Source organism: Mycobacterium sp. ACS4331 (assembly GCF_001667265.1).
Taxonomy (GTDB): Bacteria; Actinomycetota; Actinomycetes; order Mycobacteriales; family Mycobacteriaceae; genus Mycobacterium.
Genome location: NZ_LZHW01000075.1, coordinates 1 through 86,486, shown reverse-complemented (window position 1 = coordinate 86,486; position 86,486 = coordinate 1). Strand labels below are relative to the sequence as shown.

At 67.7% G+C, this 86,486-nt stretch carries 82 protein-coding genes; 49 read left to right on the top strand and 33 right to left on the bottom strand.

What is annotated here, in order from left to right:
* Window positions 1-102 precede the first annotated feature (102 nt).
* A complete protein-coding gene (locus A5727_RS18160) occupies window positions 103-1,614 on the bottom strand; it encodes a hypothetical protein (protein WP_157521445.1) in 1,512 nt (503 codons plus the stop codon).
* A gap of 326 nt (window positions 1,615-1,940) precedes the next feature.
* Between A5727_RS18160 and A5727_RS18155 the strand changes: the two genes are divergently transcribed.
* Genes A5727_RS18155 through A5727_RS18130 form a run of 6 tightly spaced genes read left to right on the top strand, consistent with a single transcriptional unit; the run spans window position 1,941 to window position 8,848 of the window.
* Entirely contained in the window at window positions 1,941-2,822 is an 882-nt protein-coding gene (locus tag A5727_RS18155) for an enoyl-CoA hydratase (protein ID WP_068252602.1), read from the top strand.
* Window positions 2,823-2,834: 12 nt separating this feature from the next.
* A complete protein-coding gene (locus tag A5727_RS18150; protein ID WP_068252597.1) occupies window positions 2,835-4,067 on the top strand; it encodes an amidohydrolase family protein in 1,233 nt (410 codons plus the stop codon).
* Window positions 4,068-4,076: 9 nt separating this feature from the next.
* Entirely contained in the window at window positions 4,077-5,735 is a 1,659-nt protein-coding gene (locus tag A5727_RS18145; RefSeq protein WP_068252594.1) for an acyl-CoA synthetase, read from the top strand.
* A gap of 1 nt (window position 5,736) precedes the next feature.
* Window positions 5,737-6,585, top strand: coding sequence for an amidohydrolase family protein (locus A5727_RS18140; protein ID WP_068252591.1), 849 nt, complete (start codon window positions 5,737-5,739; stop codon window positions 6,583-6,585).
* A gap of 5 nt (window positions 6,586-6,590) precedes the next feature.
* Window positions 6,591-7,634, top strand: coding sequence for an acyl-CoA dehydrogenase family protein (locus A5727_RS18135; RefSeq protein ID WP_068252588.1), 1,044 nt, complete (start codon window positions 6,591-6,593; stop codon window positions 7,632-7,634).
* Between the two features lie 14 nt (window positions 7,635-7,648).
* Window positions 7,649-8,848, top strand: coding sequence for an acyl-CoA dehydrogenase family protein (locus A5727_RS18130; RefSeq protein WP_068252585.1), 1,200 nt, complete (start codon window positions 7,649-7,651; stop codon window positions 8,846-8,848).
* A 79-nt stretch (window positions 8,849-8,927) separates the two neighbouring features.
* On the opposite strand, the gene A5727_RS18125 is transcribed toward A5727_RS18130, so the two are convergent.
* The 4 genes from A5727_RS18125 to A5727_RS18110 all read right to left on the bottom strand — a co-directional run bounded on the left by A5727_RS18125 (window position 8,928) and on the right by A5727_RS18110 (window position 14,142).
* Window positions 8,928-10,139 (bottom strand): CaiB/BaiF CoA transferase family protein, encoded by a 1,212-nt coding sequence (locus A5727_RS18125; RefSeq protein ID WP_068252658.1) that lies wholly within the window; start codon window positions 10,137-10,139, stop codon window positions 8,928-8,930.
* A 48-nt stretch (window positions 10,140-10,187) separates the two neighbouring features.
* Window positions 10,188-11,672 (bottom strand): aldehyde dehydrogenase family protein, encoded by a 1,485-nt coding sequence (locus A5727_RS18120; protein ID WP_068252583.1) that lies wholly within the window; start codon window positions 11,670-11,672, stop codon window positions 10,188-10,190.
* Window position 11,673: 1 nt separating this feature from the next.
* The gene (locus A5727_RS18115; RefSeq protein ID WP_068252581.1) at window positions 11,674-12,912 is read right to left on the bottom strand and encodes an amidohydrolase family protein; all 1,239 of its coding nucleotides are present in this window, start codon (window positions 12,910-12,912) and stop codon (window positions 11,674-11,676) included.
* A gap of 84 nt (window positions 12,913-12,996) precedes the next feature.
* Window positions 12,997-14,142, bottom strand: a complete 1,146-nt coding sequence (locus tag A5727_RS18110; protein WP_068252579.1) for a thiolase family protein — start codon at window positions 14,140-14,142, stop codon at window positions 12,997-12,999.
* A gap of 312 nt (window positions 14,143-14,454) precedes the next feature.
* Between A5727_RS18110 and A5727_RS18105 the strand changes: the two genes are divergently transcribed.
* Entirely contained in the window at window positions 14,455-15,921 is a 1,467-nt protein-coding gene (locus tag A5727_RS18105; RefSeq protein WP_197507694.1) for an aldehyde dehydrogenase family protein, read from the top strand.
* On the top strand, window positions 15,918-17,123 hold the full coding sequence (locus A5727_RS18100; RefSeq protein WP_068252573.1) for a cytochrome P450: 1,206 nt from the start codon (window positions 15,918-15,920) through the stop codon (window positions 17,121-17,123). The genes A5727_RS18105 and A5727_RS18100 overlap by 4 nt, the downstream gene beginning before the upstream one ends.
* 83 nt (window positions 17,124-17,206) lie before the next feature.
* Here the strand turns inward: A5727_RS18100 and A5727_RS18095 are convergent, their stop codons facing one another.
* The 3 genes from A5727_RS18095 to A5727_RS18085 are packed head-to-tail and all read right to left on the bottom strand — an operon-like array spanning window position 17,207 to window position 20,480.
* Window positions 17,207-18,838, bottom strand: a complete 1,632-nt coding sequence (locus A5727_RS18095) for an acyl-CoA synthetase (protein ID WP_068252571.1) — start codon at window positions 18,836-18,838, stop codon at window positions 17,207-17,209.
* Window positions 18,838-19,461: a cysteine hydrolase family protein gene (locus tag A5727_RS18090; RefSeq protein ID WP_068252569.1), complete on the bottom strand. Its 624-nt coding sequence runs from the start codon at window positions 19,459-19,461 to the stop codon at window positions 18,838-18,840. Before A5727_RS18090 ends, A5727_RS18095 begins: the two co-directional genes overlap by 1 nt.
* A gap of 8 nt (window positions 19,462-19,469) precedes the next feature.
* On the bottom strand, window positions 19,470-20,480 hold the full coding sequence (locus tag A5727_RS18085; RefSeq protein WP_068252568.1) for an aromatic ring-hydroxylating oxygenase subunit alpha: 1,011 nt from the start codon (window positions 20,478-20,480) through the stop codon (window positions 19,470-19,472).
* A gap of 123 nt (window positions 20,481-20,603) precedes the next feature.
* Here A5727_RS18085 and A5727_RS18080 point away from each other — a divergent pair, with 123 nt between their 5' ends.
* The 5 genes from A5727_RS18080 (at window position 20,604) to A5727_RS18060 (ending at window position 25,522) form a co-directional block, all read left to right on the top strand.
* A complete protein-coding gene (locus A5727_RS18080; protein WP_068252655.1) occupies window positions 20,604-22,220 on the top strand; it encodes a flavin-containing monooxygenase in 1,617 nt (538 codons plus the stop codon).
* 11 nt (window positions 22,221-22,231) lie between these two features.
* Entirely contained in the window at window positions 22,232-23,347 is a 1,116-nt protein-coding gene (locus tag A5727_RS18075) for an alpha/beta fold hydrolase (RefSeq protein WP_068252652.1), read from the top strand.
* Window positions 23,344-23,715: a nuclear transport factor 2 family protein gene (locus A5727_RS18070; protein WP_068252564.1), complete on the top strand. Its 372-nt coding sequence runs from the start codon at window positions 23,344-23,346 to the stop codon at window positions 23,713-23,715. The genes A5727_RS18075 and A5727_RS18070 overlap by 4 nt, the downstream gene beginning before the upstream one ends.
* 83 nt (window positions 23,716-23,798) lie before the next feature.
* On the top strand, window positions 23,799-24,842 hold the full coding sequence (locus A5727_RS18065; protein WP_068252649.1) for a TIGR03857 family LLM class F420-dependent oxidoreductase: 1,044 nt from the start codon (window positions 23,799-23,801) through the stop codon (window positions 24,840-24,842).
* Window positions 24,843-24,994: 152 nt separating this feature from the next.
* Window positions 24,995-25,522, top strand: a complete 528-nt coding sequence (locus A5727_RS18060; protein ID WP_231992149.1) for a hypothetical protein — start codon at window positions 24,995-24,997, stop codon at window positions 25,520-25,522.
* Window positions 25,523-25,650: 128 nt separating this feature from the next.
* On the opposite strand, the gene A5727_RS18055 is transcribed toward A5727_RS18060, so the two are convergent.
* On the bottom strand, window positions 25,651-27,153 hold the full coding sequence (locus tag A5727_RS18055; protein WP_068252561.1) for an acyl-CoA carboxylase subunit beta: 1,503 nt from the start codon (window positions 27,151-27,153) through the stop codon (window positions 25,651-25,653).
* A gap of 88 nt (window positions 27,154-27,241) precedes the next feature.
* Here A5727_RS18055 and A5727_RS18050 point away from each other — a divergent pair, with 88 nt between their 5' ends.
* The 3 genes from A5727_RS18050 (at window position 27,242) to A5727_RS18040 (ending at window position 30,461) form a co-directional block, all read left to right on the top strand.
* Complete coding sequence (locus tag A5727_RS18050; protein ID WP_068252557.1) at window positions 27,242-28,267, top strand: LLM class F420-dependent oxidoreductase; 1,026 nt, start codon at window positions 27,242-27,244, stop codon at window positions 28,265-28,267.
* Between the two features lie 16 nt (window positions 28,268-28,283).
* Window positions 28,284-29,141, top strand: a complete 858-nt coding sequence (locus A5727_RS18045; protein WP_068252643.1) for an SDR family oxidoreductase — start codon at window positions 28,284-28,286, stop codon at window positions 29,139-29,141.
* 84 nt (window positions 29,142-29,225) lie between these two features.
* Window positions 29,226-30,461: a cytochrome P450 gene (locus A5727_RS18040; protein WP_068252554.1), complete on the top strand. Its 1,236-nt coding sequence runs from the start codon at window positions 29,226-29,228 to the stop codon at window positions 30,459-30,461.
* Window positions 30,462-30,509: 48 nt separating this feature from the next.
* On the opposite strand, the gene A5727_RS18035 is transcribed toward A5727_RS18040, so the two are convergent.
* Window positions 30,510-31,808, bottom strand: a complete 1,299-nt coding sequence (locus tag A5727_RS18035; RefSeq protein ID WP_068252551.1) for an amidohydrolase family protein — start codon at window positions 31,806-31,808, stop codon at window positions 30,510-30,512.
* Between the two features lie 89 nt (window positions 31,809-31,897).
* Complete coding sequence (locus A5727_RS18030; RefSeq protein ID WP_068252639.1) at window positions 31,898-32,788, bottom strand: alpha/beta hydrolase-fold protein; 891 nt, start codon at window positions 32,786-32,788, stop codon at window positions 31,898-31,900.
* 58 nt (window positions 32,789-32,846) lie between these two features.
* Between A5727_RS18030 and A5727_RS18025 the strand changes: the two genes are divergently transcribed.
* Together A5727_RS18025 and A5727_RS18020 are read left to right on the top strand one after the other, a co-directional pair.
* Window positions 32,847-33,479, top strand: a complete 633-nt coding sequence (locus A5727_RS18025) for a TetR/AcrR family transcriptional regulator (RefSeq protein ID WP_068252548.1) — start codon at window positions 32,847-32,849, stop codon at window positions 33,477-33,479.
* A gap of 108 nt (window positions 33,480-33,587) precedes the next feature.
* Window positions 33,588-35,015, top strand: coding sequence for an APC family permease (locus A5727_RS18020; RefSeq protein ID WP_068252545.1), 1,428 nt, complete (start codon window positions 33,588-33,590; stop codon window positions 35,013-35,015).
* 4 nt (window positions 35,016-35,019) lie between these two features.
* Here the strand turns inward: A5727_RS18020 and relZ are convergent, their stop codons facing one another.
* Window positions 35,020-36,750 (bottom strand): bifunctional ribonuclease/(p)ppGpp synthase, encoded by a 1,731-nt coding sequence (gene relZ, locus A5727_RS18015; RefSeq protein ID WP_068252542.1) that lies wholly within the window; start codon window positions 36,748-36,750, stop codon window positions 35,020-35,022.
* Between the two features lie 40 nt (window positions 36,751-36,790).
* On the opposite strand from relZ, the gene purB reads away from it, so the two are divergent.
* On the top strand, window positions 36,791-38,209 hold the full coding sequence (gene purB / locus A5727_RS18010) for an adenylosuccinate lyase (protein WP_068252637.1): 1,419 nt from the start codon (window positions 36,791-36,793) through the stop codon (window positions 38,207-38,209).
* Window positions 38,210-38,214: 5 nt separating this feature from the next.
* Window positions 38,215-39,429 (top strand): cytochrome P450, encoded by a 1,215-nt coding sequence (locus tag A5727_RS18005; protein ID WP_068252539.1) that lies wholly within the window; start codon window positions 38,215-38,217, stop codon window positions 39,427-39,429.
* 67 nt (window positions 39,430-39,496) lie between these two features.
* On the opposite strand, the gene A5727_RS18000 is transcribed toward A5727_RS18005, so the two are convergent.
* Window positions 39,497-40,114 carry a hypothetical protein gene (locus A5727_RS18000; RefSeq protein WP_068252536.1) on the bottom strand — a complete coding sequence of 206 codons (618 nt, stop codon included), beginning with the start codon at window positions 40,112-40,114 and terminating at the stop codon, window positions 39,497-39,499.
* A gap of 58 nt (window positions 40,115-40,172) precedes the next feature.
* Between A5727_RS18000 and A5727_RS17995 the strand changes: the two genes are divergently transcribed.
* From A5727_RS17995 to A5727_RS17975, 5 genes are all read left to right on the top strand, one after another.
* Window positions 40,173-41,066, top strand: coding sequence for a phosphoribosylaminoimidazolesuccinocarboxamide synthase (locus tag A5727_RS17995; RefSeq protein ID WP_068252533.1), 894 nt, complete (start codon window positions 40,173-40,175; stop codon window positions 41,064-41,066).
* A complete protein-coding gene (locus tag A5727_RS17990; RefSeq protein ID WP_068252531.1) occupies window positions 41,063-43,201 on the top strand; it encodes a S9 family peptidase in 2,139 nt (712 codons plus the stop codon). Before A5727_RS17995 ends, A5727_RS17990 begins: the two co-directional genes overlap by 4 nt.
* A gap of 22 nt (window positions 43,202-43,223) precedes the next feature.
* The gene (locus A5727_RS17985; protein WP_068252529.1) at window positions 43,224-43,712 is read left to right on the top strand and encodes a glutathione peroxidase; all 489 of its coding nucleotides are present in this window, start codon (window positions 43,224-43,226) and stop codon (window positions 43,710-43,712) included.
* A 67-nt stretch (window positions 43,713-43,779) separates the two neighbouring features.
* Window positions 43,780-44,484: a DUF2334 domain-containing protein gene (locus A5727_RS17980; protein ID WP_068252526.1), complete on the top strand. Its 705-nt coding sequence runs from the start codon at window positions 43,780-43,782 to the stop codon at window positions 44,482-44,484.
* 26 nt (window positions 44,485-44,510) lie between these two features.
* Window positions 44,511-46,151 (top strand): FAD-binding dehydrogenase, encoded by a 1,641-nt coding sequence (locus A5727_RS17975; protein WP_068252523.1) that lies wholly within the window; start codon window positions 44,511-44,513, stop codon window positions 46,149-46,151.
* Window positions 46,152-46,398: 247 nt separating this feature from the next.
* Here the strand turns inward: A5727_RS17975 and A5727_RS17970 are convergent, their stop codons facing one another.
* From A5727_RS17970 to A5727_RS17960, 3 genes are read right to left on the bottom strand one after another with little or no spacing between them, the layout of a single operon-like run.
* A complete protein-coding gene (locus tag A5727_RS17970; RefSeq protein ID WP_068252519.1) occupies window positions 46,399-47,589 on the bottom strand; it encodes a cytochrome P450 in 1,191 nt (396 codons plus the stop codon).
* Window positions 47,586-48,422 (bottom strand): mycofactocin-coupled SDR family oxidoreductase, encoded by an 837-nt coding sequence (locus A5727_RS17965; protein WP_068252517.1) that lies wholly within the window; start codon window positions 48,420-48,422, stop codon window positions 47,586-47,588. The genes A5727_RS17970 and A5727_RS17965 overlap by 4 nt, the downstream gene beginning before the upstream one ends.
* Window positions 48,423-48,479: 57 nt before the next feature.
* Window positions 48,480-49,118, bottom strand: a complete 639-nt coding sequence (locus tag A5727_RS17960) for an MBL fold metallo-hydrolase (RefSeq protein WP_068252514.1) — start codon at window positions 49,116-49,118, stop codon at window positions 48,480-48,482.
* 44 nt (window positions 49,119-49,162) lie between these two features.
* Here A5727_RS17960 and A5727_RS17955 point away from each other — a divergent pair, with 44 nt between their 5' ends.
* Genes A5727_RS17955 through purQ form a run of 3 tightly spaced genes read left to right on the top strand, consistent with a single transcriptional unit; the run spans window position 49,163 to window position 50,766 of the window.
* Window positions 49,163-49,819, top strand: a complete 657-nt coding sequence (locus tag A5727_RS17955) for an ATPase (protein ID WP_231992147.1) — start codon at window positions 49,163-49,165, stop codon at window positions 49,817-49,819.
* Between the two features lie 39 nt (window positions 49,820-49,858).
* Window positions 49,859-50,098: a phosphoribosylformylglycinamidine synthase subunit PurS gene (purS, locus tag A5727_RS17950; RefSeq protein WP_068252512.1), complete on the top strand. Its 240-nt coding sequence runs from the start codon at window positions 49,859-49,861 to the stop codon at window positions 50,096-50,098.
* The gene (gene purQ / locus A5727_RS17945) at window positions 50,095-50,766 is read left to right on the top strand and encodes a phosphoribosylformylglycinamidine synthase subunit PurQ (RefSeq protein ID WP_157521444.1); all 672 of its coding nucleotides are present in this window, start codon (window positions 50,095-50,097) and stop codon (window positions 50,764-50,766) included. Before purS ends, purQ begins: the two co-directional genes overlap by 4 nt.
* On the opposite strand, the gene A5727_RS17940 is transcribed toward purQ, so the two are convergent.
* Window positions 50,733-51,227 (bottom strand): winged helix-turn-helix transcriptional regulator, encoded by a 495-nt coding sequence (locus tag A5727_RS17940; protein ID WP_068252634.1) that lies wholly within the window; start codon window positions 51,225-51,227, stop codon window positions 50,733-50,735. The genes purQ and A5727_RS17940 overlap by 34 nt on opposite strands.
* 97 nt (window positions 51,228-51,324) lie before the next feature.
* On the opposite strand from A5727_RS17940, the gene A5727_RS17935 reads away from it, so the two are divergent.
* Both A5727_RS17935 and A5727_RS17930 read left to right on the top strand, forming a co-directional pair.
* Complete coding sequence (locus tag A5727_RS17935; protein ID WP_068252506.1) at window positions 51,325-52,026, top strand: SDR family oxidoreductase; 702 nt, start codon at window positions 51,325-51,327, stop codon at window positions 52,024-52,026.
* Between the two features lie 16 nt (window positions 52,027-52,042).
* A complete protein-coding gene (locus A5727_RS17930) occupies window positions 52,043-52,468 on the top strand; it encodes a tautomerase family protein (RefSeq protein WP_068252503.1) in 426 nt (141 codons plus the stop codon).
* On the opposite strand, the gene A5727_RS17925 is transcribed toward A5727_RS17930, so the two are convergent.
* Entirely contained in the window at window positions 52,465-53,262 is a 798-nt protein-coding gene (locus A5727_RS17925; protein ID WP_068252499.1) for a family 1 encapsulin nanocompartment shell protein, read from the bottom strand. The genes A5727_RS17930 and A5727_RS17925 overlap by 4 nt on opposite strands.
* Window positions 53,259-54,314 carry a Dyp-type peroxidase gene (locus A5727_RS17920; RefSeq protein WP_068252496.1) on the bottom strand — a complete coding sequence of 352 codons (1,056 nt, stop codon included), beginning with the start codon at window positions 54,312-54,314 and terminating at the stop codon, window positions 53,259-53,261. Before A5727_RS17920 ends, A5727_RS17925 begins: the two co-directional genes overlap by 4 nt.
* A gap of 133 nt (window positions 54,315-54,447) precedes the next feature.
* On the opposite strand from A5727_RS17920, the gene A5727_RS17915 reads away from it, so the two are divergent.
* From A5727_RS17915 to A5727_RS17895, 5 genes are all read left to right on the top strand, one after another.
* Window positions 54,448-55,713 carry a M18 family aminopeptidase gene (locus A5727_RS17915; protein ID WP_068252493.1) on the top strand — a complete coding sequence of 422 codons (1,266 nt, stop codon included), beginning with the start codon at window positions 54,448-54,450 and terminating at the stop codon, window positions 55,711-55,713.
* A gap of 46 nt (window positions 55,714-55,759) precedes the next feature.
* Window positions 55,760-56,110 carry a VOC family protein gene (locus tag A5727_RS17910; RefSeq protein ID WP_068252490.1) on the top strand — a complete coding sequence of 117 codons (351 nt, stop codon included), beginning with the start codon at window positions 55,760-55,762 and terminating at the stop codon, window positions 56,108-56,110.
* Between the two features lie 67 nt (window positions 56,111-56,177).
* Window positions 56,178-58,475 (top strand): phosphoribosylformylglycinamidine synthase subunit PurL, encoded by a 2,298-nt coding sequence (gene purL, locus A5727_RS17905; RefSeq protein WP_068252631.1) that lies wholly within the window; start codon window positions 56,178-56,180, stop codon window positions 58,473-58,475.
* Between the two features lie 10 nt (window positions 58,476-58,485).
* Window positions 58,486-60,216, top strand: coding sequence for an alpha/beta hydrolase (locus A5727_RS17900; RefSeq protein ID WP_068252487.1), 1,731 nt, complete (start codon window positions 58,486-58,488; stop codon window positions 60,214-60,216).
* Window positions 60,216-60,878 (top strand): Rv0804 family intramembrane glutamic endopeptidase, encoded by a 663-nt coding sequence (locus tag A5727_RS17895; RefSeq protein WP_068252484.1) that lies wholly within the window; start codon window positions 60,216-60,218, stop codon window positions 60,876-60,878. Before A5727_RS17900 ends, A5727_RS17895 begins: the two co-directional genes overlap by 1 nt.
* Before the next feature lie 2 nt (window positions 60,879-60,880).
* On the opposite strand, the gene A5727_RS17890 is transcribed toward A5727_RS17895, so the two are convergent.
* Window positions 60,881-61,276, bottom strand: coding sequence for a PPOX class F420-dependent oxidoreductase (locus A5727_RS17890; RefSeq protein WP_068252629.1), 396 nt, complete (start codon window positions 61,274-61,276; stop codon window positions 60,881-60,883).
* Between the two features lie 259 nt (window positions 61,277-61,535).
* On the opposite strand from A5727_RS17890, the gene A5727_RS17885 reads away from it, so the two are divergent.
* Window positions 61,536-61,958, top strand: coding sequence for a sterol carrier family protein (locus A5727_RS17885; RefSeq protein ID WP_068252481.1), 423 nt, complete (start codon window positions 61,536-61,538; stop codon window positions 61,956-61,958).
* Here A5727_RS17885 and A5727_RS17880 read toward each other — a convergent pair.
* Window positions 61,924-63,258 carry a DoxX family protein gene (locus tag A5727_RS17880; RefSeq protein WP_068252474.1) on the bottom strand — a complete coding sequence of 445 codons (1,335 nt, stop codon included), beginning with the start codon at window positions 63,256-63,258 and terminating at the stop codon, window positions 61,924-61,926. The two genes, A5727_RS17885 and A5727_RS17880, sit on opposite strands and share 35 nt — an antisense overlap.
* A gap of 288 nt (window positions 63,259-63,546) precedes the next feature.
* Here A5727_RS17880 and purF point away from each other — a divergent pair, with 288 nt between their 5' ends.
* The 5 genes from purF to A5727_RS17855 are packed head-to-tail and all read left to right on the top strand — an operon-like array spanning window position 63,547 to window position 70,373.
* On the top strand, window positions 63,547-65,097 hold the full coding sequence (purF, locus tag A5727_RS17875) for an amidophosphoribosyltransferase (RefSeq protein WP_068252471.1): 1,551 nt from the start codon (window positions 63,547-63,549) through the stop codon (window positions 65,095-65,097).
* A gap of 53 nt (window positions 65,098-65,150) precedes the next feature.
* Window positions 65,151-66,668 (top strand): ABC transporter substrate-binding protein, encoded by a 1,518-nt coding sequence (locus tag A5727_RS17870; RefSeq protein WP_082949879.1) that lies wholly within the window; start codon window positions 65,151-65,153, stop codon window positions 66,666-66,668.
* Window positions 66,665-67,759 carry an ABC transporter permease gene (locus A5727_RS17865; RefSeq protein WP_068252465.1) on the top strand — a complete coding sequence of 365 codons (1,095 nt, stop codon included), beginning with the start codon at window positions 66,665-66,667 and terminating at the stop codon, window positions 67,757-67,759. Before A5727_RS17870 ends, A5727_RS17865 begins: the two co-directional genes overlap by 4 nt.
* A gap of 2 nt (window positions 67,760-67,761) precedes the next feature.
* Entirely contained in the window at window positions 67,762-68,718 is a 957-nt protein-coding gene (locus A5727_RS17860) for an ABC transporter permease (protein ID WP_068252461.1), read from the top strand.
* Complete coding sequence (locus A5727_RS17855; protein WP_068252458.1) at window positions 68,715-70,373, top strand: ABC transporter ATP-binding protein; 1,659 nt, start codon at window positions 68,715-68,717, stop codon at window positions 70,371-70,373. The genes A5727_RS17860 and A5727_RS17855 overlap by 4 nt, the downstream gene beginning before the upstream one ends.
* A 1-nt stretch (window position 70,374) precedes the next feature.
* Here the strand turns inward: A5727_RS17855 and A5727_RS17850 are convergent, their stop codons facing one another.
* The gene (locus A5727_RS17850) at window positions 70,375-71,703 is read right to left on the bottom strand and encodes an NAD(P)H-binding protein (RefSeq protein ID WP_082949876.1); all 1,329 of its coding nucleotides are present in this window, start codon (window positions 71,701-71,703) and stop codon (window positions 70,375-70,377) included.
* 158 nt (window positions 71,704-71,861) lie between these two features.
* Between A5727_RS17850 and purM the strand changes: the two genes are divergently transcribed.
* Window positions 71,862-72,944 carry a phosphoribosylformylglycinamidine cyclo-ligase gene (gene purM / locus A5727_RS17845; protein WP_068252455.1) on the top strand — a complete coding sequence of 361 codons (1,083 nt, stop codon included), beginning with the start codon at window positions 71,862-71,864 and terminating at the stop codon, window positions 72,942-72,944.
* A 122-nt stretch (window positions 72,945-73,066) separates the two neighbouring features.
* On the opposite strand, the gene A5727_RS27085 is transcribed toward purM, so the two are convergent.
* Both A5727_RS27085 and ygfZ read right to left on the bottom strand, forming a co-directional pair.
* Window positions 73,067-73,252 (bottom strand): DUF3073 domain-containing protein, encoded by a 186-nt coding sequence (locus A5727_RS27085; RefSeq protein ID WP_082949875.1) that lies wholly within the window; start codon window positions 73,250-73,252, stop codon window positions 73,067-73,069.
* A gap of 143 nt (window positions 73,253-73,395) precedes the next feature.
* Window positions 73,396-74,496 (bottom strand): CAF17-like 4Fe-4S cluster assembly/insertion protein YgfZ, encoded by a 1,101-nt coding sequence (gene ygfZ / locus A5727_RS17840; protein WP_068252452.1) that lies wholly within the window; start codon window positions 74,494-74,496, stop codon window positions 73,396-73,398.
* Window positions 74,497-74,540: 44 nt separating this feature from the next.
* Between ygfZ and A5727_RS17835 the strand changes: the two genes are divergently transcribed.
* The gene (locus A5727_RS17835) at window positions 74,541-75,401 is read left to right on the top strand and encodes an aminodeoxychorismate lyase (RefSeq protein ID WP_068252621.1); all 861 of its coding nucleotides are present in this window, start codon (window positions 74,541-74,543) and stop codon (window positions 75,399-75,401) included.
* Window positions 75,402-75,638: 237 nt separating this feature from the next.
* Here the strand turns inward: A5727_RS17835 and A5727_RS17830 are convergent, their stop codons facing one another.
* The 9 genes from A5727_RS17830 to lmeA form a co-directional block, all read right to left on the bottom strand.
* Complete coding sequence (locus tag A5727_RS17830; RefSeq protein ID WP_068252451.1) at window positions 75,639-76,037, bottom strand: hypothetical protein; 399 nt, start codon at window positions 76,035-76,037, stop codon at window positions 75,639-75,641.
* Window positions 76,038-76,164: 127 nt separating this feature from the next.
* The gene (locus A5727_RS17825; RefSeq protein WP_231992145.1) at window positions 76,165-76,449 is read right to left on the bottom strand and encodes a hypothetical protein; all 285 of its coding nucleotides are present in this window, start codon (window positions 76,447-76,449) and stop codon (window positions 76,165-76,167) included.
* A gap of 33 nt (window positions 76,450-76,482) precedes the next feature.
* On the bottom strand, window positions 76,483-77,169 hold the full coding sequence (locus tag A5727_RS17820; protein ID WP_068252449.1) for a heme-binding beta-barrel domain-containing protein: 687 nt from the start codon (window positions 77,167-77,169) through the stop codon (window positions 76,483-76,485).
* A gap of 204 nt (window positions 77,170-77,373) precedes the next feature.
* Complete coding sequence (locus A5727_RS17815; RefSeq protein ID WP_068252446.1) at window positions 77,374-77,676, bottom strand: DUF1416 domain-containing protein; 303 nt, start codon at window positions 77,674-77,676, stop codon at window positions 77,374-77,376.
* Between the two features lie 4 nt (window positions 77,677-77,680).
* Complete coding sequence (locus A5727_RS17810) at window positions 77,681-78,514, bottom strand: sulfurtransferase (RefSeq protein WP_068252442.1); 834 nt, start codon at window positions 78,512-78,514, stop codon at window positions 77,681-77,683.
* A 35-nt stretch (window positions 78,515-78,549) separates the two neighbouring features.
* Window positions 78,550-79,011, bottom strand: a complete 462-nt coding sequence (locus A5727_RS17805; protein WP_068252439.1) for a DUF4395 domain-containing protein — start codon at window positions 79,009-79,011, stop codon at window positions 78,550-78,552.
* Window positions 79,012-79,104: 93 nt separating this feature from the next.
* The gene (locus A5727_RS28465; protein ID WP_353612266.1) at window positions 79,105-79,197 is read right to left on the bottom strand and encodes an Ms5788A family Cys-rich leader peptide; all 93 of its coding nucleotides are present in this window, start codon (window positions 79,195-79,197) and stop codon (window positions 79,105-79,107) included.
* Between the two features lie 29 nt (window positions 79,198-79,226).
* The gene (locus A5727_RS17800) at window positions 79,227-79,649 is read right to left on the bottom strand and encodes a thioredoxin family protein (protein WP_068252435.1); all 423 of its coding nucleotides are present in this window, start codon (window positions 79,647-79,649) and stop codon (window positions 79,227-79,229) included.
* The gene (lmeA, locus tag A5727_RS17795; RefSeq protein WP_068252432.1) at window positions 79,646-80,500 is read right to left on the bottom strand and encodes a mannan chain length control protein LmeA; all 855 of its coding nucleotides are present in this window, start codon (window positions 80,498-80,500) and stop codon (window positions 79,646-79,648) included. Before lmeA ends, A5727_RS17800 begins: the two co-directional genes overlap by 4 nt.
* An 89-nt stretch (window positions 80,501-80,589) precedes the next feature.
* Here lmeA and A5727_RS17790 point away from each other — a divergent pair, with 89 nt between their 5' ends.
* The 6 genes from A5727_RS17790 to pstB all read left to right on the top strand — a co-directional run bounded on the left by A5727_RS17790 (window position 80,590) and on the right by pstB (window position 86,342).
* The gene (locus tag A5727_RS17790) at window positions 80,590-81,396 is read left to right on the top strand and encodes a winged helix-turn-helix transcriptional regulator (protein WP_068252428.1); all 807 of its coding nucleotides are present in this window, start codon (window positions 80,590-80,592) and stop codon (window positions 81,394-81,396) included.
* A complete protein-coding gene (gene mshD, locus A5727_RS17785; protein WP_068252425.1) occupies window positions 81,393-82,271 on the top strand; it encodes a mycothiol synthase in 879 nt (292 codons plus the stop codon). The genes A5727_RS17790 and mshD overlap by 4 nt, the downstream gene beginning before the upstream one ends.
* Before the next feature lie 139 nt (window positions 82,272-82,410).
* Complete coding sequence (pstS, locus tag A5727_RS17780; protein WP_068252609.1) at window positions 82,411-83,538, top strand: phosphate ABC transporter substrate-binding protein PstS; 1,128 nt, start codon at window positions 82,411-82,413, stop codon at window positions 83,536-83,538.
* Between the two features lie 36 nt (window positions 83,539-83,574).
* Window positions 83,575-84,642: a phosphate ABC transporter permease subunit PstC gene (pstC, locus tag A5727_RS17775; protein WP_068252422.1), complete on the top strand. Its 1,068-nt coding sequence runs from the start codon at window positions 83,575-83,577 to the stop codon at window positions 84,640-84,642.
* Window positions 84,639-85,556, top strand: a complete 918-nt coding sequence (pstA, locus tag A5727_RS17770; RefSeq protein ID WP_068252420.1) for a phosphate ABC transporter permease PstA — start codon at window positions 84,639-84,641, stop codon at window positions 85,554-85,556. The genes pstC and pstA overlap by 4 nt, the downstream gene beginning before the upstream one ends.
* Window positions 85,557-85,565: 9 nt before the next feature.
* Entirely contained in the window at window positions 85,566-86,342 is a 777-nt protein-coding gene (gene pstB, locus A5727_RS17765) for a phosphate ABC transporter ATP-binding protein PstB (protein ID WP_068252417.1), read from the top strand.
* Window positions 86,343-86,486: the final 144 nt, after the last annotated feature.

Here is an 86,486-nt window from a genome sequence, read left to right as displayed (position 1 = left end):
GTTGTGGCAGCCGGATCGCAGCCCTGACGTCGACATCGCGGGACCGGTAAACGCCAGCGTCGCGCCACCGCAAGCGGTGACGCGACGCTGAGTCGGGTGTCGTCAGTCCTCGGAGCCGCTGCCGGGGCCGCCATTCGACTCAGACTGCGAACCCCCGTCCGAGCTCTCGCTGTCGGTGCTGGGCGCCGAGTCGGTGTCCTTCGACCGGTCGATGCCGAGGCCCTTCCGGATGTTCGAGCCCAGCTTCTCGACTGCGGCGCGCGCCCTCTCGGCGCGCTCCTGGCGCTGCTCGGCGGCATCGGCGCGTACCTGGCTGATGCGCTCCTTGAGGCTCAGGGTCGGTGCCGGCGCCTCTGGCTCGAGCTCACCTGCAGTCGGGGTCTTGGGCGACTCGTCGACAGGTGATTGCGACGAGTCCTCCCCTGAAGCCGTGGCCGCGGGGCTCTGCGGCTCCGAACCCGGCAGCGAGATATTGAGCGCCCTGGAGCCGACCGCGGGGTCCGCCGGGGAACTCGACGCCACCGTGGGGCCCGCCTCCGTGGTGGAGCTGGGAGCCGGTGTCGGCCGGGGGAAGGTGAGCGCAGTCGCGATCGCCTCGGGAACCTGCCGGAAGAAGAAGTCGACCGTGCCCGTGGGTGAGAAGAAGCCCGGGAAGTTCTGTCCGGGGCCGGGCGGGATCGATCCGTCATCCAGGAACTTCGGGCGGAACCCGTTGAAGAATGCGTTCGTGATCTTGGCCGGCGCATTGATCAGGGAACTGACGGCGGTCACGAAATCCCGCGCCTGAATGGCTTTCACGGTGTCATCGACGATCTCCAGAGTCTGGAAGATCGCGGTGACCGCCGGTGCGAGAAGCGCTCGGCCGAAGTTGCCCACCACGGTCCGTGACAGCAGGCCGGGGCCGTCGAGCTGTCCGCTGCTGTTGGGGGTGGCCATCCATGAGGTGCCGAGAATCCTTGCGAGGGGTTCGATGCCCAGGGCGTCGAAGAAGTCGCCGGGAATCCGGAGGGCGTCGAGGTATTCGGCCCGGCCCCCCGACAGGATGTCGGCGAGGAACCACTCGTTGACCTCGCCGAAGGCTCCGATGATGTTCCCCTGAAAGAGCTCCGTCGCTGCCTGCTGCAGCACGAGCGGCAGTTCCCCGAGGGCCTTCTGCAGGGATTCCCCCGAACCCTGTGTCGCCGCGGCGAGGCGGTCCAGATAGCCCGGGAGGCCAGAGAGGGCACCGAGCAGGCGCTGGGGATTGGTGACGTTTCCGAGCACGGCGCCGAACTGAGCCTGCACGGCTGGGTTGGCGAGGGCCGTGGTCAACTTGGTCGACGCCAGCGAGATGGACTCCAGCAGCGATTTCTGGTCCGGCGTGGTGACCGCGATCGTCTGGAACGTGTTCGCAAAAGTCTGATGCCAGACCTCCAGCGGATTCTGGAACGCCGAAAGGTCGACGGCCTGGTGGGTGGAGGACACCCGCACGTCGGGCAGTGTCGGTGTGACCAGTGCCGGGCTCACGGCCACCGCGGCGGCCGTGGTCATTGCGATGCCCGCAGCCAAGAACTTCCCGCGGTGCGTACGCGCGGGCGACTCTGCGGTCACCGTGACGCTTCCAGCACTGGGCATGGATTACCTCCTGTGAGAAACCTGTGAAATCGCTGTGTTTCGCCGAACGTATCCGAATGAAAGGCAAATCACAATAGGTACGCCTTGCCTTAGTAACCACAGCCTTACCTATGTGCTTTGCACGGCTGGAAGCCGCGCCAGCGATTCGGAACGGGGGCGTCGCGGGACGCGTGGTCGCCGAGGGGCCCCCGATGGGTCGGCCCACCTGGCGGTTTTCGTTTCGCGGCCCTGCCGTCGGGTGTGGAGGCCGGCACTGTGGAAGGCGCTACCGATAGGTGTACAGTATGCGCATACATCGGGTGCGCGTCGATCTGAGGAGACCGTAGGTGACCGCTTCGGACCGTGTGGTGGAAACAGCGGAGCCCGCGCGGGCTGGCGGGACTGACAGCCCGGCCGTCCTGTACGAGGTTCGTGACTCCGGCGTGGCGGTCCTGACATTCAACCGACCCGAGCGCATGAACGCGTGGGGCAACGCCCTGTCGACGGGTTTCTACCGCTGCATCGAGGACGCCGAAGCAGACCCGCAGGTGCGGGTCATCGTCGTCACCGGCAGCGGTCGGGCCTTCTGCGCGGGTGCCGACATGGGCAACCTGGACTCCATCTCGTCGACGACCGTCGAATCGGCGAACAAGACTGACGTCAGTGCTCTGGTGGCCGCCAAACACCCGTACTTCCTCACCCAGCTGAGGAAGCCGGTGATCGTCGCGATCAACGGTGCGATCGCCGGAATGGGGTTGTCGCAGGCGCTGATGGCCGACATCCGGTTCGCCGCGGCGGGCGCGAAGTTCACCACCTCGTTCGCGCGCCGAGGCCTGATCGCCGAGTACGGAATCTCCTGGATCCTGCCGCGACTCGTCGGCTGGGGTGCGGCGACCGAGCTCCTGCTGTCCGGCCGCACCTTCCTCGCCGAGGAGGCCGCCGACCTCGGGCTGGTCACCAAGGTGCTGCCGAAGGAGCAGCTCATGGCACACGTCCTCGACTACGCCGACGAGATGGCCCGGAACTGCTCGCCGACGTCGTTGGCGGTGATGAAGAGGCAGCTGTACGCGGACGCCGACATGCACCTCGTCGAAACCAGTAACAAGGCAGAGAAGCTCATGCACGATTCGATGCAGCGCACCGATTTCATCGAGGGCATCACCGCGTTCTTCGAGAAACGCGCACCGAACTTTCCGCCGCTGGCGGGCGAACCCGCAGCCGAGAACTGAGAGGAACCCGCGATGACAACGCTGGAGAGGCCAGTGCCGGCCAAGCTCGACTACCGGGCTGTCGATGTCGACAACCATTACTACGAGCCGATCGACGCCTTCACGCGGCACCTGCCCAAGGAATTCCGCAGCCGTGGTGTGCAGATGGTGCAGGACGGCAAGCGCACGCTGGCGGTGTTCGGGGGCGTCGTCAACCACTTCATCCCCAATCCCACGTTCGACCCGATCATCGAACCCGGATGTCTGGACCTGCTGTTCCGCGGTGAGATCCCGGAGGGCGTCGACCCCGCCTCGCTGATGAAGGTCGACCGGCTGGCCGACCATCCCGAGTACCAGAACCGGGATGCGCGGGTGAAGATCCTGGACCAGCAGAACCTCGAAACCGTGTTCATGCTGCCGACTTTCGCGTGCGGCGTGGAGGAGGGGCTCAAACACGACATCCCGGCCACCGCGGCTTCGGTGCACGCCTTCAACCTGTGGCTCGACGAGGACTGGGGATTCGACCGGCCGGACCACCGGATTCTGAGCGCGCCGATCATCTCCCTGGCCGACCCGGAGAAGGCCGTCGAGGAGGTCGAATTCGTCCTCGGCAGGGGAGCGAAGCTGGTGTGTGTGCGACCCGCGCCGGTGCCTGGTGAGGTCCGCCCGCGCTCCCTCGGCGACCCGCTGCACGACCCGGTGTGGGCGCGTCTGGCCGAGGCCGGTGTCCCCGTGGTCTTCCACCTCTCCGACTCCGGATACATGGCGATCCCCGCGTTGTGGGGTGGCAGCGGTGTGTTCAAGGGCTTCGGCAAGCGTGACCCGCTCGACATGGTGATCATGGACGACCGCGCCATCCATGACACCCTGGCTTCGATGATCGTGCACCAGGTGTTCACCCGGCATCCCAAGCTCAAGGTCGTCAGCATCGAGAACGGCTCGTACTTCGTCTACCGGCTGATCAAGCGCCTCAAGAAGTCCGCCAACAACGCGCCGTACCACTACAAAGAGGATCCGGTGGAGCAGTTGCGCAACAACGTCTGGATCGCGCCGTACTACGAGGACGACGTGAAACTGCTCGCCGACACCATCGGGGTGGACAAGATCCTGTTCGGCTCGGATTGGCCGCACGGCGAGGGATTGGCGGACCCGACGTCCTTCACGGCCGACATCCCGCAGTTCCCCGAGTTCAGCTACGAGGACACCCGGATGGTCATGCGCGACAACGCATTGACCCTCCTGAGCGCCCACAAGTCCGGCGCCTGAGTCCTGCCCATGGCTGAGTGGACCCTCGGTGCGGTGCTCGACGCCATCGCCGATGCGGTGCCGGACCGCACCATGACGGTGTGCGGGTCGCGCCGCAGCACCTATGCGGAGACGGCGTTGCGCACCCGGCGGCTGGCGAATTGGCTGGCGGACAGGGGGTTCGGCGCGCACCGGGAGCGCAGCGAACTCAACAACTGGGAATGCGGCCAGGATCTGGTGGCGCTGGTCATGCACAACGACCTCTACCCGGACATGGTGCTGGCGTGCCTGAAGGCCCGGGTCGTTCCGGTGAACGTGAACTACAACTACACCCCCCGCGAGGTCGCAGACCTCTTCGACTACCTCAAACCCCGTGGCGTCATCTACCACCGGGCGCTCGGAGCCAAGTTCGCCGACGTGCTGCCGGGCAAGGCGGAGCTGCTGCTCTCGATCGACGACGGCAGCGGTCTTGCCGAACTGCCCGGCGCGGTCACGCTCGACGAGGCCGTCGCGGCCGGGTCGCACGACACCGTGATCACGGCATCTCCGGACGATCTGATCATGGTGTGCACGGGTGGCACCACAGGTCGGCCCAAGGGCGTGCTGTGGCGACAGGGTGACTTGTACGTCGCGTCGATGAACGGTGCCGACCACGGACACGTCAGCGAAATCCAGGACCGGGTGCAGAATGTCGGTGCGCCGTGGTTCGCGGTCTCACCGCTGATGCACGCAGCGGGCATGTGGACCGCCTTCTCCGCCGTCCTCAATGGGCAGCCCGTCGTCCTGCACGACACCTCGCGCAGGTTCGACCCCAGCGAGGTGCTGCGGACCGCGGAACGCGAGAAGGTGGGCCTGATGACGATGGTCGGCGACGCCTATGCCGGACCGATCGCCGAGGAACTCGGCACCCGGCGGTATGACCTGTCGTCACTGTTCGCGATCGGGACGGGTGGGGCTGGCACCAATCTCAAGAACCAGCAGGCCCTCCTCGAGCACCTGCCGCAGATCACGCTGATCAACGGTTATGGGTCCTCAGAAACCGGCAACATGGGCTTCGGTCACAACCAGCGCGGCAACCACACCGAGACGTTCACGTTTCGTGAGGGCGGTCTGGTGCTCTCCGAGGACTACACCCGGTTTCTGGCCCCCGGAGACAAGGAGATCGGCTGGGTCGCCCGTAAGGGCCGAATCCCGTTGGGGTACTACGAGGATGCGGCGGCGACGGCCAGAACCTTCCCAGAGGTGGCGGGTGTGCGGGTCGTCATCTCGGGCGATCGGGCGGCCGTCGAGCCCGATGGCGCGCTGCGCCTCTACGGGCGGGACTCCCTGGTGGTCAACACCGGCGGGGAGAAGGTCTTCGTCGAAGAGGTCGAGGAGATCCTGCGGGCGCACTCCGATGTCGCCGATGCACTGGTGGTCGGCAGGCCCAGCGCGCGGTGGGGTGAGGAGGTCGTCGCGCTGGTGTCACTGAACGACGGCGCGTCCATGACGGCCGACGACATGCCCGCGGTGCTCGCCGATTTGTGCGCCCAGCGTCTGGCGCGGTTCAAGACACCCAAGCAGTTCATCGTCGTCGATCAGGTGCGCCGTCTCGGCAACGGCAAGGCCGACTATCGGTGGGCCAAAGAACGAGCAGTGCAGGATGAGTCGGCCCTGGTGGCATCCGAGCCGACCCGAGTCGAGGGGTGAGATGACGCAGGCCGAACCGGGTGGACGGGTCATCGACTGTCTGGTCAATGTGCATTTCGGCGAGACCGAGGTGCAACCACAGTTCATGACGAAGGTCCGCGACGACTACTTCAAGGGGCCGAAGTCGATGTTCGATCCCGTCGATCTCTCCGAGCTGATCGACGAGATGGACCAGCACGGCGTGAGCCGCGCGATCCTGATGGACAACCTGGCCAAGCCGTCGGTCACCGCCCGCAAGTTCGTCGAGGCCAAACCCGACCGCTTCACCCTGGCCATGGGTGGGGTCAACCTGTTGCGCCCGGTCGCATCGCTGCGGGAGCTCGCCGCGATCGCCGCGGACCTGCCGGTGTCCTACGCCGTTGTCGGGCCCAGCTTCTGGGGCGACGGTCAGTATCCACCGAGTGACGCGGTGTACTACCCGCTCTACGCCAAGTGCGCCGAATTGGGGCTTCCCCTGTGCGTCAACACCGGTATCCCCGGACCGCCCATCCCGGGTGAGGTGCAGAACCCCATCCACCTCGACCGCGTCTGCGTGCGTTTCCCGGAACTCAAGCTGTGCATGATCCACGGCGCGGATCCGTGGTGGGACGTCGCGATCCGGATGCTGATCAAGTATCAGAACCTGCGTCTGATGACCTCAGCCTGGTCGCCCAAGCGACTACCGGAGGAACTGCTGCACTTCATGCGCACACGCGGCGCCGGCAAGGTCATCTTCGCCTCCGACTGGCCCGTGCTGCGGCAGCACCGCGTGGTCCCCGAAGCCAAAGCCCTCGACCTGCCACCCGAGGTGCTGGACAACTACCTCTACCGCAATGCCGAGCAGTTCTTCTTCGAGAGCCAGGAGCAGTGAGCCGCATGGACCGTTACGAATTGCGCAGGCTGGACTACAGCCTCAGTGAGGATCACAAGGACCTGCAGGCCGCGTACCGGCAGTTCTTCGACACGCACTGTTCGATCGAGGTCGTGTGGGCGGCCGAGGAGTCCGGTTACGACAAGAGCCTCTGGGAACGCATGTGCGCGATGGGTGCCAGCACCATGGCTCTCGACGAGTCCGTCGGCGGCGACGGCGCGACTCTGGTGGACCTGACCCTGGTGGCCGAGGAAGTGGGCCGGGCCGTCGCGCCCGTGCCGTGGATCGACCACGTGTGTGCGGCCCGACTGTGGGCACGTCTCGGCGGCGTCGACCCAGAGGCCGTCGAGGGCACCCAACTCCTCGGCTTCGACTCCCGCGTCGAGGCGACGCCCGGCAGGCGACTGGTCGCCTCGGGTGCGGTGGCCGACCGCATCATCGTCCGTGACGGTGACGACGTCGTGGCCCTGAGCTATGACGCGCGTCCCGAGCGGGTGGCCAACCTCGGCCGTCTGCCGATGGCATGGGTGGATCCGGCCACCGCCGACCAGCGCACGGTCCTGGGGTCGGGGCCCGAAGCCGTCGCCGAACATGCCCGGGCACTGGATGAATGGCGAGTGCTGACCGCCGCGGCGCTGACCGGCCTCGTCGAGCAGACCATGACGATCGCCGCCGAGTTCGCCAAATCCCGCTACACACTGGGTGTTCCGATCTCCACGCTGCAGGCCATCTCGCATCCGCTGGCCAACATGGCGATCGTGGTCCAGGGCGGCCGCAACCTCGCACATCGCGCCGCGTGGTTCCTCGACAACGAACCCGCCGAGCGTCCCGAACTTCCGGGCTCGGCCTTCGTCTTCATGGCCGAGGAGGCGCCCAAGGCCGCGACCATGGCCGTCCACATCCAGGGTGGTCTCGGCGTGTCGACTGAGGCCGCCTCGACGGCGTACCTGGTGCGGGCGCGCGGTTGGGCGTTGGCCGGCGGTGACCCCGCGGACACCGCCAAACAGATCGGCCGGATCGTCGCAGAACGCGAATCCCAGTCGGCGTAAGGACAGACAAGACAATGGATTTCACACGAGTTGAGCTCAACGCCGAGGACCGGGCCTTCCTGGAGGAGGTGCGCGGCTTCCTGGCCGAGCACGTGACCGACGAGGTTCGCCGCCGCGACCGCGAGACCGGAGACAACTTCGATGAGGGTGTGCACCTCGCGATCGGCGCGGCGGGCTACCTCGAGAAGGAATGGAAGTCCGAGGACGAGGGCGGGTTCAGCCGTGTCCGGCGCAGGATCTGGGAACTCGAGAAGCGTCGGGCCCACGTGCCCTGGGTCACCTGGGGCACGACGTCTCTGGTGGCGCGGTCCGTGCTGGCATTCGGCCGCCCCGAACTGGTCGAAGAGGTCATGCCCAAGGTGTTCAGCGGCCACGTCCGGATGTGCCTCGGCTACACCGAACCCGAGGGCGGATCCGACATCGCGACCTGCAAGACGCGGGCCGTGCGTGACGTCGGTGGATCTGGCTGGATTATCAATGGCGCCAAGATGTTCACCACCGGTGCCCACAACTGCCAGTACGTCTTCCTGATCACCAACACCGACCCCGAGGCGCCGAAACACAAGAGCCTCAGCATGTTCCTGGTACCCCTGGATCTGCCCGGTATCGAGATCCAGGGCATCCGTACGGTCGACGGGGACCGGACGAACATCGTGTACTACAGCGATGTCCGCGTGGATGACAAGTACCTGCTGGGCGAAGCCAACGGTGGATGGGCCGTGCTGCGTGGACCGTTGGACACCGAGCACGGTGCGGTGGCGTCGGCGCCGGACGGGCTGCAGGACGTGGCGATCATGGCGCACCAGGCGGGGTTCATGTCCGCCGCACTCGATGCCGTGGCCGCGACCACTACGACACCCGACGCCGCGGGCCGGCGCCGGATCGACGACGACTCGGTGGCCCACCGACTCGGGCGCAGCACGGCACGGCTGGAGGCCGCGTTGTCGACGCCCAGCATCTTCGGACGGGTGTCGCAGGCGCAGACCATGCGCGACATCGGCCCTGACCTCATGGACATCGCCGGGCCCGCATCTGTGTTGCCCATCGAGACCGATGGGGCCGCCGACCATGGAACCTCGGAGTATCTGTACCGGTTCGCGCCGCTGGCCGGCATCTACGGTGGCACGCTCGAGGTCTTCCGCAACATGATCGCCCAGCATGTGCTGGGCCTCGGCAAGCCGAACTACTCGCCGCCGAAGGCCCGGGTGTCGTAGGGGCGTCGCGCGTCGAAAATGCAGTGAGGGTCGTCATCGATTGCGGATGACGACCCTCACTGCAATCTCGGCACGCCAACTAGGCGATCGCGCCGGCCTCCTTGAGCTCTGCGATGCGATCCCAGTCGATGCCGAGCTCCATCAGCACCAGTTCGGTGTGCTCCGAGGCCTGCGGCGCGCGCGTCGTCTCCAACGGTTCGTGGTTGAACTGCACCGGGCCGCGGACCACCTTGAACGGTTCGCCGCCGTCGGCCGCCTCGACCTCGACGATCATGTCGTTGGCGATGGCCTGCTCGTCGGTGCCGAGGTCAACCAGGCTCTGGAACGGCGCCCACTGCCCGCGCATCGACTTGAGATGCTGACGCCAGTACTCGAACGGTCTGCTGCTGATGGCCTCGGCGATCAGCGTGCTGGCCGCCTCGGCATTCTGGATCAGCGGCATGACGTCGCTGAACCGAGGATCGTCGGCCAGCTCGGGCAGGCCCAGATGCTCGAAGGTGTCCCGGATGTAGCCCGTGGGGCTCACGATGCACAGGTTGATGGTGCCGCCGTCGGACGTCATGTAATTGGCCATGAAAGGGTTCACCGAACCGACATCGCCGGGCATCAGCGATCGCATGGTCTCACCGGTCTCCATGCCCTGCGTGACGCTGGCGCCCGCGGCCCACCACGCGGTGGACAGCAGCGACACGTCGATCTCGGCGGTCTCCCCGGTGCGCTCCCGGTGGAACAGCGCGGCCGAGATGCCGCCGGCGATGTTCATGCCGCCGATCGAGTCGCCGAACGCCGGAATGCCCTGCGACAGCGCACCGCCGATCGCCTCCGGCGTCAACGCATGCCCGACGCCGCTGCGGGTCCAGAAGGCCGTGCCGTCGAAGCCGCCGGTGTCCCGCTCGGGCCCCTTGTCACCGTAGGCGCTGCCGCGGGCATAGATGATGTTCGGGTTGACGGCGCGGATGTGCTCCACGTCGAACTTGTTCTTCTGCCGTTGCGCGGGCATGTAGTTGGTCAGGAAGACATCCGCGGTCTTGGCGATCTCGTAGAGCACCTCCTGACCACCGGGGGTGGAGACGTCGATGCCGACGCTGCGCTTGCCGCGGTTGGGGTGCTCGATGAGCGGGTGGCGCTGCGGGTCGAGTTGGAAGCCGCCCATGTTGATGAAACCGCGCTGGGTGTCGCCGCGGACGGGGTGCTCGACCTTGATGACATCGGCGCCCCAGTCGGCGAGGATCGCTCCCGCCGCGGGGACGAACGTGAACTGTGCGACCTCGAGAACCCGCACACCTTGCATCGGCTTGAGCACAACAACCCTCTCGTCGGTTTCGTCGGAGCGAACCGGTCAGCCCGGATGTCCGATGGTCTTGATCTCGAGGTACTCCTTGAAGCCCTCGTCGCCGTTGCGGCGGCCCAGGCCGCTCTGCTTGGTGCCGCCGAACGGACTGGTGATGCCGAAGTGGCTTCGACCATTGACTGTGACGTTACCGGTGCGCAGTCGTTGAGCGATACGAAATGCACGCTGAGTGTCAACCCCGGTGACCTCGCCGGAGAGCCCGTAGATCGAGTTGTTGGCGATCGCCACAGCCTCGTCCTCGGTGTCGTAGGGGATGACGGTGAGCACGGGTCCGAAGATCTCCTCCTGCGCGATCTGCGAGTTCGGGTCGACGTCGGCCAGCAGCGTGGGCTGGGTGAAGTACCCGACCGGCAGGTGTTCGGGGATGCCGCCGCCGGTGATCAGACGTGCCCCGGAGTCGATGCCGCTGCGGATCAGGCCGAGCACCTTCTGCCGCTGGGTCTGGCTGATCTGCGGGCCCTGCAGGACGCTGGGATCCCACGGATCGCCCACCGAGGTGGCCTCCATGGCGGACTTCAGGATTTCGACACCCTCGTCGTAGCGGCTGCGGGGCAACAGGATTCGGCTGGCCATGATGCAGGCCTGCCCCGACATGACGCAGGCGACCATGGCCGCCATCGGCAGGCACTTCTCGAACTTCGCGTCATCGAGCACGACGTGGGCGGATTTTCCACCGAGTTCCATCATGGTGCGCTTGACGGTGGGTGCCGCGGCGGCCAAGATGGCGCGCCCGGTCGCCGTGGATCCGGTGAAGGTGATCATGTCGACCCGCGGGTCCGCGGAGAGGGCGGCACCGACCTCGTTGGCGTTGGAGGTGACGATGTTGAGGACACCGGCGGGGATGTCGGTCTCCTCGGCGACGATGCGCCCGTACTCGCTGCCCGACCACGGGGTCAGCTGGCCGGGCTTGAGCACGACCGTGTTGCCCGCCATGAGCGCGGGCACGGTCTCGGCGATGTTGAGGTAGAACGGCACATTCCACGGCGTGATCGCCCCCACCACTCCGACGGGGTCGTAGGCGATGGTGCGCCGCGCGGTGCCCATGGGCGCCTTGTGGACACCGGTGTCGACGAGATACTCGAAGTCTCGGCCGTAGTCGGCCCAGTGCTTGACCTCTTCTATCGGGTCCTCGATCTGGCTGCCGGTGACGCTGATGGGGCAGCCGACCTCGGTGACGACGATGCGCCGAAGGCGTTCCTTGTTGCGTTCGAGGGCCGCGTGCAACTGCGACAGGCAGTGGTGGCGGAACCCGACGTCGCGAGACCACTCGGTCTCGTCGAAGGCTCGGCGGGCCGCCGCGATCGCCCGGTCCATATCGGCGACGGTGCCGTCGGCGGCCTGTCCGACGACCTGCCCGGTGCCGGGATGCTCGACGTCGAACAGGGCACCGGAGTCGGTGTGCCGCAGTTCGCCGTCGATGAACATGCGCTGCTCACCGGCGAGAATCCCGGTGTCACTGGCGGTTTGGGTCATGTCATGTTCCCGGTGCGACGAGTTGGGGCGGGTGGACGGCGTCCGGGTCGGGGTTGGCGATGGGCAGGCCCATGAACCGGCGGGCGTTGTCACCCATGAAGTCATAGGTGCGGCGGGTGTCCATGCCCTCGGCGTACTTCCAGAAACCCTTGGGTTCCGCGAGGCCCTCGGGATGCGGATAGTCCGAACCGAACAGCACCTTGTCCCAGCCGACGGTGTTGACGACGTCGGCAACGCAGCCCTCCCAGAAGGGGCTGACCCAGATGTTGCGGCGGAAGACGTCGTGCGGATGCTCGGGGAAGTTCTGCGGCATCTTCTTCTGCAGGTCCTCGAAGTCGTTGAACAGCGGGAAGATCCACGAGCTGCCGTTCTCGACGCTGGCGATCCGCAGTTTCGGGAACCGGGTCAGGGTCCCGTGGCAGATCAAGGCGGTGATCATGTCCGAGATCTCCCGGTGACCCAGCACCATCCAGCGGAATGCGCTCTGCGTCATGAAGTTCTGCGTGTGTGCCGGTTCCCACTTGTTGACGTACTCATCCAGCGGCGGATAGCTGGCGTGCAGCACGATCGGCAGGCCCGCGGCCTCGACGTCGCGCCAGAACGGGTCGAACTCCGGCAGGGCCGGTGAGCGCCAGCCGTGCAGGCCGTTGACTGGGCCGGGCTTGATGAGCGCGACTCGGGCGCCGTTGTCGAGGACGTAGTCGAGTTCGCGCTGGGCTGCGTCGACCTCGGAGAGGTTGATGATCGGCGTGGAGAACACCCGGTCGGCGTAGTTGAAGCTCCAGTGTTCGAGGATCCACTGGTTGAGCGCGTGCACGATCGCCAGTGTCAGTTGTGGATCGTCGGCGCTGGAGTGCTCGACCAGCGAGCCCAGGGTGGGGTAGTTGAGCGCTTCGACGACACCCTGGCGGTCGAGCTCTGCGATCCGGTCTTCGGGATTGCGGGTGGCCGCGGGCGCCTCGATGGCCTTGCCCTGCATCTCCCGCAGCGTCAGGCCCTCGGTGTTCTCGCCGGCGAAGAACTTCTCATGCGCGCCCGGTGCGGCGACCCGCTCGAAGGTGGGGTTCGGGATGAAGTCGGTGACCCGGTTGTTGATCACCACCCGGGTCTGCCTGCCGATCTGGGCGTACTGCACCGCGTGGCGGTACCGCTCGGGCAGGAACTTGGTCAGAGCATCCGCGGTCTCGTACATGTGCTGGTCGGCATCGAAGATCGGTGCGTCGCGGAACTTCTGGGTCATCGGAGTCTGCCTTTCTCAGGAGGCCGAGATCGACGAAATGGTGGGATCTACTCGCACTTTCTCGCCGGTTTGTTCGTTTGGGCGTCAGAGGGTCAGGACGGTCGCGGCGGCCGTGCCCGGCGCACCGTAGAGCTGGGTGAATCCGACCTTGGGGGAGCCGGGCACCTGACGGTCGCCGGCCTGGCCACGCAGCTGCTGGACGATCTCGTGGATCTGCCGAAGCCCGGACGCGCCGATGGGCTCCCCGTTGGCGATCAGTCCGCCGTCGGTGTTGATCGGCATCGAACCGCCGATCTCGGTGGCCCCATCGGCCAGCAGCTTCTCCTGGTCGCCGTCGGCGCAGAAGCCGCACTCGGCCATGTGGATGATCTCGGCACCCGCGTCGGTGTCCTGCAACTGGATGACATCGACGTCCTCCGGGCTCACTCCGGCCCTCTCGAACGCCGCCCGCGCCGCGTACACCGTCGGGGCCACGTCCTCCTCGACGGGCGCGAAGGTGGTGTTGACCTCGTAGGCGCCGTAGCTGCGGGTGCGGACCTCCACAGCCTTGAGGTAGATGGGCTTGTCGGTGTAGCGGTGGGCGATGTCGGCGCGGCACATCACCACCGCGGCCGCGCCCTCGTCGGGTGCGCAGAACATGTACTGCGTCAGCGGGTAGTTGAGCATGGGCGACGCGAGGATGTCGGCTTCTGATATCTCCTTGCGCCGGAACGCGTTCGGGTTCAGCACGCCGTTGCGGAAGTTCTTGTTGGCCACCTTCGCCAGGGTGGCCTGCGAGATCCCGTGGTCGTGCAGGTAACGGTTGGCCTTCATCCCGAAGAACTGCGTGGTGAGGTACTGCCCGTTCTGGGCGTACCAGCGGGGCATCCCGACCAGCGCCGGGTCCTCGGTGAACGCGCCCTTGGGGTGCTTGTCGAGGCCGACCGCGATCCCGATGTCGTAGTCGCCGAGGCGGATGCCGTCGGCGCACGCCTTGGCGGCGCTGGCGGCCGTGGCGCACGCGTTGAACACATTGGTGAAGGGGATGCCGGTCAGGCCGACCATGCCGACGATGGCGTCCGGGTTGGCGACTGTCCAACTGCCGCCGGTGGCCGCCTGGACGTCACTCCATTCGATGCCCGCATCCGCGACCGCGGCGAGGATGGCGTCGACGCCCATCTGCATCGCGGTCTTGCCCTCGAACCGACCGAAGGGATGCAACCCGACGCCGATGATCGCCACTTCGTTCACTGGATGACCCCTTCCGCAGGCCGTGGGCGGGGCCTGACGATATGGCTGTTCGACCGTCCAACGGTAATGATTACAGTATCTTATCTAGTGCCCCGAGACGACGGTAGGGAGGCGCGGAGCATGTGAGCGTCGTGCTCGACTGGCCGGGGGTGGGGCCGAGGTCGCTCTCCCGCGCCCGACCAAGATACTGTAACCTTTACCGTTGAGCGCCCAGCATGGCGGGCGGTGGGAAGGGCTGGGAGGCTGCCGATGAGCACGCAGGAACTGGCCGCCGACGGCGCGGTGTGGGATCACCGCACCGAACTGGAGACGCTGCTGCAGCACCAGCGTGCGGCGTTCGTCGCGCAGGGCCCACCGGACCTGGACGTTCGCCTGAACCGCATGGACCGGCTGTCGGCCCTCGTGCTGGACAACACCGACGCCTTCGTCACGGCCATGGACGCCGACTTCGGTACGCGGTCCCGTGCGGCGTCGTTGTTCACCGAAGTCGTCGGAATCATCCCGGTCATCGAGCACACCAGAAGCCACGTGGCGCAGTGGATGAAGTCCACGAAGCTGTTGCGCGCGGCCCGCGCGCTGGGATTGCGGGCCGATGTGCAGCCCACTCCACTGGGGGTGGTCGGCGTCATCGGCCCGTGGAACTTCCCGCTCAACCTTGTAGTGCTGCCCGCCGCGGCGGCATTCGCCGCGGGCAACCGCGTCATGATCAAGATGTCGGAGATCACCCCGCGCACCGCCGAACTCATGAAGGACCTCGCGCCGAAGTACTTCGACTCGACCGAACTCGCGGTCGTCACGGGTGGACCAGAGGTGGCCGCCACCTTCAGCGCGCTGCCTTTCGACCACCTCTTCTTCACCGGGTCGCCCGAGGTGGGCAAGCTGGTGCAGCAGGCCGCGGCGCAGAACCTCGTGCCGGTCACGCTCGAACTCGGCGGTAAGAACCCCGTCGTCGTGGCACCCGATCAGGGACACGCCGACATCACGAGGGCCGCGGCCCGCATCGCCGCGGCCCGGATGGTCAACGGCGGTCAGGTGTGCGTGTGCCCCGACTACGTGCTCGTCCCCGACGGTGTCGTCGAGGTGTTCGTCGATCAGGCGCGCCGCACGCTCGAGGGGATGTTCCCCAGCATTCTGACCAACGACGACTACTGCTCGTGCGTCAACGAACCGAACTTCGACCGGGTGCTGGCACTGCTCGACGACGCGCGGACCAAGGGCGCCGACGTGGTGTCGGTGGCGCCGGCGGGCGAGCCGCTTCCGGACCGCGCCACGCGAAAGATCGCGCCCACCATCGTGCGTGGGGTCACGGGGGACATGCGCATCGCGCACGAGGAGATCTTCGGCCCGGTCCTGGTGGTGCTGGGGTACTCGAACCTCGACGACGCCATCGCGTTCATCAACGAAAGGCCCGCGCCGCTGGTCGCCTACTGGTATGGGCCGGGCAATGACGATTTCCGGAACTTCGTGCAGCGCACCCGAAGTGGTGGAGTTGCGCGCAATGACTTCGCCGCGCAGATGATTCCGTCGGCAGCGCCGTTCGGTGGCGTGGGCCGCAGTGGGATGGGTGCCTATCACGGCAAGGCCGGGTTCGACGCCTTCAGCCATTACCGCACAGTGGTCGGATCGGATCTGCCGTTCAGCATCACCGGATCGGCGTCACCGCCGTTCCGCACGCCGATGAAGCTCTATGCCGACGCGACACTGCGCTTGGCCCGCAACCGAACTCACCGCCGAATCGAGAGACACCGATCGGCCAGAATCGCAGGAGTGCAGCAATGACCACGGCAACGGTGGTGTTCGACCCGTTCTCCGAGGAGTTCTTCACCAGCCCCTACGAGACGTACCGCAGGATGCGTGCGGAGGCGCCGGTCTACTACAGCGAGCAGTACGACTTCTACGCGCTGACAAGGCATGAGGATGTCGCGGCCGCGTTCAAGGACTACGAGACCTACTCCTCGGCCTATGGGGTGGATCTGGCGCAGGTCCGCAAAGGCCATGTCACCGAGCACGGTTCGATCATCGCGATGGATCCGCCCGCTCACCGCCGGATGCGCAGTCTGCTGAACAAGGTCTTCACGCCGCGGGCCATCGAGGCCAGGCGGGGCCTGGTCGAGGACTGCGTCGACAAGTTTCTGTCGAAGGTCAACCCCGACGGATTCGATTTCGTGCAGGACTTTTCGGCATTGTTCCCCGTTGACGTCATGACCGCCATGCAGGGTGTTCCCGACGAGGACCGTCAGCAGATCAGGTTGTGGATAGACGATTTCCTGCATCGCGATCCCGGCGAGGTCGAGATGAGTGAGGACGGTCTGAAGTCCGCGATCAACATGTCGGTCTACTACTACACGCTCATCAAGGCGCGCCGCGACGATCTGGGCGAGGACCTCCTGAGCAGGCTGATCGAGGCCGAGATCGAACGCGACAACGGCGAGATGGAGCCGCTGAGCAATCTTGAGATCACCGAGTTCGCAACGTTGTTGGGCGGTGCCGGCGCCGAGACCGTGACCAAGCTGCTGGGCAACGCCGCAGTGGTCTTCGGCCGGAATCCCGATCAGTGGCAGAAGCTGCTCGACGATCGCAGCAGGATCCCGGCGGCGGTCGAGGAACTGCTCCGCTACGAGGCTCCGGCGCAGTACAACGTACGCTGCTCGCTGCGCGAGGTGACGCTGCACGGCGTGACCATCCCGGCGGGCAAGCCGGTGTTCCTGGTGGGCGGATCGGCCAACCGCGATCCCGAGGCCTGGACCGATCCTGATCGCTTCGACGTCGACCGCGATCGCACCCAGGCACAGAACCTCGGCCTGGGATACGGCATCCACAGCTGCCTGGGTGCCGCCCTGGCCCGGATGGAGAGCGCGATCGCGCTGGACCGCATGCTCGACTTCATGCCCCGCTTCGAGGTCGACTGGGAGGGATGCAGGCGGGTCAACATGCAGAACGTCGCGGGATGGAGCAACGTCCCGGTGCGGGTGCTGCGCTAGCGCGTCGCGCCGAGAGCCGCATTGTTGTACAGGTTTCTCGACTGCGGCCGGCAACAACCCGGCCCTCGCGATGAAACCCCCTCTCAGCCCTGCTCGGCCTGCTGCTTGGCCCAGCGATAGTCGGCCTTGCCTGCGGGACTGCGTTCGATCTTCGGTCTGAACACCACGGCCTTGGGCAGCTTGTATCGCGCGAGCGTCGCGGCCGCGTGGTCGATGAGGGCTTCGGCGTCTGCATGCGCCCCGGGTTCCAGCGCCACGACCGCGACCACCTCCTGGCCCCAGCGATCACTGGCACGACCGGCCACCAGGACGTCGGCGACTGCCGGGTGTGATGCCAGTGCGGTCTCCACCTCTTCGGCGAACACCTTCTCGCCACCGGTGCTGATCGTCACCGAATCTCGGCCCAACAGATGGATGGTGCCGTCGGCCAGCAGTTCGGCCCGGTCACCCGGAACCGAATATCGGACACCCTCGATGACTGGGAAGGTCCGCGCGGTCTTCTCGGGATCGCCCTTGTAGCCCAACGGAACCGGGCCCCGCTGGGCCAGCCATCCGTTGCCTTCGTGCCCCGGTTCCAGCACGGTGCTGAGATCCTCGGCGACGACGCACGTGTCGGGGCCGGGATTGAACGTCCCGGTGGACACCGCGCCGGGCGCCGACATGTGCGTCATCTGCGCGCCGGTCTCCGACGACCCGACCCCGTCGACGACGATCAGGCCCGGTTTGGCATCGATCAACCTCTGCTTGGCGGTGGGAGTCAGCAGCGCACCGCCATTGGCGATGACGTTCAGCGACGACGCGTCGGCGCCGCGTTCGATGGCGTCGGCCAGGGGGCGAGCCATCGCATCGCCGACCACCGTCACGACGCCCGCCTGGTGTTTCGCGATGTCGGCGAGCACCGCCTCAGCGTCGAATCGGTTGGCAGTCTCGGCGAACAGCACAGTCTGGCCCGTGGTCAGCGCCGTCATCACACCCCACTGGGCCGCGCCGTGCATCAACGGCGGCAGAATCATCAGCGTCATCCCCGGGTTCGCCTTGGCCTTCTCGACGAGTTCCTCGATGGATTCGGCAGTGTGTCCACTGTAGAGATCGCGCCCACCGAAGGACGCGACGAAAATGTCGTGCTGGCGCCACAGCACACCCTTGGGCATGCCGGTGGTGCCGCCGGTGTAGAGGACGTACAGATCGTCGGGATCGGCCTCGGGAAGTTCCGTGCCGTCGCCGGCCCGCAGGGCCTCCTCGTAATCGACTGCACCGTCGAGCAGTTCGTTGCCTGAGGCGTCGGCGATCTGGATCAACACCCGCAGGTTCGGCAGGTCGGGCCGGATCTCGGCGACGCGCGGGGCGAACTCCGCGTGATACAGCAGGGCGGTCGCGCCCGCGTCGGCCAGCAGGTACTGGAGTTCACCCTTGACGTAGCGGTAGTTGACGTTGAACGGCGCGACGCGCGCCCGGAACGCGCCCAGCATGCCCTCGACATACTCGGGGCCGTTGAAGGCGTAGATGCCCAGCAGATCCTGGCCCGTCTCGTGACCCGCGAGTTGGGCCCGCGGCGCGTGGCAGCCCAGGCCCTGCGCGCGCAGAAACCTGGCGAGACGCTTCGAGCGGTCGACCACCTCGGTATGGGTGTACCGGCGGTCCCCCTGGATGATCAGGGTGCGGTCGGGGAGGGCCGCGGCGATGGCGTCGGCCACTGCGGGGACGGTGAATTGCATCAACACTCCTGCCAGGTCTGGATCAGCTCATCGGTGGTGGTCACAGTCGTCAGCAGCGACAGCGTGTTATCGATCATCGCGCGGGCGTAGTCGCTCGGGATTCCTGCGACCGCGTCCCGCGGCAGCACCACGCGGTATCCCGCGTTGACGGCGTCGAACACGAGGTTGGGGATCGCGACGTTCAGTGAGACGCCGACTGCGACGATCGTCTGCACGCCGAGGTTGCGCAGCACCGAGTCGAGGTCGGTGCCGCCCATCGGGCCCAGACCATGCCAGCGGCGCAGCACCAGATCGTCTGGCTCCGGACCGAATTCGGGCAACAGGCGCGCGCCCTCACTGCCCGGGGTGATGTCCACGTCGCGCTGTCCGACGGAGAACAGACGGGCGTTGTGGTTCGATCCCCGGCCGTCGGGGCGTCTCTGCACCAGGCAGTGCACCACGTCGACGCCAGCGGTGCGGGCTGCGGGCAGCAGGCGAGTGATGTTCGGGAGTGCCTCGCGGCGGGCCTCCTCGGCGAGCGCGGCCAGACCGGCCCGAGGCCCCACCACCGCACCCTGCAGTTCCTGGGTGACGACGGCGGTGTGGGCGGGCGCGACGAGTTCGGCCAGCGTCGGGCGGCTCACCGCTGGGCTCACGCGCGCACGGCCTCGACGGGCGGCACCTCGTAGAACCTCTGAGCCCACTTGCGCATGGCCATATAGGGTTTCGCGTCGATCTTGGCCAGCGGCGGGTTCTCGACGTACTTCTGGTGCTCCCAGATGTCGACGTCCTCCCACACCGTCTTGAGGAACTGACGCTCGACCTTCGCCCGCACCTCGGCCGGTGGGATGTCGGAGGTCTCGCCGGGAACCTTCGGCCACCAGATCGAATAGAACATGTCCGACACCTCGTCGTCGACGGGGGTGCACGCGAAGATCAGCCGATGGTTCGACGAGCCCTCGAAAGCACTCATCGCGAAGCCCAGACCGCTGAAGTGGCTGTGGATCTTGAGCGCCATCCTGTCCGTGCCGGGGTGCCGGGCGTCGGGCCAGCCGGTGAGGAACCGCCACTCCTCGTCGACGTGCTCCCAGTGCAGGCACACCGGGGTGACGGACGCTCCATGCACGTACCGGAAATGTGAACTGTCCGGGCCGTTCTCGGCCACGATCTGTGGATGCACGTGGATGCCGTCGGCGCGGCTGGAGAACTCGGGATAAGGGCGGTAGTAGGCGTTCGGGTCCGTCTCGAACTGGGGGAACTTCAAGAAGATGTCCGGTAGTTCCCACTGCGGGGGCTTGCCGTCCGGCTGGTACCACATGAAGATGCAGCCGTACTGCTCCTGCACCGGGTAGGACCGGAGGTGCAGTCCGCGATTCGGCCGGTCGGGCTGGTACGGGATGTAGGTGTTGTTGCCCTCCGGGCCCCAGCGCCACCCGTGGAACGGGCATTCGATGCAGTCGCCGACGACCTTGCCGCCGTGTCCGATGTGGGCGCCCAGATGCTTGCAGTGCGCTTCGAGGACGTGCAACTGGCCGGACTCGTCGCGATAGGCGGCCAGGTCCTCACCGAAGTACTTGAGCGCCTTGACGGCTCCGACCTCGAACTCCGCCGACCAGCCGATCATGAACCACCCGGTGACTTTCCAGGTGAACGGCACCTTCATCTTTGCCGCCCTTTCTCGCCTCACAACGTTATGGAATACATTACAGTAGCGGTTTCGGGCGGGATGATGAACCGGCGGGTTCTCGACCGTCGGCCACTGATCGCGCACAAGGAGGCGTCCCGCATGAGCGACATCCGATATGACGCGATCGTGATGGGCGCCGGGTTCTCCGGGCTGTACATGCTGCACCGCCTGCGGGAACTGGGGATCTCGGTGCTGGCGCTTGAGGCGGCCGAGGGTGTGGGGGGCACGTGGTTGTTCAACAGGTACCCCGGTGCGCGATGCGACATCGAGAGCATCGAGTACTCCTACAGCTTCTCCGACGAGATTCAGCAGGAGTGGGACTGGTCCGAGACCATGCCGGCTCAGCCGGAGATCGAGGCCTACCTGAACTTCGTCGCGGACAGGCTCGACCTGCGGCGCGACATCCGGTTCAACACCCGGGTCACGGCCATGACGTTCGACGCGGACGACGCGGCCTGGACGCTGAGCACCGACACGGGTGAGCGGTTCGTCGCCTCATTCGTGGTGGCCGCCACTGGAATCCTGTCGGTCCCGCTCGAACCCGACATCCCCGGTATGGACAGCTTTGAAGGCGCCTCGCTGTACACCAGCTGCTGGCCGAAGTCCGGTCATCCGTTGACCGGCAAGCGGGTTGGGGTGATCGGCACCGGCTCCACCGGGGTGCAGTTGATTCCCGTCGTCGCACGGGAAGCCGGACACCTCACGGTCTTCCAGCGCTCGGCGGCCTTCACCCTGCCGTGGGACGTGCGCAGCCTGGATTCGGCGGAACTCGCCGAACTGAAGGCCGCATACCCCGAGATCCGCGCCGCCCAGCGGGAGCATCCCGTCGGGGCGGCGCGGTTGAGTGCCTTCTCCCTGCTGTTGGACATGCTGGTCCAGCCGCCGATCAAGTCGGCATCGCGGGCGGACCAGCTGCGGGCGATCGACGAACGAGGCGTCATGGGGGCGCTGAACTGGGGCGACATCTTCTTCGACATCGAGGCCAATCGGATGGCGGCCACACTGTACGGCGAGGCCGTGGCCCGGATCGTCAAGGATCCCGACACCGCCGCGGCGCTGGTGCCCAGTCACCCGTTCGGCTGTAAGCGGCCGATCATCGACCAGGGCTACTACGAGACGTTCAACCGTGACAACGTCACGTTGGTGGATCTGCGCCGAGGTCCGATCCGCGAGATCACGCCCACCGGGATCACCACCGAACAGGGCCACCACGACCTGGACGTCATCATCTACGCCACCGGTTTCGACGCCATGACCGGCGCGCTGAGCCGCATCGACGTCAAGGGGCGCGACGGCAGGACGTTGCGCGAGGTCTGGAACGCCGAGGGGCCGGCGTCGTATCTGGGCCTGCAGGTGGCCGGGTTCCCCAATCTGTTCATCGTCCAGGCGCCCGGAAGTCCCTCGGCCGCGACCAATTTCATCGCCGCGCTCGAGCAGCACGTGGAGTGGATCGGCGACACCATCGGCCATCTGCTGGCAGGTGGCTACCGCACCATGGAGGCCACCTTGGACGCGCAGCGCGAGTGGATCGAGCACACCACGTCATTGGTGGAGCCCACGGTGCTGGCGCACCCGAGCTGCAACTCCTGGTACAACGGTGCCAACGTGCCCGGTAAGAAGCGCCGGTACATGGCCTACACCGCAGGCATTCCCGAGTACCGTCGTCGATGCGACGAGATCGCGGCGACCGGCTACCCGGGCTTCGTGCTGGCGTGAGTGTGACCGGGATGCGGCCTCAGGAGCGGGTCCGGCAGATCGCGCGGGAACTGTCCGGGGTGCTGCCGCGCTCGGTGGGCGCGCTCGCCGGAGACGGTGACTGGTCGGCCTGGTCCCCGCGCGGCCTCCGCCAACTGGGCGAGGTGGCACTCGACGAGTTGGTGGTCACCGGCATGACGTTGACCGCGTCGCCTCCGGCGTTGCACAGCGAGGCCAGTGGCTACGCGGCGGTGGCCGAGACGTTGTCCGGGCTTTCTGTCGCGGAGGCCTATCCCGCTCCGGATCGGTTGCAGGTCAAGAAGAGTCGACGGCGACTCGCGGGACAGCTCGCCTTCGAGGAGATCACCTACGAGCACGACCCTCGGCTGCCGGACTGCCTGTCGCAGTACGGCGCCCCCGCCCCCGCGGTGTGCAACGTCGTGCGGCATCGCGGCGGACCTCGGCCCTGGCTGATCTGGGTGCACGGTGCCGGGCAGGGCGGGCTGTCCGACTTCGTGGTGGCCCGGATCGGCCGGATTCATCACCGCCTGGGCTACAACATCGCGATGCCGATCCAGCCCGGACACGGCGTCAGGCGTCGATGGTTCCCGACCTACCCCGACACCGATCCGGTGTCCAACGTCGCGGGCATGATGCGCGCGGTCTCTGAGGTGCGGGCCGTGGTCGGATGGGTGCAACCGCAGGCCAGCACGACCGTGCTGTCGGGGCTGTCGCTGGGCAGTGGGGTGACCGCACTGGTCGCGGCACTGGAGCCTGGACTTGACGGGGTCGCGCTGTACACACCGATCCTGGGACTCAACGGCATGATCGCCAACCATCTGCATCGCTGGGGCGGGGCGGCCGACGCCGTCAGCGCGGTGTTGGCCTCGGCGGAGGTGGCTGCGCTGACCGCGGTGATCGACCCGCTGGCCAACCCGCCGCTGGTGCCGCCGGAGCACCGGTTGATCGTCGGAGCCTGGAACGACCAGATGGCCATGCGTGCACCGGCATTGGCGATGCATGAGCGCTGGGGTGGCAGGTTGCACTGGCACGACGGCGGTCACGTGGGGCACCTGTTCTCGGGTCGAGTGCAGGCCGTGACCGAGGCGTTCCTCCGCGACGTGGCGAGCCAGGGGTGGTTCGAATGAGGACTGCGCGCGAAGTGGTGGAGTTGTACAACCTCGAACTGTGGAACAACCAGCGCTATGACCTGGTGGACGAGATCATCGCCGACACCATGGTCCGCCATGAGGTCGGGGAGTCGCACACGCTGACTCGCGCCGATGCCCGTAAGCGGGTCGAGGACATGTGGGAGCAGTTCGAGAGTCTCACGTTCGTACTGAACACCGTGATCGCCGACGAGGACGGACAGCACGTCGCGATCATCTACGACTCGACGATCCGCGCCAAGGACGGTTCCGAGTTCAAGATCGCCAGTATCGAGGTGTTCAAGGTGGTCGACGGGCGGATCACCGAGGTGTGGAACTGCGGTTACGGCCAGGGAGTCTGGAGCTGACACCGGGTTCCTGACAACTGGAGCCCCGGAGTGCCGTTGAATGCCGTAGGGGGACTGACGAAGTGCGTGGAGAGGATCTGACGATGACCGATCGAGTGCTCGATGAGTTGGGCTACTACCTGCTGGCCGGTGCCGGCGGAGAGGGGCCCGCGACGCTCATGGACGAGGCACGCCGGGGTGAAGAACTGGGCTTCGGCACAGCATTCATCTCGGAGCGCTGGAACGTCAAGGAGGCCTCGTCGTTGACCGGCGCGGCGTGTGCCGTCACATCGCGTATGCAGATCGCCACCGCCGCGACCAACCACAACACCCGGCACCCGCTGATCACCGGATCATGGGCGACCACCATGCACCGGCTTTCGCGAGGGCGTTTCACCCTGGGGATCGGGCGTGGGGTTGGCGCGATGTACAAGGCGTTCGGCATCTCGGCGGTGACCACCGCGCAGATGGAGGACTTCGCGCAGGTGATGCGGCGCCTGTGGCACGGCGAGCTGATCTTCAACCACGACGGGCCCATCGGGAAGTACCCGGTGCTGTTCCTGGATCCCGACTTCAACGAGGACATCCGGTTGGCGTTGGTGGCCTTCGGTCCCGAAACCCTCAAGCTCGGCGGCCGGGCCTTCGACGACGTCATCCTGCACACCTACTTCACTCCCGAAACGCTGCAGCGGTGTGTCAAGACCGTCAAGGAGGCCGCCGAGCAGGCTGGCCGCGACCCCGATTCGGTGAAGGTCTGGTCCTGCTTCGCCACCGTCGGTGACCACCTGCCCGAGGAGCTTCGGCTGAAGAAGACCGTCGCCCGCCTGGCCACCTATCTGCAGGGATACGGCGACCTGCTGGTGTCGACCAACAATTGGGATCCGGCTGTGCTGGAGCGCTTCCGGGCCGACTCGGTGGTGACCTCCATCCCCGGAGGCATCGACCACAAGGCGTCCGCCGAGCAGATCGAGCACATCGCGACACTGCTGCCCGACGAGTGGTTGGAGATCGCGGCCACCGGCAGCCCGCAGCAGTGCGCCGAGCGGGTGCGCAAGGAATTCGACTACGGCGCCGACGCGGTCATCATGCACGGCGCCACACCCGACGAACTGGAACCCATCGTGGCGGCGTATCGCGCCGGCGAGTGACGTGAGCGTGCGGAACTGCCGGGAATCTCGTCAGATCGCCTGCAGTTTCGCACCCCGGACACGTCGTCGGTGCGGGCCGAAGTTCCCGCATTGAGCGCGTCACTTGTAGCTGTTACTGTTGCCGCAACAGTAGCGAGGCGAAGGTGGGGCCGATGGGTGTTCAGCAGGCGCGCCAACTGACGCGCGGACCAGTCCAGCGGGTCGACGAGCTTCTCGCTGATGTGGCGCCGAGCAGGCAGGCCCGCAGGTATCGCGTCGCCGTGGTGGCGGCTTCGGTCGCGGAGGCCGTGCGGGCTGCCGGGGGTTCTGCCTTCGACAGGTCGCTGTCAGGTTGGGATGTCGCCGTTTTCGTCGACGACGAGGACGTGCATCCAGTGCGGATTCTGGGCGGACAGCTTGCACGACTGGATGACCTGGCAGATGTCACGGCGAGTGCGCCGCCCGATGTGGTGATCGTGTCTGCGGCGACGCACGCGGACGACGGGAGGGTTGGCGCCTTCGTCGAGGCCGTCCTGGAAGCCGGCCGGGTTCCGGTGATGTTCTGGGATTCCGTGCCTTCGATCGACGGCGTCGCCCTCGAACTGAGCGCCGCGGCGCGGGCGTTCAAGGCGCGCGCGTTGGCCGCCGCTGGGGCGGTGGGCGAGGCGGTGGAGTCCGTCGAGCGCTTCCGACGGGCCTGAAAGGGCCCACGAGCGTCCGGTTTTGTACGCCGAAGACGGCGGTGTCACCGTACAGACACGGCCCGTCGCCGGGGTCAGATGCGGCGCCTCGCCGGGGTCAGATGCGGCGCCTCGCCGAACGCCTCGATTCAGGGCAGGATCGCGGTGCGCGTCACAGGTTCCGCGGGCACGGCCCGGCTGTGCATGGCCCGCACCAGCGTTGTCAAGAGGGCGTCTCGGGTCTCGCGGGGATCGATGAGTTCATCGAAACTGAGCTTCGCGGCGGACCGGAACGACGCCTGTGTCTCGGCCTCGTGCAGCTTCTCCGACGCCTCAGCGTCCACCTTGGCCGCCCGGGTCAGCGCCGCCGCGCTCATGGCGCCCAGGGTCGAGCCCGGGTAGCCGAACGTGGCCACCTGATCGTCGAAACCCAACAGCGACATCACCATCGAGCCGAACCCGTAGGCCTTGCGCAGCGTGAGGTGGAGTTTGAGCGTGGTGGCCATGGTCTGCGCCGCGAACATGCGTGCGCCCGCGCGCAGCACGCCGCTTCGTTCGGACCTGCTGCCCGGGAGCATGCCGGGATTGTCGGACAGGAAGACGATCGGCAGGTGGAAGGAGTCCGCGACCATGATGAAGTGCGCGGCCTTGTCGGCGGCGTCGGCGTCGATGGACCCAGCCATCACCATCGGCTGATTGGCGACCACGGCCACTGGATGGCCGCCGAGATGGGCCAGGGCGCAGACGATTCCACGACCGAATCCAGGCTGCACCTCGAACCAGTCGGGGGCGTCGAACACCACGTCGATCACCTTGCGGATGTCATAGACGCGGCGGTTGTCACGCGGAATGATGTCGAGCAGTTCGGGTGTGGGCCGCGGTCGAGTCGACGCATCGGCGGGCCGTGTCGGCGGATAACTCCACGAGGTCGGTGGGAAATAGGACAGATAGCGCCGGATGTCGGCCAGCGCGGCCTCGTCGTCGGGAGCGAGATTGTGGATGACACCGCTGGATATGGCCACGTCGGGGCCACCGAGGTCCTCCTTTGAAATGTCCTCTCCGGTGGACTCTTTCACCACGGGCGGGCCTGCGGTGAAGATGGCCGCTCCCGCAGTCATGATGCGGAAGTCACACACCGGCGCCACGAGTGCGCCGTGACCCGCCGACGGACCCATGACGGCCGCGACCGTCGGGACTATGCCCGAACAGCGCGCCTGGGCGATCAGGTCGATGGGTGCGCGTCCGCCCCCATGCTTGCCGGGACGGAACCCGGCCCCCTCCAGCAGCATCACCAGCGGAATGCGGTTGCGCAGCGCCAGTTCGGCGATTCGGTGCCGTTTCGAGTTGCTGCCCGTGCCGATGGTGCCCGCCATCGTCGTGAAGTCCTCGGCACCGACCATCACAGGTGTTCCGTCGATCTCCCCGGACCCTGTGACGATGCCGTCCGCCGGGACGTCGCCCCCGACGAGGGTTCCGATCTCGCGGAAACTGCCCGGGTCGAGAAGGGCGTCGATGCGGGCGCGGGCGTCGAGTCTGCCCGCGCCGCGATGCTTGGCCAGGCGTTCGGGACCGCCCATGGCGTAGGAGCGTTCGCGACGGAGTTTCAGATCGGCCAGCGTGCCAATCCAGTCGGGCCGTTCCGCGTCTGCCATACGTCTCCTCGGGTGGTCGACGGCATGATCCTAACGCTCACCGCAGAAGCGTTGACCATACCGAATCACTTACTGTAGCTTCACCGGCATGGTCGGGACGTTGAAGATCGACCGTGGTATCCCCGGCCGGTTGGACGGCGCAGGCGCCTCGGCCCGAGCGCACGAAGAGGCCGGCTATGACGGCTGCTGGACGGGCGAGATCAACCACGATCCGTTCCTGTCGATGCTGTTGGCTGCGGAGTACACGACGTCGATCGAGTTGGGCACCAGCATCGCGGTGGCGTTCGCCCGCACCCCGATGACGGTGGCGCAGTCCGCCTGGGACCTGCAGTCGTATTCACAGGGCCGGTTCATCCTGGGCCTGGGCACGCAGATTCAGCCGCACATCGAGAAACGGTTCTCGATGCCGTGGAGTCATCCGGTGCGGCGCATGGCGGAGTTCATCGCGGCGCTGCGGGAGATCTGGCGGTGCTGGCACACCGGCGACAGGCTGAGCTTCGACGGGGAGTTCTACACCCACAAGCTCATGACGCCGATGTTCACCCCGGAACCGTCGGACTTTCCGGATCCCAAGGTGTTCGTCGCGGCCGTGGGCGAGGCGATGACCGAGATGTGTGGGCGCACCGCCGACGGCCTGCTGGTGCACGCCTTCACGACGCGGCGCTACCTCGACGAGGTCACCATTCCCGCCCTTCAACGCGGGCTCGCGCGGGAGTCGAGGGACCGTGTCGACATCGAGGTCTCGAGTCCGGTGTTCGTGGTGACGGGACGCGACGAGGACGAGATGTCGACCTCCGCGGCGGCGTTCCGTAAGCAGATCGCGTTCTATGCGTCGACGCCGGCGTATCGCCGCGTACTCGACCTGCACGGGTGGGGTGAGCTTCAGCCCGAATTGCGCCGGCTGTCCCTCGAGGGCGAATGGGATGCGATGTCCGCGCTCATCGACGACGAGATTCTGGGCGCGTTCGCGGTGATGGCCCCCGTCGACGAGGTCGCGGCGGCCCTGGCCAAGCGGTGCGCCGGCGTGATCGACCGCGTGCTTCCCGGATTTCCCTCGGGCACACCGGAACCCGTGATCGCCACGGTGCTCGACGAGGTGCGCACCGCCCGCTGACAGGAGAAGTGACATGGTGGACAGGATCAGCGGTAAGACGATCGCCATCACCGGAGCGGCCCGCGGTATCGGGTACGCGACCGCCAAGGCCATGCTGGCGCGTGGTGCGCGGGTGGTGATCGGAGACCGCGACGTCGCCGCCCTGCGTGGGGCAGTCGCCGGCCTTTCCGGGCCGGTCACGGGCCACGCACTCGACGTCACCGACCCCGAGTCGTTCGCGGGCTTCCTCGATGCGGCCCGCCGGGACGGGGACGGCCGAGTCGACGTGCTGGTGAACAACGCCGGAGTGATGCCGGTTGGCGCGTTCCTCGGCCAGTCGGAGCGGGCGATTCGCGCCGCGATCGAGGTGAACTTCTACGGCGTGCTCAACGGCAGCAGGTTGGTGCTGCCCGAGATGACCGCGCGCGGAAGTGGCCACATCGTCAACATCGCGTCGTTGGCCGGTGTCGTCCCGGTTCCCGGCCAGGTCGTCTATGCGGGCACCAAGTTCGCGGTCGTGGGTTTGTCGACCGCGATGGCCGACGAGTTCGCTCCGCAGGGCGTACAGGTCAGCGTCGTCATGCCGCCGTTCACGCGAACCGACCTGATCGCGGGCACCAAAGGGACTGGGGCGAGCAGGCCAGTCGCTCCGGAGGTGATCGCCAAGGCCGTCGCCCGCGTCCTGGACAGGCCGAAGACGCATGTGGCCGTGCCGTATCCGATGCGGTTCATCTCACCTGCGCTGTCGTTGCTCGGCCCTCGAGGGCGTCGCTGGCTGAACCGCAGCATGGGTTCGGATCGGCTGTTCCTGGATTTCGACGCGACCGCGCGCAGGGCCTATGCGGAGCGCGCGGAGGCCGCGACAGGCGTGCTCGACGAGGCTCAGCAGACCTGAGGTCCCGATACCGAAGTCATTACGGGAACTGCTACTGTGACTTCGAACAGTGGCCGGTGTCACCGTGACGAGGCGGGAGCAGCGATGAGCAATCCGGTGGTCGAGTCCCCAGGGGCGATGCTGGCCGACCCGAAGGCCTACACCGACGAGGCCAGGCTGCATGCGGGTCTGGCACAGCTTCGGGCCACGGCACCGGTGTCGTGGGTCGAGGTGGACAACTATGCGCCGTTCTGGGCCGTCACCAAGCACGCCGACATCATGGAGATCGAGCGGGCCAACGACATCTTCACCAACTCGCCCCGCCCGGTGCTGGTCACCCGGGAGGGCGATGAACAGCAGGCCGCCGTCGGCGTCCGCACGCTGATCCATACCGACGATCCGCTGCATCGCGATCTGCGGGCGATCGGGGCGAACTGGTTTCGGCCCAAGGCCATGCGTGCGTTGAAGGACCGCGCCGACGAGTTGGCCAAGCGGTTCGTCGACCAGATGGCCGAGGCTGGCCCGGAATGTGACTTCGCGCAGCAGGTCGCGGCGAACTACCCCCTGTACATGATCATGACCCTGCTCGGGGTGCCCGAGCAGGACTTCAAGTCGATGTTGAAGTGGACGCAGGAGTTGTTCGGCAATGACGACGACGAGTACCAGCGCGGCGAAACCAAGGAAGAACAGATGGTGTCGCTGCTGGAGATGTTCCAGTACTTCACCGAACTGACCGCATCACGGCGCGCCAACCCGACCGACGACCTGGCGTCGACGATTGCGAACGCCACTATCAACGGTGAGCCGCTGTCCGACATCGACACGGTGTCCTACTACCTGATCGTTGCTGCCGCGGGACATGACACCACCAGCGCCGCCATCGGCGGGGGCATGCTGGCCCTGCTGGAGAACCCCGACCAGTTGGCCAGGCTGCAGGCCGACCCCAGCTTGATGCCGTTGGCGGTCGAAGAGATGATCCGCTGGTCCACGCCGGTCAAGGAGTTCATGCGCACGGCGCAGCAGGACTACGAGATTCGTGGTGTGCGCATCGCCAAGGGCGAGTCGGTGCTGCTGTCCTACGTGTCGGGCAACCGGGACGAGGACGTCTTTGACGAACCGTTCAGGTTCGACATCGGCCGAGACCCCAACAAGCACATCGCGTTTGGGTACGGCGTGCATTTCTGTCTGGGTGCGGCGCTGGCTCGGCTCGAGGTCAACAGCTTCTTCTCCGAGCTCCTGCCGCGGTTGAAGTCGGTGGAACTCGCCGGTGCACCGCAGCACATGGCGACGACGTTCGTCGGCGGCCTCAAGCACCTGCCGATCCGCTACGAGCTCTCCTGACCCAAAGGCGGCCAACCCGGTTGGGTTGGCCGCCTTGTCGTCTGAGCGTCAGCGCGGGGCCGAGTTGGCCTTCGCCGCCGCGGTGAGCGCATCGAGACTGTGCTTGTCACCGCGACTCTCGTGATGGGAGAGGGCGCGGATGGACACATCGTGCCCCTCCGCGGCCTTCCTCAATGCCCCGACGGTGGCCTGGTCTTTGGGGATGTGGGTGAACGGGTCGAAGTGGTAGAGCCGCATGGCGTTCTCGTGGGTGATCTTGTTGATCTCGTCATCGGTGACGTCATAGGTGTCGAACACCGCCATGAGCTCCTCGGGGGCGCCGGGCCACATCGAATCCGAGTGCGGGTAGTCCATCTCCCAGCAGATGTTGTCCACTCCGATCAGATGCCGGTTCTTCACCCCGACCGGATCAGAGATGAAACAGGTCATGAAATGCTCCCGGAACACCTCCGAGGGCAACTTCCCCCCGAAGTCCTGATGGGTCCACGTCGAATGCATCTCATAGGTGCGGTCCACCCGATCCAGGAAATACGGAATCCAGCCCGTCCCACCCTCACTCAACGCGATCTTGAGATCCGGGAACTCCTTGATCGGCGCTGACCACAACAGATCGGCGGCGGCCTGGACGATGTTCATCGGCTGCAGCGTGATCATCACGTCCATCGGCGCATCCGGAGCGGTGATCGCCAACTTGCCCGAGGACCCGATGTGCACATTCATCACCGTGTCGGTCTCCACCAGCGCCTCCCACAACGGCCGCCAGTACTCCAGATCATGAAACGACGGATACCCCAGGGTCGACGGGTTCTCGGTGAAGGTCAGCGAATGCACGCCCTTCTTGTTGACCCGGCGCACCTCATCGGCACACAACTGCGGATCCCAGATCGCCGGGATCGCCATCGGAATGAACCGCCCCGGATGACTGCCGCACCACTCGTCGATGTGCCAGTCGTTGTAGGCCTGCACCAACGCCAACGAGAACTCCGCATCCTCGGTGGCGAACAACCGCGCGGCGAACCCGGGAAACGACGGGAAGTTCATCGTGGCAAGAACCCCACCGGCACTCATGTCCTTGACCCGCTCGGCCGGGTCATAACAACCCGGGCGGATCTCATCGAGACCCTGCGGCTCCAGCCCGTACTCCTCCTTCGGCCGGCCCGCCACCGCATTCAACGCCACATTCGGAATCACCACATCCCGGAACTGCCAGGTGTCGGACCCATCGGCGTTGTGCACCAACCGCGGCGCCTCATCGACATACCTGGCCGGCAGATGATTCTTGAACATGTCCGGCGGCTCAATGATGTGATCATCCACGCTGATCAGAATCATGTCGTCCTTGTTCACTGGCATCCTCCCGATAGGCATACGGTAGACACCACGATACTGAGGATGCGGTCAGGGCGAGGCCGAGTTCGGCGAAGTGAACGGGTGAATCAGGCGGTGAGCAGTGGCGCGAGCCAGGTCAGTTCGCCGGGCAGTTGAGCGCTCCAGAATCCCCCGTCGTGCCCGCCGGGGGAGAACCCGCCCGCAGGCGGGGTGGCCAACTGGCCGATGAACTCCTGCGTCGCGCCGTAGAAGGGATCGCTGGTGCCGCAGTCGATCCGGATCGGAATCGAGTTCAACGCGGGCATGCCGAACACGTTGTTTGCGGCGAAGTCCTCGGGGCCGTCGAACGCGCCCGGGGCGGAGGCCCCGGACGACAGCCACAGTGCCGGACTGACGGCCACAATCGCGGCCGTGCGGGCCGGGCCCAACCGGCCGCCGAGCAGCAGGGCGCCGTAGCCGCCCATCGACCAGCCCAGAAACGCGACCCGCGACGTGTCCAGGCCCTGGGAATCCAGCATGGGGAGCAGTTCGTCGAGCACCATCGCGCCCGAATCCTCACCCGATGCCCGCCTGTGCCAGTAGCTTCCGCCCCCGTCAACGGCGACCACGGCGAACGGCGGCAGGCCCGCTTCGACGGCCTGGGCCAAGCCCTGCTCGACTCCGCCGGCCATCACCGCGGCGGCGTCGCTGCCTTTGCCATGCAGCGCGATCACCGGGCGAAGCGCGGAGGTTTGGCCGGGCGGCCGCGCAATGGCCCAGTTGGTGGCGACACCGCCGCGGGCGGCGGACACGAACGATCCGGTGCTCATCGTGGGCGCCGCCGAAGGCGGACTCAGCGGTGTCACTGGGGCCAAAGGGGCTGGTGGTGCAACAGGAGTGGCGGTGGAGGGCTGTGTGCTCAGAACGCCGGATGCGGCATAGGCGCCCGCCGCGCCGGCGGCCGCCCCCATCGCGAGACGCAGGACGGCGCGGCGGCTGAGGTCTGCCATACCGGCCATACTGCCATCGCGCAGGGGTTTGCCCGAAAACGCCCAGTGTGCCCTGGTGACTGGCAGCATGCTCATTGTGACGGCAGCGGTGACTCCGAAAGGAGAACGTCGGCGGTGCGCTTTGGTCAGCGCCGCCGCCGATCTGCTGTCCGAAGGGGGATTCGAAGCAGTCCGGCACCGCGCCGTGGCCCGGCGTGCGGGCCTGCCGCTCGCATCGACCACCTACTACTTCTCCTCGCTGGACGACCTGATCGCCGCGGCAGTCGAGTTCATCGGTATGCGGGAGGCTGCGCAACTGCGGGCGCGCGTGGCTGGGTTGTCGAAACGGCGCCGCGGTGCCGAGACGACGGCTGACGTGCTCGTCGAACTGCTGGTCGACCACGAGGGTGTCGACACCGTCGCCTACGAACAGCTGATCTCCCGCTACGAGCGCTACATCGCGTGTGCGCGCCAACCCGCCCTTCGTGACATCCAGCGCAGGATGCTGCAGCAGCGGACCGAGGCCGTGGGCGAGGCTGTCGAGCGGTCCGGACGTTCGGCGCGGCCCGAACTGATCTCCGCACTGGTGTGCGCGGTCGACGGCGCCGTGGTGTCCGCGCTCATCGACGACTCCAGTTCGCCGCAGGACACCGCGCGGGCCACCCTCATCGACGTCATTGACGCGTTGGCGCCTTACGAGAGGCGCGCGCTGCCGGTGTGACCCGCGTACGGCACGGGTTGCTGGCGACTCGCCGGTTCGGGCATTGAGTCGGCATCTCGAGCGCGTGAGGCAGATGATGGAGTCACCGCAGAGCCTGAGGGAGGCAGCATGACGAAGCCCGAGACAGTGACCGAGCAGCCTGCGCTCAAGCGGGTCATGGGTCCGGGCCTGCTGTTGCTGTTCGTGGTCGGGGACATCCTCGGCACCGGTGTCTACGCACTGACCGGCGATGTGGCCGCCGAAGTCGGCGGGGCCGCGTGGCTGCCCTTCCTGGTGGCGTTCCTGATCGCCACCATCACGGCCTTCAGCTACCTCGAACTGGTCACCAAATACCCTCAGGCCGCGGGCGCGGCGCTGTATGCGCACAAGGCGTTCGGGGTGCAGTTCGTGACCTTCCTGGTGGCGTTCATCGTGATGTGCTCGGGCATCACCTCGGCGTCCACCGCGTCGAGGTTCTTCGCCGCGAACTTCTTCGTGGCCTTCGAGTTCGACTGGGGCAAAACGGGTGTCGTCATCGTGGCGCTGCTGTTCATGGCGCTGCTGGCGATCGTGAACTTCCGCGGTGTGGGCGAGAGCGTGCGGCTCAACGTGTTGCTGACGGTCGTCGAGATCACCGGTCTGCTCCTGGTGATCTTCGTCGGGTTGTGGGCGTTCACCGGCGGTGGCGCGGACGTCGACTTCTCGCGGGTCGTCGCCTTCGAGACCGCGACGGACAAGAACGTGTTCGTCGCGGTGACCACCGCGACGTCCCTGGCGTTCTTTGCGATGGTCGGCTTCGAGGACTCGGTCAACATGGCCGAGGAGACCAAGGACCCCGTCAAGATCTTCCCCAAAGTACTGCTGAGCGGTTTGGGGATCGCGGGTTTCGTCTACGTGCTGGTGGCGGTCGTCGCAGTGGCGCTGGTGCCGGTCGGCACGCTGGAGGCCAGTGACACGCCCCTGGTGGAGGTGGTCAAGGCCGGAGCGCCGGGGCTGCCGATCGAGACCATCCTGCCGTTCATCTCAATGTTCGCCGTCGCCAACACCGCACTGATCAACATGCTCATGGCCAGCCGCCTGATCTACGGTATGTCGCGCCAGCACGTGCTGCCCGCCGCGCTCGGCGTGGTGCATCCGACGCGGCGCTCACCGTGGGCGGCCATCATCTTCACCACGCTCATCGCGTTCGGATTGATCTTCTACGTCACCGCTTTCGCCAACAGCAATGCGATCTCGGTGTTGGGCGGAACCACGTCGCTGCTGCTGCTTGCGGTGTTCGCGATGGTCAACATCGCGGTGCTGGTGCTGCGCCGGGATGTGAAGGCGGTCGGGGGGCACTTCACCACACCCACAGTGCTGCCGATCGTCGGCTTCCTGACGTCGCTGTATCTGGTGACGCCCCTGTCGGGACGCCCTGCGCAGCAGTACATCCTGGCCGCGGTGTTGGTCGCGATCGGAATCGCACTGTTCCTCCTGACCATGGCGATCAACCGGCAGCTCGGCATCAGATCCACCGGCATCACCGACCCGACCCATCTCGGGGACGCGCCGGACTGACGGCCTACCGCGTCAAGCCGGCCTCGCGCAGTCGCTCGAGCCTGGCCTCAAGCCGCGCGACACGATGGGTGTTGCCGGCAAGTTCGAGGTAGCGGCTGCCGAACGCCGCGAGCAGCACGTCGTCGAGGCGCCGGACCGCGCCGGCGGGATACCGGTAGGCCAGTGCCGTGTTGACCGCGGGGCTGTCGACGTCGGCCAGCGCCGACTCGAGGTCGTCGAGTGAGGAGACTCCAAGTTCCACCAGCAGACCCGAGATCCAGGCGTAGTGGTCGGTGCGAGACCAACCGGCGTCGGGGAACCTGTTGCCCAGGTGGGTCGCGAGCACCGCGGTCGGGATGCGCGGATCGCTGGTCGGCTCCTCGGCACGTTCGGCGGGAGGTGCGGCGCGTAACCGCTCCCGAATGGCCGAGAACTCGCGGTCGGCCAGTTCCAGCAGACCGGCGGCGAGGGTGAACCGGCGGTCGAGGTCGGGGGCGTCCTCTTCGGGGATGGATCCCTTGTAGCGGACGTCGTGCTCGAACTGCGCCCACGCGTGCTGCAGGATTGTGCGCACCTGCACCGAGGCCGGCTGCTGCTCACCCTCAAGTGCGACGAGCAGATGTCGGCTCGCGTATCCCCAGCGCCCCTCGCTGGCGGTCTCGAGGCCCATATCGCGATCGTCGAGCATCCGCATCTCCTCACCGAGGAGGTTGGCCACGGCCGTCACGTCGTCGCGCAGGTAGGTGATGACCCGCAGCCCGACCTGATCGGTGATCTCGGACAGCGGATCGGTGTAGAGGCGATGGCCGTCGATGCTGCGCTCAGCCTTGGCGGCGAACGACGCGACGGTCTTGGTCCGTCCCGTGACGCTGACGTAGTTGATGCCGGCGTCATCGATGAGGGTGGAGACGTGTTCGAGGTAGCGCTGCGTGGTGTCCTTGAGCGCGGGGACCCGCTGCGCGTACTCGGCGATGGCGTCGAGAACGGCTGGGGGTGTGGCCTCGCGCGGGGCGGGTTCGAGGTCGGGCGGAAGCGTCGGGGTGACGATGTAACCGGTCTGTCCGTCGCCGTAGGTCGTCACGTCCTCGGGTCGCAGGGTTGCGTACATGGCGACGTACGCGCACACCACGGCGTCGACGGGGTCCTCGGCGCGGCGCAGGTCGCTCTTGCGTTCGGCGGTCTCGACCGTCTCCCGCAGTTCTGCCCACTGGTCGTTGTCGGTGACCCGCAGCGGCGGATCGCGGCGCGCGAGATGCTCGATGTGGTCCATCAGAAGCAGCAGTTCGGCGCGCAGCGCAGCGACGCTGCGACCGGGTTTGGCCTTGTACTTGAGGGTGCGGCCGAGCCGGAACAGCGCGATGGTCGCCGGATGCGGATACACCTCGATGGCGCGCCGGTCTGACGTCGAGTCGGGGTCGATGTCGAGGCCGAGGTCCGCGGCGATGCGGGCGCCGCGTGGGGTGTCGGCGAACTCGGGCTTGCTGGTGTTGGCGGGATGCGCACCGGCCTGGAACCGGCCGAAGTCCGCGTTCAACTGCCGCTCGCAGGGCCGTTGGCCCGTCGGGTTGACCACGATCAGCGGCGCGTCCATCGCGACCACGCACGGACCGGCCACGTAGGGCTGCAGCGCGGCATGGATGCTGGCGTCGTCCTGGGCGGCGCCCAGACAGACCAGTCGTGCGGTCGCGCCGTCCACGACCGCGATCCCAGTGGGCTTGCGCTGTCCCCAGGCCAGATCCAGTCCGACGAAGTGCATCGGTCTACTGTGCACCACCGGGCCGATAGGCTGTGTGTTCGTGAGCATTCCCAATGTCTTGGCGGCGCGCTATGCCAGCGCGGAAATGGTCGCCATCTGGTCGCCCGAAGCCAAGATCATCGCCGAGCGTCGACTGTGGCTGGCTGTCCTGCGAGCGCAGGCTGAGCTGGGCATCGCGGTTCCCGACGGTGTCGTCGCCGATTATGAGCGGGTGCTCGAGAACGTCGACCTGGCGTCCATCGCGGCGCGCGAGCGGGTGACGCGCCACGACGTCAAGGCCCGGATCGAGGAGTTCAACGCCCTGGCCGGGCACGAGCACGTGCACAAGGGCATGACCAGCCGTGACCTCACCGAGAACGTCGAGCAGTTGCAGATCCGGCAGTCGCTGGAGTTGGTGTTCTCCCACGGCGTCGCCGTCGTGGCCCGGTTGGCCGACCGCGCGGTGACCTATCGGGATCAGGTGATGGCGGGGCGGTCCCATAACGTCGCGGCGCAGGCCACGACCCTGGGCAAGCGGTTCGCCTCTGCCGCGCAGGAGACCCTGATCGCCCTGCAGCGGGTCCGCGAACTGCTCGACCGCTACCCGCTGCGCGGCATCAAGGGCCCGATGGGCACCGCGCAGGACATGCTCGACCTGTTCGACGGGGACTCGGTCCGGTTGGCCGAACTGGAGTCCCGGGTCGCGGGGTTCCTCGGGTTCTCGACGGTGTTCGACAGCGTCGGCCAGGTGTACCCGCGCTCGCTCGACCACGACGTGCTCTCGGCGCTCGTGCAGCTGGGCGCGGGCCCGTCGTCGTTCGCGCACACCGTGCGGCTGATGGCCGGCCATGAACTGGTGACCGAGGGTTTCGCGCCCGGCCAGGTGGGTTCGTCGGCCATGCCGCACAAGATGAACACCCGCTCGTGCGAGCGGGTCAACGGTCTGCAGGTGGTGCTGCGCGGCTACGCGTCGATGGCCGCCGAACTGGCCGGCGCGCAGTGGAACGAGGGTGACGTGTTCTGCTCGGTGGTGCGCCGCGTCGCGCTGCCGGACGCCTTCTTCGCCCTCGACGGGCAGACTGAGACGTTCCTGACCGTCCTCGACGAGTTCGGCGCCTACCCGGCCGTCATCCAACGCGAGCTGGACCGGTACCTGCCGTTCCTGGCGACCACCCGAATCCTGATGGCCGCGGTGCGTGCGGGCGTGGGCCGGGAGACCGCCCACGAGGTGATCAAGGAGCACGCCGTGGCGGTCGCGCTGGCGATGCGCGAGCAGGGCCGCGAGCCCGATCTGCTGGACCGGTTGGCCGCCGACTCGCGGCTGCCGCTGGATCGCGCCGCCCTGGACGCCGCGCTGGCGGACAAGTCGGCGTTCACCGGTGCGGCCGGGGATCAGGTCGACGCCGTGGTGTCCAAGGTCGAGGAGTTGGTGCGCCAACATCCCGAGGCCGCGAAGTACACGCCCGGCGCGATCCTCTAGTCGACATGTTGACCGCGGGCATCGATCTCACGGACCTCGACAACTTCTCGGCTGGGTTCCCCCATGAACTGTTCGATCTGCACCGTCGCACCGCGCCGGTGTTCTGGCACGAACCCACGGAGCACACTCCGGACGGCGAGGGCTTCTGGTCGGTGGCCACGCACGCCGAAACCCTTGCGGTGTTGCGTGATCCGCTGACCTTCTCCTCGGTCACCGGCGGGACACGGCCGTTCGGGGGCACCCTGCTGCAGGATCTGGCGGTCGCAGGTCAGGTGCTCAACATGATGGACGATCCGCGGCATGCCGAGGTCCGGCGCCTGGTCAGCTCCGGGCTGACACCGCGGATGATCGCCCGGGTCGAGGACGACCTGCGGGTGCGGGCCCGCAACCTGCTGGACGCTGTGGTGCCCGGCGAGCCGCTGGACTTCCTGGTCGAGGTCGCGGCCGAGCTGCCGATGCAGATGATCTGCATCCTCCTGGGAGTGCCCGAGTCCGAACGGCACTGGTTGTTCCAGGCGATCGAGCCGCAGTTCGACTTCGGCGGTTCCCGGAAGGCGTCACTGGGCCAGCTCACCGCCGAGGAGGCCGGTTCCCGGATGTACACCTACGGGCAGGAGCTGATCGCGGCCAAACGGGCCAAGCCGACCGACGACATGCTCTCGGTCGTGGCCAACGCCGAGGATCCCGCGTTGTCCGACCTGGAGCTCTACCTGTTCTTCAGCCTGCTGTTCAGCGCGGGTGCCGAGACCACCCGAAACGCCGTCGCGGGCGGCCTGCTGGCGCTGATCGAGCACCCCGATCAGTTCGCCGCGGTGCGTGCGGACCGCGCGCTGCTGCCCACTGCGATCGAGGAGATGGTGCGCTGGACGTCGCCGTCGCCGTCGAAGCGGCGCACCGCGACCCGGGCGGTGTCGCTGGGCGGGTGTGCGATCGAGCCCGGGCAGAAGGTGCAGATCTGGGAGGCGTCGGCCAACCGCGATCCGTTGGTGTTCGCCGACCCCGAGCGGTTCGACGTGACCCGAAAGCCCAACCCGCACCTGGGTTTCGGCTATGGCGTGCACTACTGCCTCGGCGCGAACCTGGCCCGCCTCGAGCTGCGGGTGCTGTTCGAGGAACTGCTGTCGCGGTTCTCGGCGGCGCACCTGTCCGGGCCCGTCGAGTGGACGCGCAGCAATCGGCACACCGGGATGCGGCACCTGCCTGTCGTGTTCTCCGTGTGAGCGCCGAGATCGACACCAGGGCTGTGGAACCACGCTCGCTCACAGCCCTGGTGTCGATCTCGGCGGCTCAGGAACGGCGGCGCAGACCCGCCGAACGCAGTTCGAGATTGGCCAGGCCGCGCACGGCGATCGGGTCCTCTCGCCGCCACGCGCCGACGGGATCGACGCTCACCGCGGTCAGTTTGCGCAGAGGGCGGTTCGCCAGCGCACGCAGCGCCAGCAGCTGCTCACCGGCCGGTGTCGCGGCCAGCGCGATGGCCGTCCACTTCCGGCGGAAGAACCGGATGCGCAGATACAGCCACGGCCCTGCGACCGCGAGGATGGGCGTCGCGGCGACCGCGATCGCCAGCACCCAGGCCAACCACGTCGCGGTGCTGTTGAGGCTGCTGCCCGCGCCGGCCAGATCGAGCGCGGCCTCGCTCGCGGCGTTCAGCGGCCTGCTCAGGTCGTCGCCGATCCACGGCACCCCGTCGACGCTGCCGCTGGCGGACTTGAGGTTCTCCGAGATTCCGTTGGCGCCGCCCTCGACCTGCCGGCCGACTCCCGCGATGGCGGCGACCGCCGCGTGCACCGCGACGCCGACCAGCACCCAGATGACGATCCAGCCGATCACCACGACATCGCTGAGGAACTGCATCAGGAATCGGTGTGGTCGGGTGGCGTAGGGGACATACCGGGAAGTCATGACTGTGATCCCAACACGTCGGGCTCGTCGCCGTGGGGCATCCCGATAGGCTGGGCCGATGCGACCGACCCTGTCCGACTACCAGCACCTGTCCAGCGGCAAGGTCCGCGAGCTCTACCGCATCGACGACGACACCCTGCTGTTCGTGGCCTCGGACCGGATATCCGCCTACGACTTCATCCTGGACTCGGAGATCCCCGACAAAGGTCGCATCCTCACCGCGATGAGCGTGTTCTTCTTCGACCTCATCGACGCGCCGAACCATTTGGCCGGCCCACCCGACGATCCGCGCATCCCCGGCGAAGTCCTGGGCCGCGCGCTGGTGGTCAAGAGCCTGGACATGGTGCCGGTGGAGTGCGTCGCGCGCGGCTACCTCACCGGGTCGGGTCTGCTGGACTACCAGCGCACCGGCGAGGTCTGCGGCATCGCGCTGCCGACCGGGTTGGGGGAAGCCAGCAGGTTCGACGAACCGATCTTCACCCCGGCGACCAAGGCCGAGATCGGCGAGCATGACGAGAACGTGGACTTCGCGGCCGTGGTCGGCCTCGTCGGCGCCGAGCGTGCCGAGCAGCTGCGGGATGAGACGCTGCGGATCTATAAGCAGGCGGCCGACCACGCGCTGACCAAGGGCGTCATCATCGCGGACACCAAATTCGAGTTCGGTGTCGACGCCGACGGCAGCCTGCGGCTGGCCGACGAGGTCTTCACCCCCGACTCGTCGCGGTACTGGCCCGCTGACACGTATCAGCCGGGTGTGGTGCAGCCCAGTTTCGACAAGCAGTTCGTGCGTAACTGGCTGACCTCCCCGGAGTCCGGTTGGGACCGCTCCGGGCAGGCGCCTCCACCGCCGCTGCCACCGGAGATCGTCGAGGCCACCCGCGCACGCTACATCGAGGCCTACGAACGGATCTCGGGGTGTGAGTTCAGTAACTGGATCGGACCGGCCGCATGAGTGACGATCTGACGCCGCCTGTGGCCAAGCGGGTCGACAGCCGGCGCGAGTTCCACGGTGATGTGTTCAATGATCCCTATGAGTGGCTTCGGGACAAGTCGTCTCCCGAGGTGATCAGCCACCTCGAGGCCGAGAACGCCTACGCCGATTCGGTGACGGCGTCGCAGGAGCCGTTGCGGCAGAGGATCTTCGACGAGATCAAGGCCAGGACCAAGGAGACCGATCTCTCGGTCCCCACCCGGCGGGGCGATTACTGGTACTACGGCCGCAGCTTCGAGGGCAAGCAGTACGGCGTGCACTGCCGATGTGTGGTGCGGGATCCCAGCGACTGGAGCCCGCCGGAGTTCGACGAGCACACCGAGGTCCCCGGCGAGGAAGTGCTTCTCGACGAGAACCTCGAAGCCGACGGGCACGACTTCTTCGCCCTGGGCGCGGCGACCGTGAGCCCCGACGCCGAGATCCTGGCATATTCGACCGACACCGTTGGTGACGAGCGATACACGTTGCGGTTCAAGAACTTACGCACCGGGCAGATGTACCCTGACGAGATCACCGGCATCGGTGGGGGAGCGACCTGGGCCGCTGACAGTCGGACCATCTACTACACCACCGTCGACGAGGCGTGGCGGCCCGACACAGTGTGGCGGCACCGCCTCGGCAGCGGTCTGCCCGGCGAGAAGGTCTACCACGAACCGGATGAGCGGTTCTGGCTCGGCGTCGGGCGCACTCGCAGCGATGCCTACGTGATGATCGCGGCCGGGTCCAGCATCACCTCCGAGGTCTTCGTCGCGGACGCATCCGACTCGGAGGCCGAGTTCACCAGCGTGCTGCCACGCCGCGAAGGCGTGGAGTACTCGGTCGAACACGCTGTCGTCGGTGGCCAGGACCGGTTCCTGATCCTGCACAACGACGGGGCGGTCAACTTCACTCTGGTCGAGGCGCCCGTGAGCGATCCGACCGACCAGACAACGCTGATTCCGCACGACGACGAGGTCCGCATCGAAGGGGTCGATGCATTCGCCGACCACCTGGTGGTCAGCTACCGTCGGGCGGCGCTGCCGCGAATTCAGTTGTGGCCCATCACTGCTGACGGTCGCTACGGCAGCGTCGAGGAGATTGGGTTCGAGTCCGAACTCATGGCCTCCGGCCTGGCGGCCAACCCCAACTGGGAGTCGCCGCGCCTGCGGGTGGCGGCGACGTCGTTCGTCATCCCGGTGCGGATCTACGATCTGGACCTCGTCACCGGGGAGCGGGTGCTGCTGCGCGAGCAGCCCGTCCTCGGCGACTACCGGCCGGAGGACTACGAGGAGCGCCGCGACTGGGCGACGGCCCCGGACGGGGTCAAGATCCCGGTGTCGCTGGTGTACCGCAAGGGCATTGAATTCCCCGCACCGACACTGATCTACGGCTACGGCGCGTACGAGGCCTGTGAGGACCCCCGGTTCTCGATCGCGCGACTGTCGCTGCTCGACCGGGGAGTGGCGTTCGCGGTGGCGCATGTCCGCGGCGGCGGTGAACTGGGCCGGTTGTGGTACGAGCACGGCAAGCTGCTGGAGAAGAAGAACACCTTCACCGACTTCATCGCCGTGGCTCAACATCTGGTGGACGACGGCGTCACCACACCGCAGAACCTGGTGGCGCTCGGGGGCAGCGCCGGCGGCCTCCTGATGGGCGCGGTCGCCAATATGGCGCCGCACCTGTTTGCCGGCATCCTGGCCCAGGTCCCGTTCGTCGACCCGCTGACCAGCATCCTCGACCCATCCCTGCCGCTGACCATCACCGAATGGGATGAATGGGGAGATCCGCTGCACAACAGCGAGGTCTACGCCTACATGAAGTCCTACTCGCCGTATGAGAACGTCGCCGCCAAGGACTATCCGGCGATCCTGGCGATGACCTCACTCAACGACACCCGCGTGCTCTACGTGGAGCCGGCCAAATGGGTTGCCGCGCTGCGGCACACCAAGACGGACGATCATCCGGTTCTGCTCAAGACGCAGATGACCGCGGGACACGGCGGGATCAGCGGGCGGTACGAACGATGGAAGGAGGTGGCCTTCCAGTACGCATGGCTGCTGGCCACCGCCGATCCCGAACGACACGGCGCTGGACAGGTCGACGACCTGCTCGCCTGACGCCGAGTGCTAGCGTCGCGCCATGAGCCTGAACGACATCGAGTTGACCACCCTCGACGGGCGGGCGACCTCGCTTGCTGAGTACACCGATGGTGCCGTGCTGATCGTCAACGTGGCGTCCAAGTGCGGCCTCACACCGCAGTACGCCGCGTTGGAGCAGTTGGCCCGCGACTATGGTGACCGGGGACTGACCGTGCTCGGGGTGCCCTGCAATCAGTTCATGGGTCAGGAGCCGGGAACGGCCGAGGAGATCCAGACCTTCTGCTCGACGACCTACGGGGTCACCTTTCCGCTGCTCGCCAAGACCGACGTCAACGGCCCGGACCGGCACCCGCTCTACGCCGAGTTGACACAGGCCGCAGATGCCGACGGCGAAGCCGGTGACGTGCAGTGGAACTTCGAGAAGTTCCTGCTGGCCCCAGGCGGGACCGTGGTGAACCGGTTCCGGCCCCGCACGGCCCCGGACGCCCCCGAGGTCATCGCCGCGGTGGAGAGCGTGCTGCCGAAATAGTCGAAAGGCCATCTGCCGTCCGGGTGCTCGACACCGCCTGGACACCTGGGATTGCGACCCTGGCGGTGTGCCTGGGAAGTTGACGGTCTCCGTCTCGGCGATCAGTGCGCAGAGTCTGGACGTCGCGCGCGGGTTCTGCGCCGAACTCGACGCTCGCGGCGTGCCCGCGTCCCTGCTGGTGGCGCCGCGACTCAAGGGCGGGTACCGCCTCGACGCCGACCCCGCCACGGTCGACTGGCTCGGTGTGCGCCGAGAAGCCGGGGACAGTCTCGTGCTGCACGGCTACGACGAGGCCGCGACCAGGGGCCGCAGGGCCGAGTTCGCGGTGCTGCCGGCGCACGAGGCCAACCTGCGGCTGATGGCCGCCGACCGGGTGCTCGACCACCTCGGCCTGCGGACCCGGCTGTTCGCCGCGCCGCGCTGGTCGGTGTCGGACGGTGCGCGGATGGTGCTGCCGCGAAACGGGTTCCGCCTTCTGATCGGAGCCGACGGTGTCACCGACCTGGTGCGCGGCACCGTCGAACGCGCGCGTGTGCTCGGCATCGGCGAGGCGTTCCTGGCCGAGGCGTGGTGGTGTCGCACCCTGGTGCTGTCGGCCGAGCGCACCGCGCGCCGCGGGGGGACGGTGCGCCTGGCGGTCTCAGCTCGCCAGCTGCGCAAGCCAGGACCTCGTCAGGCCGCACTGGATGTCGTCGACCTGGCCCTGCTGCACGGCTGCGTCCCCACCGTCTACCAGTGGAACCGTGGGCCGCTCGTGAATCGCGCAGCTTGACGCCGGCAGGCCGCTAGCCTGGGCACATGGACGCTGACGTCATCGTGGTCGGGGCCGGCCTGGCAGGTCTGGTGGCCACATGTGAACTGGTGGAGCGGGGCCGGCGAGTCCTGATCGTCGAACAGGAGAACAGCGCCAACATCGGCGGTCAGGCGTACTGGTCGTTCGGCGGGCTGTTCTTCGTCGACAGCCCCGAACAGCGGCGCATGGGAATCCACGACAGCCACGAGTTGGCGTTGCAGGACTGGCTGGGCACCGCGGCGTTCGACCGCCCCGAGGACCACTGGCCGCAGCAGTGGGCACACGCCTACGTCGACTTCGCCGCCGGCGAGAAACGGGCCTGGCTCAAGGAGCGCGGCCTGAAGATCTTCCCGTTGGTGGGGTGGGCCGAACGCGGTGGATACGACGCCCGCGGACATGGGAACTCGGTGCCGCGGTTCCACATCACCTGGGGGACGGGACCGGCACTGGTCGACGTCTTCGCGCGCCGGGTACGGGAGCACTCGCTGGTGCGGTTCGCGCACCGCCATCAGGTCGACGAACTGATCGTCGAAGGCGGTGCCATCACCGGTGTACGGGGCAGCGTGCTGGAGCCCAGCGACGTGCCCCGGGGCGTCGCGTCGTCGCGGAACACTGTCGGACAGTTCGAATTCCGCGCCCAGGCGGTGATCGTCACCAGCGGAGGGATCGGCGGCAACCCGGAGATGGTGCGGCAGAACTGGCCGGCGCGGATGGGGCGGGTGCCCGAGCAGATGCTGGCCGGCGTGCCCGCCCACGTCGACGGGCGGATGATCGCGATCACCGAATCCGCGGGCGGGCGGGTGATCAACCGCGACCGGATGTGGCACTACACCGAGGGCATCACCAACTACGACCCGATCTGGCCCAACCATGGCATCCGGATTCTGCCGGGCCCGTCGTCGCTGTGGCTGGACGCGACGGGCAGGCGGCTGCCGGGCCCGCTGTACCCAGGGTTCGACACCCTCGGCACGCTGGAGCACATCACCAGGACTGGCCAGGACTACACCTGGTTCATCCTCAACGCCCGGATCATCGCCAAGGAGTTCGGGCTGTCCGGACAGGAGCAGAACCCCGACCTGACCGAACGCAGTGTGCGCCAACTGCTCTCCCGCGTGCGGTCCGGTGCTCCGGGCCCAGTGCAGGCCTTCGTCGACCGCGGCCCCGACTTCGTCCACCACACCACGCTGCGTGGTCTGGTGGAGGCGATGAATCGCCTGCCCGATGTGGTCGAGTTGGACTACGCCACGGTCGAGGCTGAGGTGACGGCACGGGACCGCGAGGTGGCCAACTCCTTCAGCAAGGACGGGCAGATCACCGCGATCCACGGTGCGCGCGCGTACCTGCCGGACAGGGTGTCACGTGTGGTGGCGCCGCATCGGCTCACCGATCCGAAGGCGGGGCCGATGATCGCGGTCAAGCTGCACATCCTGACCCGGAAAACGCTGGGCGGCTTGGAGACTGACCTGGATTCACGGGTTCTCGGCGGTGCGGGCGACCCAGTGCCGGGGCTGTACGCCGCGGGGGAGGTCGCGGGCTTCGGCGGTGGCGGTGTGCACGGCTATCGGGCGTTGGAGGGCACATTCCTGGGTGGGTGCATCTTCTCGGGGCGCGCGGCGGGCCGCGGTGCGGCGCGCGACATCGGCTGACTCTTAGTGTTCTCCTGCCGAGCAGACGCAAACTCGCATGGAATGGCTGGATTTCGTGCGAGTTTGCGTCTGCTCGCGCGCTGGTTGGAGCGTGCGGGGCTGGCTGGAGCGTGCGGGGCCGGCAGTGGGTCGCGGTGTCGCCTGGGCCTCCTTCGTCGCCGATAATGTGCGAAATAGCATGCTTCTCAGCGGATTTAGCTGCAATTCCGCACATTTTGCGCGCGGGCTGCGCGGCCCGGGCGGCGGCCTAGAACGTGATCCGCAATCGCTCCCAGCCGCGGACCGTCGACGTCGGCGCCAACTGCGCGCTGTCGTAGTCGACACCCCATTCGGGCCAGCGGTTGAGCAGTTCGTCGAGCGCGACGCGGCCTTCGAGACGGGCCAGGTTCGCGCCGAGGCAGTAGTGCACACCCTTTCCGAAGGTGAGGTGGCTGATGTTGTCGCGGTGGATGTCGAAGCGGTCCGGATCGGCGTAGCGGCGCGGGTCGCGGTTGGCCGCGCCGAACAGCAGCAGCATCGCGCTGCCCGCCGGCACGGTGGTGCCGTAGCACTCGAAATCGCGTGCCATGTACCGGGCCACGTGCGGACCGGTCGGTTCGAATCGCAGCGTCTCGTCGATCGCGCGGTTGAGCAGTGAACGGTCCTGCGCGATCTGGCGACGCTGATCCGGGTGCTCGGCCAGCACTTTGGCCAGCCAACCGATCAGCCTCCCCGTCGTCTCATTGCCTGCTCCCGCGACCACCTGCGTGTAGTGCAGCACCTCCTTGCGGGTCAGCTTGCGCTCGGTTCCGGTCTCGTCGGTGAACTCGACGTTGAGCAGTGCGGTCATCAGGTCGTCGGACGGGTTCTTGGACCGCCATTCGACGTAGTCGGCGTAGATGCGGCCGTCGGCGATCGCGTCGGCGCGGGCGACCTTCATCGGTGCACCAGGCTTGGTCCGCAGGTTCGCGTCATTGGCGTCGCGTACCGAGACCTGTTCGGACTCGGGAATTCCCAACAGCATGCCGATCACGCGCATGGGCATCATCGACGCCAGCTCGGCGATGATGTCGAAGCCGTCGGAGCCGACGTGTGGATCCAGGCAGCCGATACAGAACTGCCGGATCTGATCCTCGATCGCGGCCATCCGCCGCGGCGTGAACACCCGGGACATCAACCCGCGCAGCATCGTGTGCATCGGCGGGTCCTCGAACATCATCACGCCCTTGGGCATGTCGAACTCGGAATTGACCAGTTCGAGGATGTCACTGCGCGAGTTGGAGAACGTCTCCCAGTCGCCCAGGGCCTTCTCGACATCGGAATGTCGCGAGATGGCCCAGAAGTCGTAGCGCTCGTTGTAGTAGAGCGGTGACTCCTCCCGCAACCGCGCGTAGGTCGGGTACGGATCGGCCACGATGGAGACGTCATAGGGGTCGTAATACACGGCGGTGCTGGTCATTTCAGCAGGCTTCCGGCGTCGATCGGCAGAGTCACGCCGGTGACGTACCGGGCCTCGTCAGAGGCCAGGAACAGCACGGCGTTGCTGATGTCCACGGGTTGCACCCACGGGATCGGCATGACGTGGAATGACTGGCAGATGGGTGCGAGGTCGTCTGGGCCGGGGTTCTCCAGGTCGGGCCGGAACAGGCGGTAGGTCTCCTCGTTCATCAGCAGTGGCGTGTTGACGTGGGTGGGGTGCACGGTGTTGACCCGGATCATGTGCTGCCCGAGTTCGACGGCCAGCGTGCGCATGATCCCGACGACACCGTGCTTGGCCGCGACGTAGTGGCCGACCTGCGGGTAGGCCTTGGTGCCGCCGACCGAACTGGTGATGATGATCGACCCGCCGCGACCGCCGGCGATGAGGTGCGGGATCGCGGCCTTAGCGGTCTTCCAGACGCCTGTGAGGTTGACGTCGACGGTCTCCTGCCACCGCGGTTCCTCCATCTTGTGCAGTTTGACCCCGGTGGTGCCGATGCCCGCGTTGGCGACCACGATGTCGAGCCCGCCCAACTGCTCGACGCCGCTGCCGACCGCGTCCGCCAGCGCGTCGAAGTCGCGAACGTCAACTTCAGCGGTGACAACGCGCCGGCCCAGATCCTTGATCAGGCCCGCGGTTTCGGCCAGGTCCTCGATCGTGGCGGCCGGTGCCGTGGAATCCGGGAAACCGCGGCAGATGTCGACCGCGATGATGTCGGCGCCCTCCTGCGCCAGGCGGACCGCGTGACTGCGGCCCTGCCCTCGGGCGGCCCCGGTCACCAGGGCGATCTTGCCGTCGACTCGTCCCGCCATTGCGCCTCCGAACGTCGTGCTGAGCGGTCGCTCAACTTTAGCGGGGCGCGGGTGCCGCTAGAGCGAAATCGACTGTTCCTCGGGCAGCACTCGGAAGTCGGTCTCGGTCATCTCCGACAGGCGTCCGTAATAGATGCCACGGGCCTCCGGCGCGATGATGCCCTGGTGGATCGGCACCGCGTGGGTGGGTGCGACGGCCCGCAGGAACTCGACGGCCTCGGAGATCTTCATCCACGGCGCCGCGGCGGGGGTGGCCAGCACGTCGACTGGTTCGCCGGGGACGAACAGCGCGTCACCGGGGTGCATCAGCCGGGCGGGGTGCTCGCCGTCTCCGACGAGGTAGGAGATGTTGTCGATGACGGGGATCTCCGGGTGGATCACCGCGTGGCGGCCACCGACGCCGCGGATGTCGAGGTTCCCGACGGACAGCCGGTCACCGACGTGGACGGCCGTCCAGTTGCCGCCGAGTTGCGCCGCCGTCTGCGGGTCGGCGTACAGCGCGGCCTGCGGATTGGCCTCGACGAGCGCCGGCAGGCGTTCCGGGTCGGCGTGGTCGGGGTGCTGATGGGTGATCAGGATCGCCGACAGGTCCGTGATGCCCTCGAACCCGTGGGAGAAGTTGCCCGGGTCGAACAGGATTGTGGTGTCGCCGAAGCTCGCCAGCAGGCACGAATGCCCGAAATGGGTCAGTTCCATGCCTACGATTGTGCAGCGGTGTCTGAGGGCGGGGGAGGGGCCTGGTGCTTCGTCTGATGGTTGCGGGTGTGCTGGTGGGCGCCGGACTCGTGGCGTCGCCGATGGCGAACGCCGACCCGCAGACCTGTCCGCCCACATGCGACCTCATCCCCGCGACGGCCTGGGTCGAGCCCTGGGCCATCCCGATGAACGCCACGCATCAGTGGCCCCGACCGGCCACGGTGGCCGTGCCGGTGGCCGCACCACGGTTCAGATTCGAGGAGCTGTGCGCGACGCCCGCGCCTCGTGACGATCCCCGCGCGTACGCGGTGGCCGCGCGGGCGACGGTCGCCTCCCCGCCCGGTCGCTGGAACCTGCAGGCACAGGTGCTGCATTGGCGCGGCGACACGTCGCAGGGCGGCGCATGGGCGATGCAGGTCCATGACGCGGCCGTGGCCGCGCTGCGGTCGTGTCAGGTCCGCGCGCCGCAGTACTCACCGACGCTCACGACCGCCGACGACGGTCGGCTCGCCGCGGTGATCAGCGGCCCCCACGTCGTGCATCAGTACCTGATCGCCGATCCGAGCAACAGCAGCGTCAGCGAGCTTGTGCTGTGGACCACACCCGGACCCGATGTGCAATGGCCCATGGTGTCCGACGACCGTGTGCTCGATGCGCTCGAGGCGGCGCTGTGCGGGGCCTACCTGGGGTCGTGTGGGTAGAGTTGACCCGTCATTGACAAGGAACGACAGGAGTCGCGCGTGGCCCGGGTGGTTGTGCACGTGATGCCCAAGGCCGAGATACTCGACCCGCAGGGACAGGCGATCGTCGGCGCGCTGGGCCGGTTGGGTCACAACGGTGTGTCGGATGTCCGCCAAGGCAAGCGTTTCGAACTCGAGGTGGACGACAGCGTCGACGACGACACGCTCGCCGAGATCGCCGAGTCACTGCTGGCCAACACGGTCATCGAGGACTGGACGGTCACGCGGGAGGCGCAGTGACCCGCGTCGGAGTGATCACATTCCCCGGCACGCTGGACGACATCGACGCCGCGCGTGCGGCGCGGGCCGTCGGCGCCGAGTCGGTGAGCCTGTGGCACGCCGACGCCGACCTCAAGGGCGTCGATGCGGTGATCGTGCCCGGCGGGTTCTCCTATGGCGACTACCTGCGGGCCGGTGCGATCGCCCGGTTCGCCCCCGTGATGGGTGAAGTGGTGGCCGCGGCCCAGCGGGGACTTCCGGTGCTCGGCATCTGCAACGGTTTCCAAGTTCTGTGCGAGGCCGGCCTGCTGCCTGGGGCGCTGACCCGAAATGTCGGTCTGCACTTCATCTGTCGCGATGTGTGGCTGCGTGTCGATGCGACGTCGACGGCCTGGAGTTCGCGATACGAGCCCGGCGCCGAGATTCTGGTGCCGCTGAAGTCGGGCGAGGGCCGTTACGTCGCGAGCGATGCGGTGCTCGACGAACTCGAAGGCGAGGGCCGCGTGGTGTTCCGCTACGTGGAGAACCTCAACGGTTCGCAGCGCGACATCGCCGGCATCAGTTCGGCCAACGGCCGCGTCGTCGGCCTCATGCCGCACCCCGAACATGCCACCGAAGCGCTGACCGGACCGTCGGATGACGGGCTGGGGATCTTCTACTCCGCGCTGGACGCGGTCCTGGCGGCCTGACGCGGGTTCGCCCGGATCTCGATGTCGCCGGATTCGACGTCCTCGGGGTCCTCCGATGTCACGCACACCCGCACCCTGCGGCCGTCGCCGTCGACGAAGCTCAGCGGTCCGCCGTCGGGTTGCAGGTGCTTGTCGCCCCATTCGATGAGCGCGAGCAGGATCGGCAGCAGCTCCTCACCCGCTGAAGTCAGCACATACTCGTCACGAACCCTGGCACCGGGCTCCTGGTACGGCGTGCGGGCGACGATTCCCGCCGCCTCGAGTTGCCGGAGTGCGCGCGAGACCGCGGGCGCGGACGCGCCGATCCGCTCGGTGAAGTCCTCGAACCGCCTGGTTCCGTAGAGACACTCCCGCACCACCAGGAAGGCCGTCTTGGTGCTCAGCAGGTCGAGCACCTTCGCGGCCGAACAGGCGTCGGTGCGCCACCGGGTGCGGTCCTGCAGACGCTTCTCGAAGGTCATGGCCATCACTCCAGTTTAACTAACGCTTGCATTAGTCAGGTGGATGCGCTTAGCCTGATCTGACTAACGTAATCATTACTCAGATGGGAGCGGGGTCATGGTGGCTGTCGAAGGCAGTGTGGTGGTGGTGACCGGAGGGCGGCGCGGACTGGGCGCCGCGATCGTCGACGAACTGCTGCACCGCGGCGCGCGCAGGGTGTACTCCACGGCGCGGGAGGAGTTCGCCGACGAGAGGCCGCGGGTGGTCACCCACCGACTCGAGGTCACCTCGGAGCGGTCCGTCGCGGAACTGGCCGCCGCCGCCCCCGATGCCGACATCGTGATCAACAACGCGGGCGTGCTGCTTCCGGGCGGACTGCTGACCGCGGACATGGCCGATGTGGCAACCACATTCGACGTCAACGTGTTCGGGCCGCTGCGAGTCACCCGTGCCTTCGCGCCCATCCTGGCCGGCCGCGGGGGCGGCGCCGTCGTCAACGTGCACTCGGTGCTGTCCTGGCTGGGCGGCAGCGGCGCCTACGGCGCGTCCAAGGCGGCGATCTGGTCGGTCACCAACTCGCTGCGTGCCGAACTCGCCGGCCAGCACACCCAGGTGCTCGGTGTGCACGCGGGTTTCATCGACACCGACATGGTCTCGGCGATCCCACTGCCCAAGACCGCTCCCGCCGAGGTCGCGCGGCGCATCCTGGACGCCCTGGAGGCCGGCGCAAACGAGGTGCTCACCGACGACGCCACCGCGCAGGCGAAGGCGGCTCTGTCCGGGCCCGTCGAGAACCTGACCTTCACCCTGTCCCACTGACCCGAGGAGACCTGTCATGCCGCTGTGGACCATCCACCACACCCCGGGTGTCTTCACCGACGCCGACAAGAAGGAGCTGTCTGAACGCATCACCGACCGCTACGCCGAGGCGGGACTGCCGCGGTTCTACGTCGTGACGGTCTTCAACGAGATCCCACACGGCGACATGTATGTCGGTGGCGTCGCACCGCTGGCGGGAGTCCGCGTGGTGATCGACCACATCGCGCGCCATGCCGCCGACCGGGCCCATAGGCACCGAATCGCGCACTGGGTCAACACGATCCTGGATCCGTACCTGAGCCGGCATCCGGGCCTGCACTCGGAGTTCCACATCGACGAGACCAGTGAGGACCTCTGGATGATCAACGGACTGATCCCGCCGCCGGCGCGCTCGGAGGCCGAGCAGCGGTGGGTGAGGGAGAACGCCGCCAGCCCCTACTAGGGGCTCAGCGCCACCGACGCCTCGGCGGTGTAGCACAGGAACGTCAACGTCTCCTCCAGGTACAGCTGCACCGTCTCGGCGTCGTGCGACAGGTAGCCGATGCTGACGTCGGTGCCCAGTTGAAGGTCGAAATCCCCACCGCGGGTGGACAACACGAATGCACCGTCGATTGCCGGCGCCCAGATGATGTCCCCGTCGACCAGCCTGTTGATGTGCTCGCGGATCGGATAACCGTGCGCGGTGGTCTCACTGACCTGCGTGTAGATGTCGGCCGACAGCAGCACCGAATACGGCCCGTCGACACCGGCCAGCCGAAGTTCGCTCAGGGCCTGGGCGATGACGTCGGGGATCTCGCGCGGGTCCTCGGGGATCGCCAGGGCGGGGTTGGAACTGCACTTGCGGATGCCGCCGATCGACGCGGCCTCGTAGCCTTCGAAGATCGCGCGATCCTCGACGAACGCCAACTTCTTCGCGGCTTCCTTGACCGGATCCCAGTCCGAGTCCTGCGATCCGCGCTCGACATCGTCGATGTCGATCCGCTTGACGGTGAACGGAACCCGCAGCCGCACCAGCGGCCGTGCCTCCCGCAGGTGTGCGACCACCCCGTCGGACGGCGAGGCGACGTCGAGCAGGTGGCCTGTGCTGATGCCGGCGGTCACGGGGCCGCCGGGTTCGCTGACGTCGACCACCCGACGGCCCGCCACGTGACGCTTGAACGTCCGGGTCGCCTCCAACTCGATCTCGGCCCACGCCGCATCGGTGACCGGCGCCAGTTCGCGGTACAGGTTGTTCATTGACGTTGTCCTTTCAGGCTGCCGATCGCCAACGAGCCGTCGTGGCGGGGAGATGTCCGGGGTGCGGAATCCTCGTCCTCCTCCGGGGCGGTCGCCGCCGCATCCGGCAGTGGAGGGGGGTCGTCGAGGAAGTCGATCGTGGGGACGAAGAACATGCCGCCGGTCTTGGCCGTCGAGAAGTCCAGGATGCGGTCGGTGTTGCCCGGCGGGTCGCCGATGAACATGTTGCGCAGCATCTTCTCGGTGACATCCGGGTCAGCGGAGTAGGCGATGTAATACGTCCCGGATTCGCCGTCGCCGAGCGTGCCGAACGGCATGTTGGCCCGCACGATGTCGAGATCGTTGCCGTCCTCGTCGACCAGGGTGTTGAGGGCCACATGGGAATTGGCCGGTTTGACCGCGTCGTCGAGTTCGATGTCCTCGAGTTTGGTCCGGCCGATCACCAGTTCCTGTTCGGTGACGCTGAGCGCGTTCCATGCCGTCATGTCGTGGGTGTAGCGCTGCACATGCACATAACTTCCCCCGGGGAAGTCGGCGAAATCCGGGTGTCCCTCGCCGATCTGGACGGCTTCGACGGCGTCGGGTCCGTCCGGGTTCTCGGTCCCGTCGACGAAGCCGAGCAGATCGCGCTGCTCGTAGAACTTGAACCCGTGCACCTCGTCGACCACGGTGACGGCACCGGACATGGCACCGAGCACCCTTCCGCCCAGTTCGTAACAGACGTCCATGGATTCGGCGCGGATGTGGAACAGCAGGTCTCCCGGCGTGGAGGGGGCCCGGTGGCGACCGCCGTCCAGCGGGACGAAGGGATGCAGTTTGGCCGGTCGCGGTCCGGCGAACAACCGGTCCCAGGCCGCAGAACCGATGCCCGCCACCACATTCAGGTGCGCCTGCGGAGTGCGGAACCCGACAGCGCGCACCAGGCCGGAGAGCCCGGTCAGCGCGTCGTGCACCCGCGCCGCGGCGTCGTCCCCGTCGTCGATGGTGGCGACGAGAAATATCGCGGCGGGGGTCAGTGGCGTGAGGATCGGTTGGGGTCTGCCGGTGGCCACGGGTCGACATTAGCGGCACTAGGCCCTCCACACCGGCCCGAATGTGCGGAAATGCCTGCAGATCGGCCGAAAACCACGCAGTTCCGGACGGCGGACACCGGCCCAGCGGTGGCCGCAGGAGAGAATGGACGCCATGTCCGCCAGCGCCTCGGGTCTCTGCGAGTTCATCGACGCCTCGCCGTCGCCGTTTCACGTCTGCCGCACGGTCGCCGCGGCGCTGACCGACGCCGGGTACGTCGAACTCGAGGAGACCGACGCCTGGCCGGACGCGGGCCGGTTCTTCACGGTGCGCGCCGGATCGCTGGTGGCGTGGGACAGCAGCGGCGCCCCCGGCGGGCCGTTCCGCATCGTCGGCGGGCACACCGACAGCCCCAATCTGCGGGTCAAGCAGCACCCCGACCGCGCGGTGGCGGGATGGCAGGTGGTGGCGCTGCAGCCCTACGGCGGAGCCTGGCTGAACTCCTGGCTGGACCGCGAGTTGGGGATCAGCGGACGGCTGTCGGTGCGGTCCGGGTCCGGACTGCGGCACTCGCTGGTCTGCATCGACGAACCGGTGCTGCGTGTGCCTCAGCTGGCCATCCATCTGTCCGAAGACCGCGCGGGGGTCAAGCTGGACCCGCAGCGCCACGTCAACGCGGTGTGGGCGGCCGGGGAGCGGCCCGGCTCCTCCGGATCCTTCCTGGGCCTGGTCGCCGCGGCCGCCGGGGTCGACGCCGACGACGTCCTGGGCTTCGACCTGATGACGCACGACCTGACAGCGTCGGCGGTGTGGGGGCCGGACTCGGAGTTCGTCAGCGCACCCCGGCTGGACAACCAGGCCACCTGCTACGCGGGGCTGCGGGCCCTGCTGGACGCGCCCGCCGGCGAGCACGTGCCGGTGCTGGCGCTGTTCGACCACGAGGAGGTGGGGTCGACGTCTGGCCACGGGGCTCAGTCGGACCTGCTGATCACGACGCTGGAGCGCATCGTGCTGGCCGCCGGCGGCAGCCGCGAGGACTTCCTGCGGCGTGTCGCGGGGTCGATGGTGGCCTCCGGCGACATGGCCCACGCCACGCATCCCAACTACCCGGACCGGCATGAGCCCGGCCATCTCATCGAGGTCAACGGCGGCCCAGTGCTCAAGGTGCAGCCCAACCTGCGCTACGCCACCGACGGTCGGACGGCCGCGGCCTTCGAGTTGGCGTGCCGTCAGGCCGGTGTGCCGCTGCAGCGTTACGAACACCGCGCCGACCTTCCCTGCGGATCGACCATCGGGCCCATGACCTCGGCGCGGACCGGGATTCCCACGGTGGACGTGGGGGCGCCGCAGCTGGCCATGCACTCCGCGCGCGAGTTGATGGGCGCCCATGACGTCGTGACGTACACGGCCGCGCTGCGGGCCTTCCTGGCACCTGACTGACGAAAGCTCCTTCTGCTTGTCGGCGCCTGGGGTTAGCGTCGAATGCATGGCTTTGAATGTGGCGATGGTGACGATGGACACGCTTGACCCCGGCCGGCTGGCGACCTGGTGGGCCGAGGCGTTCGGCGCGGAGGCCAGGGAGGTGATGGCCGACGAGTTCTACATCGTCGCGTTGCCCTCCGGGCTCAACCTCGGGTTTCAGCGCGTGGAGGATCCGACGCCGGGCAAAAACCGCCTTCACCTGGATCTGGGCGCCGACGACGTGCAGGCCGAGGTCGACCTGCTGGTGTCGCGCGGGGCCGTCGAGACCGGACGGCACAGCTTCGGCGACGCCTTCTCGTGGGTGGTCCTGACCGATCCCGACGGCAACGCCTTCTGCGTCGCGGCCGGGCATTGAGCCGCTCTGCGGCTGTCGCGCAGCGGGGAAGAACGCCCGGCCCTTCGGCGCTTACTAGACTGTGCCCGTGACCAGCCCCGAAGTAGACACCGTCGAGCGTGCCGCCGCCAGCCCCGACCAGCCGCAGCCGTTCCGTGAATTGGGGCTCAAGGACGACGAGTACGAGCGCATCCGCGAGATCCTCGGCCGTCGTCCCACCGACGCCGAACTGGCGATGTACTCGGTGATGTGGAGCGAGCACTGCTCCTACAAGTCCTCCAAGGTGCACCTGCGCTACTTCGGCGAGACCACGACGGACGAGATGCGCGCGGGCATGCTGGCCGGCATCGGCGAGAACGCCGGTGTGGTCGACATCGGCGACGGCTGGGCCGTGACATTCAAGGTCGAGTCGCACAACCACCCGTCCTACGTCGAGCCCTATCAGGGCGCCGCCACCGGCGTCGGCGGCATCGTGCGCGACATCATGGCGATGGGCGCCCGCCCGGTCGCGGTGATGGATCAGCTGCGCTTCGGCGCGGCCGACGCGCCGGACACCCGCCGGGTGGTCGACGGCGTGGTCCGCGGCATCGGCGGCTACGGCAACTCCCTGGGCCTGCCGAACATCGGCGGCGAGACCGTCTTCGACGCGAGCTATGCGGGCAATCCTCTGGTCAACGCGCTGTGCGTGGGCGTGCTGCGCAAGGAGGATCTGCACCTGGCGTTCGCGTCGGGCACCGGCAACAAGATCATCCTGTTCGGCGCCCGCACCGGCCTCGACGGCATCGGTGGCGTCAGCGTGCTGGCCTCGGACACCTTCTCGGGTGACGAGTCGGGAACGGGGCGTAAGAAGCTGCCCTCGGTGCAGGTCGGCGACCCGTTCATGGAGAAGGTGCTCATCGAGTGCTGTCTGGAGCTGTACGCCGCTGACCTCGTGGTCGGCATCCAGGACCTCGGTGGGGCCGGACTGTCCTGCGCCACTTCCGAACTCGCCTCGGCCGGCGACGGCGGTATGGCGATCGAGCTGGATCGGGTGCCGCTGCGCGCGGCCAACATGACGCCGGCGGAGGTGCTCTCCAGCGAGTCCCAGGAGCGCATGTGCGCGGTGGTGACGCCGGAGAACGTCGAGAAGTTCATGGCCGTGTGCCGCAAGTGGGACGTGCTGGCCACCGTCATCGGTGAGGTCACCGACGGCGACCGCCTCGTCATCACCTGGAACGGCGAGACCGTGGTCGACGTGCCCCCGCGCACCGTCGCGCACGAGGGACCGGTCTACCAGCGTCCCGTGCAGCGTCCGGACAGCCAGGACGCCCTGATCGCCGACAGTTCCAAGACCCTGCCGCGGCCCAGCACCGGTGACGAACTGCGCGAGACCCTGTTGGCGCTGCTGGGCAGCCCGCACCTGTGCAGCCGGGCCTTCATCACCGAGCAGTACGACCGCTACGTGCGGGGCAACACCGTGCTCGCCGAACACGCCGATGGTGGTGTGCTGCGCATCGACGAGGAGACCGGGCGCGGCGTCGCGGTGTCGACCGACGCCTCCGGCCGCTACACCCAACTCGACCCGTACGCCGGCGCGCAGCTGGCGCTGGCCGAGGCCTACCGCAACGTCGCCGTCACCGGCGCCACCCCGGTCGCGGTGACCAACTGCCTCAACTTCGGTTCGCCGGAGGACCCGGGCGTGATGTGGCAGTTCTCGCAGGCCGTCCGCGGTCTCGCCGACGGCTGTGCGGCGCTGGGGATTCCGGTCACCGGCGGCAACGTCAGCTTCTACAACCAGACCGGGTCCACCGCCATCCTGCCCACCCCGGTCGTGGGTGTGCTCGGCGTGATCGACGACGTCACCCGGCGGATCCCGACCGGATTCGGCACCGAACCGGGTGAGACGGTCTTCGTCCTCGGTGACACCCGCGACGAGTTCGACGGGTCGATCTGGGCGCAGGTCACCGCCGACCACCTCGGCGGCGTGCCGCCGAAGGTGGACTTGGCGCGCGAGCAGCTGCTGGCCGAAGTGTTGACCGCAGCGTCCCGCGACGGTCTGATCTCGGCGGCGCACGACCTGTCGGAGGGCGGCCTGATCCAGGCGGTCGTCGAGTCGGCGATCGCCGGCGAAACCGGCTGTCGCCTCCTGCTTCCCGAGGGTGCCGATCCGTTCGTCACGCTGTTCTCCGAGTCGGCCGGGCGAGTCCTGGTCGCGGTGCCGCGCACCGAGGAGAGCAGATTCCGAGCGATGTGCGAGGCGCGTGACCTGCCCGCGACGCGAATCGGCGTGGTGGACCAGGGATCTGAGGACGATGGCCCCACGATCGAAGTGCAGGGGCTGTTCACGGTGTCACTCGCCGAGGTCCGCGCGACGTGGGAGGGCGTGCTCCCGAAGCTGTTCGGGTGACCTCGACGACATGGTCGCGACGGGTGAGCGCACGGCCACGCATCCGCTCCTGTTGTGGGCGTGGGGCCTGCTGCGTCTCGACTTCGTCGGGGTCGCGTTCGGTGCGCTGTTCTTCTGCCTGTCGCTGACTCCGTCCCTGCTGCCGCGCAGTTGGGAATTCGCCGGACTGATCGGTGGCATCAACGCCGCAATCGGTTACGGAGTCGGCGTTCTCGTCGGAAAAGTGGTCCGGTACTTCGCGTTACGCAATCGCAGCTGGTGGCCTCCGTCAAAGACGGTGCTGTGGCGGCTCAAGGTCGCCACCGTGGTCACCTCGATCGGTGCGAGCCTGCTCATGGTCGCGCCCGCCGCGGCCTGGCAGCGGCAGGTGGCCGCGGTGGTCGGGATGGAGGGGCCGGCGACGCTGGGGTACTACCGCACGCTGCTGCTGGCACTCGTGGTCGGCGGTGTCGCGATCGGGGTCTCGCGAGTGGTCCTGGACCTGATCAGGGTGGTGGCGCGATTCCTCATTCGGCGGTGGCGCATCAACGACGAGGTGGCGCTGTTCGTCGGGACCGCGGTGGTGGTGGTGCTGCTGGTCATGCTGATCAACGGAGTGCTCTACCGAGGATTCCTGGCGGGAGCCTCTCGGGTGTTCCAACCGCAGAACACCGCGACCCGAGACGGGATCGCGTCGCCGACCAGGCCCGAAAGATCGGGCAGCCCAGAATCATTCGCGGCGTGGGACACCCTCGGGTATCAGGGCCGCAACTTCGTGGCGACGGGTCCCAGCGCCGAGGAGCTGACCCGCATCAACGGCAGGCCCGCCAAGGAGCCGATCCGGGTGTACGCGGGCCTGCAGACCGCCGACACCGACGAGGGTCGGCTGGCGGTGCTGCTCAGCGAACTTGAGCGGACGCATGCGTTCGAGCGCAAGGCCCTGATCATCGTGCCCACCACCGGAACCGGGTGGGTCAATCCCGTCGCCGCGCGCTCGGTCGAGATGCTCTACAACGGTGACACCGCGATCGTCGCGCTCCAGTACTCCTACCTGCCCAGTTGGATCTCGTTCGTCGGCGATCAGGAGAAGTCCGTCACGGCCGGTCGCATGCTGATCGAAGCCGTGCAGGGACGCTGGGCCCAGCTGCCGGAGGATCGGCGGCCCAAACTGATGCTGTACGGCGAGAGCCTGGGCTCGATGGCGGGCCAGGGGGCATTCGGATTTCTGCCCGACGTGTCGCTGATGGGGTTCGACTCGGTGCTGTGGGTGGGGCCGCCGCAGGCCAGCACGCTGTGGCGCGCACTCATCGAACGGCGGGACCCCGGCACCACCGAGGTCGCGCCGCGCTACGACAACGGACGCACGGTGCGCTTCTCCCAGGGCGCCGACGCCGCTGTGATCGCCCGCGACACCGCGGCGCCGTGGGAGGGGACGCGCGTACTGTTCCTGCAGCACGCCTCCGATCCGATCGTCTGGTGGTCACCGGATCTGATGTTCTCGCGCCCCGACTGGCTGATCGAACCGCCGGGCCGGGACCGCACCGCGGCCATGCGGTGGTATCCGTTCGTGACGTTCTCGCAGGTGGGTGCCGACATCTTCAACGCCGCGGGAGTGCCTGGCGGACATGGTCACAACTATGGGCACTATGTGCTCGACGGCTGGGTGGCGGTCGCGCCCCCCGAGGGGTGGACCCCCGCGGACACCGAACGCATTCGGATCGCGCTGGACAAGACCGCGGCCGAGGACGGGCCGGAGACCTGATGACCGGTGAGGGGTGCGGCCCGCAGCCGGGCGCGGTGGGTTTGGGTGCGAAGGCGGCTGCGGTGGGCTTGGGCGCGGCGCTGGTCGCGTGGAGCACGACGGCCGGTCTGCAGATTCCAGGCCGGCGCCATCCGCTGATCCAGGCGGGGCTCGGCACGGCGCTCGCCCTGAGCGTGCGTGCCCCGCTGGGGCTGCGCGGCCCGGCGCTGCGGGCCGGTGTGCATTGGGGTGTCCTGGGTGCCGCCGCGGTGACCGCAGGAGTGGCCGCGACCACCGCGGTCCCGCTCGTGCGGACCGGAATGGCGGCACGCGATCTGCCTACGCCGCAATGGAAATGGCTGGCCGTCGAAATTCCGCTCGGCACCGTGTGGTCTGAGGAGACCGCCTATCGCGCCGCGCTGGGCACGCTGGCGGAGTCGGCATTCGGCCCGCGGGTGGGCCGGCTGCTGCAGGCCACGGCGTTCGGTCTGTCCCACATCGTCGATGCGCGCGGCGCGGGTGAACCGGTGCTGGGCACCGTCCTGGTGACCGGGGTGGCCGGTTGGGCGTTCGGGTGGTTGGCGCACCGATCGGGCAGCATCGTGGCGCCGGCGTTGACCCACCTGGCGGTCAACGAGGCGGGCGCGGTCGCGGCCGGATGGGTGCAGCGTCGAGCAGCATGAGCTCAGACGTCGCGACTGTCGACCTCCAGGAGATGAGGTTCGGTCTCCACGTCGTCGATCCCGAAGCTGATGATGCGCCGCGGTGTGATCCGGATGATCGCGGTGTCCAACACGTCGCCGTTGGGTTCCACAGTCGGGGACTCGGTTTCGGCCTGCACGGCGGTGCCTCGGATCTCCAGGCAGCGAACCCGCCATGGGTCACGGGATGCGATGTCGTCGACGACGAATGCCACCGCGTTGTGGTGCTTGAGGTTTCGGTATTTGCGACTCTTCGACATGTTGTAGCCGCTGATGTCGATGGTGCCCAGGCCGGCGTTGTAGGTGAAGCCGACCGGACTGTTCTGCGGTGTGCCGTCGGCGCCGATGGTCGCGAGTCGGCCCAGCGTCGCGGCGGCCATGTAGTCGATCTCGTGCTGTCGGAAGGGCGCGGTCCCGGGGGTGTTGGGGGTCGTCGTCTTGGAGGTCGTGGTCTTGGAGGTCGTGGTCTTGGAGGGCATGGCCGCCACGGTATGACCTGAACCATGGTTGAGGTCAACGGGTCACGGGGCGATGGTGTGCTCCGGGGTGTGAATGCACCCGACACCGCCGCGGGTGGTTCCCCACCATCAGCACCGCGCCCGCTTCCCGGCGCCGGTCCACCGTCTGAGAACCTGGGGTATGGCCGCTCGTCGCACCGCTGATCCGGCAAGGTCGCGCGCCGCGGTGGCGGCGCTGGCGGGCTGGCTTGCCGACCCCGAGGCACCCGCGCCCGCGCGCGCCGAACTCGCCGAGGCCGTGCGCCTCACCGCCCGAACCCTGGCCGCGGAGGCGCCCGGTGCCTCGGTCGAGGTGCGTGTCCCACCCTTCGTGGCGGTGCAGTGCATCGAAGGCCCGCGGCACACCCGAGGTACGCCGCCCAACGTCGTGGAGACCGATGCCCGCACCTGGCTGGGTCTGGTGACGGGGCAGCTGACCGTCGCCGACGCGGTGGGGGCGGGCCGGTTGACGCTCTCGGGGGCGCGAGCGGGCGAGGTGGCCACACGGCTGCCGCTGTTCCCTGGTCTGCTCAGCGGAAGTACGGATACTCCTGCACCCAGTTGAACCCCCGGTTGAGCAGGGTGAAGTCTGCGGGGTCGGTCCGTCGGAGGTCGATCCGAACGGATCGCCCGGCCAGTTCGCCCTCCAGGTGCAGGTCGTCGGCGCCGTCGCGGGTGAATGCGAAGGTCGCCACGACCTCCGGTGCGGCGATCGTCAGGGTGTGCGCCTGCGGGTCCACCTCTGCGGGCACCGTGGCCAGGCTGCCGTCGACGCGCTGAATGGTGGCCGCGCCCGGGGTGTCGATGACCAGGCGTCGCCAGCGGTGCTCATCGGTGGCCAGCGGTGGAACCGCCGCGCCGTCGCGGTCGAACTCGGTGACGGTCCACATCCCGTACAGCGGCGGTTCCGGGCTGCCGCCGCCGTACTCCCGCCACGCGGTCCAACTGGCGAACGCCGAACCGGCGAGCATCCACACGCCGAGCAGCACCTGAACCCACGCCGCGACGCGGTTGGCCCGGCCCGAGGCGAACAGCGCCGGCTGTGACGGCGGTGCGGCGACCCGCTGCAGCACCAGGAAGTCGGCCAGGCGGCGGATCTGCGGTGCCAGCAGCACCAGGGCGACCAGCAGCAGGTGAAATGACAGGATCTTGACCGGGACGTCGAACGTCATGTTCAGGATGAACACCTGGCCCATGCAGCCCGCGCTGACCAGCGCGCCGAGCGTGGCGGTGCGTGGTGCGAACAGCAGCAGCCCGCCCAGCACCTCAGCCGCGCCGAGCAGCATCTCGTACGGATGCGACGAGCCGACCTGCAGCCACAGCACCGAGGCGGGGCTGAGATCGCCGTAGGGTTGCAGCAGCGCACTCAGGGGCGGCGCGGGCATCTGCGTCGGAATCAGCTTGGCCATGCCGTAGAACAGCATCTGCCCGCCCAGACACAGCCGCAGAAACGTCAGGAACCACGCCTGCAGGCGCGGGTACGCAGATCGGCGCCGGTCCAGGACGCTCCACACCGCGGTCGCCGCCGCGGCCGCCAGCAGCAGGCAGAACACCATGACCCAGATGGCGGCCTGGTCCCCGCTGTTGGAGTCGAGGTGCAGGTTGGCCTCGGCGCCGAACACCGTGCGGCCCACCCAGCCGAAGACGGGCGCCAGTGTCGCCATCTGCCACAGCACGGCACCGTCGGGCAGCCAGTGCGAGACTGGGCCGGTGAACGCCAAAATGACCTGGGCGAACAGCAGGCAGAACAACCCGAGGTAGACGACGCCGAACCGGAACACGACGCGGGTGAGCGGATGCCAAGACGGGCCGGTGCGGTCATCGGTGGTGATCTGCTTCACGTCGTCGGTGTCGACCGCGCTCATGCGCCCTCCGGAATCGGTGTCGGTGGTCGCCGGCCGATGCTACCTGCGGCCGCGGATCATCGCCGACCGCTGACCCCGAAAGGCCAGTGCGGCAATCTGTTTGGCTCTGTACGCCACGTTTCGATGGCGCATTGGTGGCGGAGTGTGCCAGATTTGGCGGAGATGTGAGATTGGCCACCGCGGGCATGGGTGAGCCGCAAAATGGGTTGCACCTGGCTGTATCGGTCGTCAACTGGCCGTAGACTCGGACCTTGTCACCAACCCCTCGTCAGGGAGCAGCCCGCAAACGTGACTGAGCAGTCGATCGACCTCGAGAACTCCCCCCGCGAAGAATGCGGCGTATTCGGAGTCTGGGCACCCAGCGAAGATGTCGCCAAGCTGACCTATTACGGCCTCTACGCGCTGCAGCACCGCGGTCAGGAGGCCGCTGGCATCGCCGTTGCCGACGGCACTCAAGTCCTGGTCTTCAAGGATCTCGGTCTTGTCAGTCAGGTGTTCGACGAGCAGACCCTGGCCGCGATGCAGGGTCACGTCGCCATCGGACACTGTCGTTACTCGACCACCGGTTCGACCACCTGGGAGAACGCTCAACCGGTGTTCCGCAACACCACGGCGGGCACCGGCGTCGCACTCGGACACAACGGCAACCTGGTCAACACCACCGAATTGGCGTCGCGCGCTCGCGACGCGGGTGTGATGGGCAGCGCGGGCACTCCGGCGGCGACCACCGACTCCGACATCCTCGGCGCGCTGCTGGCGCACGGCGCCGCCGATTCGAGCCTCGAACAGGCAGCCCTCGAACTGCTGCCGACGGTGCGCGGCGCGTTCTGCCTGACCTTCATGGACGAGAACACCCTCTACGCGGCGCGCGACCCCCACGGCGTGCGTCCCCTGTCGCTGGGTCGCCTGGACCGCGGCTGGGTGGTGGCCTCGGAGACCGCGGCGCTCGACATCGTCGGCGCCTCCTTCGTCCGCGACATCGAACCGGGCGAACTGCTGGCCATCGACGCCGACGGTGTCCGGTCCACGCGCTTCGCCAATCCCACCCCCAAGGGCTGCGTCTTCGAGTACGTCTATCTCGCCCGCCCCGACAGCACGCTGGTCGGGCGGTCGGTGCACTCCACTCGAGTCGACATCGGCAGGCGCCTGGCCCGGGAGATGCCCATTGACGCCGACCTGGTGATCGGAGTTCCGGAGTCCGGCACCCCGGCGGCCGTCGGCTACGCGCAGGAGTCCGGCATCCCGTTCGGGCAGGGCCTGATGAAGAACGCCTACGTCGGCCGTACGTTCATCCAGCCCTCCCAGACCATCCGCCAATTGGGCATCCGGCTCAAACTCAACCCGCTGCGCGAGATGATCCGCGGCAAGCGACTCGTCGTGGTGGACGACTCGATCGTGCGCGGCAACACCCAGCGTGCCCTGATCCGGATGCTGCGGGAGGCCGGCGCGGTCGAGGTGCACGTCCGCATCGCCTCCCCGCCGGTGAAGTGGCCCTGCTTCTACGGCATCGACTTCGCCTCTCCGGCCGAACTGATCGCCAACGCCGCCAACGCCGAGGGCTCCCAGGACGAGATGCTCGACGCCGTGCGGCATGCCATCGGTGCGGACTCGCTGGGCTACATCTCGCTGGAAGGCATGATCAGCGCCACCGAGCAGCCCGCCACCCGCCTGTGCTGCGCGTGCTTCGACGGCGTCTACCCGATCGAACTGCCCAGTGAGACGGCGTTGGGCAAGAACGTCGTCGAACACATGCTCGCGAATGCCGCGCGCACCGGTGGAGCGCCGGTTAGTGTTGCCCAATCGGACAACGACAACGCTTCTGCGCTGCGGCGCCCGTGATCTGGCGGGTAGTCGCGATTGCCCTCACCGCTCTGCTGGCAAGTGGCTGTGGGCTGGGGCGACCCAACGACGCCGTCAGCGGTGAGTACCTGACCGTCGGCACCACCGACAAGGTCGCGACGTTGGATCCGGCGGGGTCCTACGACAACGGGTCCTTCCAGGTGATGAACCAGGTCTACGGGTTCCTGATGAACTTCGTGCCGGGCACGGGAGAACTCAAGACCGATCTCGCCGAGCACTGTGCGTTCTCCGCGCCGACGGTCTACACCTGCGTGCTGAAGCCAAACCTCAAGTTCGCCAACGGCAACGAGCTGACGTCCTCGGACGTGAAGTTCTCGTTCGACCGCGAGAACGTCATCAACGACCCCAACGGTCCGCAGTCGCTGCTGGCCAACCTTGACAGCATCGCGACCCCGGACCCGCTGACCGTGGTGTTCACGTTGAAGCTGCCCAACGACCAGACCTTCCCTCAGGTGCTCGCGACCAACGCCGGGCCGGTCGTCGATGAAGAGGTGTTCCCGCCGGACAAGCTGTTGGACGACAACGCGATCGCCGAGGCTGAACCCTTCTCCGGGCCGTTCACCATGACGACCCACCGCAAGAATGAACTCATCGGACTCAAGGCCAACTCCGAATACCGAGGGCTGCTGGGCGAGCCGAAAACCCAACTGGTGGGCCTGAAGTACTACGCCAACAGCGACAACCTGAAACTCGACATCGCCAACCGTGCCATCGACGTGGCGTGGCGCAGCCTGTCCTCCACCGACATCGAGGGACTGCGCAGAAACCCGAACCTCGTGGTGCACGAAGGTCCCGGCGGCGAACTGCGCTACATCGTGTTCAACATGGTGACCATGCCCGGTTCCACCCCGGAACAGAAGCTGGCCGTTCGTCAGGCGGTCGCCTCGTCGATCAACCGCGAGGCGCTCTCCCGAGATGTCTACAAGGGCACTTACTCGCCAGCATATTCTGTTGTGCCGGAGAGCATCGCGGGGGCCAACGAAGCATTCAAGGACATCTACGGCGAGAAACCGGACGTGGCCAAGGCGCGGCAGTACCTGGAACGCGCCGGTCTGCCCATCCCGGTTCGGCTCAACCTGCAGTACAACCCCGACCACTACGGTGTCTCCTCGTCGGAGGAGTACGCGGCGATCAAAGGCCAGTTGGACAGCACGGGCCTGTTCGACGTGAACCTGCAGTCCACCGAATGGGTCACCTACACCAAGGAACGGGTCGCCGACGCGTACCCCCTGTACCAGCTCGGCTGGTTCCCCGACTTCCCGGACGCCGACAACTACCTGACGCCCTTCTTTCTGCCGGACAACTTCGTGGGCAACCATTTCGAGGACGACGCGATCACGAAGTTGATCACCGATGAGGCCACCGAACCCGACCCGGGGCGACGCACGGCGATGATCGAGCGGATCCAGGATCTGATGGCAAGCAGCCACATCTCCACTCTTCCGCTGCTCACCGGGAAGCAGATTGCTGTGGCGGGCAAGGACATCGACGGTGTGCTGCTGGACAAGTCGTTCAAGTTCCAGTTCACACCGCTGAGGAAAGTCTCATGACCGTCACCGTGGACACCGGTCCCAGCGCGGCCCCGGCCCCTGCCACTCGCCGCGGTGGGCCGTCCCGGTTCGGCGCGTTGTCGCGCTACCTTGGGGTGCGCGCCCTGCTGATCATCCCGACCGCGTGGTTCCTGGTCACCCTCGTGTTCTTCCTGATGCGCGGCATCGGTGACCCGATCACCGCGGCGGCGGGCGGACGCCTGACCCCGGCGCAGATCGCCGAACGCAAGGCCGACGCCGGATTCGACCGTCCGCTGCTGACGCAGTACTGGGAGTACATCGCGGGCCTGTTCCGCGGTGACTTCGGCACCACGCTGACGGACCGCAGGCCGATCACCGACATCCTGTTGGTCAACGGCGCAGCCACCCTGGAACTGGCGTTCTGGTCGCTGCTGATCGCCTTGGCTCTGGGAATTCCCTTGGGGCTCTTCGCCGCCACCCACCGGGACCGGTGGTCCGACGTGAGCCTGCGGCTGCTCGCGGTGCTTTTCTACGCCGCGCCGGTGTTCTTCGTCGGCATGCTGGGAAAGCTGCTGTTCTCGGTCAAGCTCGGCTGGCTGCCCGCATCGGGGCGGTCGAGCGCCTCCACGGAGATCGCGCTGTCGGAGGTGCGTCCGCAGACCAACATCATGATCGTCGACGCGATCCTCTACGGCGACTCGACCTACATCGTCGACGTGCTGTTGCACGCGATCCTGCCGGCGCTGGCGCTCGGACTGCTCACGGCCGGAGTGTTCCTGCGGTTGGTTCGCGTCAACATGCTCCAGACGCTGCGGTCCGGGTACGTCGACGCCGCCAAGGCCCGCGGCCTGTCCCCGGGCGTGGTCACCCGCAGGCACGCGTTCCGCAATGCGCTGGTGCCAGTGGTGACCGTGATGGGGATGCAGGTCGCGCTTCTGCTCGGCGGCGCGGTGCTCACCGAGACCACGTTCGAGTGGAACGGCCTGGGACTGCAGTTGGCGCATTATCTTTCGGCGCGGGACTTCGTCGCGGTACAGGGCATCGTGACGATCATCGCGCTGATCGTCGCGGTGATGAGTTTCGTGATCGACCTGGCGGTGGCGTTGATCGACCCGAGAGTGCGGTTCTAGTCATGACACAGGCGGCCGGAGTCGAGACCATCGTCGTCGGGACCCCCAAGCGGCGGTCCTTCCCGGGCCTGGGCCTCCTGCGGTCGACGCACGGGCTGCAGCGCGCCACCCTCATCGCGGGCCTCGTGCTGGTGGCGGCCTTCATCCTGATCGCGGTCTTCGCCCCGCTGCTCGCGCGTTACGGATTCGCCCAGACCGGCGCCGACGGCGTCGAATTCGCCCGCCAGCAGGCCCCTTCGGCGGAACACTGGTTCGGCACCTCGGTGCGAGGCGAGGACGTGTACTCCCGCGTGATCTACGGCGCCCGCACGGCCCTGATGGTGATCGTGTTGTCCATGGTGATCTCGTTGGTCGTCGGGGTGGTGCTGGGCCTGGTGTCGGGCTACCTGTCAGGCTGGCTGGATCGCGTGCTGGTCATGGTGATGGACGCGCTGTACGCCATGCCGTCGCTGCTGCTGGCGATCGTGGTGTCGGTGGTGCTGGCGGCCGGGCAGTCGGGCACCCTGGGCGGCATCCTGTCCGCGTCGGTCGCCATCATGGCGGTCTTTGTACCGCAGTACTTCCGCGTGGTGCGGAATGCGACCGTGGCGATCAAGGCCGAACCCTTCGTCGACGCGGCTCGCGTGACGGGTGCGAGCACGTCGCGAATCCTGTTCCGGCACATCCTGTCCAACGTGACATCGTCGCTGCCGGTGATCATCACGCTCAACGGCGCCGAGGCGATCCTGACGCTGGCCGGCCTGGGATTCCTCGGTTTCGGGATCGAGCCGACCCAGGCCGCAGAATGGGGCTACGACCTCAACAAGGCCCTGTCGGACATCTCCAACGGCATCTGGTGGACGGCCGTGTTCCCCGGCGCGGCCATCGTGCTGGTGGTGCTCGGCATGACCCTGGTCGGTGAGAGCGTCAACGAGGCTATGAACCCGCTGCTGCGCACCCGTCGGTCGGAGGGCAGATGACCGAAACCACTCAGTCCGCGCCGGCGCTGTCGTTCCAGCGACTGTCGGTCAGTTTCGCCACCGACGCCGGATCAGTGCAGGCCGTCGATGAGGTGTCGTTCGACGTCCACCCCGGCGAAGTGCTTGCGGTGGTGGGGGAGTCGGGCTCGGGGAAATCGGTGTCGTCGCGGGCCGCGATCGGTCTGCTGCCCGACACCGCTCGGGTCAGCGGCACCGTGCGGCTGGGGGACCGCGACGTCGCCACGCTGTCGGACAGACAGTTCACGGCGTTGCGCGGCAAGGACATCGCGATGGTGTTCCAGGAACCGGGCGCCGCGCTGGATCCGCTGTTCACGGTCGGCTACCAGATCAGTGAGGCCGTACGTGCGCACTCGAACATGAATCGCCGGGAGGCCCGGGAACGCGCGGTCGAACTGCTGCGCCTGGTCCGTCTGCCCGACCCCGAGCATCGCTATGACTACTACCCGCATCAGTTGTCCGGCGGCCAGAAACAGCGCGTGGTGATCGCCACCGCGATCGCATGCGACCCCGCCGTGATCATCGCCGACGAGCCGACCACGGCCCTCGACGTCACGGTCCAGGCCGAGATCCTCGAACTGCTGCGCGATCTGCGTGACCGGTTGGGCAGCGCGATCGTCCTGATCACCCACAACATGGGTGTGGTGGCTGACCTGGCCGACCGGGTGGTGGTGATGAACGCCGGCAAGGTGGTCGAGATCGCCTCGGTGGAGAAGCTTTTCGGGGCGCCGGAGGCCGACTACACCCGGTCTCTGCTCGACGCGGTGCCACATCTGGGGCAGGGCCACACCGGGAAGGCCGCGACGGACGAGGACGCCCCGGTGGTGCTCGAGGTCAGCGGACTGACCGTGCAGTTCCCCGGCCCCATCGGCGGCGCGCCCTTCAAAGCGGTCGATGACGTCAGCCTCAAGGTGGCGCGCGGGCAAACCCTGGGTCTGGTGGGTGAGTCGGGCTCAGGCAAGTCCACGATCGGCCGCTGTGTCGCGGCGCTGCAGAGGCCGACATCGGGCACGGTCACGATCCTCGGTCAGGAGATCACGGGTCTGAGTCAGCGCGCACTGCGGCCTGTGCGAGGCAGGTTCGGGTTCGTCTTCCAGGATCCCGCGACGTCACTGAATCCTCGCCTGCGCGTGGGTGACTGCGTGGCCGAACCCCTACTGGTGCACAAGGTCGCCAAGGGCGAGAAGCTGCGGACGCGGGTGGCCGAACTGCTCGACGCGGTGAGGCTGCCCAAGGACACCGCCGAGCGCTACCCGCACGAACTCTCCGGCGGCCAGCGTCAGCGCGCCAACCTGGCCCGGGCTCTAGCGCTTGGACCGGACCTGCTGGTCGCCGACGAACCGACCAGCGCACTTGACGTGTCCGTGCAGGCCTCGGTGCTGGACCTCTTCGAGGAACTGCAGCGGGAGTGGCAGTTCGCCTGCCTGTTCATCAGCCACGACCTCGCGGTCGTCGACCGGCTGGCCGATGAGATCGCGGTGCTGCGCAACGGGGTGCTGCAGGAGATCGGCACCCCCGACGCCATCCTGCGCAGCCCACAGACCGAGTACACCAGGCGACTGGTGGCCGCCGTACCGGTGCCTGATCCGACCGAGCAGCGCCGCAGGCGGGAGGCGTCGGCCGGGCTGTTCGACTGAGTCAGTGGGTTTTCACCGACGGCTCACCCGACGCGAGCAGCGCGGAGATCCGTCGGTGCAGCAGGCGGCGCCGGATCGGCCACACCGTGGCGGCGTAGACCTGGCCCAGCAGACCGCGGGGCACCAGGACGCTGCGGTGTCCGACCGCGGCGCGTCCGCCGACGCCCGAGGCCGGGCTCAGTTCGAGCCGCACCTGGCCCATCGGCTCGCGCGCGCTGAGCACGAGCGTGCCCTCGGAGCCGTCTCCGACTGTTCGCCATCCGCGGCCGACGCCGTGGGTCACGCGGCGCAGCGCCGAGGTGGTGTCGGTGTGGGTGGTGGTCTCCTGCGTGGCGACCCGTGCGTGCGCCCCCGACCATTCGGGATCACTGGGCAATGGATCCGCCGGGTCTGTCGACCAGGGCGGTTCGACGGCCGTGCGTTGCTGCTGGGCCAGCGCGCGCTCGACCGCGTCGCGGTAGCCGGTCAGCCCGCCCGGCGGTGGCGCGATGACGGCGTCGATGTCGCGGTCGTCGGCGACGGCGTCACAGTGCAGGGACTCGACGAGGGGACGGGCCAGGCCCGCCGGGATCGGCGTGACGAGCCCGACCCACAGGCTCGCGATCGAGGGGGTCAGCCACGGCAGCACCAGGATCCGCCGCCGTCGCAGTCGCGCCACCTCTGCGTAGACCTGCATCATCTCGCCGTACCGCAGCACATCGGGGCCGCCGATGTCCCACGCGCGGGTCTGCGGGAACGGGGCCGTCGCGGACTGCGCGAGATAGTGCAGCACGTCGCCGACGGCGATGGGTTGAATCCTGTTGTGCACCCACTTCGGGGTCGTCATCACCGGCAGGCGGTCGGTGAGGTGCCGAATCATCTCGAACGACGCTGACCCAGCGCCGACGACGACGCCGGCCTGCAGCACCACGGTCTCCACGCCCGAGCTCATCAACGTGTCGCCGACCAGGGTGCGCGACTCCAGGTGCGGCGACAGCCTCGCATCGGCGGGGTGCAGACCGCCCAGGTACACGATGCGGCGCACGCCCATCTGCTTTGCGGCCGCCGCGACGTTGGCCGCCGCCGTCCGCTCAGCATCTGCGAAGTCCGAGGCCGTGCCCATCGAATGGACCAGGTAGTACAGGACGTCGACGCCGTCGAAGGCCTGCCTCAGCGACTCGGGGTCGCCGAGATCTCCACGCGCCACCTCGACGTCCCCGCGCCACGGCACCGACGCGAGTTTGTCGGGGTTGCGCACCAGGGTGCGGACCTGATGGCCCTCGGCGAGCAGCACCGGAGTCAACCGGCTGCCGATGTAGCCGGTGGCACCGGTGACCAGACAGCGAGACAATGCGGGCTCCTCCCATTTGGCGACCCATCTGTGATTCGGAGCCACGCCGCGTTCGGATTGCCCGAACCCGCGCCAGGGAAACGATCGGGTGAGTCGCGAGCCCTCGGTGCCAAGGTCCGGCTGTCGAGCCACCGAGCCGACCGGTAGATTGAGGCCCGATGACCGATCGTGCTCAAGATCCCGCTGTTCCTGCCATCTCCTACGCGTCGGCCGGGGTCGACATCGAAGCGGGCGATCGCGCCGTGGAACTGTTCAAGCCGCTCGCGGCGAAGGCGACCCGGCCCGAGGTCCGTGGCGGCCTCGGCGGCTTCGCCGGCCTGTTCGCCCTGCGCAGTGGCTACCGCGAGCCCCTCCTGGCCTCCTCGACAGACGGCGTGGGCACCAAGCTCGCCGTCGCGCAGGCCATGGACAAACACGACACCGTCGGCCTGGACCTGGTGGCGATGGTGGTCGACGACCTGGTGGTGTGCGGAGCCGAACCGCTGTTCCTGCAGGACTACATCGCCGTGGGCCGCACGGTGCCCGAGCGGGTGCAGGCCATCGTGGCCGGCATCGCCGAGGGATGTGTGCAGGCCGGGTGTGCGCTTCTGGGCGGCGAGACCGCCGAACATCCCGGGCTGATGGAACCTGACCACTACGACATCTCCGCCACCGGCGTGGGTGTCGTCGAGGCCGACGACGTGCTCGGCCCCGACCGCGTCCGCCCCGGCGACGTGATCATCGCGATGGGGTCCTCGGGGCTGCACTCCAACGGCTACTCGCTGGCCCGCAAGGTGCTGCTCGAGATCGACCGGATGAACCTCGCCGGCCACGTCGAGGAGTTCGGCCGCACGCTCGGCGAGGAACTGCTGGAGCCCACCCGGATCTATGCCAAGGACTGCCTGGCGCTGGCCGCCGAGACGCAGGTCCGCACGTTCTGCCACGTCACCGGTGGCGGGTTGGCGGGCAACCTGGAGCGCGTCATGCCTCCGGGACTGGTCGCGGAGCTTGACCGGGGCACCTGGACGCCCGCACCGGTGTTCGGCATGATCGCGCAGCGCGGACGGATCGAGCGCGCCGAGATGGAGAAGACGTTCAACATGGGCGTCGGCATGGTGGCCGTCGTCGCGCCGGAGGACACCGACCGCGCATTGGCCATCCTGACCGCCCGGCATCTGAACTGCTGGACGCTGGGCACCGTGAACAAGGGCACCAAGGACGGCGAACGCGCCACGCTGGTGGGCCGCCACCCGCGGTTCTAATCACCCGCGGGCTGACGTGCAGCACTCGTGGTCTGACGCGGAGGCGGGCAGGACATCAGCGCCCGGTCGGCTGGACTGGCCGACCAGGGGCGCTGAGGTGCCGAGGGGTGGGAACGTGACAGCTAGCGGCGCCAGCTGTCCTCGTCATCCCTCCAAGGATCGTCGGCTAACCCGTCGTCGAGCGCGTTGTTACCGCTCTCCGACCCGGCCAGCTCGCGCTGAAGCCGCTCAAAATCGGTCTGTGGAGAGCTGTACTTAAGCTCTCGTGCAACCTTGGTCTGCTTTGCCTTAGCCCGGCCGCGGCCCATGGGGGAACCCCCTCGCGCAATAACGGAGCGGCCCGAAATCAGGCGGCTCCGATCTGTGTCTGTTTATTGTCCTGCGACCAGCTTACCGTGCCCCGAGGCGCTCCGCTGTCAGGGCTGGGCGCGGCGAGCATCACACCAGGTCCTCACTGGCTTCGCCCGCGCGCCTGAAGCTTGTTGACGGCCGCCCGCCCGGCCCCGATGCCGTCGGCCGGGGGCAGCGAGTCTGCGTCGATGACCGCCGCCACCGCGACGTCACCTCCACTGGTCAGGGGTGTCTCGGCGGGCAGTCCGCGCTTGAGCAGTGCCAGGGCGATGGCGCCCTCGTCGACGTGGTCCACCACCGTGCCCAGCCGGCCCACCGCACGTCCGCCGGCAAGCAGTGGATCACCGGTTGCCGGGCGGTCGGCGTCGCCGTCGAGGTGCAGCAGCACCAGCATCCGCGGTGGCCTGCCCAGGTTGTGCACGCGCGCCACCGTCTCCTGGCCGCGGTAGCACCCCTTGTCCAGGTGCACGGCACCGATGCCGGGGCCGCCGATCCAGCCGACTTCCTGTGGGATGGTCCGTTCGTCGGTGTCGAGGCCCAGCCGGGGCCGCAGGGCCGCGACGCGGTGCGCTTCATAGGCCCACACACCCGCCGGGCGCACACCGGCGCCGCCCAGCCGGGCCAGCCAGTCCGCCTTGGCCTCGCGGGGGACGAGGAGGTCGATCTCGGGTGGACCGTCCGGGACGCTGGGCATCCGACGGACGAATCCGCCGCCGGCCAGGGGTGTCGCGGACATCTCCTGGGGCAGGCCGGAGATCCCCAGGGCCGTCAGCACCTCGTCGCCCGCCAACCGGGGGCCGAGAAGCGACAGCACCGCGAAATCACCCGCGGCCGGCGTCACGTCGGCCCAGAAGACCATCTTCGTCAGGAAGTTCAGCAGCGGCTGGGCCCGCCAGGGCTCGGTGTCCAGGTACGTGACGCCGCCGAGCTCGGTCTGGAGCCAGTGGTCTTCGACGCGGCCCTGACCGTCCAGGCTCAGGTTCTGCGTGCTGGCGCCGTCAGGCAGTGCGGCCACGTGCTGGCTGGAGATGGTGTGCAGCCAGCTCTGCCGCTCAGATCCGGTGAGGGTGAGGACGCCGCGATGCGAGCGGTCGACCACGACCGCCTCGTGCGCCGCGGCGCGCTGCTCGCCCAACGGGTCGCCGTAATGCCACACGGCGCCCGAGTCGGGGCCGTCTTCAGGTGCGGGGACAGCTGACACAGGTCAACTCTACGGACCACCGCCTAGGCTGTGTGCCCATGGCGGTGGTGGTCACTCTCGACGGCGAAGTGCGCGATCCCGACGTGCCGTTGTTGCACGCCGACGATCTGGCGGCGGTGCGCGGGGACGGCGTGTTCGAGACGCTGCTGGTGCGCGGCGGCCGACCCTGCCTCGTCGAGGCACATCTGGCGCGCCTGACGAACTCGGCGGCGATGCTTGACCTCCCCGCCCCTGATCTTGCCGCGTGGCGGGCGGCCATCGACAAGGCCTCGGTCGAATGGTCAGCGCAGACGCAGGACGAGGGGGCGCTGCGGCTGGTCTACACGCGCGGCCGCGAGAGCGGGTCCCCGCCGACGGCGTATGTGACGGTGAACCCCCTGGCGAAGCGCGTGCACACGGCGCGCCGCGCGGGGGTCAGGGCCGTCCTGCTCGACCGCGGGCTGCCCTCCGCGGGCACGGACGCGATGCCCTGGCTGCTGGCCGGTGCCAAGACGCTGTCGTACGCGGTGAACATGGCCGCGCTGCGGCATGCGGCGACCCTCGGTGCCGACGACGTGATCTTCGTCAGCTCCGACGGCTACATCCTCGAGGGACCGCGATCGACGGTGGTGATCGCCACCGACATCGACGGCCGGCCCGGGTTCCTGACCCCGCCGCCGTGGTATCCGATCCTGCGCGGCACCACCCAGCAGGCGCTGTTCGAGGTGGCTCGCGCGGAGGGGTATGACTGCGACCTGCGGGCTCTGCGGCCCGCTGATCTGTTTGCGGCCCAAGGAGTTTGGCTGATCTCGGCGATCACGCTGGGGGCTCGGGTGCACACGCTGGACGACCGGCCGCTGCAGACTTCGGGGCTCGGCCGCGAGTTCGCGAGCATGGTCGACCGAGCCCTCACCGCTGCGCGCTGAGCGAACGAAAATCCCTTGTACCTCCGGGACTGCGCGAGTACGGTCGGCCGTACACAGGGAAGGAGGTGGTCCGACACATTGAGTGACATATGGACATGTGAGGTGGCTGCCCGCTAGCAGCACCAGGCGAGGAAATTCACCTGCGCGCGCTGGCGAATTCCAAGCAGCCACCCGGCCCCCGAGCCCTCGGTCTAGTCCAAACCGGAACACGGCTCGGGGGCCGCTCCATGTTCGGGCTCAGCCTCGTGACGGGGTGGGGGCCAACGAGGCGCACGCCTCGATCGCCCTGTCCCAGGTCTCCCGGTCCACGTCCGGCGGTGACGGGGGTGTGCCCCGACCCGGCTCAGGTGCACCGGCGGGTGGCGGTCCATCCGGTGCACCGGGCGGCGGTCCACCGGGTCCCTGGGGCGCTCCCGGCGGCGGTCCGTCGGGCGCGGGTCCGCCGGGGCCGCCTTCCGGCGGCGCGGGGATTCCGTTCTCGGTCATGCAGTCGGTGAAGGCCTGACGGTCGGCGGCCGTCGGCGACGCGGATCCCGTCGTCGAGGTGGCCTCTGTGGAATCGGACGAACAGCCGACGATCGCACCCGACAACGCGACCGTGAGACCGAACGTCGCGACGACAAGTCGAAGGGACACAGCAGAACTCCTTGCGTGGGGGGTGTCCCAACCGACGGTATGGACGCCTGCTTGGTGTGGGTTATCGACCGCTTAGCAGTGCGCTGTGAGAGCGCGGCGCAAAGGGATCACACCGGAGTTCAAGAATTTACGGAGCGGCGGGACCGGGGCCGAGCGGACTGCAGGCCTGCATGGCCTTGTCCCAGGTGCCCGGGTCCACACCCGGCGGAGGTCCGGCGGGGGACACCGCGGACTCGTCGATCCCGTGCTCATGCAGGCAGTGCGCCAACGAACCGTGCTCGGAGGTGCCTGGGGCCTGACTGGTTTCGGTGGGATCGGCCGGAGACGGTTCGGACCCGCATCCCACGACCGTCACGGCCAGCGCGGCCGCGATCCAGCCCGCCGCGACCGCGCGGCTACGACATGACAGCACAGTGTTCTCCCTGGGTCTGACTGTTGGCCGGGATCAGCCGGCGAATCGCGACAGGCGGGCCGACAGGTGCGGAACCAGGCCACCGTCGGCGTCGACCCGTTCCTCGACGTAGGCCAGGTCACCGCCCTCGATGATGCCGTACAACCGTTTGGCGCCGCCGACCAGGACTCCGGACTTGCTGCGCGCCAGCGCATCCGTCACCAATTCCCACGAGGACTGGTTGAGGGGGCGGCCGTAGAACAGCTCCACGTACCCCGCGGAATGCGCGAGCAGCAGTTCGATGGCCTGTGACTCGGACGGATCGCCCGAGTCGGTGACGAAGCGCCAGTAGCCGGTCTCGCGAAGCGCGTGCTGCTGGTAGTTGCCCTCGTCATCCAGGTGCCAGGACCGGGCTTCCCAGTTCAGGTAGTCGCCGCCGTCGTGCGAGACGACGATCTGCTGCCCGAAGCGGTAGTCGCCGTGCGCACCCCGGCCCTCGCCCTCGCCACGCCACACACCGACCAACGGCAGCAGTGCGAGCAGCGCATCGTGCAGATCCGCGCCTTCCCGAAGGTTGGCGGTGTCGGCCGGTGCCGGAAGGTCGTCGAAGACCGGGATGTTGCGGCCCGCGGTGACCTTGGCGCGCTCGGCCTGGGCGGCCACCGCGCGGTCACCCGAACCGGGGGTCGCGCGGTCGTCTGGACCAGGGGTCGCGCCGGGGACGGCGTCGCTGCCGGGCATCAGCCGGTCAGGACTCGTCCGAGATCAGCCGGTACAGCGCGTACAACGCGAACCACGTGATGACCACGACGGCCGCGACGAGCATGAATTCGAAGAACAGAACCACGTCGATGAGTCTAGTTCTTGACGTCTGCGCCAGTCGCGCCGGTCCCCGCCACACGAGTGCGAAATTGCTCACGTGCGGCGGGAACCGACTGGAAGCGACTAAGCGACCTTGACGTCGACCTCGTGGATGCCGGCGCCGGTGGGCGCCACCACGACATCACCGTTGCCGACCTTCGACAGGGCCCGCACGCGCCAGGTGCCCGGCGCGGCGAAGAACCGGAAGTCACCGGTGGCCGACGCGACGACCTCAGCGGTGAACTCGTCGGAGGAGTCGAGCAGCCGGACGAAGGCGCCGCCCACGGTCTGGCCGGAGTCGTCGACCACTCGACCGGTGATCACGGTCTCCTTCTCCAGGTCGACACCCGCGGGCACTGCCTGTCCTTGCTTAGGGGCTGAGCACATGTTCTTAACTTCCCAACTCGATCGGGGCACCCACCAGGGAGCCGTATTCCGTCCAACTGCCGTCGTAGTTCTTGACGTTCTGGTGGCCCAGAAGTTCCTGCAGCACGAACCAGGTGTGCGACGAGCGCTCACCGATGCGGCAGTACGCGATGGTCTCCTTCTGGCCGTCGAGGCCGGCCTCGGCGTAGAGCTTGGCGAGATCCTCGTCCGACTTGAAGGTGCCGTCCTCATTGGCCGCCTTGCTCCACGGCACGTTGATGGCGGTCGGAATGTGGCCGGCACGCTGGCTCTGCTCCTGCGGCAGGTGGGCCGGGGCCAGGATCTTGCCGGAGAACTCGTCGGGAGAGCGCACGTCGACCAGGTTCTTCTCGCCGATGGCTGCGATGACCTCGTCGCGGAAGGCGCGGATGCTGTTGTCCGGTTCCTTGGCGGTGTAGCTGGTCTGCGGACGCGAGACGGGATCGGCGGTCAGGGGGCGACCGTCGAGCTCCCACTTCTTGCGGCCGCCGTCGAGGAGCTTGACGTTCTCGTGGCCGTAGAGCTTGAAGTACCAGTACGCGTAGGCCGCGAACCAGTTGTTGTTGCCGCCGTAGAGGATCACGGTGTCGTCGTTGCTGATGCCGCGCTCGGACAGCAGCTTCGAGAACTGCGCGGCGTCGACGAAGTCGCGCTTGACGGGATCCTGCAGGTCGGTCCTCCAGTCCAGTCGGACGGCGCCGGCGATGTGGCCGGTGTCGTAGGCGCTGGTGTCCTCATCGACCTCGACGAAAACGGTGTTCGGCGCGTCGAGATTGCTCTCGGCCCAGTCAGTGGAGACCAGGACATCGGAGCGTGCCATGAAGTGGGTCCTTTCGATTGCGGTGCGTGGGGTTTCTAAGTGGTGACTCGGGTGCGCCGCAGACGAGCGACGAGTGGGTGGATCTGGCAGCCCAGGCAGATGCCGAAGGCTGCGTTGAGGAACGCCGCGAACAGTGCGAATGCGGTCGCCGTCAGACCGACCGGTGCACTGCCCAGGGCGAATCCGGCGGTGCCGACGACCGCGAAGACGAATCCGACCAGCTGCGCGAACTTCAGCGGGGGCGTCGGTTCGCGGTCGGTGACCGGCCCCAGTCGGGGTGCGATGAGGCCGGCGAAGATGCGGCCGTAGGGATGCTGACGGGGTCCCAGCGAAGCTCCGATGGCGAAGACCACAGCCTGCAGGCCCAGCAGTGTCGCCGCGGCCACCGTGCTGAACGAGGAGATGAGCAGCGTCGCGATCAGGACGGCCGTCGTCACCCAGGCGACGAACCTGGGACCTCTGACATCGACCTGATCAGGTGTGTTGACGTTCGACATGGTGGTGGTGCTCCTGCTGTGTTGTCTTTGGGCTGGGCGTGAACAGGCCACAGAGGCTGCTCGCGGGGTGCGACGCGAAGAACGCGCAGCGACTCAGCGGCAACAACAACAACAGCAACAACCCGCAACGCGGCACAGATCGACTGCGCGGCGCTTGGTGAGCGAAAGCTCAAGGCGGGCTGACACGCCGGACAGCTTACCCAATGAGACCGTGATCAGGCCAATAGTGGCTCGAGCGCTGACCGCAGGTCACCGGCATTGGGAACACCGGTGGTCCGGTATCGCGGGTGGCCGTCGCGATCGAAGATGATCGTCGTCGGCAGCGACAGCACCGAAAGTCGGCGCGCGGCCTCGGGATTGTCGTCCATGTCGATCTCCACATGCGCGACGGAGGGCAGGTCGGCGCACACCGTGTCCACGACCCGGCGCACAGCGGCGCAGGGGCCGCACCATGTCGCGGTGAAGTGCAGCACCGTGGGCCCGGTTTCGGACAGACCCAACCCCGTGGTGTCGACGGCGGCGGCCTTGGCGGCGTCGCGCAGCATCCCCGACCGCAGCGTGATCAGCCGGCCGACCAGATAGCCGACCCCCAGAACGGCGATCACGATGACGATCGTGAGGCCCACAGATGTGTTCATGGTTGTGTGAACCCCGCCAGCGTGATTTCCACTCCCTCGGTGATCCCCTCAATGATCACATCAGACCCACGGGCGCCCTGGCTGGTCGGCGCGACGCCGAACGGCAGGCGCTGGTCGGGCAGGCGCGCGGAGAAAGCCGCGAGCACCGCGGCGCGGTTCTCGTCGGGCACGTCCTGATCGGCGGTGCCGGGACCGGTGAGCACGTCCGTCGGCGTGAACACCAGCGTCGTGCGCTCGGGGCCCTCGATTGAGAGGTCGACCGAGACGCTGACCCGCTCGTCGAGCCCGGCCGATTTCGGCGTCGCGGTGAACACCAGGCCCTGGCTGCCGGAGATGCCGGATTCGGTGGTGCCTCCGGTCGCGTCGTTGGATTCGCGGGTCGGCGCCTCCACCATCAGGTCCTTGAGGCCCATGAATGCGCCCAGGTGGGCGGAGTCGATGATGATCCGACTTTCGAGCTTGCCGATCGGCAGCGGAGCATCCTGCCTGACCAGCCACGACGAGTCGGTCAGTCCGATCGAGTGCATGGTGGCCTCGAGCGACGCGCGCCCGACGTGTCTGTGTTCGACGTCGTTGGCCTTGATCTCGACCTCATCGAAGTGGTGACGCGTGGCCTGCGGGATGAACGGAAACCCGAGGATGGCCACGGACGGATCCCACTGCAGTTGCGCGGCGCTGCGGACCGCGCGGGACAGCCGGTACTCGGCGAAGATCGCGGCTCCGAAGTCCACGGCGACGGCAACGAGCACGACGGTCAGCGCGGCCACAGCGCTCCGGGTCACGAATCTCCGCACGCCGCCATTGTGTCCTACCTGCTTCTCATGGCCGTTCAACAGGGCTGAGCAGCACATGTCAGGTTATCGTTAGGTGAACCTGGTCGGTAACGACGATGTGTCGGCCATGAATCTAGGGGGATAACCCCTGGTCTCTGGAGGCCCAGTTGGAGCTGCTGCTACTCACCGTCGACCCACATCCGGAGTCCGTGCTTCCGTCGCTGGCTCTGCTGGCCCACAACGTCCGCTCTGCCCCGACCGAAGTGTCCTCCCTGCTCGAAGCCGGAACCGCTGATGTGGCGATCGTCGACGCGCGCACGGATCTTGCGGCCGCACGCGGCCTGTGTCGGCTGCTCGGGACCACCAACACCGGTGTTCCCGTGGTGGCCGTGGTCAATGAGGGTGGCCTGGTCGCGGTGAACGTCGAATGGGGTCTCGACGAAATCCTGCTGCCGAGCACCGGGCCCGCCGAGATCGACGCCCGGCTGCGCCTGTTGGTGGGCCGGCGTGGGGGAGTGGCCAGCCAGGAGAGTGCCGGCAAGGTCACCCTCGGCGAGTTGGTGATCGATGAGGGCACCTACACCGCGCGCCTGCGGGGTCGCCCGCTCGACCTGACCTACAAAGAGTTCGAACTGCTCAAGTACCTCGCGCAGCACGCGGGCCGGGTGTTCACCCGCGCGCAACTGCTGCAGGAGGTCTGGGGCTATGACTTCTTCGGCGGCACCCGCACCGTCGACGTCCACGTCCGGCGACTGCGCGCCAAGCTGGGCACCGAGTACGAGTCACTGATCGGCACCGTCCGCAACGTCGGCTACAAGGCGGTCCGGCCCACCCGTGGGCGTCCGCCGGTCGCCGATCCCGGTGCTGCGGAGGCCGAGTTCGCCGACGAGCTCGCCCAGGACGACCTCGTCGGCGACGACGACGCCCTCGGCGCGGAGGCCGAAGCCTTCGCCGATCCGCTGCGCAGCCAGTGACCGAGCTGTCCTGGCGTGCGGCGCTGACGTCCGATGAGCAGCTTTCCGTCGTCGAAATAATCAGAGCCGCAACAGAATTCGACGGTGTTGCACCCGTCGGCGAACAGGTGATCCGGGAACTCGGCCAGCGGCGCACCGAGCACCTGCTGGCACGCGACGACACCGGGGCTGCGATCGGATACCTCAACCTGACCCCCGAGATGGCCGAACTCGTCGTGCATCCGTCCGCGCGCAGGCGGGGTGTGGGCGCCGACCTGATCCGCGCGGCCCTGCAGCGGTCGGACCGGATCCGATTCTGGGCCCACGGCACGCTGCCCGCCGCCGAGGCCACCGCCGGCGCGACAGGTCTGGTGCCGGTGCGCCGGCTGATGCAGATGCGACGCCCCCTGAGCGACCTGCCCGTGGTCGGCGACGCCCCGCACACCGAGATTCGTACGTATGCGGGGCCCGACGACGACGCCGAACTCCTGCGCGTCAACAACGCGGCCTTCTCCTGGCACCCCGAACAGGGTGGATGGACCGAGGCCGACCTCGCCGAACGCCGCGACGAGTCCTGGTTCGACCCCGACGGCCTGTTCCTGGCGTTCGACGCCGGCACCGACCATCTGCTGGGCTTCCACTGGACCAAGGTGCACAAGGATCCCGGCGGCCTCGGCGAGGTGTACGTGGTGGGCGTGGACCCAGACGCGCAGGGCCGCGGTCTGGGCGGCATCCTCACCGCGGTCGGCATGCGTCACCTCGCACAGCGCCTGATGTCGTATCCGGAGCCCGTCGTGATGCTCTACGTGGAGTCGGACAACACCGCGGCGGTCCGGACATACGAACGGTTGGGCTTCACGGTGCACAGCGTCGACACCGCCTACGCGCGCGGTTAGAAACTCACAGCCCGCCGCTACCCGTCGTTCACGCAGCTGTTCATGTCGCGTTCACCCGCCATGCGGGATCTGTCCATCACCAGCGCATACCTTGCCGAGGGATACAGCAGGTCCATCAGGCGCACAGGAAGTGGGTTCGGTGAAGCGCAACACCTTTGGCAGGTCCGTTCTGACCGCGGTCTCGGCGACGGCGGTCGCCGGTCTGGCATTGACGGCATGCGGCAGTGACAACAACACGCCCGCAGGATCCGGAACGTCGGCCGCCGGCACGACGTCGAGCACCGCCAACTGTGAGGGCAAGAACACTCTGACTGGGGAGGGTTCGACGGCGCAGCAGAACGCCATCGCGCTGTTCAACCAGGCCTGGGGGCAGGCCTGCCCCGGCAAGAACCTCGCCTACAACCCCACGGGTTCGGGCGCCGGGCGCGAGCAGTTCATCGCCAAGAACGTCGACTTCGCCGGTTCGGACTCGGCCCTCAAGGGCGAGCAGGTCCAGCAGGCCGCGAAACGCTGCGGTGACAACCCGGCGTGGAACCTGCCGCTGGTGTTCGGGCCCATCGCACTGGCCTACAACCTGGACGGCGTCGACAAGCTCGTCGTCAACGCGGACCTGCTGGCCAAGATCTTCGGCGGGCAGATCACCAAGTGGAACGACCCCGCGATCGCGGCACTCAACGAGGGTGCGACGCTGCCGGACTCCACCATCACCCCGATCTTCCGCTCGGACTCCTCGGGCACCACCGACAACTTCCAGAAGTACCTCGAGACCGCCGCTCCGCAGAGCTGGACCAAGGGGGCCGGCAGCGAATTCCAGGGCGGCGCGGGCGAGGGTGCGCAGAAGTCGGCCGGCGTGGTGCAGGCCGTGAAGGCCACACCCGGGTCGATCGGGTACGTCGAAAAGGGTTTCGCCGAGCAGGCAGGTGTGCCGTTCGCGCAGATCGACACCGGCAGCGGTGCGGTGGAACTCACCGATGAGTCGGCGGCGAAGGCCATCGACACGGCGAAGTTCGCCGGCGAGGGCCACGATCTGGTGCTCGACCTGGCGTCGCTGTACGGCACCCGGGAGCCCGGCGCCTACCCGCTGGTTCTGGCCACCTACAACATCGTGTGCTCCAAGGGGTACGACGCCGACACCGCGGCTGCAGTGCGTTCATTCATGACAGTCGCCGCCAATGAGGGCCAGAGTGGGCTCTCCGCTGCGGGCTACGTTCCGCTGCCGGATAAGTTCAAGGCGCGGCTCACCGCGGCGATCGATGCCATTGCGTAGTACCCCTGCGAATCGGCACGGAGGCGGTGAGGATGTATGACGAGATCTACTAGTGACAGGATCGGCGATGGTGGTGTTGTGACGACCCCGAACCCAGCCGATGCGGGCTCCGGAGAGGTCCTCGCCTCCCCGTTCCCTGAGCCGGAACCCATCTCGACCGACCCCGGCCGCGGCGCCAGAGTTCGCCTGGGTGACCGGGTCTTCCGCTGGTTGGCGCAGGGTTCGGGCATCTTCATCATCGCGCTGATCGCCGCCATCGGCCTGTTCCTGCTGTGGCGGGCCATCCCGGCGCTGTCCCGCAACGAGGCCAATTTCTTCCTCTACGGCGGGAACTGGGTCACCACCGACACGTCGGCGATGAAGTTCGGCATCCTCGACCTGCTCCAGGTCACTGTGTTCGTGTCGGTCTTCGCGCTGATGCTGGCCATGCCGGTGGCGCTGGGGATCGCGATCTTCCTCACCCAGTACGCGCCGCGACGCGTCGCGGGGCCGCTGGCCTATCTGGTGGACCTGCTGGCCGCCGTGCCGTCGATCATCTACGGCGTGTGGGGCCTGTACGTGCTGGCGCCGGTGCTGCAACCGTTCGCGCTGTGGCTCAACGAGTACCTGGGCTGGCTGTTCCTCTTCGCCACGGGCAACGCGTCGGTGGCCGGAGGTGGCACGATCTTCACCGCCGGGATCGTGCTGGCCGTGATGATCCTGCCGATCATCACCGCCGTCACCCGCGAGGTGTTCGTGCAGACCCCGCGCGGGCAGATCGAAGCCGCGCTCGCGCTCGGCGCCACCCGGTGGGAGGTGGTCCGGACGACGGTGCTGCCGTTCGGCATGTCGGGGTACATCAGCGGGGCGATGCTGGGCCTGGGCCGCGCACTCGGTGAGACCATCGCGCTGCTGATCATCCTGCGCGGCACGCAGCAGGCGTTCGGGTGGTCGCTGTTCGACGCCGGCTACACCTTCGCGAGCAAGATCGCCGCGGCCGCCTCGGAATTCAACGACCAGTACAAGGCGGGCGCCTACATCGCGGCCGGACTGGTGCTGTTCATCCTGACATTTGTGGTGAACTCGCTGGCCCGCGCGGCGGTCGCAGGGAAGGGCAGGTCATGACCAGTTCCGTATTGGACCAGCCGGTCAAGGCGCGCACCTTCGGTGGTGTGAGCACGCGCCGCCGGATCGTCGACAACCTGGCCACGGTCCTGGTGTCGCTGTCGGTGCTGGTGGCCCTGGTGCCGCTGGTGTGGGTGCTCTATTCGGTGGTCTCCAAGGGCATCGGGGCGGTCACCTCGAGCACGTGGTGGTTCAACTCCCAGGCCGGTATGACCGCGTTCGCCGCGGGCGGCGGCGCCTACCACGCGATCGTCGGCACACTGCTGCAGGGCCTGGTCTGCGCGGCCATCTCGATCCCGGTCGGCGTGTTCGTCGGCATCTACCTGGTCGAGTACGGCGGCGGCACGCGGTTGGGCAGAATCACCACGTTCATGGTCGACATCCTCACGGGCGTCCCCTCGATCGTGGCAGCGCTGTTCATCTACGCGCTGTGGGTGGCCACGTTCGGATTCCAGCGCTCCGGATTCGCGGTGTCGCTGGCCCTGGTCCTGCTGATGATCCCGGTCATCGTGCGCTCCACCGAGGAGATGCTGCGCATCGTCCCGATGGACCTGCGGGAGGCCAGCTATGCGCTGGGCGTGCCGAAGTGGAAGACCATCGCGCGCATCGTCATCCCCACCGCGCTGTCGGGGATCGTCACCGGCATCATGCTGGCGTTGGCCCGCGTGATGGGGGAGACGGCGCCGCTGCTGATCCTGGTGGGCTACGCGCAGGCCATCAACTTCGACATGTTCGGCGGCTTCATGGGGTCGCTGCCCGGCATGATGTACGACCAGACCTCGGCAGGCGCGGGCGCCAACCCGGTGCCCACCGATCGCCTCTGGGGGGCGGCGCTGACGCTGATCGTGCTGATCGCCATTCTCAACATCGCGGCCCGGTTCGTCGCGAAATTCTTTGCACCGAAGAAGGTTTAGGAGTCCGTTATGGCAAAGCGTCTGGACCTCAAGGACGTCAACATCTACTACGGGTCGTTCCACGCCGTCGCCGACGTCTCACTGTCGGTGCCACCGCGCAGCGTCACCGCGTTCATCGGCCCATCGGGGTGCGGCAAGTCCACCGTGCTGCGCACGCTGAACCGCATGCACGAGGTCATCCCCGGCGCCCGCGTCCAGGGCTCGGTCCTGCTCGACGGTGACGACATCTACGCCTCCGGAGTCGACCCGGTCGGTGTGCGCAAGACCATCGGCATGGTTTTCCAGCGGCCGAATCCGTTCCCCACCATGTCGATTCGCGACAACGTGGTCGCGGGCCTGAAGCTTCAGGGCGTCCGCAACCGCAAGACGCTCGATGAGACCGCGGAGCGGTCGTTGCGCGGCGCGAACCTGTGGAACGAGGTCAAGGACCGTCTCGACAAGCCGGGCGGCGGGCTGTCCGGCGGTCAGCAGCAGCGACTGTGCATCGCCCGTGCCATCGCGGTGCAACCCGACGTGCTGCTCATGGACGAGCCGTGCTCGGCGCTCGACCCGATCTCGACCCTGGCGATCGAGGACCTGATCGCCGAACTGAAGCTGGACTTCACCATCGTGATCGTCACGCACAACATGCAGCAGGCCGCGCGGGTCAGCGATCAGACCGCGTTCTTCAACCTCGAGGCCACCGGCAAGCCGGGCCGGCTCATCGAGATCGACGACACCGAGAAGATCTTCTCCAATCCCACCCAGAAGGCGACCGAGGATTACATCTCCGGCCGGTTCGGCTGAGCCTCCCCACGACTGAGGGCCCCTGCTTTCGCAGGTCTATTATACACAAATGACGATGCCGACGATCGAATAAGTGTAGATATCGTTGTACGCCGTATCATTAAAAAAGAATGGGGGGGGGGGGGGGGGGGGGGGGGGGGGGGG

Coding starts and splice junctions, on each gene's coding strand:
- A5727_RS18160 (WP_157521445.1), bottom strand. CDS start 1,614: ATGCCCAGTGCTGGAAGCGTCACGGTGACCGCAGAGTCGCCCGCGCGT.
- A5727_RS18150 (WP_068252597.1), top strand. CDS start 2,835: ATGACAACGCTGGAGAGGCCAGTGCCGGCCAAGCTCGACTACCGGGCT.
- A5727_RS18145 (WP_068252594.1), top strand. CDS start 4,077: ATGGCTGAGTGGACCCTCGGTGCGGTGCTCGACGCCATCGCCGATGCG.
- A5727_RS18140 (WP_068252591.1), top strand. CDS start 5,737: ATGACGCAGGCCGAACCGGGTGGACGGGTCATCGACTGTCTGGTCAAT.
- A5727_RS18135 (WP_068252588.1), top strand. CDS start 6,591: ATGGACCGTTACGAATTGCGCAGGCTGGACTACAGCCTCAGTGAGGAT.
- A5727_RS18130 (WP_068252585.1), top strand. CDS start 7,649: ATGGATTTCACACGAGTTGAGCTCAACGCCGAGGACCGGGCCTTCCTG.
- A5727_RS18125 (WP_068252658.1), bottom strand. CDS start 10,139: ATGCAAGGTGTGCGGGTTCTCGAGGTCGCACAGTTCACGTTCGTCCCC.
- A5727_RS18120 (WP_068252583.1), bottom strand. CDS start 11,672: ATGACCCAAACCGCCAGTGACACCGGGATTCTCGCCGGTGAGCAGCGC.
- A5727_RS18115 (WP_068252581.1), bottom strand. CDS start 12,912: ATGACCCAGAAGTTCCGCGACGCACCGATCTTCGATGCCGACCAGCAC.
- A5727_RS18100 (WP_068252573.1), top strand. CDS start 15,918: ATGACCACGGCAACGGTGGTGTTCGACCCGTTCTCCGAGGAGTTCTTC.
- A5727_RS18095 (WP_068252571.1), bottom strand. CDS start 18,838: ATGCAATTCACCGTCCCCGCAGTGGCCGACGCCATCGCCGCGGCCCTC.
- A5727_RS18085 (WP_068252568.1), bottom strand. CDS start 20,480: ATGAAGGTGCCGTTCACCTGGAAAGTCACCGGGTGGTTCATGATCGGC.
- A5727_RS18080 (WP_068252655.1), top strand. CDS start 20,604: ATGAGCGACATCCGATATGACGCGATCGTGATGGGCGCCGGGTTCTCC.
- A5727_RS18075 (WP_068252652.1), top strand. CDS start 22,232: ATGCGGCCTCAGGAGCGGGTCCGGCAGATCGCGCGGGAACTGTCCGGG.
- A5727_RS18070 (WP_068252564.1), top strand. CDS start 23,344: ATGAGGACTGCGCGCGAAGTGGTGGAGTTGTACAACCTCGAACTGTGG.
- A5727_RS18065 (WP_068252649.1), top strand. CDS start 23,799: ATGACCGATCGAGTGCTCGATGAGTTGGGCTACTACCTGCTGGCCGGT.
- A5727_RS18060 (WP_231992149.1), top strand. CDS start 24,995: ATGGGTGTTCAGCAGGCGCGCCAACTGACGCGCGGACCAGTCCAGCGG.
- A5727_RS18055 (WP_068252561.1), bottom strand. CDS start 27,153: ATGGCAGACGCGGAACGGCCCGACTGGATTGGCACGCTGGCCGATCTG.
- A5727_RS18050 (WP_068252557.1), top strand. CDS start 27,242: ATGGTCGGGACGTTGAAGATCGACCGTGGTATCCCCGGCCGGTTGGAC.
- A5727_RS18040 (WP_068252554.1), top strand. CDS start 29,226: ATGAGCAATCCGGTGGTCGAGTCCCCAGGGGCGATGCTGGCCGACCCG.
- A5727_RS18030 (WP_068252639.1), bottom strand. CDS start 32,788: ATGGCCGGTATGGCAGACCTCAGCCGCCGCGCCGTCCTGCGTCTCGCG.
- A5727_RS18025 (WP_068252548.1), top strand. CDS start 32,847: ATGCTCATTGTGACGGCAGCGGTGACTCCGAAAGGAGAACGTCGGCGG.
- A5727_RS18020 (WP_068252545.1), top strand. CDS start 33,588: ATGACGAAGCCCGAGACAGTGACCGAGCAGCCTGCGCTCAAGCGGGTC.
- relZ (WP_068252542.1), bottom strand. CDS start 36,750: ATGCACTTCGTCGGACTGGATCTGGCCTGGGGACAGCGCAAGCCCACT.
- A5727_RS18005 (WP_068252539.1), top strand. CDS start 38,215: ATGTTGACCGCGGGCATCGATCTCACGGACCTCGACAACTTCTCGGCT.
- A5727_RS18000 (WP_068252536.1), bottom strand. CDS start 40,114: ATGACTTCCCGGTATGTCCCCTACGCCACCCGACCACACCGATTCCTG.
- A5727_RS17995 (WP_068252533.1), top strand. CDS start 40,173: ATGCGACCGACCCTGTCCGACTACCAGCACCTGTCCAGCGGCAAGGTC.
- A5727_RS17990 (WP_068252531.1), top strand. CDS start 41,063: ATGAGTGACGATCTGACGCCGCCTGTGGCCAAGCGGGTCGACAGCCGG.
- A5727_RS17985 (WP_068252529.1), top strand. CDS start 43,224: ATGAGCCTGAACGACATCGAGTTGACCACCCTCGACGGGCGGGCGACC.
- A5727_RS17975 (WP_068252523.1), top strand. CDS start 44,511: ATGGACGCTGACGTCATCGTGGTCGGGGCCGGCCTGGCAGGTCTGGTG.
- A5727_RS17970 (WP_068252519.1), bottom strand. CDS start 47,589: ATGACCAGCACCGCCGTGTATTACGACCCCTATGACGTCTCCATCGTG.
- A5727_RS17965 (WP_068252517.1), bottom strand. CDS start 48,422: ATGGCGGGACGAGTCGACGGCAAGATCGCCCTGGTGACCGGGGCCGCC.
- A5727_RS17960 (WP_068252514.1), bottom strand. CDS start 49,118: ATGGAACTGACCCATTTCGGGCATTCGTGCCTGCTGGCGAGCTTCGGC.
- A5727_RS17940 (WP_068252634.1), bottom strand. CDS start 51,227: ATGACCTTCGAGAAGCGTCTGCAGGACCGCACCCGGTGGCGCACCGAC.
- A5727_RS17935 (WP_068252506.1), top strand. CDS start 51,325: ATGGTGGCTGTCGAAGGCAGTGTGGTGGTGGTGACCGGAGGGCGGCGC.
- A5727_RS17930 (WP_068252503.1), top strand. CDS start 52,043: ATGCCGCTGTGGACCATCCACCACACCCCGGGTGTCTTCACCGACGCC.
- A5727_RS17925 (WP_068252499.1), bottom strand. CDS start 53,262: ATGAACAACCTGTACCGCGAACTGGCGCCGGTCACCGATGCGGCGTGG.
- A5727_RS17915 (WP_068252493.1), top strand. CDS start 54,448: ATGTCCGCCAGCGCCTCGGGTCTCTGCGAGTTCATCGACGCCTCGCCG.
- A5727_RS17910 (WP_068252490.1), top strand. CDS start 55,760: ATGGCTTTGAATGTGGCGATGGTGACGATGGACACGCTTGACCCCGGC.
- A5727_RS17900 (WP_068252487.1), top strand. CDS start 58,486: ATGGTCGCGACGGGTGAGCGCACGGCCACGCATCCGCTCCTGTTGTGG.
- A5727_RS17895 (WP_068252484.1), top strand. CDS start 60,216: ATGACCGGTGAGGGGTGCGGCCCGCAGCCGGGCGCGGTGGGTTTGGGT.
- A5727_RS17890 (WP_068252629.1), bottom strand. CDS start 61,276: ATGGCCGCCGCGACGCTGGGCCGACTCGCGACCATCGGCGCCGACGGC.
- A5727_RS17885 (WP_068252481.1), top strand. CDS start 61,536: ATGGCCGCTCGTCGCACCGCTGATCCGGCAAGGTCGCGCGCCGCGGTG.
- A5727_RS17880 (WP_068252474.1), bottom strand. CDS start 63,258: ATGAGCGCGGTCGACACCGACGACGTGAAGCAGATCACCACCGATGAC.
- A5727_RS17865 (WP_068252465.1), top strand. CDS start 66,665: ATGACCGTCACCGTGGACACCGGTCCCAGCGCGGCCCCGGCCCCTGCC.
- A5727_RS17860 (WP_068252461.1), top strand. CDS start 67,762: ATGACACAGGCGGCCGGAGTCGAGACCATCGTCGTCGGGACCCCCAAG.
- A5727_RS17855 (WP_068252458.1), top strand. CDS start 68,715: ATGACCGAAACCACTCAGTCCGCGCCGGCGCTGTCGTTCCAGCGACTG.
- purM (WP_068252455.1), top strand. CDS start 71,862: ATGACCGATCGTGCTCAAGATCCCGCTGTTCCTGCCATCTCCTACGCG.
- A5727_RS27085 (WP_082949875.1), bottom strand. CDS start 73,252: ATGGGCCGCGGCCGGGCTAAGGCAAAGCAGACCAAGGTTGCACGAGAG.
- A5727_RS17820 (WP_068252449.1), bottom strand. CDS start 77,169: ATGCCCGGCAGCGACGCCGTCCCCGGCGCGACCCCTGGTCCAGACGAC.
- A5727_RS17815 (WP_068252446.1), bottom strand. CDS start 77,676: ATGTGCTCAGCCCCTAAGCAAGGACAGGCAGTGCCCGCGGGTGTCGAC.
- A5727_RS17810 (WP_068252442.1), bottom strand. CDS start 78,514: ATGGCACGCTCCGATGTCCTGGTCTCCACTGACTGGGCCGAGAGCAAT.
- A5727_RS17805 (WP_068252439.1), bottom strand. CDS start 79,011: ATGTCGAACGTCAACACACCTGATCAGGTCGATGTCAGAGGTCCCAGG.
- A5727_RS17800 (WP_068252435.1), bottom strand. CDS start 79,649: ATGAACACATCTGTGGGCCTCACGATCGTCATCGTGATCGCCGTTCTG.
- lmeA (WP_068252432.1), bottom strand. CDS start 80,500: ATGTGCTGCTCAGCCCTGTTGAACGGCCATGAGAAGCAGGTAGGACAC.
- pstC (WP_068252422.1), top strand. CDS start 83,575: ATGACGAGATCTACTAGTGACAGGATCGGCGATGGTGGTGTTGTGACG.
- pstA (WP_068252420.1), top strand. CDS start 84,639: ATGACCAGTTCCGTATTGGACCAGCCGGTCAAGGCGCGCACCTTCGGT.
- pstB (WP_068252417.1), top strand. CDS start 85,566: ATGGCAAAGCGTCTGGACCTCAAGGACGTCAACATCTACTACGGGTCG.